General features: G+C 57.7%; 95 protein-coding genes and 3 tRNA genes (2 of these 98 only partly in view). 31 read left to right on the forward strand and 67 right to left on the reverse strand.

Annotated features, from left to right (window positions below; genetic code table 11):
* A protein-coding gene (locus GQF00_RS04995) for a CmpA/NrtA family ABC transporter substrate-binding protein (protein ID WP_161318067.1) crosses the window boundary here: on the reverse strand, positions 1-590 show its 5' portion. 772 nt of this gene lie to the left of the window's left edge; only the first 590 of its 1,362 coding nucleotides appear in the window; the start codon lies at positions 588-590; its stop codon lies off the left edge, out of view.
* A 515-nt stretch (positions 591-1,105) separates the two neighbouring features.
* On the opposite strand from GQF00_RS04995, the gene GQF00_RS05000 reads away from it, so the two are divergent.
* Together GQF00_RS05000 and GQF00_RS05005 are read left to right on the forward strand one after the other, a co-directional pair.
* Positions 1,106-2,260: a YbfB/YjiJ family MFS transporter gene (locus GQF00_RS05000; protein ID WP_161318068.1), complete on the forward strand. Its 1,155-nt coding sequence runs from the start codon at positions 1,106-1,108 to the stop codon at positions 2,258-2,260.
* Positions 2,261-2,379: 119 nt separating this feature from the next.
* Entirely contained in the window at positions 2,380-4,014 is a 1,635-nt protein-coding gene (locus tag GQF00_RS05005; RefSeq protein ID WP_161318069.1) for a hypothetical protein, read from the forward strand.
* Between the two features lie 19 nt (positions 4,015-4,033).
* Here GQF00_RS05005 and GQF00_RS05010 read toward each other — a convergent pair whose 3' ends face one another.
* The 5 genes from GQF00_RS05010 to GQF00_RS05030 form a co-directional block, all read right to left on the reverse strand.
* Positions 4,034-4,438 (reverse strand): hypothetical protein, encoded by a 405-nt coding sequence (locus GQF00_RS05010; protein ID WP_161318070.1) that lies wholly within the window; start codon positions 4,436-4,438, stop codon positions 4,034-4,036.
* A gap of 114 nt (positions 4,439-4,552) precedes the next feature.
* A complete protein-coding gene (locus GQF00_RS05015; protein WP_161318071.1) occupies positions 4,553-5,146 on the reverse strand; it encodes a glutathione S-transferase family protein in 594 nt (197 codons plus the stop codon).
* A 26-nt stretch (positions 5,147-5,172) separates the two neighbouring features.
* On the reverse strand, positions 5,173-5,481 hold the full coding sequence (locus GQF00_RS05020) for a putative quinol monooxygenase (protein ID WP_161318072.1): 309 nt from the start codon (positions 5,479-5,481) through the stop codon (positions 5,173-5,175).
* A 73-nt stretch (positions 5,482-5,554) separates the two neighbouring features.
* A complete protein-coding gene (locus GQF00_RS05025; RefSeq protein ID WP_161318073.1) occupies positions 5,555-5,920 on the reverse strand; it encodes a DUF2007 domain-containing protein in 366 nt (121 codons plus the stop codon).
* A gap of 48 nt (positions 5,921-5,968) precedes the next feature.
* A complete protein-coding gene (locus GQF00_RS05030) occupies positions 5,969-7,039 on the reverse strand; it encodes a hypothetical protein (RefSeq protein ID WP_161318074.1) in 1,071 nt (356 codons plus the stop codon).
* Between the two features lie 721 nt (positions 7,040-7,760).
* On the opposite strand from GQF00_RS05030, the gene GQF00_RS05035 reads away from it, so the two are divergent.
* A complete protein-coding gene (locus GQF00_RS05035; protein WP_161318075.1) occupies positions 7,761-8,648 on the forward strand; it encodes an oxygenase MpaB family protein in 888 nt (295 codons plus the stop codon).
* A gap of 79 nt (positions 8,649-8,727) precedes the next feature.
* Here GQF00_RS05035 and GQF00_RS05040 read toward each other — a convergent pair whose 3' ends face one another.
* The 13 genes from GQF00_RS05040 to GQF00_RS05100 form a co-directional block, all read right to left on the reverse strand.
* Positions 8,728-9,732, reverse strand: coding sequence for a DUF5924 family protein (locus GQF00_RS05040; RefSeq protein WP_161318076.1), 1,005 nt, complete (start codon positions 9,730-9,732; stop codon positions 8,728-8,730).
* 353 nt (positions 9,733-10,085) lie between these two features.
* Positions 10,086-10,175 (reverse strand) — tRNA-Ser (locus GQF00_RS05045).
* A gap of 106 nt (positions 10,176-10,281) precedes the next feature.
* Entirely contained in the window at positions 10,282-10,470 is a 189-nt protein-coding gene (gene csrA, locus GQF00_RS05050) for a carbon storage regulator CsrA (protein ID WP_161318077.1), read from the reverse strand.
* 275 nt (positions 10,471-10,745) lie between these two features.
* Entirely contained in the window at positions 10,746-11,972 is a 1,227-nt protein-coding gene (locus tag GQF00_RS05055) for an aspartate kinase (RefSeq protein ID WP_161318078.1), read from the reverse strand.
* 160 nt (positions 11,973-12,132) lie between these two features.
* On the reverse strand, positions 12,133-14,727 hold the full coding sequence (gene alaS / locus GQF00_RS05060; protein ID WP_161318079.1) for an alanine--tRNA ligase: 2,595 nt from the start codon (positions 14,725-14,727) through the stop codon (positions 12,133-12,135).
* A 233-nt stretch (positions 14,728-14,960) separates the two neighbouring features.
* Complete coding sequence (locus GQF00_RS05065) at positions 14,961-15,728, reverse strand: sulfite exporter TauE/SafE family protein (RefSeq protein WP_161318080.1); 768 nt, start codon at positions 15,726-15,728, stop codon at positions 14,961-14,963.
* Positions 15,729-15,976: 248 nt separating this feature from the next.
* Entirely contained in the window at positions 15,977-17,026 is a 1,050-nt protein-coding gene (gene nadA / locus GQF00_RS05070) for a quinolinate synthase NadA (RefSeq protein ID WP_161318081.1), read from the reverse strand.
* Between the two features lie 238 nt (positions 17,027-17,264).
* Positions 17,265-18,521 carry a cyclopropane-fatty-acyl-phospholipid synthase family protein gene (locus GQF00_RS05075; RefSeq protein ID WP_161318082.1) on the reverse strand — a complete coding sequence of 419 codons (1,257 nt, stop codon included), beginning with the start codon at positions 18,519-18,521 and terminating at the stop codon, positions 17,265-17,267.
* Positions 18,521-19,300 carry a DUF1365 domain-containing protein gene (locus GQF00_RS05080; RefSeq protein ID WP_161318083.1) on the reverse strand — a complete coding sequence of 260 codons (780 nt, stop codon included), beginning with the start codon at positions 19,298-19,300 and terminating at the stop codon, positions 18,521-18,523. Before GQF00_RS05080 ends, GQF00_RS05075 begins: the two co-directional genes overlap by 1 nt.
* Complete coding sequence (locus GQF00_RS05085; RefSeq protein WP_237440403.1) at positions 19,297-20,565, reverse strand: NAD(P)/FAD-dependent oxidoreductase; 1,269 nt, start codon at positions 20,563-20,565, stop codon at positions 19,297-19,299. Before GQF00_RS05085 ends, GQF00_RS05080 begins: the two co-directional genes overlap by 4 nt.
* Before the next feature lie 2 nt (positions 20,566-20,567).
* Positions 20,568-22,013 (reverse strand): deoxyribodipyrimidine photo-lyase, encoded by a 1,446-nt coding sequence (locus GQF00_RS05090; RefSeq protein WP_161318084.1) that lies wholly within the window; start codon positions 22,011-22,013, stop codon positions 20,568-20,570.
* Entirely contained in the window at positions 22,010-22,894 is an 885-nt protein-coding gene (locus GQF00_RS05095) for a MerR family transcriptional regulator (protein WP_161318085.1), read from the reverse strand. The genes GQF00_RS05090 and GQF00_RS05095 overlap by 4 nt, the downstream gene beginning before the upstream one ends.
* Positions 22,891-23,844, reverse strand: a complete 954-nt coding sequence (locus tag GQF00_RS05100) for a DUF523 and DUF1722 domain-containing protein (protein WP_161318086.1) — start codon at positions 23,842-23,844, stop codon at positions 22,891-22,893. The genes GQF00_RS05095 and GQF00_RS05100 overlap by 4 nt, the downstream gene beginning before the upstream one ends.
* A 175-nt stretch (positions 23,845-24,019) precedes the next feature.
* On the opposite strand from GQF00_RS05100, the gene GQF00_RS05105 reads away from it, so the two are divergent.
* A complete protein-coding gene (locus GQF00_RS05105) occupies positions 24,020-24,412 on the forward strand; it encodes a DUF2493 domain-containing protein (RefSeq protein WP_161318087.1) in 393 nt (130 codons plus the stop codon).
* Positions 24,413-24,539: 127 nt separating this feature from the next.
* On the forward strand, positions 24,540-24,839 hold the full coding sequence (locus tag GQF00_RS05110) for a hypothetical protein (RefSeq protein WP_161318088.1): 300 nt from the start codon (positions 24,540-24,542) through the stop codon (positions 24,837-24,839).
* Between the two features lie 370 nt (positions 24,840-25,209).
* Here the strand turns inward: GQF00_RS05110 and GQF00_RS05115 are convergent.
* The 17 genes from GQF00_RS05115 to GQF00_RS05195 form a co-directional block, all read right to left on the reverse strand.
* Positions 25,210-25,285 (reverse strand) — tRNA-Lys (locus tag GQF00_RS05115).
* Between the two features lie 172 nt (positions 25,286-25,457).
* Positions 25,458-25,533: transfer RNA gene (locus tag GQF00_RS05120), tRNA-Lys, on the reverse strand.
* A 73-nt stretch (positions 25,534-25,606) separates the two neighbouring features.
* Positions 25,607-26,275, reverse strand: coding sequence for a 7-cyano-7-deazaguanine synthase QueC (gene queC / locus GQF00_RS05125; RefSeq protein WP_161318089.1), 669 nt, complete (start codon positions 26,273-26,275; stop codon positions 25,607-25,609).
* 15 nt (positions 26,276-26,290) lie between these two features.
* Positions 26,291-26,932: a 7-carboxy-7-deazaguanine synthase QueE gene (gene queE / locus GQF00_RS05130; protein WP_161318090.1), complete on the reverse strand. Its 642-nt coding sequence runs from the start codon at positions 26,930-26,932 to the stop codon at positions 26,291-26,293.
* 105 nt (positions 26,933-27,037) lie between these two features.
* Positions 27,038-27,799: a tol-pal system protein YbgF gene (gene ybgF / locus GQF00_RS05135; RefSeq protein ID WP_237440404.1), complete on the reverse strand. Its 762-nt coding sequence runs from the start codon at positions 27,797-27,799 to the stop codon at positions 27,038-27,040.
* A gap of 15 nt (positions 27,800-27,814) precedes the next feature.
* Positions 27,815-28,384: a peptidoglycan-associated lipoprotein Pal gene (gene pal / locus GQF00_RS05140; protein ID WP_161318092.1), complete on the reverse strand. Its 570-nt coding sequence runs from the start codon at positions 28,382-28,384 to the stop codon at positions 27,815-27,817.
* A gap of 81 nt (positions 28,385-28,465) precedes the next feature.
* Positions 28,466-29,743, reverse strand: coding sequence for a Tol-Pal system beta propeller repeat protein TolB (tolB, locus tag GQF00_RS05145; RefSeq protein WP_161318093.1), 1,278 nt, complete (start codon positions 29,741-29,743; stop codon positions 28,466-28,468).
* Entirely contained in the window at positions 29,740-30,384 is a 645-nt protein-coding gene (gene tolA / locus GQF00_RS05150; RefSeq protein ID WP_237440405.1) for a cell envelope integrity protein TolA, read from the reverse strand. The genes tolB and tolA overlap by 4 nt, the downstream gene beginning before the upstream one ends.
* Before the next feature lie 127 nt (positions 30,385-30,511).
* Positions 30,512-30,949, reverse strand: coding sequence for a protein TolR (tolR, locus tag GQF00_RS05155; RefSeq protein ID WP_161318095.1), 438 nt, complete (start codon positions 30,947-30,949; stop codon positions 30,512-30,514).
* A gap of 3 nt (positions 30,950-30,952) precedes the next feature.
* Positions 30,953-31,639 (reverse strand): protein TolQ, encoded by a 687-nt coding sequence (gene tolQ / locus GQF00_RS05160; protein ID WP_161318096.1) that lies wholly within the window; start codon positions 31,637-31,639, stop codon positions 30,953-30,955.
* Entirely contained in the window at positions 31,632-32,075 is a 444-nt protein-coding gene (gene ybgC / locus GQF00_RS05165) for a tol-pal system-associated acyl-CoA thioesterase (RefSeq protein WP_161318097.1), read from the reverse strand. Before ybgC ends, tolQ begins: the two co-directional genes overlap by 8 nt.
* The gene (gene ruvB, locus GQF00_RS05170; RefSeq protein ID WP_161318098.1) at positions 32,068-33,096 is read right to left on the reverse strand and encodes a Holliday junction branch migration DNA helicase RuvB; all 1,029 of its coding nucleotides are present in this window, start codon (positions 33,094-33,096) and stop codon (positions 32,068-32,070) included. The genes ybgC and ruvB overlap by 8 nt, the downstream gene beginning before the upstream one ends.
* Before the next feature lie 121 nt (positions 33,097-33,217).
* Positions 33,218-33,817, reverse strand: a complete 600-nt coding sequence (gene ruvA / locus GQF00_RS05175) for a Holliday junction branch migration protein RuvA (RefSeq protein WP_161318099.1) — start codon at positions 33,815-33,817, stop codon at positions 33,218-33,220.
* 25 nt (positions 33,818-33,842) lie between these two features.
* The gene (gene ruvC / locus GQF00_RS05180; protein ID WP_161318100.1) at positions 33,843-34,361 is read right to left on the reverse strand and encodes a crossover junction endodeoxyribonuclease RuvC; all 519 of its coding nucleotides are present in this window, start codon (positions 34,359-34,361) and stop codon (positions 33,843-33,845) included.
* 432 nt (positions 34,362-34,793) lie between these two features.
* Positions 34,794-35,531 (reverse strand): YebC/PmpR family DNA-binding transcriptional regulator, encoded by a 738-nt coding sequence (locus tag GQF00_RS05185; protein ID WP_161318101.1) that lies wholly within the window; start codon positions 35,529-35,531, stop codon positions 34,794-34,796.
* Positions 35,532-35,603: 72 nt separating this feature from the next.
* On the reverse strand, positions 35,604-37,367 hold the full coding sequence (gene aspS / locus GQF00_RS05190) for an aspartate--tRNA ligase (RefSeq protein ID WP_161318102.1): 1,764 nt from the start codon (positions 37,365-37,367) through the stop codon (positions 35,604-35,606).
* A gap of 1 nt (position 37,368) precedes the next feature.
* Positions 37,369-37,611 carry a hypothetical protein gene (locus GQF00_RS05195; RefSeq protein ID WP_161318103.1) on the reverse strand — a complete coding sequence of 81 codons (243 nt, stop codon included), beginning with the start codon at positions 37,609-37,611 and terminating at the stop codon, positions 37,369-37,371.
* A gap of 120 nt (positions 37,612-37,731) precedes the next feature.
* Between GQF00_RS05195 and GQF00_RS05200 the strand changes: the two genes are divergently transcribed.
* The 8 genes from GQF00_RS05200 to GQF00_RS05235 all read left to right on the forward strand — a co-directional run bounded on the left by GQF00_RS05200 (position 37,732) and on the right by GQF00_RS05235 (position 47,901).
* A complete protein-coding gene (locus GQF00_RS05200) occupies positions 37,732-38,106 on the forward strand; it encodes an HU family DNA-binding protein (protein ID WP_161318104.1) in 375 nt (124 codons plus the stop codon).
* 175 nt (positions 38,107-38,281) lie between these two features.
* Positions 38,282-38,581: a PA4642 family protein gene (locus GQF00_RS05205; protein WP_161318105.1), complete on the forward strand. Its 300-nt coding sequence runs from the start codon at positions 38,282-38,284 to the stop codon at positions 38,579-38,581.
* Positions 38,582-38,858: 277 nt separating this feature from the next.
* Positions 38,859-40,079 (forward strand): hypothetical protein, encoded by a 1,221-nt coding sequence (locus GQF00_RS05210; RefSeq protein ID WP_237440406.1) that lies wholly within the window; start codon positions 38,859-38,861, stop codon positions 40,077-40,079.
* A gap of 2 nt (positions 40,080-40,081) precedes the next feature.
* Positions 40,082-40,699 (forward strand): class I SAM-dependent methyltransferase, encoded by a 618-nt coding sequence (locus GQF00_RS05215; protein WP_161318106.1) that lies wholly within the window; start codon positions 40,082-40,084, stop codon positions 40,697-40,699.
* Positions 40,700-40,862: 163 nt separating this feature from the next.
* Entirely contained in the window at positions 40,863-42,074 is a 1,212-nt protein-coding gene (locus GQF00_RS05220; RefSeq protein ID WP_161318107.1) for a HAMP domain-containing sensor histidine kinase, read from the forward strand.
* Positions 42,067-42,639 carry a response regulator transcription factor gene (locus GQF00_RS05225; RefSeq protein WP_161318108.1) on the forward strand — a complete coding sequence of 191 codons (573 nt, stop codon included), beginning with the start codon at positions 42,067-42,069 and terminating at the stop codon, positions 42,637-42,639. The genes GQF00_RS05220 and GQF00_RS05225 overlap by 8 nt, the downstream gene beginning before the upstream one ends.
* 58 nt (positions 42,640-42,697) lie before the next feature.
* Positions 42,698-44,434: an autotransporter assembly complex family protein gene (locus GQF00_RS05230; protein WP_237440407.1), complete on the forward strand. Its 1,737-nt coding sequence runs from the start codon at positions 42,698-42,700 to the stop codon at positions 44,432-44,434.
* Positions 44,431-47,901, forward strand: coding sequence for a translocation/assembly module TamB domain-containing protein (locus tag GQF00_RS05235; protein WP_370519463.1), 3,471 nt, complete (start codon positions 44,431-44,433; stop codon positions 47,899-47,901). Before GQF00_RS05230 ends, GQF00_RS05235 begins: the two co-directional genes overlap by 4 nt.
* A gap of 512 nt (positions 47,902-48,413) precedes the next feature.
* On the opposite strand, the gene GQF00_RS05240 is transcribed toward GQF00_RS05235, so the two are convergent.
* Together GQF00_RS05240 and GQF00_RS05245 are read right to left on the reverse strand one after the other, a co-directional pair.
* A complete protein-coding gene (locus tag GQF00_RS05240; protein WP_161318110.1) occupies positions 48,414-48,824 on the reverse strand; it encodes a PaaI family thioesterase in 411 nt (136 codons plus the stop codon).
* A 47-nt stretch (positions 48,825-48,871) separates the two neighbouring features.
* A complete protein-coding gene (locus GQF00_RS05245; RefSeq protein WP_161318111.1) occupies positions 48,872-51,223 on the reverse strand; it encodes a hypothetical protein in 2,352 nt (783 codons plus the stop codon).
* A 155-nt stretch (positions 51,224-51,378) separates the two neighbouring features.
* Here GQF00_RS05245 and GQF00_RS05250 point away from each other — a divergent pair, with 155 nt between their 5' ends.
* Positions 51,379-53,097 carry a proline--tRNA ligase gene (locus tag GQF00_RS05250; protein ID WP_161318112.1) on the forward strand — a complete coding sequence of 573 codons (1,719 nt, stop codon included), beginning with the start codon at positions 51,379-51,381 and terminating at the stop codon, positions 53,095-53,097.
* A gap of 155 nt (positions 53,098-53,252) precedes the next feature.
* Here the strand turns inward: GQF00_RS05250 and GQF00_RS05255 are convergent, their stop codons facing one another.
* Positions 53,253-54,284, reverse strand: a complete 1,032-nt coding sequence (locus GQF00_RS05255; RefSeq protein ID WP_370519464.1) for a DUF4062 domain-containing protein — start codon at positions 54,282-54,284, stop codon at positions 53,253-53,255.
* Between the two features lie 268 nt (positions 54,285-54,552).
* Here GQF00_RS05255 and GQF00_RS05260 point away from each other — a divergent pair, with 268 nt between their 5' ends.
* Positions 54,553-55,299 carry a ParA family protein gene (locus tag GQF00_RS05260; RefSeq protein ID WP_161318113.1) on the forward strand — a complete coding sequence of 249 codons (747 nt, stop codon included), beginning with the start codon at positions 54,553-54,555 and terminating at the stop codon, positions 55,297-55,299.
* A 153-nt stretch (positions 55,300-55,452) separates the two neighbouring features.
* Here GQF00_RS05260 and GQF00_RS05265 read toward each other — a convergent pair whose 3' ends face one another.
* The 3 genes from GQF00_RS05265 to chrA all read right to left on the reverse strand — a co-directional run bounded on the left by GQF00_RS05265 (position 55,453) and on the right by chrA (position 59,606).
* A complete protein-coding gene (locus GQF00_RS05265) occupies positions 55,453-57,147 on the reverse strand; it encodes an acyl-CoA dehydrogenase family protein (RefSeq protein ID WP_161318114.1) in 1,695 nt (564 codons plus the stop codon).
* Positions 57,148-57,168: 21 nt separating this feature from the next.
* A complete protein-coding gene (locus tag GQF00_RS05270; protein WP_161318115.1) occupies positions 57,169-57,813 on the reverse strand; it encodes a TetR/AcrR family transcriptional regulator in 645 nt (214 codons plus the stop codon).
* A 656-nt stretch (positions 57,814-58,469) separates the two neighbouring features.
* Positions 58,470-59,606, reverse strand: coding sequence for a chromate efflux transporter (gene chrA, locus GQF00_RS05275; RefSeq protein ID WP_161318116.1), 1,137 nt, complete (start codon positions 59,604-59,606; stop codon positions 58,470-58,472).
* A 95-nt stretch (positions 59,607-59,701) separates the two neighbouring features.
* Here chrA and recQ point away from each other — a divergent pair, with 95 nt between their 5' ends.
* From recQ to GQF00_RS05285, 3 genes are all read left to right on the forward strand, one after another.
* Positions 59,702-61,837 (forward strand): DNA helicase RecQ, encoded by a 2,136-nt coding sequence (gene recQ, locus GQF00_RS05280; RefSeq protein ID WP_161318117.1) that lies wholly within the window; start codon positions 59,702-59,704, stop codon positions 61,835-61,837.
* 425 nt (positions 61,838-62,262) lie between these two features.
* Positions 62,263-62,397: a hypothetical protein gene (locus GQF00_RS16730; RefSeq protein ID WP_255461741.1), complete on the forward strand. Its 135-nt coding sequence runs from the start codon at positions 62,263-62,265 to the stop codon at positions 62,395-62,397.
* Between the two features lie 90 nt (positions 62,398-62,487).
* Positions 62,488-63,858: a DEAD/DEAH box helicase gene (locus GQF00_RS05285; protein ID WP_161318118.1), complete on the forward strand. Its 1,371-nt coding sequence runs from the start codon at positions 62,488-62,490 to the stop codon at positions 63,856-63,858.
* A 129-nt stretch (positions 63,859-63,987) separates the two neighbouring features.
* Here GQF00_RS05285 and GQF00_RS05290 read toward each other — a convergent pair whose 3' ends face one another.
* The 3 genes from GQF00_RS05290 to GQF00_RS05300 all read right to left on the reverse strand — a co-directional run bounded on the left by GQF00_RS05290 (position 63,988) and on the right by GQF00_RS05300 (position 66,377).
* Positions 63,988-64,662: a hypothetical protein gene (locus GQF00_RS05290; protein WP_161318119.1), complete on the reverse strand. Its 675-nt coding sequence runs from the start codon at positions 64,660-64,662 to the stop codon at positions 63,988-63,990.
* 153 nt (positions 64,663-64,815) lie between these two features.
* Positions 64,816-65,187: an activator protein gene (locus GQF00_RS05295; protein ID WP_237440408.1), complete on the reverse strand. Its 372-nt coding sequence runs from the start codon at positions 65,185-65,187 to the stop codon at positions 64,816-64,818.
* A gap of 284 nt (positions 65,188-65,471) precedes the next feature.
* Positions 65,472-66,377, reverse strand: coding sequence for an aspartyl/asparaginyl beta-hydroxylase domain-containing protein (locus GQF00_RS05300; RefSeq protein WP_161318121.1), 906 nt, complete (start codon positions 66,375-66,377; stop codon positions 65,472-65,474).
* A 245-nt stretch (positions 66,378-66,622) separates the two neighbouring features.
* Between GQF00_RS05300 and yecR the strand changes: the two genes are divergently transcribed.
* The 5 genes from yecR (at position 66,623) to GQF00_RS05325 (ending at position 75,045) form a co-directional block, all read left to right on the forward strand.
* Positions 66,623-66,940, forward strand: a complete 318-nt coding sequence (yecR, locus tag GQF00_RS05305) for a YecR family lipoprotein (RefSeq protein ID WP_161318122.1) — start codon at positions 66,623-66,625, stop codon at positions 66,938-66,940.
* A 290-nt stretch (positions 66,941-67,230) separates the two neighbouring features.
* Positions 67,231-71,253, forward strand: a complete 4,023-nt coding sequence (locus GQF00_RS05310) for a hypothetical protein (protein WP_161318123.1) — start codon at positions 67,231-67,233, stop codon at positions 71,251-71,253.
* Between the two features lie 184 nt (positions 71,254-71,437).
* The gene (locus tag GQF00_RS05315) at positions 71,438-73,159 is read left to right on the forward strand and encodes a mechanosensitive ion channel family protein (RefSeq protein ID WP_161318124.1); all 1,722 of its coding nucleotides are present in this window, start codon (positions 71,438-71,440) and stop codon (positions 73,157-73,159) included.
* Positions 73,160-73,286: 127 nt separating this feature from the next.
* Complete coding sequence (locus tag GQF00_RS05320) at positions 73,287-73,466, forward strand: hypothetical protein (protein WP_161318125.1); 180 nt, start codon at positions 73,287-73,289, stop codon at positions 73,464-73,466.
* A 295-nt stretch (positions 73,467-73,761) separates the two neighbouring features.
* Positions 73,762-75,045 carry an LssY C-terminal domain-containing protein gene (locus GQF00_RS05325; protein ID WP_161318126.1) on the forward strand — a complete coding sequence of 428 codons (1,284 nt, stop codon included), beginning with the start codon at positions 73,762-73,764 and terminating at the stop codon, positions 75,043-75,045.
* A gap of 258 nt (positions 75,046-75,303) precedes the next feature.
* On the opposite strand, the gene sat is transcribed toward GQF00_RS05325, so the two are convergent.
* The 10 genes from sat to GQF00_RS05375 all read right to left on the reverse strand — a co-directional run bounded on the left by sat (position 75,304) and on the right by GQF00_RS05375 (position 90,545).
* Positions 75,304-76,509 (reverse strand): sulfate adenylyltransferase, encoded by a 1,206-nt coding sequence (sat, locus tag GQF00_RS05330; RefSeq protein ID WP_161318127.1) that lies wholly within the window; start codon positions 76,507-76,509, stop codon positions 75,304-75,306.
* 230 nt (positions 76,510-76,739) lie between these two features.
* Positions 76,740-78,488 carry a phosphoethanolamine transferase CptA gene (gene cptA, locus GQF00_RS05335; protein ID WP_202560392.1) on the reverse strand — a complete coding sequence of 583 codons (1,749 nt, stop codon included), beginning with the start codon at positions 78,486-78,488 and terminating at the stop codon, positions 76,740-76,742.
* Between the two features lie 360 nt (positions 78,489-78,848).
* Entirely contained in the window at positions 78,849-79,829 is a 981-nt protein-coding gene (locus GQF00_RS05340; protein ID WP_161318129.1) for a transposase, read from the reverse strand.
* A 183-nt stretch (positions 79,830-80,012) separates the two neighbouring features.
* Positions 80,013-83,870 carry a hypothetical protein gene (locus GQF00_RS05345; protein ID WP_161318130.1) on the reverse strand — a complete coding sequence of 1,286 codons (3,858 nt, stop codon included), beginning with the start codon at positions 83,868-83,870 and terminating at the stop codon, positions 80,013-80,015.
* Positions 83,871-84,205: 335 nt separating this feature from the next.
* Entirely contained in the window at positions 84,206-85,264 is a 1,059-nt protein-coding gene (locus tag GQF00_RS05350; RefSeq protein ID WP_161318131.1) for a succinylglutamate desuccinylase/aspartoacylase family protein, read from the reverse strand.
* A 155-nt stretch (positions 85,265-85,419) separates the two neighbouring features.
* Complete coding sequence (rimK, locus tag GQF00_RS05355; protein WP_161318132.1) at positions 85,420-86,328, reverse strand: 30S ribosomal protein S6--L-glutamate ligase; 909 nt, start codon at positions 86,326-86,328, stop codon at positions 85,420-85,422.
* Positions 86,329-86,376: 48 nt separating this feature from the next.
* A complete protein-coding gene (locus tag GQF00_RS05360; protein WP_202560393.1) occupies positions 86,377-86,811 on the reverse strand; it encodes an ATP-dependent zinc protease in 435 nt (144 codons plus the stop codon).
* Positions 86,811-87,194 (reverse strand): lactoylglutathione lyase, encoded by a 384-nt coding sequence (gene gloA, locus GQF00_RS05365; RefSeq protein ID WP_161318134.1) that lies wholly within the window; start codon positions 87,192-87,194, stop codon positions 86,811-86,813. Before gloA ends, GQF00_RS05360 begins: the two co-directional genes overlap by 1 nt.
* Before the next feature lie 326 nt (positions 87,195-87,520).
* Positions 87,521-88,918: a YncE family protein gene (locus GQF00_RS05370; protein WP_161318135.1), complete on the reverse strand. Its 1,398-nt coding sequence runs from the start codon at positions 88,916-88,918 to the stop codon at positions 87,521-87,523.
* A gap of 403 nt (positions 88,919-89,321) precedes the next feature.
* A complete protein-coding gene (locus GQF00_RS05375; RefSeq protein WP_161318136.1) occupies positions 89,322-90,545 on the reverse strand; it encodes an argininosuccinate synthase in 1,224 nt (407 codons plus the stop codon).
* A gap of 185 nt (positions 90,546-90,730) precedes the next feature.
* Between GQF00_RS05375 and rnt the strand changes: the two genes are divergently transcribed.
* Positions 90,731-91,399 carry a ribonuclease T gene (gene rnt, locus GQF00_RS05380; RefSeq protein ID WP_161318137.1) on the forward strand — a complete coding sequence of 223 codons (669 nt, stop codon included), beginning with the start codon at positions 90,731-90,733 and terminating at the stop codon, positions 91,397-91,399.
* Between the two features lie 113 nt (positions 91,400-91,512).
* On the opposite strand, the gene GQF00_RS05385 is transcribed toward rnt, so the two are convergent.
* From GQF00_RS05385 to GQF00_RS05410, 6 genes are all read right to left on the reverse strand, one after another.
* The gene (locus tag GQF00_RS05385) at positions 91,513-92,115 is read right to left on the reverse strand and encodes a peroxiredoxin (RefSeq protein ID WP_161318138.1); all 603 of its coding nucleotides are present in this window, start codon (positions 92,113-92,115) and stop codon (positions 91,513-91,515) included.
* 136 nt (positions 92,116-92,251) lie between these two features.
* Positions 92,252-92,977: a PepSY-associated TM helix domain-containing protein gene (locus GQF00_RS05390; RefSeq protein WP_161318139.1), complete on the reverse strand. Its 726-nt coding sequence runs from the start codon at positions 92,975-92,977 to the stop codon at positions 92,252-92,254.
* A gap of 24 nt (positions 92,978-93,001) precedes the next feature.
* Positions 93,002-93,526, reverse strand: a complete 525-nt coding sequence (locus GQF00_RS05395) for an FMN-binding protein (RefSeq protein WP_161318140.1) — start codon at positions 93,524-93,526, stop codon at positions 93,002-93,004.
* A gap of 3 nt (positions 93,527-93,529) precedes the next feature.
* Entirely contained in the window at positions 93,530-94,675 is a 1,146-nt protein-coding gene (locus GQF00_RS05400) for a porin (RefSeq protein ID WP_161318141.1), read from the reverse strand.
* A gap of 205 nt (positions 94,676-94,880) precedes the next feature.
* Positions 94,881-95,204, reverse strand: coding sequence for a Grx4 family monothiol glutaredoxin (gene grxD / locus GQF00_RS05405; protein WP_161318142.1), 324 nt, complete (start codon positions 95,202-95,204; stop codon positions 94,881-94,883).
* 68 nt (positions 95,205-95,272) lie between these two features.
* Complete coding sequence (locus tag GQF00_RS05410) at positions 95,273-96,826, reverse strand: hydantoinase B/oxoprolinase family protein (protein WP_161318143.1); 1,554 nt, start codon at positions 96,824-96,826, stop codon at positions 95,273-95,275.
* A gap of 205 nt (positions 96,827-97,031) precedes the next feature.
* On the opposite strand from GQF00_RS05410, the gene GQF00_RS05415 reads away from it, so the two are divergent.
* From GQF00_RS05415 to GQF00_RS05425, 3 genes are all read left to right on the forward strand, one after another.
* On the forward strand, positions 97,032-98,216 hold the full coding sequence (locus GQF00_RS05415; RefSeq protein ID WP_161318144.1) for an aspartate aminotransferase family protein: 1,185 nt from the start codon (positions 97,032-97,034) through the stop codon (positions 98,214-98,216).
* Entirely contained in the window at positions 98,213-99,121 is a 909-nt protein-coding gene (gene argF, locus GQF00_RS05420; RefSeq protein WP_161318145.1) for an ornithine carbamoyltransferase, read from the forward strand. The genes GQF00_RS05415 and argF overlap by 4 nt, the downstream gene beginning before the upstream one ends.
* 85 nt (positions 99,122-99,206) lie before the next feature.
* Positions 99,207-100,262: an ABC transporter ATP-binding protein gene (locus tag GQF00_RS05425; protein ID WP_161318146.1), complete on the forward strand. Its 1,056-nt coding sequence runs from the start codon at positions 99,207-99,209 to the stop codon at positions 100,260-100,262.
* 148 nt (positions 100,263-100,410) lie between these two features.
* Here the strand turns inward: GQF00_RS05425 and GQF00_RS05430 are convergent, their stop codons facing one another.
* The 5 genes from GQF00_RS05430 to GQF00_RS05450 form a co-directional block, all read right to left on the reverse strand.
* Positions 100,411-101,514 carry a GGDEF domain-containing protein gene (locus GQF00_RS05430; protein ID WP_161318147.1) on the reverse strand — a complete coding sequence of 368 codons (1,104 nt, stop codon included), beginning with the start codon at positions 101,512-101,514 and terminating at the stop codon, positions 100,411-100,413.
* Positions 101,511-102,614: a diguanylate cyclase gene (locus tag GQF00_RS05435; protein ID WP_161318148.1), complete on the reverse strand. Its 1,104-nt coding sequence runs from the start codon at positions 102,612-102,614 to the stop codon at positions 101,511-101,513. Before GQF00_RS05435 ends, GQF00_RS05430 begins: the two co-directional genes overlap by 4 nt.
* Before the next feature lie 205 nt (positions 102,615-102,819).
* Positions 102,820-104,298 carry a glycerol kinase GlpK gene (glpK, locus tag GQF00_RS05440; protein WP_202560394.1) on the reverse strand — a complete coding sequence of 493 codons (1,479 nt, stop codon included), beginning with the start codon at positions 104,296-104,298 and terminating at the stop codon, positions 102,820-102,822.
* 316 nt (positions 104,299-104,614) lie between these two features.
* Positions 104,615-106,231: an ATP-binding protein gene (locus GQF00_RS05445; protein WP_161318149.1), complete on the reverse strand. Its 1,617-nt coding sequence runs from the start codon at positions 106,229-106,231 to the stop codon at positions 104,615-104,617.
* A gap of 31 nt (positions 106,232-106,262) precedes the next feature.
* The gene (locus GQF00_RS05450; protein ID WP_161318150.1) at positions 106,263-106,985 is read right to left on the reverse strand and encodes a response regulator; all 723 of its coding nucleotides are present in this window, start codon (positions 106,983-106,985) and stop codon (positions 106,263-106,265) included.
* 621 nt (positions 106,986-107,606) lie between these two features.
* Here GQF00_RS05450 and GQF00_RS05455 point away from each other — a divergent pair.
* From GQF00_RS05455 to GQF00_RS05465, 3 genes are all read left to right on the forward strand, one after another.
* The gene (locus GQF00_RS05455; protein ID WP_161318151.1) at positions 107,607-110,492 is read left to right on the forward strand and encodes a ribonucleoside-diphosphate reductase subunit alpha; all 2,886 of its coding nucleotides are present in this window, start codon (positions 107,607-107,609) and stop codon (positions 110,490-110,492) included.
* Positions 110,493-110,684: 192 nt separating this feature from the next.
* Positions 110,685-111,977 carry a ribonucleotide-diphosphate reductase subunit beta gene (locus GQF00_RS05460; protein WP_161318152.1) on the forward strand — a complete coding sequence of 431 codons (1,293 nt, stop codon included), beginning with the start codon at positions 110,685-110,687 and terminating at the stop codon, positions 111,975-111,977.
* A 510-nt stretch (positions 111,978-112,487) separates the two neighbouring features.
* Entirely contained in the window at positions 112,488-112,712 is a 225-nt protein-coding gene (locus GQF00_RS05465) for a hypothetical protein (RefSeq protein ID WP_161318153.1), read from the forward strand.
* Positions 112,713-112,781: 69 nt separating this feature from the next.
* Here GQF00_RS05465 and GQF00_RS05470 read toward each other — a convergent pair whose 3' ends face one another.
* Positions 112,782-114,488 carry an amidohydrolase gene (locus GQF00_RS05470; RefSeq protein WP_202560395.1) on the reverse strand — a complete coding sequence of 569 codons (1,707 nt, stop codon included), beginning with the start codon at positions 114,486-114,488 and terminating at the stop codon, positions 112,782-112,784.
* A 293-nt stretch (positions 114,489-114,781) separates the two neighbouring features.
* Here GQF00_RS05470 and GQF00_RS05475 point away from each other — a divergent pair, with 293 nt between their 5' ends.
* Positions 114,782-115,343, forward strand: partial view of an acetolactate synthase large subunit gene (locus GQF00_RS05475; RefSeq protein ID WP_161318154.1) — the beginning only. The gene runs 1,079 nt beyond the window's last position; only the first 562 of its 1,641 coding nucleotides appear in the window; it begins with the start codon at positions 114,782-114,784; the stop codon falls past the right edge of the window.

A 115,343-nucleotide genomic window follows, 5' to 3' on the forward strand; every position in this document is an offset into this window, starting at 1 on the left:
CCCTTGTGCGGCGCGTAGTAACCGGGATTCAGGCCACCGGCAGCCAGCCAGTAACGCAGCTCGTAGTTATGGGTGGATACCGGGAATACCATGCCCATGTTGAAGGGCTTGCCTTCGGCCCTGTATTTCTCGACGACTGGCTTCAGGGCGTCGGCCTTGATCGGGTGCACCGGCTTGCCGTCTTTCTCCGGAATGTTCTTCTTCATTTCTTCCCACACCGCATTGGAAACGGTAATGCCGTTACCGTTCAGATCCATGCTGAATGCGGTAATGATGTGGGCTTCGGTGCCGTAGCCGATGGTGGCACCCAATGGCTGGCCAGCGAGCATGTGCGCGCCATCCAGCTGACCGTCAATGACCCGGTCCAACAGCACTTTCCAGTTGGCCTGGGCTTCCAGGGTCACGAACAACCCTTCTTCTTCAAAGAAACCTTTCTCATAGGCCACAGCGAGCGGTGCCATATCTGTCAGCTTGATGAAGCCGAACTTCAAGTCAGCCTTTTCCGGCCAGCCCACAGAGTCGTTCGCCATGGCGTTGGCCGAGAGCCCCAGCGTCAGTGCAGTCATTGCTGTGCGAATAAACTTTTTCATCTGTCTTCCCTCTTTTGCCAGCTATCGCGCAGGCATAAAAAAAGCGCTCAGGGAATCCCGTCATCGTTGACCGGATGCCTTGAGCGCCTTTGCTCGAATCTGCTCGTGATCGCCATTGATCACGAAGATGTATTGGGATCACAGCGCTGTTGCTGTGATGTCCTGACTAAGGCAATTGCTGTGCCAACTTTGAAAACCTCCTGTTTTCATAGGGTTAACGATTCACCCTGCCTGCACTCACGATGACCACGCCCATAAATTGCACAAGCGGCACTGTTGTGAATCATTTCTCGGTCACCAAAATGCGTCACTGCCATGCAGCAAAGCCGAACACACCCCGCAGAGCCTCTTTTTGCGCCAGCATGGTGAAAAAATGACGCACCGGTTGCGACCAAAGGCCAATTATCACTGAGGGAAATAATGAACATCATTCGAAAGGTGCAGAGCAACACCCTGCGACCTGCTAGGCTGCACCTCACATGACAACAGCCCCGATGATTGACCGAGAGCCCAACATGGCCCAACACGACAAAGACGCCCTTCGCATTGCCCTGGCCGGCGCCTTCAGTCTGGTCATTGCCCTCGGTATTGGTCGCTTTCTCTTTACCCCCGCCCTGCCCGACATGATTGCCGATACCGCACTGACGGCGGTGAGTGGCGGCTATCTGGCGGCGGTGAACTATGGCGGTTATCTACTGGGTGCCATGCTTGCCATGCTGGTACCAGCCCATCGTGCGCGCACTGCTTTTTGGGCTGCTCTGTGGGTCAGTGTTATCTCCAGTGTGCTAATGGGGCTCAGCGATACCTTTATGCCCTGGGCCATCAACCGTTTTCTGGCCGGGGTGGCCAGCGCCATTATCATGGTCAACGGCTCCGCCCTGGTGCTCGGCGCCCTGCCCAACCATCTGCGCGCCCGGCTGGGCAACATTCATTACGCCGGCATTGGCCTGGGTATCAGCATCGCCGCCCTCACCGTGGCGCTGGTGGAATCCCTGCAAGGGAGCTATCCCTTCATGTGGTTTGCCTGCGGCGCGCTGGCGCTTGGCTTCATGGCGTTTCTGCGCGTGATTCCCGCCCTGCCCCACGCCAGTGAACATGCCCATACCCGCGTACCGGTGAACCGCAAGGCGCTGGGTTTCCTCATTGCCAGTTATTCTCTTGCCGGGTTCGGCTACATCACCAGCACCACTTACCTGCCGGTGATCGCCAAACAACAACTGCCCGGACTGGACAGCGCCGCCTTCTATACCTGGCTTGCCGTGGGTCTGGCGGCCATCCCCGCCAACCTGCTGTGGGGCAAACTGGCCAGCCGTGCCGGCGAACGCAATGCGTTAATGATGGCGTTAATCGTCCAGGCCATTGGCGTCAGCGCCCCCGCCTGGCTCCCGGGTCTTGCTGGGCTGGTCACCAGCGGTCTGCTGGTAGGCGCCACCTTTACCGCCGTTGTGGCCCTCAGCATGTACTGCGGTCGTCAACTTGCCCCCCACGCCGCCAGCATGGCACTGGGCGCGCTGACGGCCTGTTATGGCATCGGGCAGATACTGGGGCCGGTGGTCACAGCAAGGATGCTGGAAAGCAGTGGCAGTTTTGCACCGGGATTGCTGGGAGCGGCGGTCGCGCTGATTGGGGCTGCGGTGCTGTTACTCCCCCTGAGTCAGGAGCGGTTCTAGGGAGCGCTGCAGCTCTTCATACCGTGCGCCCCATGCATGTTGACGGCGATTCCTGAATAATAGAACGCAAGTGCAGAATCATGGTGCAGGCAGACACCAACCATCATCAGGGGGAATCCGTGAAAAAAATAGCTGGCTGGTTGCTTGGCATTGCCATTGTTTATATCGGTTTTACTTATGTTCAGGCCCGAGATCCGCAATATTTCGCTGAGGGCTATCAGGATTGCTCAGGGCCAGCCTGTGTTGGCATCCTGCTTCGCTCCATGCAGGCCGATGAGAGCTATACCACCGTCATTTCCGATAACGACAAGGTCAACAGCAAGGGCAAACCGCTGGGCAGTCTAACCGGCTATCTGATTCAGGACAGAGCGAATTACCATCGCTTTGGCAAAGCCGACAGCGAAGACAACGGCGACACCCTATTCACTACCACCGCAGCACGGTCAGGAATGGCATCCATGATCGATGCCGGTTACTTCGACCCGCACCTTGAAGACAAGGCCAGACAAGGCACCGTTGGCGTGACGGTTTTTGTGTTCGGTGACACCCTGGTAGCCACTGAGAACAGCAGCTATGAAGCTAGCAAGAAAGAAAAAATGATTCAGGAAGCCGTTATCGCTTCCATAAAAGAAGGCCCAGAACAGCAACCCTCACAAGCCTCACCTGAACAAGAGGCAAAACCGACAGCCCCCGGACATGGCCTCACGCTGATCGCCACCCCATCAAGAGACTTCCTGTTCCGGCACAGCTATGCCGGGGAAATTATTGGCGTCTCCCGTGACCACCGAAAAGTCATCAAGGTCTTCCCCGGTAAAGGACACGCTGTTCTCTACGAGGAAAAGCGCGAGCACTACAACATCAACCAGGTTGTACTCCTTGCTGATGGAAGCGCTCTGGCTTCCATAGAAATCGCGGGGTGCAGCACCTGCCACAGCCTGCTCAAACTCGATGGCACTGAACAAACCTGGATTTACGAAGGCCCCAGCCCCAACCAGCAGGGGGTATTTGCAAGAAACCGTGCACAAAACCAGTCCATACAACGACTATCCCCTTCCGGTGATGGCTCAGCACTGATTAAGTATGTGCGACATGCCTCACCTAACAGCCATCAAAGCAAGCCCTCCCACCATATCGACTTGATTCATCACAGCGGGGAAATCATCAAGCTATTTGAAAACAGAAGCCTGGACCTTGGCCTGAACGGCGACATTCTGGTTTCAATCAATGGCAGAAGACCTCACTCTCACTGGGTCATTCAGGGCAAAAAAGCCGTACGCTTTTATGATGATCGCATGGGCACCCAGCTATACCGGGCAGAGTTCAAGGCAGGCTCTGTTCTGTACACCGACAACGACGGAGACCTGGTCTACTTCGATGGCAGCCGCAATCACAATCTGGGCTCCGCCAAGGGCTTTCGGGAAGCGGCCCTCGATCCCACAGGCAAGACCGTCGCCCTTGCCCGCACGATCACCAGCGACACCCCAGGCAGAGACTGTTACCGGTACTGCTATCTGATTGAGCGTTTCAGTAATGGTCAGAGCCAGGTGCTGGCTCAGGAAGACGACAGCATGGTTGGCTTCGTAATCGCCAATGGCAATATCTACTATTCAATGAACCGGGGAATTACCGGCTACAAGGGCAGCCAAAAGGAATACTTCAAGGGCTACCCGGCAACTCCGGCAATCCCGTTAAAAAATGGGCAGGTTATCCTGGAAAGAAATCGGGGCATTTACCCAAAAATTGTCGGCTTCTGATTCAGTAACTCTCCGGCCATCAGGATTCAAGCGTCCTGGTGGCCGCGCTCCGAACCCACACCGGCATGGCTGCAAACAGCAACAAGGCAATCAGGTAGGCAACTCCGGACACCGGGTCACGCCCCAGAATGTATTCGCGGATGCTTTGTCCCAAGGCCACAGTCAAGCCCAGTTCGCCCCCCACCATCAACAGCAACGCCATACTCCCCATCCCTAATCTCTGAGATAAAGACAACGGAGAAAAGTAGCCCACCAGCCAACGCGCCGCCCAGAAACTCGCCAGCACCATGAACGGCAACTCCACGAGCTCGGCCCAGCGTTCGCCCAGCCGGGGCACCAGCAAGGGGATGCGGATCATGGCCAGGCTGAAGCCAATGGCGAAGATCAAGGCAAAATAAACAATAGCGGCTTTGAGCGTTTGCATGGCATAGGCCTGAGGATTGATCGGCACACCTGTCGTTAATTGAACTCCATATATTTAAGACAGGGAATATTCAATGTCATAGCCGGAAAAGGGGAACGACACAGCACACAACGGTTAGCCCATGGCCACAAATCCATCCGCAGCAGACACATCGCCCAACCATCTTTTGACCGCGGGATAGTCCGCAAGGTCAAAGCCACCTTCGTGGGCAACATGGGTATAGGCAAACAGTGAAATATCCGCCGTGCTGATATCCTCACCCACCAGGAATGGCGATTCACGTAACTGAAGCTCCATCACCTTGAGAGCTTTGTGCCCGCCTTCCTGCTTGGCCGCATACTCCTCCACCCTTTCCTCGGGCAAGCCAAGATACTTATTGATGAAACGGGCAACGGCAATGTAAGGCTCGTGGCTGTACTGCTCGAAAAACTGCCACTGCTGTATACGGGCCTGAACGAGGGGATCGTCAGGATAAAGCTCCGAACCTGCCGCCAGATAATTGATGATAGCGTTGGACTCAGACAGAAACCCGTCATCAAGCTCCAGCAAGGGGATCTTTCCGTTTGGATTACGTGCAAGAAACTCAGCTGAGCGAGTCTCTCCGGCAAGAATATCCACTTCGACCCAATCGTATTCCAAACCCAGCAGATGACAGACCAGCTTCACCTTGTAGCAGTTTCCAGACTGACTATCTCCATAGATTTTCATGCTATCTCCTTTGCGTGATCAATATCCTAAACCGTACGCGCACCGCTGACGTCATAGGCGATGAAATGCCGCTCCAGCAAACCATGCTCTCTGGCGGCCTCCCGCCAGGGCGTGATATGCGGAGCAGAAAGGTGGGCATCCAGCGACCGGCGATCCGGCCACAGCTCGGAAAAGCGAAGCAGCCCAGGTTCATTCAGGTCTTCCGCAACATCGTAAGCAATACAACCATCGTGGATTTTGGTGGCTCTGACAAACTCGTCCAGAAAGGGACGAATCGCAGGGATTGAGCCAGGAGGAAAGCGCAGGAAGCCGAAGACGGCCACATTTACATCCATGTTTGAACATCTCACTAATGAGGAAGTTTGGTTATCTTTGAATATGCGCCGAAGGCAGGCTTTCAGGCACGGGTTATGCTGCCAGGACTCTACTCACAATCCATGCAATAAAGCCAAAAGCAGCAACGGCCATTAGAGGCAGCATTATCAAATCCGAGATCCATGGCCACTTCTCTTTCCGAGCTTCTTCAGCAGCCACATTGAACTCATCCATACTGACAGGGCAGGATATTTCATGGGAATCATCCTGCATGAATCGGCAAGCATCCACGAACTGGTGATCCAGACATACCCAAACAGTATAAACATCCGCAAGCAGGAATCCTGGAGCTGGCCCGGAGTGCTCCCCACCGATATAGACAGGGACACCGTTTGACTCCAAAGCAAACTTTGCGTTTAAAGCCTCTGTTCTATCAATGGTACTGAACAGTTTTCGCATCGTCCCTTCCTAACGCCGCATTCAGCGGCTTTCGCTATACAATTTTTGTTATGAATTTTTTATGCTCTTAATTAAATTTCCTATCTGCTCCACACCATCAAAAGTGCTCGGCAATTTTTCTGGGTCAGAAAGGACTCCGCTAAAAATAAGACTTTCGAACTTGTCTAAGGCGCTTGAATCCTGCTTCTTCATCTCAGAAGAATATCCAGTGTAACTTTGAATAAATTGGCAGAGCGTTTGCCTCAGCTCAATTTGCATTATCTGCGCCTTAACTGATCTATGATTTAGAAGTATGACCCTAAAGAAATAGATAAGAATGATTTCTATGGAAATTACAGGAATAAGAACAAGCAAGTGCTCCATTCCTAAAGTATTTCCCTTATAAATACCTGTTACAGCCAAAACTATCTCAGTGACCAATGGAGCCAAGATAAGCAACCCCATCCCAATTAGTGACAAGAATAACCAAAAAGCTTCTTTAGCCTTTTTTTCTGCCAATTGAGAAAATCCTTGGTACAGACCTACGAAATTAAATCCGATTTTATACTCTTCTAGCTTGTCTTTTAGTGTCTGGGCAGCCTCCTCTTTGGATATGATTTCACCATCCCATTGCTCTTTTAGCTTTTCAGCTTCAAACTTCTTTTGTTCGAATTCTTTGAAGACACCTATATTTGCGTCATTAATAAAATCTTTTGCAATATTTGCCGGCATGACATAAGAGGCATATATTATCTGCGACCTCACATCGCCATCCATTTCTCCAACATCATTCTCTATTTTACTTTTGAGTGACCTTAGCTCCATGCCTAGTTCTTTACCCGGCCCCACAAGAAAATCGAATTCACATAGAAATCGATAGGCTATGCAGTAGATATGATCAATATGTGTTGGTTTTGACTGATCAAATTCCCTTAGCCAATGAAGAAACTGGTCACCGACATGCCTAATATTGAAAGTGCACCTTTCGTCCCAGTCTTCTGGCGACTTATAAATGTATCCAATTATTTCTCTTGAGATCGACAAGCGCGTTGCTCTTGTTTCATCTTCTATATGTGCAGCTTCAGCTTTACTTAGAAATCTTGCTAGAACTTTCGCATTGTCTTCATTCTTAAAGAACATCAATACTCCATTTATCCACGATCAACTCATAACAGTTTATTCAATTGCAGATGCGATATAACACTTTGCTGTATATCTCCACCCACAATCTTCCCTGGCCCCACACCAAAACAAAGCCAGATCAGTGGGTTATCAGACACACAAGAATCACTCTCACCCGACTTTTCTTGCATCCGCTTTTCTGAAAAACCAACTTATCTCAATCACTTACAAATTTATGTAAGCCATATCCTACAAATTCAACTTGCGCGCGGGTGAAAAGCGGTCGCCATGGATCGCTTGCAGGCTAGTTCCCACAGCAAGCTTGAGCGTTTGCGCGAAAAAGAACGCCAATGCCATCCGCACGGCACCTTCCCCGTTAGAGTGAGTCGAGGAACGGAGCCCGGTGACGGCGTAGAGCAAAAAACCTGTCTGAGCGGAGCGAGTCTTTTTTGCGTCCGTCACAGGGCGAGTACCGGAGTGTGCCTGCGGAGCAGGCCGAACGAAGTCGGGGCGCGGGGGAGTCCAGAGGGGTGTCGCGTAGCCCCCCCTTTGGGCCCGTCCGGCGAGGACACCCACATATCATGGTGCGATGACATATCAGCAGATGCCGTGAGGCGGGCGGCGGTTGAGTGAACAACTATCAATTTTCTGTCACTTGCTGGAACGGTTGTGCAAAGACCAAAATGAGACACCTTCTTTAATTAGTCTCACTGCGTTTTTCGCAGAAGGAGCGCACGACATGGCTACCCCTTCCAATAACAAAGCCAGCCCCATAGCCCTTGGCCCTGATTCCCTGGCCTGGAAACATGCCGGTGACAACCTTCAACTGCTGATGGCGGGTACCACCTTGCTGCTGCAGGTTTCACACCCGGTAGTAGGTACCGGCGTGGGTGACCACTCCGTGTTCAAGGAAGACCCCTGGGGCCGTTTGCAACGTACTACCGAATGGGGCCTGCGCCTTCTTTATGGCGGTCAGGATGGCTCCCCGCAAGCGGGCCAGGATCTGCGCGAGATGCACCGCAATATCAAGGGTGCCGATGAGAAGGGGCGTAAGTATTTTGCGCTGGACCCGGAGGCCTATGCCTGGGTGCACATGACCACTTACTACACCATGGTCACCAGCCAGCGATTGTTTGGCGAAAAGCCCTTCACCGCCGGCGAAGAGGCGCAGCTGTTGCAGGAATGGGTGCAGCAGGGGCGCGTGCTGGGTATTCGTGATCAGGACATGCCGCAGACCGTTACGGCTTTCTGGGATTACTTCAACAACATGGTGGAGACCCGTCTGGAGAACTCCGATACCGCACGCTACCTGCTGGATGTGAGCCTCAAGAAAGTGAAGAAAACACCGCAGCTGGCGATGATGCCGGACTGGATGTGGCAGCGGATTTACAGTGTGCTGGGCAAGAACGCCACCTTGGCCACCTACGCCACCCTACCCCCGGCGCTGCGCAAGGTGCTACACGTGCACTGGACCGGCCGACTGGCACGGCGCTTCGAACGCCGCCGCCGCGTAATTCAGAAACTGGCGAAACTGGTGCCCGCCAAGTACCGCTATCTGCCACCGGCTTACCTGGCTGTGACCGGTCAGCTAGATCGCTTCCGTCCGGTGGTGAAGAAAGCGGCTTAAGTCAGGTTAAGAGGTTTACCACAGAGATCGCGCCGCCACCGAGCGCAGCGAAGGAACACCCGCAGCGCTGTGACAGGTTTCAAGCGTCCGGTGTAATGTAAAACCGCATCACGCCAATTATCTGATTGTCTTCCGTGCGCACTTCCACTCGCCAACTGCCTGCCGACGGCACCGGAATGTGACGTTTGTGAGACCAGGTGCGGAAACCGGATTCTCGTCCCCCGTAAACCTTGAGCGGGATACGATCCACCTGTTCGCCATTGTGAAACCAGTAGTGATAAACCTGCTGGCCCAGCCCCAACGGCGCCTTGATGGCCGTATAGGCATACAGGCCCTCTTCCACTTCCTTGCTGCTGAACACTTCTCCGCTGACCAAGGGTTGTCGTTCTGCGCGATTGAACGACAGCGCCATGGCCCGCTCCTCCAGTGACAGGGTAAGAGGCGGCACCAGGGGCGCCAGCCAACGGGGCGATAACGCAATCATTAGCGAAACGGCCACCAGGCCGGCCCAGCGAAACCATTTACGCGGCCCACCGACACGCCAGAAACTGGGCAACGCGAACAGGGCGGTCAGCCAGCCTGCCCAGGTCAGGGCAGTATCGGTTTGCCAATGAAAGATCAGCGGCAGCAACACCAGCAGGGCCACGAACAGGGCCCAGGCGTGGAAGCCAAAATACAGGGCGCGGTGACGGGCCAGCCAGAAGTAGATCGGATCAATGATGCTCATCAGCGCTGCGCTGATCACCAGGGTGGTAAAGCCGATATATTCCGCCCCGCCGGACCACTGCAGTAACACAAACGGCAGACTGAAAAAGAAGGCTTCCTGGTGGACAGCCTGCAAAATGAGCTTGAGCAGCCCCTGGGAGACATTTTCCATGGCTGTGCCGGCAAAACGTTGCTGCCACAGCCCCTCTGTCAGCAACAGTAGCCAGCTGAGCACCAGAAAACCGGTAAGCACTGCTGCCAGCCAGGGCTGGCGCTCCACCAGAAAGTAACTGCCCAGGCCAAGCGCAAAGCTGACCACCGCCCACAGGTGGCGAATGCGGTAAAGGGAATCTGACAGGGACTGCAGGGCCAGAGGCAAGGGGGTTCTCCGTTTATGAGTGCCAATTGGATGCTACTTTGCAGGCGGGGTTCCTGCGATGACGGACATTTTAGGAGAATTAACAACCTCGTTCAGGGCGCAGTTCCGTTCGCAGGGGCGCACATCTCTCCTTTACCCCGTGGCCCAGCCTGTCAGGGTGAACAGCTGAGTAACGAGTGACGAGAAGCGAGTTTCGAAAGGCAAAACCAGCACCTCATTGAGCGGTTTTCGAATCTCGTTGCTCGTTGGCGCTCGCTTGGCCCAGGCAAGCCTGACTCTTGCAAAATGCGGAGAGAAATTTATCGCGGCTCCAGAAACAAAAACGCCCCGCAGTGCGGGGCGTTTTCATAATATGGCGGAGAGGGCGGGATTCGAACCCGCGATACAGTTTCCCGTATGGCTCCTTAGCAGGGAGCTGGTTTCAGCCACTCACCCACCTCTCCGGAATGCGGTACTGCTCGAGTCAGGAAAATTTGCACTCTTGATTGGTGCTGTTTCCAAACTCGCCGCGCATCATAACGATTTTACGGAGAAAATACAGCCCAAAAATCAGACAGACTCGCTGTCTGATGACTTTTCGTGCTGAATCCGCTGATAAATTTCTTCCCGGTGTACCGCAACCTCTTTCGGTGCGTTCACACCGATACGTACCTGGTTACCTTTTACACCAAGAACGGTGACGGTGACTTCGTCACCCACCATCAGGGTCTCTCCAACTCGACGCGTAAGAATAAGCATGATGATCCCTCCTGGGGTCCTTGTTGTCCGTGAGCGCAGTCCGTATCGGGGCTAGCGGGCTCCGTCAAAGACGGTTCCTTGGTTCAGGGACCATTTAACCCACCCCACATACGGGGGCGGCATTATGACTGAATCTGATTCTCAAGTCTTGCCAGTAGCAGGAGAAAAACCTACCGGTCGTCGCCCCGTACCTACCGTGGGAGCCCTTCCAACACCCTTGTCAGACAGCATCAATGCCGCCAGACAGGGAGCGGGAAGAGCCCGCCAGACAAGGATCAACCCTCAGGCTGGTCCAGTTCGAAGGCGGAGTGCAAGGCACGAACTGCCAGCTCCAGGTACTTCTCGGCGATGACCACAGACACCTTGATTTCAGAGGTGGAGATCATCTCGATGTTGACGCCTTCGTTGGCCAGGGTCTCGAACATCTTGGCAGCTACACCCGCATGAGAGCGCATGCCTACGCCGACCAGGGAGACCTTGGCAATCTTGTCATCACCGATGATTTCCGGCTTGCCCAGCTCTTCGGAAGCGTTGCGCAGGGCGTCCTGGGCACGGACGAAATCGTTGCGGTGCACAGTGAAGGTGAAGTCGGCAGCGCCGTCCTTGCCCACGTTCTGTACGATCATGTCGACTTCGATGTTTTCTGCACTGACCGGTCCGAGGATCTTGTAGGCAATGCCCGGGGTATCCGGGGCGCCACGCACGATGATCTTGGCTTCATCACGGGTAAAGGCAATTCCGGAGATTACCGGCTTTTCCATATCAACCTCGTCGTCGACGGTAATAAGGGTTCCAGGGCCATCCTGGAAACTGGAAAGGACTCGCAGCGGCACATTGTATTTGCCGGCGAATTCCACGGAGCGGATCTGCAGGACCTTGGAGCCCTGGCTGGCCATCTCCAGCATTTCTTCAAAGGTAATGGTGCTCAGGCGGCGAGCGGTATCCACCACACGGGGATCGGTGGTGTAGACCCCGTCCACATCGGTGTAGATCTGACACTCGTCTGCTTTCAGGGCAGCGGCCAGCGCGACGGCGGTGGTATCGGAACCGCCACGACCAAGCGTGGTGATGTTGCCGTTGGCATCCACACCCTGGAAACCAGCCACGACCACGATGCTGCCGCCATCCAGATCGGCACGCATTTTCTTGTCGTCGATTTCCTCGATGCGCGCCTTGGAGTGGGCACTGTCGGTGCGCAGTGGAATCTGGCTACCGGTATAGGAGCGGGCATTCAGGCCCAACTTCTGCAGTGCCATGGACAACAGGGCAATGGTGACCTGCTCGCCAGTGGAAACCAGCACATCCATTTCGCGCGGAGAGGGAGCATCGCTGACACCTTTGGCCAGCTCGATCAGTCGGTTGGTTTCACCGCTCATGGCGGAAACCACCACAACCACCTGATCACCCCGTTTATGGAAACCCGCTACCTTCTCGGCAACGGCTTGAATGCGTTCGACTGTACCCACTGAGGTACCGCCGTATTTCTGCACGATAAGAGCCATAAAGTCGCTTTGTCTGCAAAAAAGAGCGCGAAACTATAGCAGAAACGCGCCGGGATTTCATGTTGGGGTGGTTTGGCGGCACCGGGCAGTCGCCCGTGCCGCGCAGCAAACCTGCAGGCCAAATGGCGGAGATGCCCGGCATATCCGCCCTTCAGCGCAGCTACTTGCCCGCCACCCAGTCCTTCACACTCGCCAGTGCTGCGGGCAAAGCCGCCGGGTTATTACCACCACCCTGTGCCATGTCCGGGCGACCGCCGCCACGACCATCCACCTGCTCCGCCACATGCTTGAGCAGATCACCGGCCTTGAAGCGATCAGTCAGATCCTTGGTGACACCGGCCACCAGGGCCACCTTGTCACCTTCCACCGCTGCCAGCAGGATGATGGCCGAACCCAGCTTGTCTTTCAGCTTGTCCATGGTCACCCGCAGGGTCTTGCCGTCGGCACCGTCCACCGCCGTGGCCAGCACCTTCACGCCATTGATATCCTCAACACTGTCGGTGAGGTCGCTGCCGGCACCGCTGGCCAGCTTCTGCTTCAGGCGTTCGATCTCCTTTTCCAGCTCACGCACTTTCTGTGCCTGGCTGCGCACCCGCTCGGCGGCATTGTCGGGAGTGCTCTTCACCGTAGCCGCGATATCGCTGAGCGCACGCTCCTGACTGCGCATGGCGTTCAGGGCATTCTCCCCGGTGACCGCTTCGATACGACGCACACCGGCGGCGGCAGAGGCTTCCAGGGTAATCCGGAACAGGCCGATGTCGCCGGTGCGGCTCACGTGGGTACCGCCACACAGTTCCTTGGAGAAGCCGTCGCTGCCCATGCTCAGCACACGAACCTGATCATCATACTTTTCACCAAACAGGGCCATGGCACCGGCTTCACGGGCGGCATCGATATCCATCAATTCGGTAGATACGGCGGTGTTGGCAAGAATCTGGCGATTAACAAGGGTTTCGATCTGCTCGCGCTGGGCTTCCGTCACGGCTTCGCCGTGGGAGAAGTCAAAGCGCAGGTAATCGGCAGCCACCAGCGAGCCCTTCTGCTGAACGTGCTCGCCCAGGACGTCACGCAGAGCGGCGTGCATCAGGTGGGTGGCAGAGTGGTTACGCATGATAGCCTTGCGGCGCTCCACATCCACGTAGGCGGCAATCTTGTCACCGACCTTGATGCTGCCACTTTCCACCTTGCCCATATGAATATGAGCGGCCTGGCGCTTGCGGGTGTCGGCCACGGCAAAACGGTTATCTCCCTTCACCAGGTACCCGGTATCGCCTACCTGGCCACCGGATTCTGCGTAGAACGGAGTGCTGGCCAGCACCACCATGCCTTCTTCGCCGGCATTGAGGCTATCCACGGCGTCACCGTCGCGGTACAGACCCACGACTTCATCTTCGTCTGCCAGCTTTTCGTAGCCGGAGAAGTCGGTAACGGCCTCGATATTGAGGCGATCACTGTAGTCGTTGGCAAAACTGCCGGCGCCGCGGGCGCGTTCGCGCTGGGCTTCCATGGCTTTTTCGAAGCCATCCATGTCCACCTCAAGATCACGCTCACGGGCCACGTCGGCAGTGAGGTCCGGCGGGAAGCCGTGGGTATCGTAGAGGGTGAACAGCACATCGCCGGACAGCATCTTGCCGTCCATGTCGTCGATGGCGCTTTCCAGCACTTTCATGCCGGCGGCCAGGGTGCGACCAAACTGCTCTTCTTCCGCCAGCAGGGCTTTCTCGATACGGGCCTGTTCACGGGCCAGTTCCGGATAGGCTTCGCCCATCTGTTCTACCAGCGCCGCCACCAGGGTAGAGAAGAACGGCTTGTCCTGGCCCAGCTTGTGGCCGTGGCGCAGGGCACGACGGATGATGCGGCGCAGCACATAACCGCGACCTTCATTGGACGGGATCACACCGTCACAGATCAGGAAGCTGGAGGAGCGGATGTGGTCCGCGATCACGCGCAGGGACTTCTCTTCCAGATCGTTGCAGCCGGTGGCGTTGGCCGCCGCCTTGAGCAAGGCCTGGAACAGATCGATTTCGTAATTGGAGTGCACGCCCTGCAGCACCGCCGCAATACGCTCCAGGCCCATGCCGGTATCCACGCTGGGCTTGGGCAGCGGCTTGAGCTCGCCGTCTTCCTGACGGTCGTACTGCATGAACACCAAGTTCCAGATCTCGATATAACGATCCAGATCGTCGTTCTCGGAACCCGGCGGGCCACCGGGCACATCGGCGCCGTGGTCGTAGAAGATTTCGGAACAGGGGCCACAGGGGCCGGTGTCACCCATCTGCCAGAAGTTGTCTTCATCGAGACGGGAGAAGCGCTCGGCGCTGACGCCCATTTCCTTCAGCCAGATATCTGCCGCTTCGTCATCGGACACATGCACGGTGACCCACAGGCGGTCTTCCGGCAGCCCCAGGGTGCCGGTGAGGAACTCCCAGGCAAACTTGATGGCTTCGCGCTTAAAGTAGTCGCCAAAGCTGAAGTTGCCCAGCATTTCGAAGAAGGTGTGGTGGCGCGCGGTGTAACCCACGTTTTCCAGATCGTTGTGCTTGCCGCCCGCACGCACACAGCGCTGGGAGCTGGTGGCACGGGTGTAATCCCGGGATTCACGGCCCAGGAACACGTCCTTGAACTGGTTCATCCCTGCATTGGTAAACAACAGGGTGGGATCGTCATGGGGCACCAGTGAGGAGGACGGCACCTTGGTGTGTCCCTGACTGGCGAAGTAGTCCAGAAAGGCCTGGCGTAGTTCAGCACTGTTCATAGGAAAAACGGTTTCTTGGCTGGCTATCGGAAAGCGCCGAGTATAGCGCCCATGGGGCCGGGTTGCGATGGGAAGAAGCTAGCTACAAGCTTCAAGCTGCAAGCTACAACACGGAATAGTCACTCGGCACGCTTAAAGTCCTTCCCCGCGCACAAATCCCGGTGCCGGAAACGCGGCATTTAAGACCAGAAACATGCACTTTCCTGGCCCGCGTTGCAGCTTGTAGCTTGAAGCTAACCTTTTATCGCCGCCGCCAGGCACACCGCCAGCACCATCGCCAGCAAAATGCGCTTGAGCACGATCGGGGAGACCCGGTGGGCGAAGCCAACGCCCAGGCGCACCCCCACCAGGGTGCCAGCGGCGACGAGCAGGCCGGGGAGCCAGGCCACCTGATCGCGCCACATGAAGATGCCCAGCGCCAGCACGGTAAAGCTGCCGGTGATGGCCAGTTTCAGGGCATTACCGCGCAGCAGATCGTAACGCATTTGCCCCACCAGGACGGCAATCAGCACAAAGCCTACCCCCGCCTGAACAAAGCCACCGTAGATACCGGCAAAGAACAGCCCCAGCCAGGCCGGGAGAGAATCATTAGGCACCAGCGGCGTTTCATCCGGGGCGGGCGTCATTTGATTGGGCTTGAACACCATGATCAGGGCGACCGCCACCAGGGTGGTGAGCAGCACCGGCTTGATGATGGCCTCGGGCAGATACGCCGCCGCCAGTGCGCCCACCAGCGTGCCCAGCAGACAGGGCACCAGAATCGCCGGCAACGGTTGGAACGGCATGGTGCCGCGCTTGTTGAACTGGCGCACCGCCTCAACGCTCTGGATCAGTACCCCCACCCGCATGGTGCCATTGGCCAGCGCAGCGCTCATGCCGGTGAGCATCAGCAACGGCAGTATCAGCAGCCCCCCGCCGCCGGCGAGGGTATTGATAAAGCCAGCAAGAACGCCTGCGCCCAGCAAGGCAGCAGCAAGCCAGGGGTCGGAGAGATATTCCATGGGAAAGCTCTGTCGGGAGTCAACGGGAAGCATGGAGGAGCAAGCTACAAGCTTCAAGCTGCAACGCGGGCCGGTAAAATGCCTGCTTTTGACCTTTGAAGCCGCGTTTCCGGCACCGGGATCTGTGCGCGGGTAGAGACTGTGAGTATGTGGCGAGGCTTATCCGCGTTGCAGCTTGAGGCTTGTCGCTCCCCCCGGCGGAGAGGGCATGGCCCTTTCCGCCCTACGAAGATGATAGGGAAATTCGTCTAGGCCTTCAGGGACTTGCCAAAATCCAGCATGCGGTTGAGCGGCACCATGGCTTTTTCGGCCAGGGTAGGATCAACGAAGATTTCCTGCCCCATGCCATTCTCACTTTCCAGCACATCCAGCATGTTCTGCAGGCCATTCATGGCCATCCACGGGCAGTGGGCGCAGCTGCGGCAAGTGGCGCCAGAACCGGCGGTGGGGGCTTCCAGGAAGGTCTTTTGCGGAGCCAGTTGCTGCATCTTGTAGAAGATGCCCTTGTCAGTGGCAACGATAAAGGTGTCGTTGTCCATGTCGCAGGCGGCCTTGATCAGCTGCGAGGTGGAGCCTACCACATCGGCAATTTCCACCACGGAGGCCGGGGATTCCGGATGCACCAGCACGGCCGCTTCCGGGTAGGCCTTTTTCAGATCAAGCAGGCCCTGGGCCTTGAATTCTTCATGAACGATACAGGCACCGTCCCAGCACAACACATCCGCTCCGGCTTTATCGCGCACGTAGCTACCAAGATGCTTGTCCGGGGCCCACAGGATTTTCTCGCCGTTACGATCCAGATGCTCAATCAATTCCACCGCAATAGAGGAAGTCACCACCCAGTCGGCGCGAGCCTTCACGGCAGCAGAGGTATTGGCATACACCACCACGGTGCGGTCCGGGTGCTGGTCACAGAAGTCGGAGAACTCCTGTTCCGGGCAGCCAATATCCAGTGAACAGGTGGCTTCCAGCGTGGGCATGAAGACGCGCTTTTCCGGGCTCAGGATCTTGGCAGTTTCGCCCATGAACTTCACACCGGCCACGATCAGGGTGGAGGCCGGGTGCTCCTTGCCGAAGCGGGCCATTTCCAGGGAATCGGACACGCAACCACCGGTCTCTTCTGCCAGGGACTGGATTTCCGGATCCGTGTAGTAGTGGGCCACGAGCACGGCGTCACGTTCGCGTAACAATGTCTTGATACGTTCACGATAGGCCAGTCGCTGCTCGTCACTCAGCGAATCATCCTGCACCACCTTTGCCAGGTGGGCCTGTACCAGCGCTTGTGCCTCTGCCGTCATCGCTCTCACCGCCCGGAAATAGACCAGATTTCAATCACTTGGAGCCGCCACCTGACAGTGGCGAAAAAACAAGGCGCGAATAATACCACAACGTCGCCGGATGGGTTGTGACAAGAAGATGCCGGAACCATTGGCGACCCTTCTTAACCCGAAAATGCGCCCGGGAGGCGCATTTTTCAAGGGGAAAGGGACAGGCAGGAGATACCTTCCCCATCGGTAACTCGCAACAGATGTGGGATCAGGATGCGCCGGGGCGCCAGCGTGGGCCGTTGGCCACGATGTGCACCGTGCTGATAGCTCTTTCCAGAAACGCTCCTTCGCAGTAGCACAGGTAGTAATCCCACATGCGCAAAAAGCGCTCATCAAAGCCCAGATCGCGGATTTGGGAGAGCTTGGCCAGGAAACGCTCACGCCAGTGATGCAGGGTACGCGCATAGTCATGACCAATGTCATACAGCTCGGTGGCCACCAGATCGGTGTGGCGGGTGAAATGATCGGTCATCACCGACACGCTGGGCAGGAAGCCACCGGGGAAGATATAGCGCTTGATGAAATCCACCTGCTTGCGGGCGTAGTCGTAGCGCTGGTCAGGCACAGTGATGGCCTGCAGCAACAACTTGCCTTCCGGCTTGAGACGCTCCCCGAGTACTGTGAAGTAGCTGGGCAGGAACTCCGCGCCCACCGCTTCAATCATCTCGATGGACACCACCCGATCGTACTGACCTTCCAGTTCCCGGTAATCCTTTTCCAGAATGGTAATGCGTTCTTCCAGACCGGCTGCTTTGACCGCCTCGCGGGCATAGCGGGCCTGTTCGCGGGAAATGGTCGTGGTGGTCACGTTGACGCCATAATGTTTGGCCGCATGGATCGCCAACCCGCCCCAGCCGGTCCCGATTTCCAGAACGTCCATGCCGGGCTGCAATTCCAGCCGCTGACAAACCAGATCCAGTTTGTGTTCCGCCGCTTCTTCCAGACCAGCATCCGGACGTGGGTAGACCGCGCTGGAGTACATCATGGAGCGATCCAGAAACAGCGCGAAGAAATCGTTGCCCAGATCGTAGTGAGCCGCGATGTTACGGCGGGAACCTTGCAATGAATTGCGGTTGTGACGATGCAGTAATTTGAGAGCGGGTTTGGACAACTTGGCGAGGCCGCCTTCCAAAGCGCGCATGGCCTGGATGTTGGCAGCAAAGTAACGAATGACTTCAACCAGATCCGGACTGTCCCATCCCCCTTCCATGTAAGCCTCTGCAGCGCCCAGTGCGCCGCCGCTCATCATCATGGAATACGTGCGCCAGTCACGGAGTTGAATGACTCCGCCCTCCGGCTCACTGCCAAGATTGATCACGGAACCGTCCGGCTCCTCAATACGCAGTGCGCCATGAGGCAAGGCTTCAAGCTGTTTGAGCACCAGTCGGCGCGCTACGCCAGCCAGGCCAGTGGCCTGATCACTGACGGCAACCGTATTGTTCGACGCGCTTTCACCAGACTGCATTACCCTCTCCTCTCACTCTTGTTCTGCTCGCTGTGCTGGCGTTGCGGGTGCCGATAAAACCTGGCGCCCTTTCGCCAAAGTTTGAATGCCTGCCAGTAAATACCTTTGAGCGTGACAAAACCTCTGGCACCCATTCTTACAATGACATTACGCATGACAGCCCTTTCCGGATGCAACAATGTCAAATTCAAACCGGCGGCAAACACCACCTCATTATCACTTTTATCTTCCAACACTAGCCGCAAATCAGGAAAGGCGACGTGAAGACGCCAGTGATAACGCAGCGCCATGGGCAGGAAAGGGGAAACGTGGAAGCTTTTGTCGTGATCGACTTCCAGCGTCCCCGCTTCGTTGGCTGCCAGGGGCAGCGCATAAAAATGCTTCTCCTTCCAGGGTGTATTCTGCACTTCCGCCAGCATGCTGTCGGGCTGATCCGAACCCTCGGGAAAATGCAGGTACAGCACCAGGGGGTTGAACAAGGTGCCAAAGGTTCGCCACTGCCCCAACATGCACACCCTGCCTTGCTGCCAATCCAGCCCTGAATCAGATGCTCGCCCGCGGACCTTGTCGGACAGAGCGGTATCAGTACTGTCCACAAAATCCCGAGCGCGGAATACCACCGGCCGCCAGGCCCGCCCCCACCAGGGAGAGCGGTCAAGCAGCGCAGGTATCTCATCCAGATCACACCACACCAGCCACAGGGGATACGCAAAACGGTGAGTGAAAGGCACGTTGCGCTGGTGCCACACCCTGCCGCTGGCGATCGCCTGCCCTATCATGCGGCCAGCCTCTGCTTGCCCAACGCGGTGACCACATTGAGGGCGGACACCACACCGTCTTCATGGAAGCCATTGCGACACCAGGCGCCGGCATACCAGGTGCGATTGATCCCATTACCGGCAAGCAGGGCTTCCCGCGCCGCTTCGGTTTGCGGTGTAAACATGGGATGGGAAAAATGACGCCGCTCCAGCACTGTGGCCGGGTCAATGCGGTCGGTGGCATTAAGTGTCACGCAGAAGGTTTCCGGCGCGTCGATGCCCTGCAGAATATTCATGTTGTAGGTAACCTGGATACGGTCTGATTGCTCTTTCATCAACATGGCATTCCAGCTGGACCAGACCCGCTTTCGCTTGGGCAAGAGACTGATGTCCGTATGCAGTACCACTTCGTTATCCTGGTAGCCAAGCTGCGACAGACAGTTGTTCTCACGGGCGTCCGCATCGGTCAGGATGGGCAGCACCTGGTCACTGTGGCAGGCGAAGATGACCTGATCGAAATCCCGAGACTCATCATTGGCGACCACGGTGACATGATCGGGGTGACGTGTCACCGATTGCACCGGGGTAGACACATGGAAGGTGGCCGGGCATCGCGCCACCAGCCGGGTTACGTAATGGTTGGAGCCGCCAGGCACCACAAACCACTGCGGTCGGTTGGTCAGCGACAACAGTCCGTGATGATCGAAGAAACGAATAAAGAAACGGGCCGGAAAGGCTTCCATCTGCGCCAGCGAACAGGACCAGATGGCGCCACCCATGGCCAGCACATAATCGCGGCGGAAACGCTCACTGTAACCGTGGCGGCTCAGGTACTCGCCCAGCGGCATATCGCCCTGCGGATCATCCAGCAGCGCCGTGGCTTCCTTGTTGAAGCGCAGAATCTCACGGACAAACCGCCAGTGTGCCGGGCTCACCCAGTTACGCTTGCGGGCAAAGACACCGCCCAGGCCGTCACCGCAATACTCCAACCCATTGAGCTGGTCGCTCACCGCAAAGCCCATTGAGGTAGGCTGACCTGCCAGCCCCAGATCCGCCAGCAATGCCTGGTAGTGAGGATAGGTTCTGTCGTTAAAGACAATAAAACCCATGTCGATATCGTAGTGGCCATGATCGCGCTCCACCGGCACAGTACAGGTATGGCCGCCCAGGTAGTCACCCGCTTCGAACACTTCCACGTCATGGTGTTCTGCCAGATACCAGGCAGCGGTCAGGCCACTGATGCCCGCACCCACAATGGCAATCTTCTGCTTCTCACTGTTCATCATGTTCAATTCCCGCCCTGTCCCTGCGTAGTGTCATAAAGTTGTTTAACCGCCTTGAAAGACTCGGTGACCCGCTCTCTTACCCCGGCATGGGGCACAATGGGCGCCGGGTAGTCCGGTACCAGTAACGGCTGCTTCCAGGGTTCATGAATGGTCTTGTTATCCAGCGCTTTCAGTTCCGGCACCCAGTGGGCAATGAAGTGCCCTTCTGCATCAAAGCGCTGGCTTTGCCGAACCGGGTTAAAGACCCGGAAATACGGCACCGCATCGGTGCCCGTGGAGGCGCTCCACTGCCAACCGCCGTTGTTGGCGGCAAAATCCCCATCTATCAGGTGCTGCATGAAAAAATCTTCCCCTTTGCGCCAGTCCAGCCACAGGTGCTTGCTGAGAAACATGGCCGTAACCATGCGCAGGCGATTGTGCATCCAGCCCGTTGCCACCAGCTGGCGCATGGCGGCATCCACCAGCGGATAGCCAGTACGACCTTCACACCAAGCCTGAAACAGGACCTCATCGTCATTCCACTGCAGCAAATCGGTTTCGGCACGAAACGCCCTGCCCCAGCTCAAACGCGGATACTGGGCCATGATCTGGCGGTAAAAATCCCGCCAGGCCAGCTCACCGATCCAGCAGGCGGCACCATCCCGGGCGCCGGCATCGGCCATGGCCTGGCGGGCCGCATGAAAACAACTGGCCGGCGACAGGGTGCCTGCCGACAGGGCCGCAGACAGGCTGCTGGTGGCGGTGAGCGACGGAAAGTCGCGATTTTTTCGATAGTTGGCCAGATGCCGGGTGATGAAATCATCAAGCTGTCGACCAGCCGCCTGTTCTCCGGGCTCCCAGCGCGCCGTCAATGACGCCGGCACCGCGAGCCTGGCCAGGGCATCATCAATGGTTTTTTTATCCGCAAAAACAACGGGCTTTGCCGCTGGCTTTGCCGGCGGGTCTGGCATGGCAAAATGATCATCCAGCCATACATCCCAGCGTTTTTTGTAGGCACTGAACACCGTGTAGGGGGTGCCCTTGCCGGTGCGGAGCGTGGTGGGCGGCACCAACACGCTGTCATCAAAGCCGCGAATAGTCACACCCAGTTGCGCCATTTCGCGAGCCACACCCTCATCCCGGCGGCGTTCATTCAAAGGGTATTCGCGGGTGCAGAACACCCGCTCAACGCCCTGTTCGCGAACGAAAGCCGCCAGACGCTGAGGCACCTGACTGAAATCGCCCGTGTCCAGCACCTGCAAGCCAATGCCTCGTGCCGCCAGTTGTTCACCCAGCTCGCACAAGCTTTGCAATACATACCAACGACGCAGAGGAGCCACACCATGGTCATCCCATTGCCCCTCACAGAGACAGTACACAGCGGTTACTGGTCCGCCCGCCTGAAGGGCTTCCTGCAAGGGACGGTGTGAATGGACGCGCAAGTCATTGCGATACCAGACCAGATTCATGCCTGTTCCTCCCGACTCGCCAGACTGAATGCCTGCAAGGCATCGGCCACCTCGCCACGGCTGCCGGTGAGCACAGAAACACCGGGCACTTCAGTTGCCAACTGTTGCGCCAGCGGCCCCCAGATACAGGCAGGAACCCCCGGCGCCTGTTGAGGAAGCCAGCGGGCGCGCTGGGCAGCACTGGGCAACGCATCCGCCAGCCAGATAATGCCAAAGTGTGGGTGGGCGGCATGACGCTGCAGCAGGGCCTCGTAATCGGCGGGTTGATCCAGGCACCACAGGGGCGAATTCATCACCATGGCCAGCTCCAGCGCCGCCAGAGGATCACCCAGAGGCACCAGTATCCAGCCACTACGGGTACGCCCGGGCGCCAGCGACAAAGCCCTGCCAGACCACTTCTGGGTCAGCAGGCTGTGGAACAGGGCCGCTTGCAGGGAAAGGGATGACGAAATCGCCAGTTGTTCGCGCAACGGATCAGAAAATTCTGCTATTACCCGGCCATGGCCGTAGTCGGCAATCAACCCATTGAGCTGCTGCTCCAGCCGTCTCAGGTTGAGGGCCTCCAGCGAAGCCAGAGCGTCCTCTCTGGCTTCTTGCCAGACAGGTTCCGCAGTGACATCGGCACTGGAAGAAGAGTCCAGCAAGGCCTGTACCTGGCGGATCGGCACACCCTTTTCCAGCCACTGCACCACCGCCTGCACCCTTGCCAACTGCTGTTCGGAATAGCGGCGGTGCCCCTTGGCGGTTCTCGAGGGCTTGAGCAGGCCATACCGCCGCTCCCAGGCCCGTAGCGTCACCGGGTTAACCCCACAACGCTCACTGACTGCCTGAATGCTGTAACCGCTGTCATCCGCATTCATGGTAACTGCCAACTTGCTCAAACCCGGTTCCTCAGCCCCAATGAATCGGGATATGGGCTCAGATAACGCTGCGCCTGCAAGTAAGGTTGATCGACCTTGCGCAATGCACCGCGGAGCAACGTCATGGGCACCACCAGCGGCACATCCTCACGCAGGTAAGCATCAATCTGTTCGCTAATCAGTGACCGATCCTCCTGGCTGAGTCCATCGCGCAGGAACCCGGCCAGGTGCTGCAGAGTATTCACATGTGCGCCGCGGGAAACCTGCTTCTTCATGGCCTCCATAACGGCATGAATATAATCATCGGCAATGTCTTGCAGCGGACGCGCCTTGAGGTTGCCCAGCATGGGCCCAAGCTCGCGGTAGGTGCGCTGGCAATGCGCCAGCAACTGAAACTTGTGACGACTGTGGAAGTCGATAAGACGCTGCGGGGTCAGACCGTTGGCAACCATCTGGCACCAGTCATCGTAGAGGAATACCCGTTCGATAAAGTTTTCCCGCAGCCCGTCGTCATTGAGCCGCCCCGCTTCTTCCAGCGGCATCAACGGATAGCGCTTTTTCAGCCCCGCAGCAAACAGCCCTGACGCATCACGGTTGAGCAATTCACCATCCTCGCGGTACAGCTTTACCCGCTCCATGCCACAACTGGGTGATTTGGCCATCAGGATAAAACCACGCAACCCGGCCAGTTCCGGCAGGGTACGCTCAACAAAATCGGCCATCAGGTCGGTGTGATCACGCTGCCCGTCACTGGTCACCATGCGGACCTGATCACCTTGCTCGATGAGACGCAGCGAAGGGCGAGGCGTGCTTAATCCCGATCCCATCTCAGGACACAGCGACCGAAAAGAGAAATGATTGGCCAGAACCCCGGTGCAATACCGCGAATGCTTGTGGCCACCATCATGGCGTACTTCCATGCCCAACAGGCAGGCACTGATACCAACGGGGATCTTTTCTGCTGTATCCATGACGCGTCGCACCTGTACAGAAAAATTGAGTTGTACAAGTTTAGTCTGCCTGCCTGTCAACGGGCCGTGAAGCTAACTCAACCCCTGTTATCTCTCCGCCATGGTTCCATCACAGGGATGCAACACCCTGCGCATAATCTTATACTTCACCATGACTGATCATATGGGCAGTATTATGCGAATTCTGGTGTGTGGTGGCAGGGATTACAGGGATATTGATTGTGTAACCGATAGCCTGGAAAGGCTGCGCCGGGCGGGCCTGATCAGCCTGCTGATTCACGGCGATGCCAGCGGCGCAGACCGGCTTGCCAGCCAATGGGCAAGGGACGCCGGGCTGGATCAGGTGAGCTACCCGGCCAACTGGAAGGCCCATGGCCGTGCCGCCGGCCCCATGCGCAACCGGCGAATGCTGCATCACGGTCGCCCCCAGGCGCTGGTGGCCTTTCCCGGTGGGCGCGGCACAGCGGACATGGTCGCGCTGGTCGAGCAGGCCGGTTTACCCGTATGGAAACCGGCACAAGGCCAGGGTTTCCCGGATTTTGAACAGGGGGAAATCAGCACCCGCTAGAGGGGCTTACTGTTCATCCTGCCAGTCAACTTTTAGGTAATTGCCACCCGGCCATTACAGTGTGAACATGGTTCGGCACATTATTGATACCAACCGGTATCAGGCAAGATTTGCCAGGGAGCACTTCATGGAAAACGGCCAACTGTTACGTAGCCTGGTTCCCATCTACCCTACCAAGGGGCGCCATGAGGCCAGCAGCCAGTTTCTCGGATACTTGCTTTACAGTCAGCAAAAGCAGGCCTATCTGGCAGCCAGCAAGAAACTGGATCCGTGCCGAAAAAACAACTGGGTGACCTATGCCGGTGCCGCCCATCGCTTTGACAGCAAAGTGATGGCACAAACCGCGCAAAACCTGGTGAAGAAGGCATCCGAGATTCAGGAGCTGTATGAGAAGAATGGGAAGTTGATGATCCGCAAAGTCGTGTAGGCATTCACTTCAGGAACATGGCCTGCGGGAGAGGCAAAGCGCTTGCAGGCGAGTTCCCCCACCCCAAATCTGAGTGGCTCAAAGCATGCGCCTGCTCCCTCCCTCGCAATTAGCACCATGCTTCTGGGGCCCCGACGCTCCTTTAAAGGATTTGTCCCGCATTTGAGGGAACACCGCTCCCACATGATTAGCGTCTGTATGGCGCTTCCGGCGAGGTAGCCGGCCACCACCCCATAGAGGACAGGGCGGATATTGCAAAGCCTGCAGAGTTTCCGTAGGCGGCGGGCCAAACCCAGGCTCTATACCGCTTTCCCTCTAATCGGCAACAAACCAAAAAAAAGGCTGCCTTGAAGGCAGCCTTTTTTGAAAATGGTGGGTCGTGCTGGATTCGAACCAGCGACCAATTGGTTAAAAGCCAACTGCTCTACCAACTGAGCTAACGACCCNTGAGCCCGGCATATCTTACTGATTTTCAGGTAAAACACAATTGAAGTTGGCTATGCGCGTCTTTGAAAAACGCTGCAGCCCAAAGCTATCGGCCCTGACTCCGGGGCAATGGCAGCCATTACTTGCCGAGGACATAAAAAAAGGCTGCCTTGAGGGCAGCCTTTTTGAAGATGGTGGGTCGTGCTGGATTCGAACCAGCGACCAATTGGTTAAAAGCCAACTGCTCTACCAACTGAGCTAACGACCCGCTCCCGAAGGAGGNCGCAAATAATACGGATTTATTTCCGCCTGACAAGGGGGAGAAAGGATTTTTTTCCCCTTTACTGATAGTTTGTTGGATCTTTGACCAACGCTTCTTCAAAACCCAGCTTGCGCAACCGACAGCTGTCGCATTTACCACAGGCATTGCCGCTTTCATCGGCCTGGTAGCAGGACACCGTCAAGCCATAATCCAGCCCGAGATTCACGCCCTGACGAATGATGTCTGCCTTGCTGAGGTGCATCAGGGGCGTTTCAACACTGATGGGCCGGCCTTCAACACCAGCCTTGGTGGCCAGGCTTGCCATGTTCTGGAAGGCTTCAATGAACTCAGGCCGGCAATCCGGGTAACCGGAGTAGTCCACGGCATTCACACCGATAAAGATTGCCTCGGCGTCCAACACTTCAGCCAGCCCCAGTGCCAGTGACAGGAAGACGGTATTGCGTGCGGGTACATAGGTAACCGGAATCCCGTCGCCGCCATCCTCGGGCACATCAATGCTGTGATCAGTCAGGGCAGAGCCACCAATGCTGCCCATTCCCAAGGCCACCACGCGGTGACTGAGCGCACCCAGTGCCGCAGACACCCGTACGGCAGCGTCCAGCTCCGCACGGGTGCGCTGGCCGTAATCGAACGCAATGGTGTGGCACTGGTAGCCCTGATCCCGGGCAATCGCCAGGCAGGTGGCAGAATCCAGTCCACCGGACAGCAGCACGACAGCGTGTTTCATTCGGTAATGGCTCCTCTAACGGCCCCGGGCATCATTCCAGAGCAATTTGTGCAGTTGTAACTGAAAGCGCACCGGCAGGCGGTCAGCCACAATCCAGTCCGCCAGATCTCCCGGTGCCAGCTGCCCCTGCACCGGGGAGAACAGCACATCCTCTACCCGCTCATGCAGTTGATGCTGATCCAGCATGAAACGTGCCCAGTCATAGTCCTTGCGGTCTGCCAGCACGAACTTGACCTGATGGTGCCGGCGCAAATGGGGGATATTCTCCAGCCGGTTATTATGCTGCTCCGCTGATCCCGGGGCTTTCAGGTCCATGACCACGGATACCCGCTCGTCTACCTGACTGATATCCATGGCGCCGCCGGTTTCCAGGCTGACCTCATAGCCCAGATCACAGAGAGCCACCAGTAAAGGCAGGCAATTTGGCTGGGCCAACGGTTCACCGCCGGTGACAGTGACGTAATTCGCCCCGTGGCTGGCCACTTCCTCGAGAATGGCATCCAGGGTCCACTTGTCCCCGCCCGAAAACGCATACTCGGTATCACACCAGACACAACGCTGGGGACAGCCGGTCAGGCGCACGAAAACCGTCGGGCGACCCACGGTTCTGGCTTCGCCCTGCAGGGAATGAAAGATTTCGGTAAGACGGAGTTCCACAGCCTCTCCTGAAAGCCGGGCCATGGCGAAACCATGACCGGGGCGGAAATGCGGCGGATTCTATCACCTTTGCCGGCGTCTGTGCCGCCGGCATTGGCATGACAATCAGCCGTTCAGCTGATCAAGAAGGGATTTCGCCTGGCTGACCTTGGTGGAATCGGGGTATTGCTTGATCAACTTGTGCAGATTGATCTTCGCTTCGGGCACCTTGCCGCTGCGAGCCTGCATCACCGCCAGGGTATAGAGGCTGGAGGGTGCCTTGCTATGATCCGGGTAGTTATCGACAACAGCCTGGAACTGCTCCATGGCCTTGTCGTTCTGGGGTGTCTTCTGGTTGCTGTAGACCTGCCCAAGCCAGAAATGGGCATGGCCCCGATACTGGCCATTGGGGAAATCCTTGAGATAGGCCTCAAAGGCTTCAGCCGCCGCGTCGAAATCACGACCTACCAGATGATCCTTGGCCGCATTATAGGCCTGTTTGTCTGCTTCCGGGTCAACCGGACCCGCAGCATCACCACTCTCTGACTGCTCGGCAACGCCCTGTTCAGCCAGAGTATTAATTCGTGTATCCAGATCCAGGTAACGCTCGCGCTCGGCATCTTTCATTACCTGAAGTTCATGGCGCAGTTCTTCGATCTGCCCCTGGAGCATCTGGACCTGCTCCTCAAACTGTTGTTGCTGCTGCATCAACATGATCAACGCATCTTCACTGGCGGCCGGTGCGGGAGTTGCCCCCTTGTCGGCTGCGGCAGAGGCCATGCTGCGAGCAGTACTGCGATCTTCAATGGCCAGCGGCCCAGTACCCTGCGCATGTGCGCAGAGTACCAGGGAGCTGAGCAAGACGCCTGCGAACAGGCGTTTTGTCATCACTACTGTCATCGCTTACGGACGGCCAGCAGTGTAGTTCAGTTCAACGCGACGGTTCTTGGCCCAATCCATTTCAGAATGGCCGAAAGCCGCAGGCTTCTCTTCACCGTAGGACACGACTTCGATCTGGGAAGCAGATACGCCCTGAACACGCAGGAACTTCTCTACCGCCTTGGAACGACGCTCGGACAGAGCCACGTTGTACTCACGGGTACCGCGCTCGTCAGCGTGACCTTCCAGACGCACTTTGGCGTTGGCGTTGTTCTTCAGGTGAGTCGCGTGAGCACGCAGAGTCTCGAAAGCAGCAGCCGGAACGGTGTTGCTGTCGAATGCGAAGTAGATCACCTTGCTGTTGGTGGTACCGTCATAGTTGGACGGATGGTTGTAGAAGTTGTCAGCAGTCATCGGGATGCTGCTGGTGTCCGGCTTGGCCGGAGCAGTGGGTTCTACCGGGGTTACCGGAGCAACTTCAGTCTGCTCAGCGGTATCGGTAGCGGATGTGTCTTCTTCAGTCGGCGTGCTGGAACAAGCGGCCAGCGCGGCAGCCAACATCAGGGCGAACAGCGGGTTGAGAAATGAACGCATGAAAAGCTCCTATTATTTCCTAAGTTTGGACTCCGAGAACCTGGCGAATTCCGAGTGACTCCTTGCACACTCAAAATTCTGTCAGAGGAACGGCGACCATGCCGGTTCTCTGACTTCCCCTTCCTTCGACGGCAGCTCAACTTTCACTCTGCCATCGATGGATACGGCTTCCAGAACCCCCGTTCCCCGGTCTTGCGTCCCGTAAATTACCATACTTCCATTGGGTGCAACACTGGGAGACTCATCCATATCAGTACGGGTCACAATATTGAATGTGCCCCGCTGGAGGTCCTGGACACCGACATTGAAACTTCCATTTCGTCGGTGCACATAAACTAGATAGCGCCCGTCAGGCGTCACATCCGGGCGCGCATTATAAGCACCCTGGAAGGAAACGCGTCTGACGGACTTATCATTTATGTTCAGTTTATAGATCTGCGGCCCGCCTGAACGACTGGATGTGAACACCAGGTTCTCGCCATCCGGCAACCAGCGTGGCTCGGTATCGATACCATAATGATTGGTCAACCGGGTCAGCGCCTTGGTAGTGATATCCAGCACGTAGATTTCCGGATTGCCGTCACGGGACAGGGTCAATGCCAGTTTCTGCCCATCCGGCGACCAGTCCGGTGCACCATTAATGCCCTTGAAACTGGACACCTTTTCTCGCTGGGTGGTCGCCAGTTCATGGACATAAATGGCCGGCAGGCCGCGATCTTCAAAAGACACGTAAGTAACCTTGCGGCCGTCCGGCGACCAGGCCGGACTCATGATCGGTTCCTTGCTGCGCAGAATCGTGGTCACACGGTGTCCGTCCGCATCAGCATACTGCAACTGGTACGGGTTGGCGGCTCCGCGGTTATGGGTCACATACAGAATCTTGGTAGAAAAGGCGCCGGGAATACCGGTTAGCTGTTCATAGATACGGTCGCTAATGGCATGAGCCACATCGCGCAGCTGAGAAACCGGCGGGCGGTAGGTTTCCTCCAGCAGTTTCACTTCGCTGCTGACATCGTACAGCGCGTAGCTGATCTCATAACCTCCGCTTTCCAGAGCCTTCATGGTGCCAGCCACAATGTATTCCATGCCAAGCACACGAAAATCCCGGTAAATCACTTCGCTCTGTTTTGACGGGCGACTGAGCATGTCTTCTGCCGGCAGCGGCTTGAACTGGCCACTGCGATGCAGATCCGCCGCCACAATGGCAGATACATCTTCCGGCGCTCCCTGCGAACCGGCAAAGGGCACCACCGCAATCGGCACGGCATCTACCCGCCCTTCAGTAACCTTGATGAGAAGCTCAGCTCTGGCGACCGTACTGGACAGCAATATCACCAATAACAACGCGATACGACTCACTGCGACACTCCTGTTGGCTCAAATATCATTAAAAATGAGCGAAATTCTTTATCAAACAAGGCCCCTGAGGGCACCGGCAATGGTGCCGCCAACTGCACAGCCTTGATCACCGATTCATCAAATTGTGGGTAGCCACTTGACTTGACCACTGATACATCCAGCACATCACCGCCCGGAATAGTCCGAATTCGCACGGTTGTCTGCAGATCATTGCGTCCTCGGTAAGTGCCGGGAATCCGCCAGCGCTGTTTTACCGCGGCCCGAATCGCATCACTGTGGCTTGCCACCTCCACGTCGGACTGATCTGCATTGCTCGCCGCATCTTCCGCTTCATCCGCGGCAGGCTCCGGCTTGCTGTCCATCTCAATTTCTTCGTCTGCCAGCATCTCTTCCAGGCTGGGCTCCTCGATCTCCGGAATGTCAGGTTTGGGATCGGGCTTCGGCGCCGGTTTTGGTTTCGGTTCCGGTTTTGCCGCCGGTTTGGGCTTCTCTGCCGGTTTCGGCTTGGGCTTTTCCACCGGCTTTGGTTTTTCCTTCGGCTTTGGCTTCGGCTTTTCAACCGGTTTCGGTTTTGGGGCCGGCTTCTTCTCAGGCGTCGGTTTTGCCACAGGCGCCTTCTTCTGCTTGGACGTTTCCACCATGGTGGCTTTCACATGAGGCGGGATTACCGGCGCCTTGTGCAGTACCGGATCCGTGCTCCAGCTGAACACCAGAAGTCCAAACACCAACAGGTGAATGAAAAGGGTGAACGCAATCGCAACCTGACGATCACTCATTGCTGCCTGCAGGCTCCGTCACCAGACCCAGCTGGGTAATGCCTGCTTCCTGAAGGGCCGCCATCAGCGAAATGACACTGGAGTAAGCCACCTTGCTGTCACCTTCCACCAGAAACAGGGTTTCGGGCTTGTGCTTGTGGATACGAAGCACATGCCCTTTTACCGTTTCCAGACTGGCGGATTTCTGGCTATCGCCACCCACGTCAATGTAGTAACTGCCATCCGCCTTCACGGAGACAATGACGGGTTCATTCTTGGTGGTATCAATCGGCGCACTGTTGCTGTCAGGCAAGTCCACATTAATGCCCTGGGTCATCATTGGTGCTGTCGCCATGAAGATAACCAGCAGCACCAGCATCACATCGATGTAGGGCACCACATTCATCTCGGCAACCAGCTTGCGCGGCACCCGTATCTTCACGCCATTCATGGATCAGGCTCCCCGCCCGTGTGCCTGACGGTGAAGCACAGAGGAAAATTCCTCCGCGAACATTTCATTTTCGGTCAGCAGGGAATCACTCTGTGCGGAGAATCGGTTGTAGGCCATGACAGCCGGGATGGCCGCAAACAAGCCGATAGCTGTGGCAATCAACGCTTCAGCAATACCCGGCGCAACCACACTAAGGGTCGCCTGCTTGACATTGGCCAGCGCCATAAAGGAATTCATGATCCCCCACACGGTACCGAACAGGCCCACATAGGGGCTGGTGGAACCCACCGTAGCAAGAAACGGAAGATGCTTGGTAAGACGGGTCTGTTCACGCTGCAGGGCCACGCGCATGGCACGCTGGCTGCCGTCCATTACCGCGTCGGCACTGCGGGAGCTTTTGGAAAGGCGCACAAATTCCTGGAAGCCAGCACGAAAAATGGATTCAGTGCCGGAATCCGGGTGCGGATTTTCCCGACTTTTCTTGTACAGGGAAGCCAGATCATCACTGGACCAGAACGTCTCTTCGAAGGCTCTGCCGGCTTTCTCCGCTCGGCTCAACACCCGGAAGCGGCCCACAATCATGTACCAGGACGTCAGTGACGCCAGAATCAATAGCGCCATCACCAGCTGCACCACAATGGTAGCGTTACTGATCAAACTGACAACCGACATGCTGGATGCCTCAACCATTGAGCCCTTCTCCTTCGCTGGCTGCGATAAATTCTTTGTATAAAGCCTCAGGAATGCCTGTCGGCTTGAGTGTGTCTGCCGCCACACAGGCCACCTTGATCTCGGCCTGACACAGCAATGTCTTTCCCCGACGCACCTGCTGATCAAACAGCAGCGTGGCCTTGCCCAGCTTTTTCAGTCTTGCACTCACCTGCAGGGCATCATCAATGCGCGCCGGCTGGCGATACTGCACGTTGGCCGAATGAACTACAAACTGAAAATTGTCATCGGCCAGGGCGTAGTGCTGGTAACCCAACGTTCGCAGGTATTCAGTGCGCGCCCGCTCCATGAATTTCAGGTAGTTCACGTAATACACGATGCCACCGGCGTCAGTGTCTTCGATGTAGACGCGCACCGGGAGGGTAAATTCCCCACTTTGCTGTTTTTTTTCAATCATTAAACAAATCGCCATCCCGACGGGGGGACTTCAGCCCAAAATGCCGCCAGGCATGGTTGGTAACGGTGCGTCCACGCGGGGTACGCTGAATGAAACCCTGCTGGATCAAATAGGGCTCCACCACTTCCTCCAGGGTCCCGGCGTCCTCATTCAGTGCCGCCGCCAGCGACTCCAGCCCCACGGGTCCGCCATCAAACTTGTGCATAATCATGTCCAGCAATCGCCGGTCGGTGCTATCAAGGCCGCAACTGTCCACCTCAAGCATGTCCAGCGCCCTCTGTGCCATCACCTCGGTGATGTTCCCATCCCCTTTCACCTGGGCATAATCGCGAACCCGGCGCAGCAGGCGATTGCCGATTCGCGGTGTGCCCCGTGAACGGCGCGCCACTTCCAGCGCCCCGGCATCATCAATGGGAATGGAGAGAATGTCACAGGCTCTTTGCACAATTCCTGCCAGATCCTCCACAGAATAGAACTCCAGGCGCTGCACAATGCCAAAACGGTCACGTAATGGCGCCGTCAGCAGGCCCGCGCGAGTGGTGGCACCCACCAGGGTAAAAGGCGGCAAATCCAGTTTGATGGAGCGGGCAGCAGGGCCTTCACCGATCATGATATCCAGCTGGTAGTCTTCCATGGCCGGATAGAGTATCTCTTCCACTACCGGGGAGAGCCGGTGGATTTCATCCACGAACAGCACATCCCCTTCTTCCAGATTGGTAAGGATGGCCGCCAGATCGCCGGCCTTTTCCAGCACAGGACCCGATGTGGACTTGAGTTCGCAGCCCATTTCACGGGCAATAATGTGCGCAAGGGTGGTCTTGCCCAGGCCGGGCGGACCAAAGATCAGGGTATGGTCAAGGGCTTCATGGCGACCACGGGCAGCATCGATGAAGATCTCCATGCGCTCGCGGACTTTAGGCTGGCCATGGTAATCGGCCAGACTGGAGGGGCGGATGGCCCGATCCTGTTGCTCTTCCTGACTGCCTTCGGCGGCCGCAGATATAAGTCGTTCGTTATCCATGGTTGCGGTAAAACCGCCTCTGCCCGGTGATTCGTTATCAATATACAAGGTGCGGCTAGCGTAACCCAGCCGACTACCCGGCGGCTATTGCTGTTATCACAGTTATAGCGAAGTTTATTGACTACCGCGCCAGGTTTTTCAGGGCCATACGGATGATTTGCTCGCTGGTGGCGCCCTCTTCCGCCACTTTGCTCACGGCAGCCACTGCGTCCTTGCTGCGGTAGCCCAGCGCCTCCAGCGCCGCAATGGCATCGCTGCGCGCATCATCGTCCGGCGTCAAAGACAGCCGCCCCGGCAGACTGGCTGGCCCACCATCGATCTTGTCCATGCGGTCGCTCATTTCAATGACCAGCCGCTCGGCGGTTTTCTTGCCGATGCCGGGCACTTTTACGAGAGTGCCGGAATCCTGATCCTGAATGCACTGTGCCAGACGGTCCGCCTCGATTCCGGAGAGAATCGCCAGCCCCATTTTCGGCCCCACCCCATTGACCTTGATCAGCGCCCGGAACAACTCGCGCTCGTAGCGGCTGGAGAACCCATAAAGAAGCTGAGCATCTTCACGAACCACAAAATGGGTATGCAGTGTGAGCGGCTGGCCCGTTTCCGGCAGTTCGTAGAACACCGTCATCGGCGCTTCCACTTCGTAACCCACGCCATTCACATCCAGCAGCAGCACCGGGGGACGCTTTTCCAGCAGGGTGCCACGCAGTTGTCCAATCATGCCGAATCCTTAAAGACTGCCTTGGTTATCGTATGCGGCGGTTTCTCACCGCCGTTGCGCCCGCCATACGGGCAAGAGAAACACGCATATGGGCATGGCAAAGTGCAATGGCCAGGGCATCGGCGGCATCTTCCTGGGGGCGCTTGTCCAGCCCCAGCAGATGTTTGACCATTTCCCCTACCTGGACCTTCTCAGCACTGCCCTTGCCCACCACTGCCTGTTTGACCTGACGGGCAGAGTATTCAAACACCGGCAACGATGCCTGCATGACCGCCGCAATAGCTGCCCCGCGGGCCTGACCCAGCTTGAGTGCAGAATCCGCATTGCGCGCCATGAAAACCTTCTCGATGCTCACTTCCGCCGGACCGTATTCCTTCACCACCTGATCGATGCCGACAAAGATTTCCCCCAGCCGTGGCGGAATTTCCTTGTGGGTGGTGGAAATGGTGCCAAAGGCCACCGCCCGGGACCGATTCCCCACGTGCTCAACCAGACCATAGCCGGTATGCCGCGAACCGGGATCGATGCCGAGAATCAATGCCATAACTGTTTGACCGAAAATGGAAAATCTGCGTCAGTTGTACCGAAAGACTGTCCAGATGTCCAGTTAGTTAAAATACGCTGCATGCAGCACGCGAAAGTGTTCGGTCTGGGCTGCCGGTAATGGTCAGGCCTGCGTTTCTGACAAGGTAAAAAGGGACGAAGAGTTTAGTGGCGAGTTTCGAGGAGCGCGTTTCGAAAGGCAAAACCGGCAATAAGAGGCAACACGCCAGATCACTTCGCGAGCAAGCAAGCTCCCGCAATAAAACAGGATGCCCGCCCCACTCTATTGTGTCCTGCGGGCTGCTGCGGGAGCGTGCCTGCACGCGAATTTGCCTTTCGCAACCCGAAACTCGTAACTCCACCCTGAAAAGCAAAAACCCCGGGAGATCCGGGGTTTTGCTTTTACTCGCAGCTTGTAGCTCGCAGCCTGCGGCTATTCTTCTTCCGCCGGCCAGCTGGCGTTGGTGTAGACGTTCTGCACATCGTCCAGATCTTCCAGCATGTCGATCATCTTCTGCACGGTTTCGGCTGTCTCCGCATCGATCTCGGCTTCCGTGGACGGATGCATGGTCACTTCGGCCTCGGCGAATTCCAGACCGGCGTCGCGCAGCCCATCCACCACTTCACCAAACTGGTTGTCCGGGGAGGTGATAACCAGATAACCACCGCCATCAATTTCTTCCACGTCTTCGGCACCGGCTTCCAGCGCCACTTCCATGAGCTTCTCTTCATCGACACCAGGCTCGAAGTAAATCTCGCCACGCTTGCTGAACAGAAAAGCCACTGAACCACTGGTGCCGAGATTACCGGCAAACTTGGTGAAGGCATGACGCACCTCGGCAACCGTCCGGTTCACGTTATCGGTCATGGTTTCCACCAACACCGCTACGCCACCCTTGCCGTAACCCTCATAGGTGATCTCGTCCATGTTGCCGCCGTCGTCACCACCGGCACCGCGCTTGATGGCCCGGTCAATGGTGTCACGGGTCATGTTCTGACCCAGCGCCTTGTCCATGGCCGCACGCAGACGCGGGTTATCGGCAGGCTCACCACCGCCCATCTTGGCGGCCACGGTGAGCTCACGAATCAGCTTGGTAAAGATCTTGCCGCGCTTGGCATCCTGGGCCGCCTTGCGATGCTTGATGTTGGCCCATTTACTATGTCCAGCCATGCTGTCTCCCGTAATTGCTACGAACAGACCGGCGCGACCGCAGCCGCGCCGTTGTACTGCCTGCTGTTACTGTTATTGCTCTTCCTTTCGAACCTGAATACCCACTTCGCGCAGTTGCTTGCTATCCACCGGGGAGGGTGCATTGGTCATCATGCAAGCCGCGGTCTGGGTTTTCGGGAACGCGATGACGTCACGGATGGAATCACAGCCGGTCATCAACATCACCATGCGATCGAGACCGAACGCCAGACCACCATGAGGTGGCGCGCCATACTTCAGTCCGTCCAGCAGGAAGCCAAACTTCTCGTCTGCTTCCTCGTCGGAGATGCCCAGCGCTTCAAACACGGTGCGCTGCATGGCCGGGTTGTGGATACGGATGGAACCGCCACCCAGCTCGGTGCCATTGAGTACCATGTCATAGGCACGGGACAGCGCGCTTTCCGGGTTGCTCTTCAGTTCTTCCGGGCTGCAGCTGGGCATGGTGAAGGGGTGATGCAGGGCATGGAACTGACCGTCATCCTCTTCGAACATGGGGAAGTCCACAACCCACAGCGGGGCCCAGTCGCCTTCGACCAGATTCAGATCGTGACCCACTTTCACGCGCAGGGCACCGAGGGCCTCGTTAACGATCTTCGCCTTGTCTGCGCCAAAGAAAATCAGGTCGCCTGTCTCGGCACCAGTGCGCTCCAGAATGCCCTGGATCGCGTCTTCGGTAAGGAACTTGAGGATCGGCGACTGCAGACCTTCTGCGCCTGCGGCCAGATCATTGACCTTGATGTAAGCCAGCCCCTTGGCACCGTAGATGCTGACGAACTTGGTGTAGCCATCAATGTCCTTGCGGGACAGACTGCAGCCACCCGGCACCTTCATGGCGGCCACGCGACCTTTCGGATCGTTGGCCGGGCCGGAGAAGACCTTGAAGTCAACGCCTGCCAGCAGGTCCGCGATATCGATCAGCTCCAGCGGGATGCGCAGGTCCGGCTTGTCGGAACCAAAACGGCGCATGGCTTCGGAGAACGGCATGCGGGGGAATTCCGGCAGCTCCACATCGAGCAGATCCTTGAACAACTTGCGCGCCATGCGCTCGGTGACACCCATGATGTCTTCTTCATTCACAAAAGACGCTTCGATATCGATCTGGGTGAATTCCGGCTGACGGTCAGCCCGCAGGTCTTCGTCGCGGAAACACTTGGCAATCTGGTAGTAACGGTCGAAGCCAGCCACCATCAGCAGCTGTTTAAACAACTGGGGGGACTGGGGCAGCGCGAAGAAGCTGCCAGGATGGGTACGGCTGGGCACCAGATAATCGCGGGCACCTTCAGGAGTAGCACGAGTCAGGATCGGGGTTTCCACATCCATGAACCCTTCGCCTTCCAGGAAAGCCCGGATGGAGTGGGTCAGGCGGGAACGGAACTGGAAGTTACGCAGCACCTCCGGCCGACGAAGATCCATGAAACGGTACTTCAGGCGCACTTCCTCGCCGGCACCGCCATGCTCATCCAGCTCAAAAGGCGGGGTGGCCGCTTCATTAAGGATGGTCAGCTCCTTGCCCAGCACTTCGATATCACCGGTGGGCATCTTGCTGTTGCGCACCGCTTCATCACGCATGCGCACACGGCCTTTGACCTGTACCACAAATTCACTGCGCACCTTGTCGGCCAGAGCGAAAGCTTGTTCGGTGTCCGGGTCAAACACCACCTGAACCAGGCCATTACGATCGCGCAGGTCGAGGAAGATTACCCCGCCGTGGTCACGGCGACGGTGTACCCAGCCGCACAGCTCAACTGTTTCTCCATCTTGGGAGGCTCGCAAATCACCGCAATAATGGCTTCGCATGCTAAATGTCCGTTCGTATTTCTGGTGGCACAGCCCCGTTACCAGAGTCATTTGCTCCGCCGGATAACCGGGCCGTTGAAAAAGGCGCCACAGTATAGCGATTCCACTGGCTGCGAGCCATGCCGGCCGGCAATCCGGTGGCAAACAGTGCCCTGACAGGCACATTTTTCTTAATAACCATGAAAAATAGTGGTTTGAGCGCTTGTGAACTGGATTTTCCTGCCTTATAAAAGATCCGAACCATGTCAGTGACCCTCTGAGTAATTGCAGTCCAGGGGCGAACCTGATCAGGGAAGCATCGCCGGCGTCCAACCAGAAGACGTCATCACAAATCAGGAAGACACCAAAAAGGGGTAAGCAATCCATGGCTGCAAAGAAGAAAACCGCTGCCAAAGCCGCCAGTGCACCAGCTGCGCGCAAGGTGAAAACCATCACCGAACCGATGAACAAGACCCAGATCGTTAACCAGATCAGTGACACCACCGGCCTGACCAAGAAAGACGTCAATGCCGTGTTCGACGAGCTGGCCGATATCATGGAAGGCCATCTCAAGAAGCGTGGTGCCGGTCAGTTCACCCTGCCCGGTCTGATGAAGATCGTGACCCAGAAGAAGCCTGCCACCAAGGCTCGCAAGGGCATCAACCCGTTCACTGGCGAAGAAACCACCTTCGCTGCCAAGCCGGCCCGCACCATGGTTAAAGTGCGTCCGCTGAAGAAACTCAAGGACATGGCCTCCTGATTCTGGCCCGGCCACCGGTACCGCCGGTGGCCAGTCTCCTCTCCTGAATCACACTCCCTCTGGCCTCTGGCCATCACAACCTTCTATAATGCGCGCCCTTGATTGAGGGCAGTGGTCATTTCGCTATCGCGACCGCCTCCAATGCCCGAAACCCGATTTGGAAGCAGGAGTCTCCATGGCTGAGCGCAAAGACAAGAAAAAGGTGATCGGCGAACCGATGACCGATGAGCAGATCAAGGTATTTCTGGACGTGCCCGCCGAAGAGGGTGTTTCCACCGATTTCCACATGCTGGAAAAGGCCTATCGCGCCCTGCGTGCAGAAGACTTCGAGCGTTTCATTGCCTTCTTCAAGGAACAGGGACGAGACCTGAATGCCCGGGACCCCGAAGGCCGCACGCTGCTCGCCCACATCGGTAGTCACCAGAAGTGCGAAGACTACGCCGAGGCACTCCGCGCCGCCGGCGCCAGCGCCTGACTCTCGCACAAATTGCGCCAGGTCCTCTCGGCCTGGCGCGGCCCTCCTTGCTGCCAAGCTTCGCATCCGTTTTCCCACGGCAACAGCCCTTCCCCCGGTCACGGCAGCCCGCCCCTTACAAAACCCCAGCGCAACACATACCATGCGGAACTTGTTCACAATCCCTGCCCATGGCATTGTTAGGTATTGGGGCTTGCACGCCTTTTGCCGAAGGGAGGTCTGACAGCAACTGCTCAGAGCCTACCCAGTCGAAACAACAACAACAAAGAGCCGTTCAATGATGGCATCAAATTCCAAATCGCTTTGGCGTAACCTGTTTGTGGTTGCGCTTTGTACCGTCAGCCTGCAAACCCTCGCCGCCCGCGAAGACGATGACGACGAGATGGATGAAGTCACCGCGGAAGAGCTGCAGATGCAGGAAATCCCGGTGGATGAACGCATTTTTGTGGAGAAATGGAACGAAGTTCCCTACAAGAAGAGCTACTTCACCTACAACGATCAGCAAATCCGCGACAAGTGGGATTACCTGATGCGGGGCCTGAAGGTACCCTATCCTTCTGCCGAGTACATGAAAGTTCAGTTCGAGAAGTACCCTTTCATGAAGGACGGCATCACCAACTGGGATGGCAACTACGACAAGCTCGAAGACCGTTACCTCTCAGTCTGGCGCCTGTTTTTTGCCGGTGATTTCCAGAAAGCCCGCGAAGAAGGCATCAAGCTGGGCCCCATGGGGGAAATCCCGGCCCTGTTCTCACAACTGATGTACGCCATCTACCTGACCGAGCGCCAAAGCATCAAGTACATGATGCTGCAGGACGTGGCAAACCGGGCCCAGGACTACTTCGATGTCATGAAGGAAGCAGAGGGTGATCCCGAAGTGGCGCCCATCGTGGCCAGCGTGAAATTAGGCTATGCCTATGCCATCGCCCGAATCGCCGAGGAATCACCGGTTCCGATCGTGGTCGCACGCCGCTACATCGGCAAGATCAAGAACAGCGCCGAAGAAGTGGTGGATATCATGCCGGAGCAGCCCCTCGCCCACGCCTTCCGGGCCGGGGTTGATGCCGGCATCATGCGTCGGGTCGGCAAGTTCACCGGTCGCATGACTTACGGTGCCCGCACCACCACGGTGGAAGAATCGTTTGCCGATGCCCTGACCCTGGCGCCTGACATCCCCATCGTGAACTACGAATATGCCAACGCGCTGATTTACATGAACCGCAAACGTGATCTTAACGAGGCCATCAGCTATCTGGTAAAGGCCATGAAGATCCGCCCCGAGTTCTCCATGGATGCGCTGGACGTGATGTATTCCTACAAGCGTCTGCAGGAAGTTCGCTTGTACGCGCTGAATTTCCGCAGCTTCCGCAAGTTTGAGAAACTGCGCCGCAAATTCAGCAAGAAAACCGACCGCAACCTGACCAGCGTACTTTCCGACCCATTGAGCATGGACATGCTCAACAACCCGGAAAACTACGTGCTTCCAGAGCGCAAGTAGGCATGTCACTGTACGAAGACCGTGTCTTCCCCAAACTGCTGGACTGGGCTACCCGCCCGGTCTGGCGGGACCGGGAAAAACTGCTAAGCCAAGCCCATGGCAAGGTTCTGGAACTGGGTGTCGGCACGGGCGCGAATTTCCCGCTCTACACCTCAAACGCCACGGAAATTCATGGCATCGAGCCCGGCGACGCCTTGCTGGATCTTGCGCGTGAATCCGCCAACCAGTGTGGCAATCCGCAACGCTTCCACCTCCAGACTGGCGACGCCCAGGCACTGCCCTATGCGGATGAAACCTTTGATACGGTTGTGGCTTGTCTGGTGTTTTGCACCATACCTGACCCCCAGGCCGCTGCCCGGGAAGCCTTTCGGGTACTGAAACCTGGCGGCACTTTGCTGGCGCTGGAACATGTGGCCAGCGAAAAACGTTGGGTAAGGCATGTCCAGACCGGCCTGAACCCGGCTTGGAAACACCTGGCCTGTGGCTGTCAGCTGACCCGCGACACCGCCACCACCTTCCGTGAAGCCGGCTTCAAGCTCAACAAGGCCACTCATCGAAAACACCCCAAGCTACCCGCCTTCGCCGCAGAGTTACTGGACGGGGCATTGCTGAAACCCTGAAGAGCAGCTGCAAGTCTCAAGCTACAAGCTGCAACGCGTAGAGATCATTGCGAGGCACGTAAAGCACAGAAAGGCCTTGCCTCGTGTTGAAGCTTGAAGCTTGTAGCCACCGAGGCAAATTGCCACACGCCACTCCCGCTATTCTCCTCTACAATATCAGGCCATGGACAACCGCCTCCCCCTGAGAAACTGGCGCCTGCGTCTGGTCTGGCTACGCAGTCTGCTGGTATTGCTGTTTACCCTGGCCTTGATGCTGCTGCAGAGTCTTGGCCATACCGGCTATCACCTTGCGCAACTGAGCTGGCTGGGTGCCTTGCTGTTGCCCAGCCTGATCACCCTGCTTAGCCATCGCTCCCGCAAGCACCAGAGCCAGCTACTTACACTTGAACTTGCGCTGGATACCCTCCTGTTCATTCTGCTGCTGCAGTCGTTTGGCGGGGCTGGCAATCCGTTGTCTTTTTACTTGCTGGTGCCAGCGCTACTGGCTTCACTGACATTGCCATTACTGAACGGCCTGCTGGTGACAGGCATGGCATTGAGCGGCTATCTGGTCACCTTCAACTGGTATCACCGCCCCGCCAGCGACACCCCTTTGCACGCCCTCAGTCATGAACTCAGTGGCCTGCACAGTATCGGCATGGCCGTCGTATTCGTGGCCTTGCTGTTGATGCTCACGCTGCTGGGCCAGGTGATCCAGCGACTCATGCGACAGCAACAACGCCAGCAAGAGCAGGCGCTGGACCTGGCGGGACGCCGGGAGCATATGTACCAGATTGCCGCCACCCTCGCCGATCAGGCCCATGAGCTGAATACCCCTCTCGGTACCCTGGTGATGCTTGCCGACAACCTGCAACATGCCCCTGAACTCCCTGAGAGTCTGCACGCGGAGGTCAACCAGATTGACCAACTGGCCCGCAGCGTTTCGCAGCGGCTGAAACAGAACTCTGCAGCACACCTCTCCGGCCCGCAGCCACTCAGCACACTGATTGAACAACTCAGGCAGCAGCTGCGGCATTTGTCTCCTACACTCCAGGTAGAAAGCGAACTCGACGTGGACCCAGTGCTAGCTGATGGCGAGAGCTGGTTTCGCATTCTCAGCAACCTGGGTTATAACGCCATGGATGCCGGCGCCAGCCGCTGGGTCATCGCCAGCCGTGCCGATGAGCAGGGCCATCTATTGCAGGCCAGCGACAACGGGCCGGCCCACCCTGATACAGAACGTCAGGGACTGGGCATGGGACTGATTCTGGTCAATGCCGCCCTGGAACAGATGGGGGCCAGTCTGGATATGGCGTTTGGCGCCCAATGGACCCAGGTGCGCATCCATTATCCTCACCATGCGCTGCACAACCCCAAGGTGCCCGACCATGACTGAACCGATGCGCCTGCTACTGGTGGAAGATGACGCCCTGCTGGCCGAGCAGACCGCCCGGGCTCTGGGCCGTCGGGTTGCCGAAGTGAACGTCGCCCATGATGCCAGTGGTGCCCTGTCGATACTTGACCGCCTGGCGCATCTGGATGCTGCCGTGCTGGACCAGAACCTCGGTCAGGATAACGGGCTCGACCTGATTACCCCGATTCGCGAGCGCTTCCCGCACTGCAAGGTGCTGCTGCTGACTGGCTACGGCAGCATTGCTGCCGCTGTGGCAGCAACGCATCGCGGCGCCCATAACTATCTGACCAAACCTGCCAGCGCCAGCGACATTCTCGACGCGCTCAATGCCGACCCTGCCAGCCTGGGCACTGCACTGCCTGCTACACCACCCTCTTTACAGCGGCTGGAGTGGGAGCATATCCAGCGCACGCTGGAGACTCACGATGGTAACATTTCCCGTGCCGCTGAAGCCCTTGGCATCCACCGCCGCACCCTGCAGCGACGCCTGAAGAAACGCCCCAGCGCCAGCGAATACCAACGAGAGAAAAGCCCATCGAAAGACTGATTTCTTGTCGCGGCCCGCTTGGCTTACACTGGCAGCAATGACTGACAAGGAACAGGGATTGAGCCCACAGCTGCCAACAGGATGGATCGCAGTACTGCTGTTACTGTTGCCTCTTTCGCTCCTTGCCCGGGAAGCACCCGAATTGATCATTTCCGGCGATGCCAACGAGGCGGTCACAGGCAATATCCACGCGCTGATCAATCTCGAAGGCTACCCCTGCCAGCCCCCCAAGGCCCAGTACGGTTTGATTCGCCGCCAGATTCTCAAGCACGGCAACGAAGCGCTGCAGGCCATGGGCTATTATGACGGGGAACTGTCCTTCAGCGCCGATACCACCGGCGACTGTGCCACTGTCACCCTCGATGTGCGTACCGGTCCTCCCGTCATACTGGTGAGCGCAGACATCCGTTTGCATGGCGAAGCGGCCGACGATCCTGCCTTTCAGAAACTGGCGAAAGATCACCAGCTGCATATCGGCCAGCGCCTGCAACATGACCGCTACAGCCGCCTCAAACGCAGTCTGCAGCAAAACCTGATCAATCGTGGCTACGTGGAAGGCAGTCTCAGTCGCCATGAACTCACGGTGGACACCGTAAGGCGAGAGGCCACGATAGTACTGGTGGTCGATAGCGGGCCGCGTTACCACTTTGGCAAAGTGGAAGTGAACGGCAGTGATCTGGCTCCTGGCCTGGTGAATGCCTATATCCAGTTTCAGGAAGGCCAGCCCTTTGACAGCAAGCGGGTGCTGGAAACCCAACAGGCTTACCTGGGCGCAGGCTACTTCAGTGCCGCCAGAATCCAGAAAGGTACCGCGGATCCGGCAACCCGGGAGATCCCTGTCAGCATCACCCTCAGCGACAACCATCGCTGGTCGCTGCTTACCGGCATCGGCTTCAGCACCGATACCGGACCTCGCATCCGGCTTGGGATCGAAAACCGCCGGGTGAATCGTCAGGGGCACCGCTTTCGCGCGGAAACCCAGTTATCCGAGGTGGAACAGGGTGCCGGGGCCAGCTACCAGATTCCCCTCTCCGACCCGTTGCGCGAGCGTCTGGATCTGCATACCAGTTACATCAACGAGGACACGGACAGCAACACCAATGAACGCTGGAGTACCGGCGCAGACTATATTGTAGAAATGGATAACAAGTGGGTGAGCACCCTGTCGCTGGAATACCTGCGGGAAACCTGGCAAATCGCCGATGAAGTGGATCAGGCGGAACTGGTCATCCCCGGTTATCAACTCAGTCGCATCAAGGCCAATGATCCCATCTACCCCACCTTTGGCTGGCGACTCAGCGGCAAGATCAAGGGCGCCCATCAAGGATTGTCTTCGACGGCGTCCTTTCTGCAGTTCACACCCAGCGCCAAGCTGGTCTTCCCCGTCGTTGGCGGCCGGGTACTGACCCGTGTTGACCTGGGCTATACCGAAATCAATGATGTCACCGAGCTGCCCGCCTCATTGCGCTTCTTTGCCGGTGGTGACTCCAGTATTCGCGGCTTCGGGTATGAATCCCTGGGCCCGGAAGACGCCAATGGTGAAGTGATCGGTGGCCGGCACATGGCTACCGGCTCGCTGGAGTACGATCACCCCATCACGGCAAAGTGGCACTTTGCCGTATTCACCGACGCCGGCAACGCCTTCAATGACATCGAAGATTACGAGTTACGTCACAGTGCCGGCGCAGGTATACGCTGGCGATCCCCGCTGGGTCCCATCCGCCTGGATCTGGCCCGCGCAGTGGATGAACACCGCGCCTGGCGCATCCACCTCAGTATGGGACCAGACCTGTGATCCGCCGCGCCGTCATCGGGCTGTTTGCCCTCGTTGTCCTGCTACTGGTGCTGGGCTCATTGCTCATCTACACCCTGGTCGGCACCGCCCCCGGGAACCGCTGGCTGCTCGCACAAGCCAGCACGGTGATTCCAGGCGAACTGACCGTGGAAAACTGGCAGGGCAACCTGCTTGGCAGCGTGGAATTGAGCGGCATACGCTATCACCAACCTTCCGTGACCGTGGAACTGGATCACCTCAGTGCCCGCCTGCAGCTCATGTCACTGTCACGGGGCTGGCTCACCTTCGAGCACCTGTCAGTGGGCCACCTGCTCATCCAGACGGCACCGGCAAAAACCGCCAGTGATGACAGCTCGCCCCTGCCAGACAGTCTGGCGCTGCCGCTGGGCATCCGCATCGAACACCTACAGGTCAGTGCAATCCAGCTCAACGACACACAGTTGGCCCACGGCATGGAAGGGGAAAGCCTGTCGGCATGGCGGCGTTTCCAGCTCGCCCGCCTTGAAGGCCAGGTACTCGAAGACCTGCTATTCAACGCCAGCGCCCATGGCGAACTTACCTCCCCCTACACGCTTGAAAGCCGCATCCGCTGGCAAAAGCCCCTGCCTGCCAGCGACCAGATCTCTGCCATACAGGCCAGCGGAGAACTACTCGCCAAGGGGCCGCTCACTGCCCTGCAGCTAAGCCATGATCTTCAAGCGCCGCTGATCATCCACTCACAGGGGCAATGGCTGCATCGCGACGACCAGTGGCTGATCGACCTGCAACATGCGTGGCAGGCTCAGCCCCTGCCGTTGACAGGGGATAACCGCCTGAAGCTGGCTTCCGGAAGCCTGACCACCCGTGGCCCCTTGACTGCCCTGCAACTTAAAGGCCACACCGCACTGCAACGCTCCCGCCCCGAACAACAGGATCTGAGACTGGACATCCTTCTGGACAGCAGCCTGACCGGAGAAAGCCTCAATATCAGTGAACTGACCCTGCGCCAGTCGGACCAGCGGCTCACCGGCAAGGGGAGCATCCAGCTACAACCGGTGAAGTGGGACCTGGCCCTGGATGGCGACATCGATACCGCTATCTTCTCTCCACAACTGCCCGGCCAACTCAGCCTGGACGGCCACAGCAAAGGGCAGCTTGATGGCTCACGCTGGCAGCTGGAACCTGGCACCCTCACCGTCACCGGCCACCTTCGCCAGCAACCACTGACACTGAGTGCCAGGACTCAAGGCAGTGCCGACAACCTGCAAATCGACAGCAATCTGCTATGGGGCAATAACCGGGTGCAGCTGACGGGCAAAGCCTGGCCGCAATGGCAGCTGACAGGCCAGCTATCCCTGGCCGATCTCTCCCAACTGGACGCCACGCTTCAGGGCAGCCTCACCGGCAACCTGCAAATCCTCGGCAAAACCAATGCACCTCGTCTCAGCGGCAAACTGGTGGGCAAACACCTGGGCCAGGGCCACCTGAAACTGCAAAACATGCAGGCCGAATTCCAGAATTTGGGGACCGGCGGACAAACCCAGCAGTTAACGCTTAGCGGCAGCACACTTCATCAGGACAGCCGGCTGCTCCTCGACACAATTCACCTTGCCGTCCAGGGCAAACTCAACCGTCACGAACTGACGCTCGGCTTGCGCAATGGGGATACCACGCTGGAAACACAGTTGGATGGGGCTCTTTCCCTCCCCGCCAATTCGCCCCTCAGCTGGACCGGCACACTTAGCCAGACCCGCTTGCAACAGCAACATCTCGGCCAATGGAAACAGGCCCAGCCCAGCGCTCTGGCCCTGTCACTGGCGCGGCAGCGCCTTGGCAATTTCTGCCTGCAACAGCAACAAAGCCGGTTATGCCTCGATGGAAGCCTGAGCAATGGCGATGCACTGACCCTGGAGGCCAGTGCCAACGCCCTCCCCCTTGCCCTGCTGTCTTCGCTGATCGGTCCTGATTACAGCCTGGAAGGCACCCTGAACGGCCAGGCCAGCCTGGCAGGCCGGCTCGCTGCCCCCAGCGGTAGCCTGAGCCTGAACACGGAAGGAGCCAGACTGACCTTCAATGTTGATGATGGCCCACCGCCCTGGGTCCTGGACACCCTCTCGCTTAACAGCGAACTGGACGGCCAGCAAGCCCACACCCGTTTTGTACTGGCCACCGCCCTCGGCCAGATCAATGCACAGGCCAGCCACGGATTCAGTCTTGAGGCCCCCATGGAGGGACAGGCATCGTTTCGCATCGAACGATTGTCCGCAGTGGAAATGCTGACTGCTGATCTGCGTGATGTGCGCGGCACACTTAACGGCGACATCCAGCTCGGCGGCACTCCCGGAGAACCGGTGATCGAAGGCGTTATCGCCCTGCAGGAAGGCCACGCACTGATCCCGGCCCTTGGCACCGCCATAAGTGATATTGATCTGTCACTGCAAGGCTCACCCAAAGGCCGCCTGGCTGTCAGTGGGCAGGCCCTGATGGGCACAGGCACACTCAAGGTTACGGGCTACCTGGACCCGGCCCGCTGGCCCATGGCCCTGAGCCTGAAATTCAGCGGCGAGCGTCTGCTGGTGGCAGACCGTCCAGATGCCAAGGTCTGGGTGTCACCGGATCTGTCTCTGGATGGCGATCTGCAGGGTCTGCAGCTCAGTGGAAAACTGCTGATTCCGGAAGCCGCGATCCATCCAGAACAGTTACCGGAAGGCGCCGTTACCGTCAGTGATGATCAAGTGCTGGTGCACCAGGAAGGGGATGCTGGCCAGCGTCTGCCACTGGGCATGGATGTCACTGTGACTCTGGGCGACAAGGTCAACTTCAACGGCTTTGGCCTGAATGCCAACCTGGGCGGCACGCTGCAAATTCTGCAGCAGCCCCAGCAGCCTCCACAACTCAACGGCCAGTTGGTGGTTGTCAAAGGGCGCTATCGGGCCTATGGCCAGAACCTGGCCATCAGCGATGGGCAGTTGATATTCCAGGGCCAACCGGACAATCCCGGCCTCGATATTCGTGCCTATCGCAAGATCCCCAGTGAGGCGATCACCGTAGGGGTCCAGCTCAGCGGTACCCTGCAAACCCCGGAAGCTGTTCTCTATTCCGACCCGGGCATGGAACCCAGCCAGATCATGTCTTACCTGCTCACCGGCCGCCCTCTGGAAGGAGGGACCCAGAGCGATGCCAACCGTATCGCCCAGGCACTGGCCGTGTACGGTCTGGAGAAAGGCAGTGGCGTCACGGACAAGATTGGTGAAAAGCTCGGCGTGGATGAAATTACCGTGGGCAGCGACTGGGAAACTGAAGACGCTGCCCTGATGCTCGGCAAACAGCTCTCTGACCGGCTCTACCTGACCTATGCCATCGGCCTGTTCGACGCCGTCTCCACCGTCATGTTGCGCTACACCCTCACCCGAAGCCTGCATCTGGAAGCCCGCTCCAGCTCGGAAGCCAATAGCCTGGATCTGATCTGGGAGAAGGAGTTGCGGTAGGGAAACAAGCTACAAGCTTCAAGCTGCAACACGTGGAGATGCCCTGTTAACCGGGTAGTTTTATGCTCCGCGCTGGCATGCTCTGAAAACAAAAAAACTACACCTGTCAGGGTGCGATTTTTTTGATTGCAGGCAGGCGACTTGCCCTAAACAAGACAAGTGCCAGAGGCACCTCAGTTCCTCGCTCAGGCTCGGATCGCTTGCAGGCAAGCTCCTACAGCCCCGCCTGCCAACAGCGTCAGATGCGTGCTGTAGGAGTTCCCTTCCAGGGGACGAACCTCGCGCAGCGAGGCGACCGTAGGGAGACCATTCTTTAGAGACCTATCGAGCCTGGAAATGCCTGATCGCACTTCGCTCGATTCCGTGCTGCGCACGGTGCCCACCTCAAGAGCCAGTCCTACAGCGGCTTCGTAGAAAAGCCAAAAAGATGGGAACCTTTCGGCCTTTCTTAATCCAATCCAGCGTAGCTTGTAGCTTGTAGCTTGTAGCTTGTAGCTTGTAGCTTGTAGCTGTCAGCCAACCGGCAAGGCATAGGTGCCGGTCACATGGGCCACCATGTCATGGCTGCCTTCGCTGAAAAGCTGCACTTCCAACACCGCTGAACGACGGCCCAGACGCAGGATCACCGCCTCTGCAATCAGATCCTTCTGCGCCGGACGGGACAGGAAGTTGATGTTCAGGTTCTGGGTCACCGCCATTTCCACCCTGCCCAGAGCCCCCAGCACCGCCGCGTACATGGCCGCATCCGCCAGGCCCATCATGGTAGGCCCAGAAATGGTGCCGCCAGGGCGCAAGGTCGAAGGGCGAAACGGACTACGCACCCGGGCACGGTGTTCACCAATGGACTCTACCAGCAGCCCCTCCTCTGATGCCGCCGGCAAGCCATCGTAGATCACCGCCTGAACCTGTTCCGCATTCAACATATCCATTCCTCACAAAAAAGGGCCCAACCGGGCCCTTTGATCAACACTTAGTGACACCGTTTTCGCAAGCGGAAATAGAGCACTCCGAGCAACCCGGTCAGCAGTCCAAGGCTACCGCCCCCACCGCCGCCGCCACCGGTACTGAATCCACTGCCAGAGACAGCACCAGTACCGCCGCCTCCGGTGTCGCCACCGGTAGAACCGTCACCACCGCTGTCACCGCCAGCATTATCGCCAGAGCCCTCGAAACTGGGCGCATCGGACAAATCGCTGCTAACCGCAGTGAATCGATACTGCCCCTGGTACAGGGTGGTGACCAGCAGATCATCGGTTGCAGGGTCGACGATATCCGTTCTCAGCGGCAAGCCCGCCAGGCTACCTTCGCCCGCCGGGGTAAACGTTGCATGACCATCCGCACCCAGCGTCAACAACCACCGCTGTAGGGCCGAGGCTTTAGTGCCCTGATTATCTCCACCACTGAGGTTATAGAGCGCGTAGTAGCCAGCCGAGCCCTGGGTCATTTCTGACCAGGTCGCCGCTTCCAGCATACCTGGCAGAAAATCCTGCGGCTTGCCCTCTGAGTAAGCCAGTCCATTCTTCTCGAACAGAACGGCGCTATCTTCCGGCAGGTTTAGTGCGAACAAGGTCTGATCTGCAGACGCAACCAACGGTGCCTCAATGGAATCCACGGTGTCATCAAGAACCGCATTGGCGTAGGCCACCTCAAAAGTAAACGTAGTTTCGTCTTCGGTGAACGTAAGCAGGCTGAGGTCGTCTTCAGCCTTGACCGCAAGCCCGGCCGTTTCACCCAGTTCTGCCCGGGAATCCCATCCATCTATGATACTGAGGCTGCCTGACTCACTACCCAGATGAACGTAGGTATCAAGGCCGCCACCCGGGCCGACGCCAGTAATGATGCTGAAATCAGGCTGGGACGCCACTTCCAGCTGAAACAGGACCGCATGGCGACTGGGTTGAACCGTACTCAAATCAAAGAAAGAAGAGCCGTATTCGGCAAAATCCAGGGCCGCATCTTCTTCCACTGTAGCGGCATTCAGATCGATGAATGAGACCAATGGATCACTGCGTCCGTATCTGTCATAGGCCACTTCATGCACCACCGCCAGCTGGTCGTCGCTAGTATCCGGATTTGCACCGCCAATCAGCGCCAGCGCATCCGCACGCCAGCGAAGCGGAATCGTGCCCTGCCAGGTATTTGTTACCAGGTTATAGATTCTGACCATGGACTGGCAGGTGGCATTGCCCTGATGCAACACATAAGCGAGTGTCTGATCGTCATTCAGTGCGACATGGCGACCCAAAACCCCTTGCTGCAATTGATATTCCGACAAGGTTGCATCTGCAGCCACAGAGAAGGGCACCTTGCCATCATCGAAGTCCAGACCATCAGCTCGCTGGGACACCCTTGCCTGCAAGGTTCCCGGCGCACTCTCCCTGAACAGGTGGGTACCCGGATTGGCGCCCGAACCCCAGACATGCACCACATCAAAAAGCACATCAGGGGTGCCGGCCTTCTCACGACTGTCAAACTGGAGAGAATAATCGTAATGAATCAGGTCAGAGCCCCAGTCACGCATTGCTTCGGGCTCACAGGCGATCACCTTGTCACGTACCACTGACCAGTTGTCATCTTCCGCCTGATCCAGGAAGTGAAACTCTCGACCGGCAATCCAGCCATCGTAAAGGCCATCCAGTGACCACTTGGAGCCATTGTCCATCAGGATCACGTCACCAGTAGTACCAGCACCCTCCAGAAAGAAAATATTTTCCGGTATTTCCAGTTGCTGGCCGGGTGGAATGTCGAAACGCTCCGACTGAGCAATATTTTCCGCATCAAAAACGATCGGGAAGCTCAATCGCGAGAGGTCACTCTGGTTGGGACTGTAAAGTGCCTGCAGGGGACCCGTACCGTTTGCAGGGTAGGCCACCAGTCGGTTCATTGGCTCCTGGAGAGTCAGGTACGCTTCACCACCCACAGCGGCAAGATCGCTGGTACTGAGCTGGTAGATAGAGTCACCACCATGAAAGGCGGCATAAAGTGTAGAGTCATGGACCAGAATATCGGTAGTCTCAACAAGGTTCCTCTGGATCAGGCCATTGGCGTCACTGAGAAGGCTTCCATCAAAACCACGTTTTTCCACCCTGGACGGATAGGCAACGAAAACACCATCCGACGCAGCATCCACGGCAACAGGAGCCATATCCAGGGCAAAGGAATCCACCGTTTCGGACACAGAGTCGTAAACGTAGAGGTGGGTCTCGGAAATGAGGTAGGCATTGTCACCGGCCCGGACAGAATCGATAAGCTCGGCTTGGGCTCCTGTGCACAACGCCATACCCAGGGCGCATCCTGACGCCCACTTGAATAGGTGGTCCATTACTTCCCCCGTTCCCCGGAATTGTTGTCATTAATACTGATACTTTATTCTGAAGCTGATTCTAGACAATAGAGACCGGGAAAGCCAAGACTGGAGTCACACCCCCTTTATCCCTAGAATCGTGCCTTCCCGAGAATCCTGGTTGTAGAACTCCTATGCGCACTTCCCAATACCTGCTCGCCACTGTCAAAGAAACCCCTGCAGACGCGGTTGTCATTAGCCACCAGCTCATGCTGCGCGCCGGTCTGGTGCGCAAGCTGGCCTCCGGCCTGTACACCTGGCTGCCCACCGGGCTGCGGGTACTGCGCAAGGTGGAGAATGTGATCCGCGAGGAGATGGACCGGGCCGGCGCCCAGGAAGTGCTGATGCCGGTGGTGCAACCCATGGAGCTGTGGGAAGAGTCCGGCCGCGCCCCGGCCTATGGCCCGGAGCTGCTGCGCATTACTGACCGTCACAACAATCCCTTCTGCCTGGGCCCCACCCATGAGGAAGTGATCACTGACATGGTCCGCAACGAAATCCACAGCTACAAGCAGTTGCCGGCCAACTTCTATCAGATCCAGACCAAGTTCCGTGACGAGATCCGTCCGCGCTTTGGCATCATGCGCTCGCGGGAATTCATCATGAAGGATGCCTACTCCTTCCACACGGACATGGATTCCCTGGCTGAGACTTATCAGGTCATGCACAACGCCTACTGCGCCATCTTCGATCGCCTGGGCCTGGACTACCGTCCGGTGGAAGCCGATACCGGTGCCATCGGTGGTGCTGCCAGCCATGAATTCCACGTGCTGGCCGATTCCGGCGAGGACGACATCGCCTTCTCCGACAGCTCCGACTTCGCCGCCAATGTGGAGTTGGCCGAAGCCCTGGCCCCGACCAGCGAGCGGGCGGCACCGGGTGCCGCCATGGAAAAGGTGGATACCCCCAACGCCAAAACCATCGAGGAGCTGGTGGAACAGTTCGATCTGGCCATCGAAAAGACCGTCAAGACCCTGGTGGTGAAAGGTGCTGAGGAAGGCACGCTGGTCGCCCTGCTGGTGCGTGGCGATCACGAACTCAATGATATCAAGGCAGAAAAGCTGGACGCAGTGGCCGCGCCCATGGAATTTGCCAGCGAAGACGAGATTCGCAAGGTTGTCGGTGCCGGCCCCGGCTCCCTGGGCCCCGTCAACCTGCCCATCAAGGTGATCGCTGATCGCAGCGTGGCAGTGATGAGCGACTTCGGCGCCGGCGCCAACGAAGACGGCAAGCATTTCTTCAACATCAACTGGGAGCGCGACGTGGCGCTGCCGGACGTGGCCGACCTGCGCAACGTGGTGGAAGGTGATCCGAGCCCGGACGGCAAGGGTACCCTGACCATCAAGCGCGGTATCGAGGTGGGACACATTTTCCAGCTGGGCACCAAGTACTCCGAAGCCCTGGGCGCCAAGGTGCTGGACGAGAACGGCAAGTCCGTCGTCATGCCCATGGGCTGTTACGGCATCGGCGTCACCCGCGTGGTGGCTGCCGCCATCGAACAGAACCACGACGACCGCGGCATCATGTGGCCGGAAGCCATCGCCCCCTTCCAGGTGGCCCTGGTGCCGGTGAACATCAAGAAGAGTCCCCGTGAACGTGAACTGGCAGAGACGCTCTATGCCGAACTCACTGCCGCTGGCATCGACGTTATTTTTGATGATCGCGAAAAAGAGCGCCTGGGCGTGAAACTGGCCGACAGTGAACTGATCGGCATCCCCCACCGCATCGTCATCGCTGAACGCGGCATGGACAATGGCGTGTTGGAGTACAAGGGACGTGGGGATGCTGAAAATACTGATGTGCCGGTGGACGAGGTGGTGGCGTTCATCAAGAAAAAGCTGGGCGTTAATTAATAGTTAATAATGAATAATTAATAACGTCGCGAACCCGGTTTTTAGGGTTCTCAAAACAAAGAGGCCGCGTCCAAAGCTTGGACGCGGCCTCTTGCGTTTAAGGCGCACAGGCGTTGACTCGCGCCAGCTATTAATTATTCATTATTAACTATTAATTAAAGTTTCACCGTCCTTTTCACCGCCATCACCTGGCTCATGGTGTTGTCGCCATGGGCGGTGAGCTGCCAGAGTGGCAGGCCGCGGCTATCCATTTCCTGGGACTTGGTGATCAGGCCAAGGGCACGCAGGTGGATCTTGAGCTGGTTGAAGGAATGGGCCGCCAGCACCACGTTGCGCACGGCGTGGGCGCGGGGGAAGTCTTTCTGCACATCGGCCAGGGCCTTGCGCACGATGAAATCTTCCAGAGCTTTTTGCATCACCGGCTCCGAAGCCGGATTGAGCATCAGCGGCGCCACACAGGAGAACGCCTGGTCCCAGCTAATCCGGGTGGTGACCATGGCCAACTTGCAGTCGCCGCCTTCATAGACATTGCAGGAATAATCCAGCGCCACCTGATCCGCCCCTCGTGACAGGGTCTTGAGGGGGGGGCGGGACTGGGCAAGAGCCTCTTCCCGTTCCTTCTCCAGCTCCTGGATGCGGGCCTTGAGCCCGGAGGTGTCGGCGCCACCACCGGTCGCGGTCTGATCAGCCCGAACCCAGCCCGCGGCCCGGTGTTCACGCATCAGGTTCGGCAGTACCTTGCGCGCCACTTCGGTGAGACCCGCTTCCGTGCTCCAGCGAAAACATGGCACTTTCTCTTCCAGCAAACGCACAAAGTCGTCTCGACGCACCTGGCCATCACGGGTGGCCTCCTGCTGATCGGCTTTCAGCAAGGTGGGGTTGTCATGAATAAACGCCACCACTGGTTTGCGCTTGGTGGCTGCAAAGATATATTCGCGATGAATCTCACTGAGCCCCATGGGCGAGAGATGACCGTAGCGCCCTCCCACGATCAGGATGAAATAATCACTGGTTTCGATCAGCTTCTGGATCACCGGCAACAGCGTGTTGCCGTCGGCAGCGGCACTGTCCAGACCGGTCGGAATCATGCCGTTCTCGATCATGGGCAACATCATTGCCTGACGCGCCCCCTGCATGTCGGGATACGTGGCGCTGATAAAGACCTGATAGCGTTTCGAAGCTGTCACCCTGATTACCTGTTCCTTTGGCTTTTTACCCTCTGAGGGCATTGGCTGGGTGGCTATTAAAACGCCTGACGGCCAGCATCACAAGAGAGCCCCCAACTGACGCTGCCGGACATGGCAGGCAAAATGGGACAATGGCTTGGATCATGCTAGCCTGAGATCAACAATAAAGGTAGCGGTGAACGGCATTCTTCACCGTATGAACCCTGCGTATTCGCGGCTATAGTAGTGCCCAAATCCGCTCTTGGACTTGCTCACAGGATAGAAAGCCATGAAGACCATTGCCTTTTATAACCTGAAAGGGGGTGTCGGCAAGACCGCTTCGGCAGTAAATATCGCCTGGCACGCAGCGCGCTGGAAGCACCGTACCTTGCTCTGGGATCTGGACCCCCAGGGCGCCGCCAGCTTCTACCTTGGCGTGGATGATGGTGATGGCTACAAGGCAGGCAATGTGCTCAAGGGCAAGCAGCCCATCGGCCGACTCAAGCGGGAGACCCGCTGGACCAATCTGGATGCCATCCCCGCCGACCTGTCCATGCGCAATGCGGATATCAAGCTGACTGAAGGTGGCAGCGCCAAGAACAAGCTGAAGCAACTGATCGCGCCACTGGGTGAAAGCTATGAACTGGTGATTCTCGACTGTCCACCGACCCTCAGCCCAGTGGCAGAAAGCATCTTCGCAGCAGTGGATTATCTGTTCGTGCCGGTGATTCCCACTCATCTTTCCGTGCGCGCCTTTCAGCAGGTGCTGGACTGGATCGAGAGCAAGAACTACAAGAATCTCACCGTGGTGCCGTTCTTCAACATGGTGGACCGCCACCGCGACCTGCACGTGGAAATGCTGGTAAAACGCCCCAAGGTCATGAAAGGCGGCTTGAAGACCTGGATCCCCTACTCCACCCATGTGGAACAGATGGGCGATCACAAGGCCCCGGTAGGCGAATTCGCCCCCTACACCCCCAGCGCCCAGGCGTTTCGGGCCATGTGGTTTGAGATTGCAGGAAAACTGAAGCTCTAATTAATAATGAATAGTTAATAATTAATAACGTCGCGAGACGGGTTTTCGTGTTTTGAAACGCATGAGGCCGCGCCCAATGTTTGGGCGCGGCCTCATTGCTTGGCATTAAGACAGTCGCTGCTCGCGCAGCTATTAATTATTCATTCTTAACTATTAATTGCTCTCCCACGGATCAGCCCGTCCCAAAATCTCCCCCAGGTCCAGCCCCCTCGGCAAGGTCCCATAATTACGGTCGCCGTGCTGACCGAGACGAGAAGCGATAAACGCTTCCGCCACTGCCTGATTCCCCGCCGCCACCAACTGGCTGGCCTGCATGGTCAGCGACAACCGATCGACGATGTCGCGGGCACGGTATTCCGCGTCTTCCATGTCTCTGAATTCCTGTTTGAGCGCGTCGACGGCCTTGTCCAGTCGCACATCGCTACCGCGGGTCTTGTCCAGTTCGGCAAACCAAGTCTCCAGCACCGTGGGTGTCTTGGCCAGTGCGCGCAGCATATCCAGCGCCTGCACATTGCCGGAACCTTCCCAGATCGCATTGATAGGCGCCTCGCGATAGAGCCGCGCCATAATGAAGTCTTCGGTGACACCGTTTCCGCCAAGACATTCCATGGCCTCATAGGCATGGAAGGGACTGCGCTTGCAGATCCAGTACTTGCCCGCCGGCAAGCCCAGCCGCAGCAACAGTTTTTCATGGTCGTTCTTGGGGTCCAGAGTGGACTGGTCCAGCGCCTCCCCCATACGCATGGCAATGGCCAGAGACCCTTCCACTTCCAGCTGCAGGTCCGCCAGCACATTACGCATCAGTGGCTGGTCCAGCAGGGTCTTGCCGAATGCCGCTCGGCCGGAGGCATGGTTTACCGCCTGGGCCACAGCCTGACGCTGGCCCGCCATGGAACCGATCATGCAATCGAACCGGGTCATGGCCACCATCTCGATGATGGCGGGTACCCCACGGCCTTCTTCACCGACCATCCAGCCCAGGGCACCGCGCAGTTCGATTTCGGAGGACGCATTGGACACATTGCCCATCTTGTTCTTGAGGCGCTGCACCTGGATCGGGTTCTTGCTGCCATCCGGACGCCAGCGCGGCACCAGGAAACAGCTCAGACCATTCTCGGTCTGGGCCAGCACCAGAAAGGCATCGCACATGGGCGCGGAGGTGAACCACTTGTGCCCCACCAGCTCGTAGGCCTCGCCGGTGCCTTCGGCGCCAATGGCCCAGGCACGGGTGGTATTGGCACGCACATCGGAGCCACCCTGCTTCTCGGTCATGCCCATGCCGATGGTCAGCGCCTCTTTTTCATAGTGAGGCACATTGCGCGGGTTATAGGCGTTATTGAGGATCTTTGGCAGCCACTCCTTGGCCAGCGACGGCGTGAGGCTGATGGACGGCACCGCCGCAAAAGTCATGGTCAGGGGGCAGCCATGGCCGGCTTCCACTTGGGCCTGCAGATAGCTTTGCGCGGCGCGGGCCACATGGGCTCCCGGCTTCGGGTCCGTCCATGGCGAGGAGTGCATGCCGGACTCCAGGCCCAGCGCCATCAGCCGGTGATAAGACTCGTGATACTTCACGTAATCCACCCGGTAGCCCTGCCGGTCATGGGAGAAGAACTGGGGCTTGTGTTCGTTGGCCAGAAAACCCCATTCAATCACCTCAGCCGTGCCGGTTCTGGCACCGTGCTCGAGCAGTTTAGGCTCTGCCCAACCGGCACCATGACGCTGCACCGCTTCTCGCAGAGCGGTGTCAGTTTCATAGGGGTTATAATTTTCCAGCACCCGGGCCTGGTTGAAGACCTCATGGGTCTGGGCCAACGGATCCGGCTTGAGGCTGTCGTGCTTGGCATTCATTGGTGCTCTCCCGATATCTGGTTACGCCGTCTGATGCAGCGATTGCGTGTTGTCGTATGAGGCGGCCTGCATGTCCACACCGGTGGCACGCAGGCAGAACTGGGTCAGGGATGACGCCAACCCGGTCTTGGGCAGCGGTTCGGACAATGGTCCTACCAGGGCTTCAGCAATGGCGCCTACCATGGCGGCGGCGGTGATGGCGGTATCCTGCGCGGGCAGCTCACCCAGCCGCACCCCTTCCGCCAGAAACTGTTGATATAACTCTGCATAGCGCTGGCGGTAGACCAGACGCTCCGCGTCCACGGCAGGATCCACCGGCTCGGCGATCAGCGACCAGGCCAGGGTCGGCGCCGCCTGGGCGCGGCGGACAAAGGTTTCCAGCACATGCGTCAGGCGCTGGGCAAAACTGCCATGCAGCGTCATCGCATCCGCCACCGCCGCCACTTCGCGCTCCGTGGCCACCCGGAACACCTCCGCCGCCAGCACCGCCTTGTTCTCAAAGTAGCGATACAGGGTCCCCACGCCGACCTGTGCCTCAGCGGCCAGGGTCTGCATGGTCAGGTTGGCAAAGCCACCCTCACGGACCAACTGCTCAGCACAGCGCAACAGATGCTGCCGCTGGGCCGCCTTGCGGGCGCGAACATTATCGGTTTCCCGGTAGGCCATGATCGGAATCCATATTCACCTCTTTAAAGAAGTGAACCATGGTTCCGATTTTCAGGCAAGACCGGTGGTCGGGGCGGAGATGAGTTGAAAGTTCAAAGTTGAAAAGCGCGATGGAGGTGATCGGGCTCTGGCAAGCTGTGCCCGCGCCATGATCAACGATCATCAGCACGGCGTTGGCGTACTTGTATCGCGCAAACGCTGAAGATCGCTTTAGGAACGCCACTTGAAGCAGGGATATGCATGCCTCAATTAGCCGTTAGCTACTGCATTTCAACGAAGCTGCTGTAGGAACGTAGCGTAGCGGAGTAACGCACGGAGTGCGGCCCCGAAGGGGTGAGCGGAGCGAATAACGAGCCTGCTCGCGATCCGAGCCCGAGCGAGGCAAGGATTCCAGAGAGAAGGGTTACGAGTTTTGTGTCTCGAAAATCTTTAACCTCAAAAATGAGCAAGGTGTACAGGCTTTTCAAACCTCGTCACTCAAAACTCGCTTATTTTACCTCGCCGTGGCTCGGATCGCTTGCAGGCAAGCTCCCACAGCAGAACAGGGAAATGGCAAATTGAGCACGCATATCCCCATGAAGCGCGCCCTCTGCATCTCTGGCCGAACACCCTCTCCCGCGCTTTTCAACTTTGCACTTTAAACTTTCAACTGCCCCTCACAGCACGACAGCTACCACCCCAAAACTCGCCATCCCCAACACCATCCCCCACAACGGCACCTTGCCACTGCGCAACAATGCGAAGCCGGCCGCAACCACCATCAGGTCCCAAAACCCGTTCACCGCGGACACAAACACCGGCTGGTACAACGCCGCCAGCAACAGCCCCACTACCGCCGCATTGATACCGGCAACGGCGCCGGCCAGCGCCGGTCGCGAAGAGAGCCATTGCCACCCTTCCAGCAGCCCCAGCACCAGCAGAAAACCGGGCAGGAAAATGCCCAGGGTGGCCATCAGCGCTCCCAGCCAGGGACTGGCCGGCAGCAACACGGCGCCCAGATAGGCGGCCAGGGAAAACATCGGGCCGGGCACCGCCTGAGCGGCGGCATAGCCGGTAAGGAACTTGTCCGGGTTCATTTGCGGTCCCACCAGCTCTTGCAACAATGGCAGCACCACATGGCCACCGCCGAACACCAGAGCACCGGCGGCAAAGAAGTCATTCCACAGCCCCAGCACACGGCCACCGGTAAACACGGCAATCAGTGACAGCAGTGCAAACAGGATCAGGGGCACACGACGTACCACCGGCGCACCGCCCTCTGCCGCTTCCCGATCAGGCCGCAACCGGTGCCAGCCCAGGGCAGCAGCTGCCATCAACGCCACGATCTGCCCATACAGGGACGGCCAGAAGATCAGCAGCATCGCCACCGCCACAGCCAGCCCCCGGGTCAGCGAGGTGGTGCAGAAACGCTTGCTCATGTTCCACACCGCATCGGCCACCACTACCACAGCCAACCATTTCAGCCCGGTAATCGCCCCGCCCTGCAGCCAGTCCGGCAGGCTGCTGGCATAGATACCCAGCAGGGCCATGATCAGGAACGACGGCAGGGTAAAAGCAACAAACGCAGTGAACGCGCCGGCCACCCCACCGCGCACCCGGCCGATAGCAAAGCCCAGCTGACTGGAGGCAGGCCCGGGCAGAAACTGGGTCAGCGCCATCAGCCGGGCAAACTCGGTCTCATCCAGCCATTTCAGTTCGTCCACAAAACGACGATGAAAATAGCCCACATGCGCTGCCGGTCCGCCAAAGCTGACAAGCCCGAGGACCAGAAACTGACGAAAGATATCCTTCATGACTGACTCATAAATCCGCTGCTTTTGACCCGGAACCTAGCACACTTCTCTTTCCGGCGGATGTCAGTGCCACAGGCGACAGGTATACTCGCGCCATGCAATCCGATCCCCACTCCGTCCTCCAGCACGTTTTCGGCTATCACCAGTTCCGTGGTGAGCAACAAGCCATTATCGACACCCTGGTACAAGGCGATGACGCCCTGGTGCTGATGCCCACCGGAGGCGGTAAATCCCTGTGTTACCAAATCCCGGCGCTGGTGCGCGACGGCGTGGGCGTGGTGATCAGTCCCTTGATTGCCCTGATGCAAGATCAGGTGGATGCACTCAAGGCGCTGGGAGTGCGTGCCGCCTTCCTCAATTCCACCCTGGATTTTGAGCAGGTTCGCCAGCTGGAAGATGCGCTACTCAATGGCGAGCTGGACATGCTCTACATTGCCCCGGAACGTTTGATCCAGCCGCGCACCCTCTCGTTGTTGCAGCAGACCACTATTTCCCTGTTTGCCATCGATGAAGCGCACTGTGTGTCTCAATGGGGTCATGATTTCCGCAACGATTACCTGCAGCTGTCATTGCTGCACCGGGAATTCCCCAAGGTGCCTCGCATTGCTCTCACGGCGACTGCGGATCAACGCACCCGTACTGAGATTGCCGAACGGCTGGACCTGACCCAGGCCCGCCATTTCGTCTCCAGCTTCGACCGGCCCAATATTCAGTACCGCATCGAACGCAAGGACGGCGCCCGAAATCAATTACTGCGTTTTATCCGCAGTGAACACGCCGGAGACGCCGGCATCGTTTATTGTCTGTCCCGTAACAAGGTGGAGACCACCGCTGAATGGCTTTGCCAGCAAGGCATCAACGCCCTGCCCTACCACGCCGGCCTGGCCGCCAATGTGCGCGAGAAACACCAGCAGCGCTTCCTGCGTGAAGACAGCATCGTCATGGTGGCCACCATCGCCTTCGGCATGGGCATCGATAAACCGGATGTGCGCTTCGTCGCCCATCTGGACCTACCCAAAAGCATTGAATCCTATTACCAGGAAACCGGTCGCGCCGGTCGTGACGGCGAGCCCGCCACCGCCTGGATGGCCTATGGCCTGGAAGACGCCATCAAGCTCAAGCAGATGCTGGCCCAGAGCAGTGGCAGCGAACAGCACAAGCGCAATGAAAACCAGCGCCTGGAAGCCATGCTGGGCCTGTGCGAAGTGACCCACTGCCGTCGTCAGGCCTTGCTGCACTATTTTGATGAAACCCTGGAAAATCCCTGTGGCAACTGTGATACCTGCCTGAATCCACCAGAAACCTTCGATGCCAGCGTGGCCGCCCAGAAAGCCCTGAGCTGCGTGTACCGCACCGGCCAACGCTATGGCGCAGGCCACCTCATCGATGTGCTGATCGGCAACCGCAGCGACAAGATTGCCAGTGCCGGCCACGATCACGTGTCTACCTGGAACATCGGCAGCGAGTTCAGTGCCACCCAATGGAAGAGCATCTACCGGCAACTGGTGGCCCGCGGCCTGCTCAGCGTGGACATGAACGGCTACGGCGCGCTCAAGCTGACGGAAACCTGCCGCCCCTACCTGCGGGGCGAGCAGCCCCTGCACCTGCGCAAGGAACTGGCCAAGGCAAAGAAAGCCACCACCCGCAAAAGCCAGGCCCACATTGCCGACGCAGACCGTACCCTGTGGGAATCCCTGCGCGCCTGCCGCAAGCGGCTGGCTGACGAAGAAGGCGTCCCGCCCTATGTGGTGTTCCATGATGCCACTCTGATGGACATGCTCGCCATCCGCCCGCGCAACCGTCGGGAAATGGCCGCCGTCAGCGGGGTGGGTGATCGCAAACTGGAACGTTATGGCGACGACTTCCTGGCCATTCTCAATGGTGCGGGTGACAGCGAGAACCTGGTCGAATCCCCCGGCCCGGACCGCAATGACATTCTCGCCCTGGCCCAGGCCAACATGGCCCCGGGCGATATTGCACGCCAACAGAACCTTAACGAGCAAACGGTCTATCGCGAACTGAGCCAGCTTATCGTCTCCGGCCAGCTGGGCCTGGAGCAGGCCCTGGGGCTCAGCGACGTGGAGATCGGCATCATCCAGGACGCCCTGCTCAGCCAGCCCAACCTGGCAGAGGATTCCTTCAGCTACCGCCAGATCCGGGAAGACCTGGCCGACGACTGGCCCACCGGCGTGCTGCACTGTGTCCGCCAGGCCATTCTCGCGCAGAGCTGAACTTCCCCGGAGCCATAGGAGCCTTCTCTGCCCTTCAGAGTAGGCTTGCAGGCGATCCAGGCCTTGGAGAGGGATGTGTCAGGAGATGCGAGTTTCGAAAGGCAAAACCTCAAACCCTGGACTGGGCATCGTCTTTTTGAGTTTCGAAACTCGTCACTCGTCACTGGAATCCATACCTCGCTCAGGCTCGGATCGCTTGCAGGCAAGTTATTCGCTGCGCTCACCCTGCGGGCCTGCCAGCGGCTGTTACCTCCGTTGCACTCCGGTTCCCACAGCCAGAAATGCAGTTACATGCACTGCACATCAGAAAGGCAACTCACACTCTGTAAGAAAAAGCTTACAACGCTGCAACAGTATCCTCACCTTTGCCTCTCTAGAGTGAGGATATGAGTTCAATGACCTAGCCATATTGATAGGGGGCAAACATGGAAAACCAAGAAGTGCTGGATCTGGAATGGATGCCGAACCACCTGGATTCCCTGTTCGAAGATGCCCACGCAGACACCGCCGGGCAGTGGGAATACGTCTCAAACCAGTTGCAGGACAGCAAAGCGGCCTGAACCGCCGGTCTAAACCCGCCAAATACCCCTCGTGCCTCAGGACCGAATCAGTTAGGCTTGCCGCCCATTTCGCACTGATTTAACCCCCTGATGCACTTTTCCGAACTCGGGCTTTGTGAAGCCCTGCAAAACGCCGTTGCCGACAAGGGCTACTCCACGCCGTCTCCGATTCAGGCCCAGGCGATTCCTGCCGTGCTGGATGGCAAGGATGTGATGGCCGCCGCCCAGACGGGCACCGGCAAGACCGCCGGTTTTACTCTTCCCCTGCTGGAGCGCCTGCGCACCGGCAAACCCGCAAGCAACAATCAGGTACGTGCCCTGGTGTTGGCCCCCACACGGGAGCTCGCGGCTCAGGTAGGCGAGAGCGTTGCCACCTACGGCAAGCATCTGCCCCTGAAATCCGCCGTGGTGTTCGGCGGGGTCAAGATCAATCCACAGATGCAGCGACTGCGTGGCGGTGTTGATATTCTGGTAGCCTGCCCCGGCCGCCTGCTGGACCTGTACCAGCAGAACGCGGTGAAGTTCGACAGGCTGGAAGTGCTCGTTCTGGATGAAGCCGACCGCATGCTGGACATGGGCTTTATCCACGATATCCGCAAGATCCTCAGCAAACTGCCACCCAAACGGCAGAACCTGATGTTCTCCGCCACCTTCTCTCCGGAAATCCGGGCCTTGGCCAAAGGCCTGGTAAATGACCCGGTGGAGATTGATGTGAGCCCGCGCAACACCACTACCGAGCTGGTTTCCCAGTGGTTGGCGCCGGTGGACAAGAAGCGCAAGCCAGCGCTGCTGACCCACCTGATCCATGACCACAACTGGCACCAGGTACTGGTGTTCAGCCGCACCAAGCACGGCGCCAACAAGCTGGCCAAACAGTTGGAAGGAAGCGGCATCGAGGCGGCTGCCATTCACGGCAACAAGAGCCAGAATGCCCGCACCAAGGCCCTGGCGGACTTCAAGAGTGGCAAGATCCGCGCCCTGGTGGCCACAGACATCGCCGCCCGCGGGCTCGATATCGAACAGCTGCCGCAGGTAGTGAACGTGGATCTGCCCAACGTACCGGAAGACTACGTACATCGTATCGGCCGCACCGGCCGTGCCGGCGCCACTGGCCAGGCCGTCTCTCTGGTCAGCGCGGATGAATTCCCCCAGCTCACCGATATTGAGCGGCTCACCCAGCAGCATCTGGAGCGCCGTATCGTAGCCGGCTTCGAACCGGGTGAACCGCTGCCCCAGGCTCGTCCGCTGCAAGCCCCAAAGAACAAGCGCCCCAAGAAGCCAAAGAAACCCGGCCAGAATCAGGGCCAGGCTCGCAGTCAGGCTGGCCAGAAAGACACCAGGCCTTCCGGTAATCGCCCTCCCCGTGCAGCCAGCGGCAACAAGCCCGCCGGTGGCAATGGCCAGCAGCGCCGCCGTCGTCGCCCCAGTGGTAATCGCCCCCAGGCGAAGACAGGGTCGTAACGACTGCCACCGGTCATCCGCCCGGCATATACCTGATCGCCTCCCACAGCAGGCAATCAGGCACAAAAAAGGCGCCTCACGGCGCCTTTTTTTCGCTTATTGTCTGCAGTCTGAAGCGTGCGGTGCATCCTATCGCTTCATCAACAACGTGGCGTAATGCCCCATGTAGCCTTTCAGCTCGTCGTTGTTCAGGTCTCTCAGCACCTTGTTGTTCACCGAGTGCACTGCCTTGCGGCTGCCATCCACCCCCACGTTCAGGGCTTTCTGGGTCACGAATCCGATCTTCACTTCCTTGGTATTCACCAGAAACACTTCATCAATGATCTTGTCTGCCATCTCACCCATGACGCGGGTGACCAGCGCCACATCCTCGGTGCCACGGCCTTCTTCACACAGAGAGCAGGCCTTGCTGAAATCCGCGGCAAAGCTGTCATCCACCGGGAAGGAAATATACGGATGATTGTTGTTATCCTCACCGGCCTGCCAGTACATCTGCTTCACATTCTCCACCACCGGCGCAAACTCAGCGTTGGAGACTTTCTTGAAGATCTGGCGAGTCAGCATGCTGGACGCCTTGCCCGCGGTGGACACGGCAAAATCGATCACCTTCTTCTGGCCACTGGACAGGTTGGCCATGTTGGCGGGCTCGACCAGGAACAGGCTGATTACCCGGTCGGTGAGATGATCAGCCATGTGTATGAACTTCTCGGCGCTATCCTTGCGGCCGTGCTCAACAGCGTGAAGAAAATCTTCGGTGCTGTTCACCAGCGCCGGGTTTGCGGGAATCGCCACCACGTTCTGCATGTATGTAATCCTTGCCTGTCGATATCTTTCCGGGATAACCCCGTTAAACCGTCAATATTACGGCTCAGTCAGGGACAGGGAAACCGCCGCAGGGCCCGAATTACAAAGCGCATACGTCAATACCGCAGAGAAAGTACAACACCGCCGCCAGACTCAAGGATTGACCCGCGGCTGAATATCCACCGGCGGCGTGGTCAACATGGTCCCATCCATGGCACAGTCTGGCCCCAACGCCACCGACGAGAAAGTGGCAGCAGCGTTGTGGTTGGTCCATTCCAGAGTGACTGGCCCCGGACCACATACGCCTCCCAGCAACGGAACCCGCACCTTCACCTGCATATCCTTCACGGTGAGCTGGCCAGGATGATCCACCTGCCCCTGCCAGGGCAGGCCCAGAGCCTTGATGCTTTTACAAAGCGGATTGAAACCACCGAAATAGACAGCGGTCACCGTGATCTCTCCATGGGTATCCACTTCTCCATCGAAGGTGGTCTTACAGCTGACCGGGATGCTCCCTTTTTTCATGGCGAGTTCGCCGCTGGCGGAAAAGCCGCCCGCAGGCCTCACACTTACTGGGGTTGAGGCAGTTCCCGCAGCGGCGTTCAGCAGCAGCGTGGCAGCAATGACAGTCCTTATCATTATTCTTGTCCATCCATAAATTGCACAGTGATGGTGGCATGGACAGGCCATCGTGCCAAGGTGGCAAGCCCGGAATCCCAAAAGAGGTCACAAGCGAGGGAGGTGGGAGGGAATAACAGACAAATCGCGCCGACCCGGCAGGCCGGCGCTGAAGCTAAAGCCGAACAGGGTCAGACCAGACGGGATCCGATGGCATAGAGGATACCGAGAATCACTGCCCACTTGGCCACCACGTAGAAGGTCTTGTTGCGGCGTTTCACAGACTTGAGAAAGTGTTTGTAGGCCAGCACGCCCTTGCCCAGCTTGTTCCCCACCCCGGTATGATCCGGGTTCAGGTTGTCGATGAAGAACAATCGGTTGAAGAACCAGCCAAAGGACCAGTAGATTTTCTCCACGAATTTCAGCTTCATGGGACGATCCACATCGGTCATCAGGATGATGCGCGGCGTGTCGGTGTTATTCCAGGCGGAATGGATGTAGGTCTCGTCGAACACCACGCTCTCACCATCACGCCAGATGTAGTCTTCCTCGTTGATGGTCAGCCCGCATTTCTCATCGTTGGGGGTGCTCAGGCCCAGGGAATAGCGCACGGTGTAGGCAAACGGATCATGGTGACGGTTGAGTTTCTTGCCCGGCATCAACACGGCAAACAGAGCGATATTCATGGTCGGCATCTGGTCCAGCAGCGCCATGGTCTTGGGCGCCAGCTCATAGGCGGACGGCAGTTTGTTGTCGTACACCTTCAGATAGAAGCTGGTCCATCTGCCGTCCTTGTAAAAACTGCTGGCAGGTAGATCATCCTTGGCGGTGATATTGCCCCCTTGATAAAGCGCCAGGGCCTCATCGCGGATAGTTTCCCAATTGTCTTCCAGCAGCTGCAGCTCCGGCAGGCAGGACTTGTCGATCTGCGGGGTGGTGGGAATCTTCGACAATAGATACGCCGGAATATTGAACGGCACCATAAAGGTGGAAAAATCCGTCAGTTGGCGCTTGAGCCCGAACGGCTTCGCATTGCGGATCCGGATAAAGACAATGCACCCCACGTAGATCAGCAAGGCACTGATAATCACAGCCATGGTTAACCTCTCGACATACTGCGGCACAGGGCCGCTCTGAATACTGGCGGGCATTCTAAAGCAAAATGAGGCCCGAATCCGGCACTATATCCACCAGGATAGGCCACTGAACGGCCAGATATGCCCATCCTGCACTGCTGTCAGGCAACGAACCGGGTTACAGTGATGCGACACAAACCGGCTTGAGCCAGACGCCGCCCCGGTTAGGCTTGTGCCCCTAATTAACCCGTTGAATGGAGTTGTTCATGCTCAAAGGCCTGCTCATCCTCGGCACCGCTGCCGCCCTCACCGCCTGCGTCACCCCCGCTGCTCCCATCAAGGTGGCCGGCGGCAACCAGTCGGAAGGTACCGTAGTCATGTCCGTGGACTACAACATCATGCAGAACCCGCAAACCAACTGGCAGGAAGGCCTGCAGAAAGCCAGCGCCCAGTGCATGCAATGGGGCTACACCGCTGCCATCCCCAGTGGCAAACCCAGTCAGACCTGTAGCACAAAAACCGAGAGCGGAGATTGCCTGGGCTGGACCGTCAGCAGCACCTTCCAGTGCACCGGTGGGGCTTAACAGCAGTAAGTCGGACGACAGACGACGATGATCGCCCCGTAGGGCGGAAATGCCGGCAAGGCATCTCCGCCTTTTTTACTCCCCACAAAAAACACGCCCCCAAACCATCACCGCTTCCTCCCTGCCAAAACACTTCCACACCCTGAAAACACGTTCATACCCAATTTGGGGGATGTGTGGCCCCTTGGCGTTCTCCTACCCTGTCATCACTGGGAAAACATCGTTACCGGGGCTCCGTTTGGGGAAGACCATGCCGGCGATGTTGTGAGCTGTAAACCGGGGAAACTGTCATGAACACATCCAAAACGGCTACGAGCCGCGTAATCCATCACCTACTCACCGGTCTGGTGAGTTTACCGTCCATCCATCGAAGTCCCATATTCGCAGCACTGCTGGGGATGGCAGGGCTCATTGGCAGCATGCCAGCCCTGGCGGCACCGGGGGATCTGGATACCAGCTTTGGGGAAGGCGGTATTTCGTTGAGTCAGGTTGGGCCCCAACTATTTGACGGCTCTGAGTTTTTTAACGCCATCATCCAGGACATTAATGGCAATATTGTTGCCGTCGGGCACAGCTCAAACGGCAACGCTGACGATTTCAGCATCGCCCGATATACCAGTGAGGGACAAGCGGACGTCACATTTGGCGATAACGGGATTGTCCTTACCGACCTTAGCGGCTCACTAGACCAAGCTTATTCCGTTATCGAAGACAGCAGTGGCAAGCTGGTAGTTGCTGGTGTTAGCCATAACGGAAGTGATACCGACTTCGCTCTCGCCCGGTATACCAGTGAAGGACAACTGGATACCTCTTTCGGCGACAACGGGATTGTCATTACCGACCTCAGCGGCTCATCAGACCAGGCCTACTCCGTTATCGAAGACGGGAATGGCAAGCTGGTGGTTGCTGGCCATAGCCATAACGGAAGCGATTATGATTTTTCTCTCGCCCGTTATACCAGTGATGGGCAACTGGATACCTCCTTCGGTAACAACGGCATCGTCATCACCGACCTCAATGCCGCCTCGAGAGATACCGCCCGATCGCTGATCAAAGATGATAGCGGCAACCTTATCGTCGCAGGATCAAGCCGAAGCGACACCAGCAGTGACTTTGACTTTGCCCTCGTACGCTATACCAATACGGGTCAACTGGACTCCTCCTTTGGTGACAACGGCATCGTCATCACCGACCTCAATGCCACCTCGAGCGATATCGCCCAATCACTGATCACAGACGATAGCGGCAAACTTATCGCCGCAGGATCTAGCCGTAGCGGCACCAACAGTGCCTTTGCCCTTGTACGCTATACCGCTACAGGTCAACTGGATACTGGTTTCGGCACCAACGGCAAGACACTTACAGATATTGGAGGTTCAGGAGGAGGGAGTTCCGTTATACAGAACGGCAATGGAGATCTTGTTGTTGCTGGTTCGAGCAATAATGACTTTGCTCTCGCCCGCTACACCAGTGAGGGGCAGCTGGATGCTTCTTTCGGCGACAATGGCATGGCTATCACAGACATCAGCACTCAGGACAGCGCCAGATCGGCAATGGAAGATGCCAACGGAAACCTGGTTCTGGCCGGATTTAGCCGAAACAGCAGCAACCTCGACTTTACCCTTGCCAGCTTTACCAGTGAAGGCCAACTGAATACCAGCTTTGGCGACAATGGCATTGTGATCACAAGCCAGAAGTTCAGTAAAGACCAGGCCCGATCGATCATCACCGACAGCAGCGGCAAATTGATTGTTGCAGGTCATAGCTACACTGTAACCGGTACTGACTTTGCGCTGGCTCGCTATCTCAGTAATGGCGAACCGGATACCAGCTTTGGCTCCGAAGGCGCAGTCATCACCGACATTAGTGCCAATAGCGATTATGCCAAATCGGTCATTGAAGACAGCAACGGCAATCTGGTGGTTGCTGGTTATAGCCATAACGGAAGCGCATATGACTTTGCTCTCGTCCGCTATACCAGCAATGGAGAACTGGATACCTCATTCGGTGATGGCGGCCTGGTGGTTACCGACATCGGCTCAAACAACGACTATGCCCACGAAGTGATTGAGGATAACAACGGCAACCTGGTCGTTGTGGGTTACACCAATAACAAGCGCTTTGACAGCAACAATTATGACTTTGTCATTGCGCGTTATACACCAGCCGGCGAATTGGACACTACATTTGGCGAAGCCGGCATCACCGTTATGGGGCTTACCGGCAATGATTATGCGCACTCTGTTATCGAAGACAGTAACGGCAACCTTGTTATCGGCGGAAGGTCCAGATCGACCTACGATAGTTATCTGTCACTGGCACGCTTTACCAGTAACGGGATTGCAGACACGTCATTTGGTGGCAGCGGTGCCGTCACCACCCGCGTTCAGTCAAACACTGCTCACGTCTACGCACTGATTGAAGATCACGAGGGCAACCTGGTTGTTACAGGTAAAATTGACGAAGACTTCCTGCTTGCCCGGTATACCGGCGCAGGGACACCAGACACCTCATTTGGAACCCAAGGAATTATCAGCATCGACGCTGGTTTGGGTGATACCGCGTGGTCTGTCATTGAGGATCTCAGAGGCAACCTTGTCGTGGCGGGGTATCGTGAAAGTGCCGCCCAGTACGAGCCCGTCCTCTTGAGATATACTCATGCTGGCGCACCGGACGGCGACTTCGGGGTTGATGGCATTGTCACGCTTGACGCCCCGAAGGATGCCATGGCTTACGATGTTGTGCAGAATGCCGAAGGGCACTATGTGATTGCCGGTCACAGTCGCACCCCATCCCATTTCATGCTCGCTCGTGTCTTTAGCGGCCAGGAAGACTCCGACGAGGACGGAATCAGGGACGATGAGGACAACTGCCCATTAATCATCAACCCGGACCAGCTGGACACCCCGGACGGCGATGGCATCGGCAACGCCTGTGACCCGGACAGGGATGATGACGGCATCGACAACGATACCGAGATCGCCAATGGCACCGCCCCCGACAACGCCGACTCCGATGGTGACGGCAGTGACGATAATCTGGATGCTTTCCCCAATGACCCCACGGAAACCACCGATAGCGATGGCGACAACGTGGGCGATAATACAGATGCCTTCGCGGACAATCCCAATGCCTCCGCGGACACCGACGGCGACGGTTTCCCGGAAGACTGCAGTAACGACTGTGGCGGCCTGACACCGGACCCGTCCCCCAATGATGCGGATAACGATGGTCTGGTCGATAGCGAAGACAAAGTGGACGGTGACAACAATCCACCGGAAGTCACCGCACCGGCAGATATCGAGCTTGTGGCCAGCGGTGATCTGACAACAGTGGATCTGGGGACAGCCTCAGCCTATGACTTTGTCGATGGCAATATAGCCACCGTGACGCCGGATACGGCAGACGAACAGACCAGCGTGGAACTGCCTCCCGGCCGCCACATCATCACCTGGAGCGCCTCGGACGAGGCCGGTAACACCGGCACCAACACCCAGGTCGTCGACATTTCCCCGCTGGCGCGCTTCAGCAGCACAGGCCAGACCGTGGGCGACGGCAGCCCGGTGATCCTGACCGTGGAACTGAATGGGGATGCCGTGAGTTATCCGGTGAGAATTCCGGTAGCGATCGACGTGACCTCCACTGCCACCGGCGATGACCACGATGCGGCCGAGGCTATCATCGAGATCCTGGAGGATGCCGACCCGGCCAACACTGGCACCTACGAGTTTGTAGCCACGGATGACGGCCTCACCGGTGAAGCGGACGAAACCGTGATCTTCAACCTGGTTGAGGAGAACAGCCTTGATGTGCTGGAAAATGCCGCTCTCGATGACAACGCCAAACAGCACACGGTCACCATCACCGAGCTGAACGTGGCGCCGCTGATCAGCACCGTGACGCTGAACTACGGTACCAGCGAGACCGTGCTCACCGGCAGCGAGCTCGAGGCACACACGGTGATCCGCAAGGATCAGGACATCACCCTGACCGCCGGCCTCACTGATGCGAACCCGGAAGACAGCCACACCTACAGCTGGATGATCAACGGCGAGCTGCAAGCTGCCACGGGGGGCACCCTGATGCTCAACCCCATGGATTACGAGCCCGGTGAGTACAGCCTCAGCGTACAGGCAGTGGATGATGCCAATCCGCCGGAGTACAGCAACACTCTGGAGGCCACGCTGACCCTGAAGAACCCGGCCCCGACACCCGCCCCTGTCAGCGGCAGTTCCGGCGGCGGTGGTGCACTGCACTGGCTGTGGCTGCTTGCCGGTTTCCTACTTGCGCCACGGTTGCGAAGCCAAGACTAAACCTCGTCATTCAGCCCCGCCCAGTGCGGGGCTTTTTTTTGAGCACACCCCCACGTCACGGACACAATCACCGTAGACCGCTATCGGCGCTGCGCCCACCTTTTCAACCACCGAATCCTGCAATTGGCCTCAACCGCCTGACAGGGTAAATTGCAGGTCTCTATCCTGTTAACGAGATGCCACTATGCGCAGGCCCTTCCCGATTCTTCTGGCCCTGGCGGGCCTGCTATTCACGGCCACGACCCTGGCCGAAGAACCGGCAATCACCGTAAAGGATGTGCTCGATACCGGAGAAAAAACCGAAGCCGTCAGAGAGCAGGTTCTCAATGATGAATCCTTGCAGCCTGGCGACACCCCGTTGAGCACCATGCTGGCCATTGTAGATGCCACTGAGCGGCAGGACTGGGTTGCAGCCGGGCAATACCTGGACATGCGTTACCTGCCCGCCGATATGGCCGATACCGACCCGGCCACCCTGATCAAGCAGCTCAGCATCGTCTGGGGCCAACAGCGCATTCTGGACCTTACCCGGCTCTCCAATCAGCCCGATGGCCACCAGGATGATGGCCTGCCCAGCTACCGTGACAAGGTGGGCACCCTGACCCTGCCTGAAGACAGGCTCACCCTCTACCTTCAGCGCATTCCCGAAGAAGGCCGCCGCGTATGGAAGATCTCCAACACCACGGTCAGAGAGATTCCCGAGCTCTGGAATATTTTTGGCTACAACCCGGCCATCACCCAACTGGCCAACTATCTGCCGGATTTTACCTTCCTGCACATGCAGAACTGGCAGGTGGCCGGCCTGATACTGATCCTGATCGGTGCCTGGGTCATTGCCGCCCTCGCCCGACGCCTGCTACTGGCATTGCTTGAACTCTCCGATCGTTACCGCGACACCCTGCACCGTTTCTTTGCCGTGCCGGTGCGCTGGTTCCTGTTCTTCAAGCTGCTGCAGACCGGTGTCGCCGAGCTGGGGCTATCTATCAAGGCACGGGTCTATTTGAATGAATCCGCACTGGGCTATCTGGCCACGGTGTTCCTGGCGCTGGGCATCATTGAGCTGCTCTCCGCACTATTCCTGAGCAATGCGGCCAATCAGAAATACTGGTCTGGCATCATTCGGCCGGTACGCACCATCCTAAAAATGATCGCCATCGTGGTGATCTTTTTACTCTGGCTGAGCGATTCCGGTTACGACATCACCACCGTGCTCACCGGGCTCGGTATCGGCTCCATTGCTGTGGCCCTGGCCGCGCAGAAGACCCTGGAAAATGTCATCGGCGCTTTCACTCTGTACATTGCCAAACCGATCCAGCCCGGTGACTTCTGCAAGGTCGGCACCACCGCCGGCGTCATTGAAGAAATCGGCCTGCGCTCCACCCGCATCCGGCGAACCGATCGCAGCGTGGTGTATGTGCCCAATTCGGTGCTTTCCAGCGCCAGCATTGAGAACATCAGCGAATCCGACCTGCGCCGTTACCAGCGTGACCTGCACATCCGCCTGGGCGCCTCCCCGGACCAGCTGCGTAATTTGCTGGCGGATCTCAGACGCCTGATCTACAGCCACCCCCGCCTCACCGCCAAGGCAGCCCGGGTACGCTTTGTAGAAATCCTTCGCGACAGCTATCGCCTGCAGATCAACTGCTATGTGGACAGCAGCGAGTTTGGTGAGTACCTGGCAGTCAGCGAAGACTTGAACCTGCGCATCCTGGCCTTGCTACAGCAGAACAACCTGCAACTGGCCGTGCCTGTACAACAATGGGTACGCGGGGATATTTCAGCGACAAATGAAGAAGGGGCACTCCCCGGAGAAACCCTGCAGGCCTTCCCGGATTTCGCCAGTGAAGAAAAAGACGGCATGCGCGGCAGTCTGGACTACCCGGAAAAGGGTCGTGAGTCTGATTAACCCGGAGCTGTCATAAAGACTTAATATGTATATACATTGACTATCTATTAGATAGCCAATAGTTTGGATTGCACGTCGCCGATAAACCCGCGACGATGCAGCCTGTTTTCCTGTGACGGTTTCTCAAATGTCCAAAGACAAGAGCAAGTCCAAAAAGAAGAACAGTCAGCTCATCGTTCGCATTAACGACGAAGAACGCCTGCGCTTTATCGCACTCTGCGAAGAGCTGGATACCAGCGCCGCGCGTGAAGTCCGCCGGTTTATCCGTGATTTCATCAAGGCCCAGGACTCGCAGTCCGGCGATTAGTCGAGGGATCCGGCCCACTCACTTGCGAAAATGGAGAGACACCATGTCCAAGAAGAAAAAGCTGAAAAAAGCCATCAAGCAGAGCAAGTCCAAGATCAGCAAGCATGAAAGCGTGGTCAAGAAACTGAAGAAGAAGCTCAAGAAGCTGTAATTCAGTTGCGCCACCAAACGGGCCATTCATGGCCCGTTCTTGATTCCCCCCAAGGCTCTTCCTGTTTCCAGACCCGCTACAGTCCTCCGCCTCAAGGTGCTAGCATCAGCGATCAACCTTCGCCAGCGGGACATCGCCGACATCATGATTCGTCATCTTCTGTGTGTTGTTATTCCACTTATCAGCGCTTGCAGCTTTCATCCCGGAACCGTGGACAACGACACCCTGCGCACCGGTGCCCGCCACCACCATGAAGACACTGTCACGGTTAGCGCCAACGTGATCAGCGACAGCGAAGCCCGTGACATCTTTGGCGTCTCGCTGGGCCACCACGGTATCCAGGCCGTATGGCTGGAAGTGGATAACCGTACCGACCACCCCCTCTACTATCTCCCCGTCACCACGGACCAGCAGTATTTCTCACCCCTGGAAGTGTCCTGGAAAGTGAAAGGCAAGTACGGCAAAGAGGATGGGAAGGCTGTGGACCGGATGTTCATTGCCCGGACCATGCCGGTGAACCTGCCTCCCGGCGAGCAAACCAGTGGTTTCGTCTTCACCAATCGGGACCTGGGTATCAAGGTCGTCAACGTGGACCTGCTGGGCGGCGGCAAGAGCTGGCAGACGTCATTCATGATTGACGTGCCCGGCATCAAACTGGACGTGGAGAAAGTGGACTTCACTACTCTCTACAGCGAACACGAATACCTCAACGTGGACAGGCCAGGGCTTCGCGAATGGCTGGAAGAGCAAACGTGCTGCACGGCCAACGCCGACAACGACGCCAGCGGCGACCCCCTCAATTTTGTTCTGGTGGGCGATAGCCAGCTGCTGCTCAGCGCTCTGGTACAGCGAGGCTGGGATGTCACCGAACGCATCCACGGCGGCTCCATCTGGAAAACCACCAAGTCCTTCCTGGTAGGATCCAGTTACCGCTACTCACCGGTGAGCTCCCTCTACGCCCTGGAGCGCCCTCAGGATCTGGCCCTGCAGAAAGCCCGTGGCAACATTCATCAGCGTAATCATCTGCGCCTGTGGCGTGCTCCGGTGCTGTGTGACGGCGAACCGGTATGGCTGGGCCAGATCAGCCGGGATATCGGCGTGCGCTTTACCTTCAAGTCCCCCACCCTGACCACCCACAAGATCGACCCGGACGTGGATGAAGCCCGGGACTATCTGCTGCAGGACATGATTTTCTCCCAACGGCTCTCCGAGTTCGGCTACGTGCATGCCCAGGCCCCCAAGACCATTGCCGAACCCGGCCACAACCTCACCGGTGATCCGTTCATCACCGACGGGCTAAGACTCGTCATGTTCTTCCATAGCCCCATGACCCCCATGCATAAAGTAAAGGATCTGGGTTGGGAGCAACCGAACCGGAATCGGCGGGCCTGGTTGGAACAGCAGGAAGCCGCCTCCTCTTCACCGTAGGCGCTAGCTCCCAAGCAACGGACAGGCAACGGGGATACGCACAAACGTCCCTCACCACACACCGCAAATCACACACATTCCGGACGAAAAAAGTCCATCACGGATTAGAGAGCGGGGACTGGTTTGTGGGAGCGCACTAGCATTTGATTCAGCCAACACTCTGGGGACTGTGGTTTGCCCTAATCCGCAATGAACAAAAAAAGCCTCTTTTCAGAGGCTTTTTCGATACCTGTTGAGTACAGAACCACTCAGGGCGGATTACTTGTCGGCATCCAGCGCCTGGTAGTAGTCCATCAGGATCTGTGCCACTTCCGGACGGGAGAATTCCGGCGGCGGAGCAATGCCTTGGCCCAGCATCTCACGGACCTTGGTACCGGACAGCAGTACAAAGTCGTCCTTGGTGTGATCCGGCACATCACGCATCATCACCACGCGATCGAGCTTCTTGGAGTAGGCAGTATGGTCGGCTTCGAAGATCTTGATCTCCAGTGCGCCGGCCGGCACCTGCTCCTGGAAGATGGTTTGCGCATCGAAGGCACCGTAGTAATCGCCCACACCGGCGTGGTCACGGCCCACAATCAGATGGCTGCAACCGCAGTTCTGCCGGAATACCGCGTGCAGTACCGCCTCTCGGGGACCGGCGTACAGCATGTCGAAACCGTAGCCTGTGATCATTACCGTGTTCGGCGGGAAGTACACTTCCACCATCTTGCGGATGGAAGCATCACGCACGTCGGCAGGAATATCGCCGGGTTTCAGCTTGCCCAGCAGCATGTGAATCAGGATACCGTCGGCGTTCAGCGCTTCCTGGGCCATGCGGCACAGTTCTTCGTGGGCGCGGTGCATCGGGTTACGGGTCTGGAAGGCAACCACATTGTTCCAGCCACGCTCCACGAACTCGTTACGGATGGACACTGCGGTTCGGAAGGTATCCGGGAAGTCGTCAGCAAAGTAGGAGTAGTTGAGTACCTGAATGTCGCCAGACACGATGAAGTTGCCGGCAGCCAGGAAGTTGGCCACACCAGGGTGCTGCTTGTCAGTGGTGGCAAAGACCTTCTCGGCAACAGCCTCCAGATCGGCATCAGAGATTTCTTCGATGGCCGCCACGTCCATGACCGCAATCACCGGCTGGCCGTCTACATTGGGGTCACGCAGCGCAATGCGCTTGGCGCCTTCGATGGCGCTAACATCCTTGAGCACATTGACGATCGGCACTGGCCAGAACAGGCCATTGGCAGTGGTCATATTGTCCGCCACGGACAGCATATCCGCCTTGTTCATGTAGCCAGTCAGCGGGGTGAAATAGCCAGCACCCATCATTACCGCATTGGCGGCAGCAGCAGAGCTGATCACCACTGAAGGCAGAGATTCTGCTTCTTTCTGCAAGGCAATGCGTGCAGCTTCATCCGCAACGTACAGGGGGGTTAATGCGTCCGCACCATGCGGCTTCACCAAAGCGACCATCTAATTACTCCAAATGCTCAATCAACGAGGGTTCCGTGAGCGGCGCAGTATATCAAAGGATAAGCGACAGGTCGGCCCGGGATTGAGACATAAGGAAAGCACGAAAAATTATAAGGGAAGCCTTCATGCCTTCCTTATACCGGGAGCGGAATCCGGATTGTGGACAGCGTGGCCGAAATACTCTGGCTGTCTTAGAAGGAGCGGATGTCGAGTAACAGTGCCTGTCCGCTTCAGCCACCCTTGCCGGGTTTCTCCCTGCCAGCGCCAACTGACTCCTGAGCCAGCTCGCTCCATACATCACCGCGGGGGAAGACCGCACTGTAATCACGCAGGGTTTGCGGGTTATCCGGATCACCGATCAGGCGCGGCATCGCCTTGAAACCATCGGAAATCAGACTCCGCTGCGGTTCGAAGCTGGCAAAATCCAGCTGTGCTGCATCCGCCCAGGTATAGATGAAATCCGCCGTGCTGTAGGGACGATGCCGGAACTTGTTCCAGCCCTGGAAGTCGTTGGCCTTGGCATAGTCACTGTTTGCCCAGGCAATGAACGGCACCGTGTACATGGCCGGCGACGGATCATACTCGTTGCGGCCGCAGAACGGCTCGGGGTAATCAAACACCTCTTCGCCATGATCAGAGAAGTACATCAACAAGGTTTGACCCGGAGTACCTTTCAGGGAATTGATCAGACTGCTCACCACAAAATCGTTGTAGCGCACCGCATCATCGTACTGGTTATATTCTTCCAGATTGCCGTCATCCACCCAGTTCGGCACACCCTCTCGGCCAGAAAAATGCCTGAAGCTGGCTGGATAGCGATAATCGTATTTGCGGTGGGTACCCAGTAGATGCACGATGATGACTTTCTTGCGTGCCTCGTCGCTGAGCGCCTGGCCGAATGGCGCCAGCACATCTTCATCATACTGGCTGGCATTCTGTGCGCGGTTGTTGTTCAGGTACACCTGATGATCCGCCATCTGCGACAGCGTGGTGAGCATGGTGTTGCGGCGGGTTTGGGTCTGCTGGTTAGTGATCCAGGTAACTTCATAGCCCGCCTGCTTCATCATATTGATCAACGTGGGTTTCTCGAAAAACGTCTGGGTATTGTTGCTATCGGCAAAGGACAAGGCCTGCTGCAGCGCCTCAATGGTATAAGGGCGCGCTGTCACCACATCATCAAACACCACAAGTTCATCCTGCATGGCATCCAGCAGCGGCGTGGTCTCGCGGTCATAGCCGTACAGGCTCATGCGCTGGCGGTTAGTGGATTCGCCCAGCACCAGCACCAGGGTTTTCTCGGCATCCGGCTGTTGCTCGGTGAGCTGCTCAAGCGGCGGCACCTGCCGGTTTTTGTCGAGAATGGACTCCATGGCCGCCAGCTGATCCTGGTACTTCATGTAGCCAAACACCAGATTCCACGGCGCCGCCGGCTCCATCCGAATCACCTGGTGATAGCGACTTTTATCCAGCCCTTCCTGCTTGACCAGCAAGGAGCCCCAGAACGGCCAACCCACCACCAGCACCAACGCTACTGCAAGACGTGAGCGATACCGCACCGTCAGCACCGGTACCGTAATCTGTCGCCACATCCACACCGGCACTGCCGAGAAACCCAGCACCGCCAGCACATGCCATGGCTTCAGGTAGGAAGACACGAATTCCAGGGATTCCGCCGCGTTGGACTCAAAAATGATGAAGATCACGCTCTGGGAAAAGTCCTGTCCGAACACCAGCCAGTAACTGAATCCAACCAGCGACGCAGCCCACAGCACCACCCCCAGCAACGCCGAATAAGCACGCACGGCACGGGGCCAGACCAGCACCGGCACCAGCCACAGCAGGCTCATGATAATGGCCTGCCGCAACCCCACCGTCCCGGACATACCGGAAATGTGGATCAGCAGCTGGGGTACTGCGGAAAAATACAGAAAAAACAGATAGACCCAGAACAAAGGGTATCGGCGGGCAAAATCTCGCATCAAATCGCTCGGCGCAGGGGGGGGTTAAACAGCATTATCTACGTCGAGTCTTAAACGAAGCTTAACGGCAACCAAATATGCGAATTCATACGATATTCAGAGCCATGAAGCGAATGCCGAAAGGTTAAGAATGAAAGCGCTGCGAACTCCGAGCATGCAATTGGTGCACGTCCTCAATAACTCTTGAGGTCGGCCTAGCATTGAGACATAAGGAAAGCACTAACAAAAGCAAAGAACCTTCGCCGAATAAATCAATTAAATCAAACAGTTAACGCCACTCTATTCTGATTGCGCTGTGTATATTCTGATAGACATGCGCCCCTACCTCCAACACGCCCAGAGAAAAGACAAAACAACAGGTTAGAGACCGGCCAAATGTTGCCCCGACACCCAGCACCGCCCCGTCACCGACGCAAAAGCTTTTATTTTCTCCACAGTTCCAACCGCAACAGGTCTCCGCGGTTTTCGTGTCCTCATGTGGGCAAGCCACGCCTTCTCGTCGATACCCAGACGGTCCAATACTCCCGCAGCCCGCACAGAGATTGCGCCGCGTTTATCATCCCGTACCGCCCTGCCCGTGCTGTCTACCAGTTCAAGATAGTCCATTAACCGGAAACGACAGAGGGTCTCATCCTCATCGCGCTCAATCGTCCCTGCCGTCACCATGGGGAGCAGTGTGGGCTGCGCCGGACTGGACTGCTGACGCCCAACCTCCTTACTGCGCTGCTGAATGGAGGTATAGTCGGAAGCCTCCGGGGTTGCCGCCATCCCTGCCCGCACCGGATTCAGGTCCACGTAAGCCATGCATTGCAGCAAGGCGGCCTCATCCAGTAACGCCTGGCACTTGTAGCGGCTCTCCCAGAATCGGCCCTTGCAACAATCTTCGGCGTTGGCCCGTCTGGCGAGGTGCTCGTTCAGGCACTTCATGAACCAGCCCAGGTCCATCAGCCGATCACGCCATTGAGCAACAATTTCCTGCGCCTTCAGGGATTCCGCCTCTCCCGTCTCCCCGTTTAGCCAACGCTTGACGATCAACGGACCACTGAACAGCTGCATCCACCGCTCAGCCACCTCCCGGTCCGACAAGGACTGTGCCGTCTTCTGATCAATACGAAGCACAAGGTGATAGTGATTGGACATCACCGCATACGCACACAGATCAATGGCAAACACCTCCACCAGCACCGCCAGGCGATCCACCACCCACTGACGGCGATGCTCATAGTCCTGACCGGAATAGTGATCCTTGCCACAAAGAAACGCCCGCCGCACACAACGGCAGATGCAGTGATAGTAAGGCGTGGAATCCAGAGAAACCTGGGTAGATCGAGCACGAGTCATGGGATGCCTCCTTACATAACCATGACCCAACACTACCGGCCCCAAAGACAGACCAACATCAGACAAAGACTAAAAATCGCGTAGGACATCAACCAATTGATGCGTGTCCTCGATTATTTGCCCATCCCTAGTGTAAGAGATTGCCCAATTGATGGGTGTCCTCGATTATTTCGATTATTGTGATTAGCGACTGAGGCGCCGCATTCCCCCCAGCATCGCCAGCAACAGCAACCCCCAGTGCAGAGAGCCTCCACCACTACTACCTCCACCACCTGTGGTACTGGGTGCCGGCGGATTACGCAGAGTCACTGTCGTCGACAGCGCATTGCTATATTCCATGGGCACGCCACTGTCCAGCGCCTGGACGGCTACGATGTATTCACCCACAGCATACTCCGACATCTCCAGCACCAGCTGCGGTCCATCTGACAGCTGGATCTCGCCGTTGATTTGCCATTGATAGTTATGTGTATCCAGCGGATTGGCGTCCTCCAGCAACGCCGTCAAGGTCACCGTCTGATCTCGACGGATGATGGTATGGCCATCGATCTCCTCCTCGCCGATAACAATGCCTTCGTTTTCTTCCGTCAGCTCACCTTCCTGGATGCGCACGCCACTGATGACGGGGGCAACATTCAGTTCTGTCAGAGTCACCGTATGACGTGACCGCGCCGCATCCACTGCGGCGTGACTCAGCACGGCTTCGCCACTGTCTTCCACCAGATCAAAGGACAGGGTGTCATCCGCTTCCCCGGTCAGACCGTCATCCACGGCCAGGAAAGCGAAGCTGGCCCGGTTGGCAGGCTCCGCATCCGACTCGATCACCAGTGACTGAGCCTGTGCGGTGTGATCATCTTCAGTGGCCGTGCCACCGGAGATGATGACAGGAAGGGTGACTGGATACGCCACAGCATCACCGTTCAGGCTGACCGTTACCGTCACCACACTGCCCTCACCCACAATCTGGGAAGACAAGTCAAAACGGGCCAGCGGCGTAATCTCGACGACCTGCTCCGCAGACCCCACATTGCCGTTTCCATCAGTGGCCGTCCAGGTCACCACGGTGCGGCCCGGGGGCAGCTTCACCCCCCCTTCGGTCAGCACCACATCATTTGCCGGTGTGGTAGCTGTGCCATTGATATCGCTGGCCCCTGCCATCCCCAAATTCACGTCCGTGAGATCACCGGTTGCCACCAGCTGAATGTCGGCGGGGGCAATAACGGTTGGCGGATTGTTATCGCCAGGCACATTATCTTCCCCATCGGGAATACCATCATTGTCGTTATCATCCAGCAACGGATCCAGCGTCAGACCGGAAGCAGACTGGCACGCTGCGTCACAATCCGGATTCCAGTCATCAGGGTAACCGTCTTCATCCGCATCAGTGGCGGCAGCGTTGTCATCGGGAAACGCATCGCTGTTGTCGCCGGCCCCATCGTTGTCGGAATCCTCGGTCTCGGCGGGATCATTCGGGAAGGCGTCAGTGTCATTTGCCGCGCCATCGTTATCGCTGTCTCCCGGATAGGCATCCAGAACCAGTCCAGACGCTGACTGACAGGCCGCATCGCAGGCCGGGTTCCAGGCATCAGGCAAGCCATCGAAATCATCATCCTGCTCGGCAGCATCGTTCGCCGGGAAGGCATCCAGTTCATCATGAACACCGTCAGCATCACTGTCCGCGATCACCTCCATACCTGCCAGGAAGAAATCCCCCGGTGTAACGGTATGGCCCGCAATAGTGGCGAAGCCACTACGATGCATCATGATATTGGTAACGGAATCGGTAAGCCCTACATTCAATGTCTGAATACCGCTGGCGCCGAATTGATCGTTCAGTACGCCATCCTTGATATCGATCAGAGCAACATCCGTAACGGCTGAACCGGTATTGGCTGCAACCAGCCAATGGCTCGCAGACACCTCTTGAATGGATTGCCCCTCGTCATTACCTGAAGACAGATTCACCAACATGACACCATCATCGGCAAATCCGCTTTCGAAACTTCCATTCGCCTGAAGCTGTGCGATCAACACATCATTGTCGCTGCCATTGTAGGCATAACCGGTTACCACGATGGAACCATCAGCAAGCTCAGCCAGCCCTGCAAGCACAGTATTCCTGCCATCTACCTGAAAAGTCAGGATGCCATTCATGCCAAACCCGCTTTCCAGATCTGCCTGACCGTCCAGTTTGGCCACCAGACCCACATTGCCTCCACGACGCCCGGCCAGCAGCAGACCGCCATCTTTGGCTGGCACAACATCCGACACATAGTCATAGGAAGAGCTCAGGTCGACAACCTTCTCACCAGTACCATTGAAACTGGTATCCAGGGAGCCATCGGCATTGAACCTTACCATCTGGATCTGCTGACCATTTTGCCAGTCTCCCAGGGCAAGCAGCTTGCCATCACCCAGTTCAATCAGCGCTTCAAGGTTGTCGTTGTATTGGGAAATGTCGAGCTGGAGATACCCGGATGTGCCAAACCCGGTATCGACTGAGCCATCGGGATTGAGCATCAGCAGTAAAGCGTCGCTGTAACCCGGCGCAACGGGCCGGATTTCACCAGCAATCAAGTAACGACCATCGGCAAGTTCTACCGCCGCATTGGCGTCGAGTTCCTGCCCGGACAACGAAAAGGTGGCAATGCCGTCATTACCAAAGGTTGTATCCGCTGTGCCGTCAGCAAGGAAACGGGCAAATGCCGCAGCGGTATCCACCCCATCCCGGGTTTGCCCCACTTGGAGAAATCCGCCACTAGCAAGCTCTATCGACTGGTTCGCAGTATCGATGCTGCCGCCACCCGATAGCGTGACCTTGCCATTGTTTCCAAAGCTGGCATCCACCGCGCCGGCGGCAGTAAATGCGACAATGGCCGCTTCATCATTGCTGCCGTTATAACTGTCGCCCACGGTAACAATGCGCCCACTATCGAGAACCGCAACGCCAAGTGCCACATCCCGGGATGCACCATAGGCATGGGACACCAGACCGTTACTTCCGAAGCTGGTATCCAGCGAACCGTTGGCGTTATAGCGCAACAGCGCCATATCTGAATTGCTGCCGTTATAGCGACGCCCAGCAGCAATAATTTTGCCGTCAGCCTGTATCGCTACGCTGCTCGAGTAGTTATAAGCCGAACTGACCGAGTGAAGCGCTTTCCCACCGCTTCCAAATCCGCTATCCAGACTGCCATCGGTATTCAGACGCACAGCCAGAAATGCGGATGCGCCATTGCTGGCAGTTTCGATCCGCCCGGACAGGAGCAATTTACCGTCGGCTTGCTGGGCCATGGCGTAAATCTGCTCACCGTAACTACTCATATTGATAAGTAGTTTGCCGCCGACAGCAAACCCCGAATCCAGCGAGCCATCGGCATTGAGCCGTACCACAGAAACAGCGGGATCGTAACTCCCGGTGACAGCATCCGAATACCCGGCCACGACTATCTTGCCATCACTCTGGATCAACGCAGAGGTGGCAGTGTTCCAGCTCGTGCTGGCCCCAACCGCCACCAGGCCATTATTACCAAAGGAGAGATCAGGGCTACCGTCAGCGTTGTATCTAGCAACCAATAGCTCAGTATTACCGTTAATCGAACCATGGCCGGCAACCAGCAGCTTGCCATCGCTCTGTATGGCTACCGATGCAGGAACCTCGCCAGTCGCCGCGCTGGGGAGCATGGCGAAACCCTGCTCGCCAAAGCTGGCATCAATACTCCCGTCAACAAGATAACGCACCAGCGTCATGCGGGTGTATTGCCCATCGAAGCCCTGGCCGAGTGCAACCACTTTGCCATCTGGCTGCTCCACCACACTCACGGCAGTATCATTGTGAATGTTAATGGCTGTCTGCACCGTTCCCCCGTTGCCAAAGCTGCTATCAAGGCTCCCATCAGCGTTCAGCCGGGTCACGCTGAGATCCCGGTTGACACCATTGCCCCCGTTGCCGGCAACGAGCAGCTTCCCGTTGGCCAGCTCGATCGTGGCCCTGGCAGCCCCATGGTTGGCCTGATACTGGGCAATATTGGTCCTTGCCACCCCCGCATCACCAAAATCAGCGGATAGGTCTCCCGGCGCAGCGTTCACCGCAGGGGAGCAACACACCCCCAACAGAGCCGCCCCCCGGCAGGCCCGTCCCAACATCGTTGTTGCGTTTAAAAACATGGAATGTCCCCCAACAGAAACCACATAACGGGTATCGGATTTTCCAATGCGCAGCCGACGGCCAGCACCGGAATTCAGTTAGTCACATGGTAGGAGGACGACAGAAAGGGCCGCATCACCCATATTGGGGATAGCGATTACTTTCTTTTCAGAAAAGCGTGCAGGAATGGCGATCCCATTTGTCACGACCCGAAGGCCGCGACCAGGAATCAAACGATGGGCGGCTCGCCCGAAAGGGTCGGCCCTTCTTCAATATCGTGGGTAAACTCTTCCAGCGACTGAGCCACTTCGCCAACTTCTTCGAAGCGGGCGATGTGGTAGAGGGCTTCGCCTTCATTGACCAGCGGCAGGTTGTTTCGGCCGACCAGAATGCCGGCGGCGGGGGCGTGGATGTTGATGTCATCGCCACCAAAGGGGCTGGAGATACGGCCGATGAGATCCCCTTTCTTGATCCAGGCACCAAGGGCGACGAGGGACAGGAATACGCCATCACGCTCGGCACGGACCCAGCTGGAAGAACGGGCGATATAGGGCTCAGCGGGGGCCTTGGTGCGGCGGGAACCGGTCATGCCGAGATGATGCATCACATTGAGCACACCTTTAACGCCAGCGCGGATGCAGGACTCGTCAAAGCGCAGAGCTTCGCCCGCTTCATAGGTGATGACAGGAATACCCTGGGCTTCGGCCACTTCACGCAGTGTGCCCTCACCCAGTACCGAGTTGATCACCACCGGCACGCCAAAGGCATTGGCCATGGCCCCGGTATCGTCGTTGGAGAGATCCGCACGAATCTGCGGCAAATTAGCGCGGTGGATCGCGCCAGTATGCAGATCCACCGCATGGGTGGCGCGATCCAGCACCTGGCTCTTGAATTGCCATGCCATGCGCGCCCCGAGACTGCCAGTCTCGGACCCCGGGAAGCAGCGGTTCAGATCACGACGGTCTGGCAAATAGCGGGATTTGTGGATGAAACCAAAGACGTTCACCACCGGAACCGCCAGCAGAGTACCGCTCAGACTTTTCAGGGCCGAGTGACGAAGCAGGCGGCGGATGATTTCCACGCCATTGAGTTCGTCACCATGGATCGCAGCACTGACCATCAATACCGGACCGGGTTTGCGTCCATGAATCACATGAATCGGCACGTTCAGGGGAGTCTGGGTATAAAGCTGCGCCAGCGGCAATTCCACCTTGGCGCGGGTGCCAGGCTGAACGGTAATGCCATCAATTTCAAAAGGCGCGTTTTTCGGTTCTTTCGTATTTTTCATTGTTGTTCTGACCACCTTGCTGGCCGCCAAGCCCGGTCACGGGTTTTGGGTACCGAGTACCGAAAACCCAAACCCTGTTTGCCGTTGGTAACGCGAAACGCGTGACTCACTTCTAGCCGTTCGCACCTCAAGAGGTGCTCCTGCAATAAACAGCCTTATCCCTTGGAACCCTTGGTTTGTGTCCGGTAGGGGCGTGCATCTTTCTCGATGAACTTGATGATCATGCCCGCCACATCCTTACCGGTGGCCTGCTCAATCCCCTCAAGGCCCGGAGAGGAGTTCACCTCCATGACCACAGGGCCATGGTTGGAGCGCAGGATATCCACACCCGCCACGTTAAGCCCCATGATCTGTGCCGCCCTGACGGCAGTGGCTCGTTCTTCCGGCGTGATGCGGATCAGGCTGGCGCTACCGCCACGGTGCAGATTGGAGCGGAACTCCCCGGGCGCCGCCTGGCGCTTCATGGCTGCAATGACCTTGCCACCCACCACAAAGCAGCGGATGTCGGCGCCGCCCGCTTCCTTGATGTATTCCTGCACCATCACGGACACGTTCAGGCCCATGAAGGCTTCGATTACAGATTCAGCCGCCTTGCGGGTTTCCGCCAGCACCACACCAATGCCCTGGGTGCCTTCCAGCATCTTGATCACCAGCGGTGCGCCACGGACCATGTTGATCAGATCGGGAATGTCATCCGGGGAGTGGGCAAAGCCGGTAATCGGCAGGCCAACGCCCTTGCGCGACAACAGCTGCAGGGAACGCAGTTTGTCCCGGGAGCGGGAGATAGCCACGGATTCGTTGACGGGAAACACCCCCATCATTTCGAACTGGCGCACGACTGCCGTGCCGTACTGGGTAATGGATGCGCCGATACGGGGAATCACCGCATCGAAACCTTCCAGCACCTCGCCTTTGTAGTGAATTTCCGGCTTGTGCGCCACCATGCTCATATAGCAGCGCAGGGTATCGATTACATGGACTTCATGACCTGCGGCCTCGCCGGCTTCCACCATGCGACGGGTGGAATAGAGTCGCTTGTTTCTCGAGAGAATCGCAATTTTCATGGCTGCACTATCTGGTAAAGGTTAAAAAGCGTTAAGGGGTTGCCTGCTTCACGGATTGTCCCGATCACCGCCAAGCAAGAACGATGCCGTTGGCTCCACCATGATTTCATTCATGGCGGTACGCCCAAGCAGCATACGGAATATCATGTTTTCACGGTCGGTCAGGGTGACTTCGATGGGCCACTGGCGGCCACCCAGGTCGATGGTAGTAACAATGACCGGGCGTTCTTCCTTGTGACCACCGGAATCGGTGACCACCCGGCGGTCAAGAACCGGTGCTTCGCAGACGGTGATTTGGGGGTGCTCCTGAATGGGATGCAGGGAAAAGCGTACCCATTCCTGGCCATCACGCATGAAGCTTTCCACTTCGAAGGCGTGTATGGCAGAGGTGCGAGCACCGGTATCCACCTTCATCTTGATCGCATCAATGCCCAATTCTGGCAGGCTGGCCCATTCGCGCCAGCCAACTGTCACCTTGCCCATCAATCGCGTCCCAGCAGTTCAATCTTGTAGCCATCCGGGTCTTCCACAAAGGCCAGCACCGTGGTGCCGTGTTTCATCGGCCCAGGTTCACGGGTAATCCTGCCGCCCCGTTCCCGAATGCGCTCACAAGCAGCGTACACGTCATCCACGGCCAGCGCGACATGACCATAGCCGGTGCCAAGATCGTAGGATGATTCATCCCAGTTATATGTCAGCTCCAGCACTGCGCCTTCGGCTTCCGGCTGATAGCCCACAAACACATTGGTAAAACGCCCTTCCGGGTATTCCTTGCGGCGGATTTCATGCATGCCGAGCACGTCGGTATAGAAGGCTACGGATTTTTCGAGATCGCCAACACGCAGCATGGTATGCAGGATTCGCATGGTCGGAGACTCCTGACAGCGAGGAAAATTCACAGGCACAGGTTGCGCCTGCCGTGTCAGGGCGAAGTGTGGTGGCAGTAAGGAGAATTGACAAGAAAAAACGCCGGATTCCGGCCATCAAGCCCGGGCTTTCTCTCCGGCAAGGGAAAACAAGTTCCAGGACACGGGTTTCGAGTAGCGAAATGCCCTGCCCGGTTCCCGTGACTTGTCACTCGAAACTCGTTATTCCCCCACTTATCGCTTGCTGGCAAGCGCCTGCAGCTGAGGCTCATCAATGACATTAAGCCTCAGCATTTAGCGTCAGTCATCCAGCATAGGGCGAATCATCATGGCAGAAACAGTGAACCCTGATCTTCTACCCAGGCTTCCGGCACGCGGCCTTCGCGAATACGTTGCGGGTGATCACCCACATCCACCCGCGCCACTTCCTGGCCACTATCATAATTGAACACGGACATCTGATCGGTACCGCTCCAGGATATATAGCAATGCTCGCCATCTTCACTGGTGGTCACCCAGTAAGGTTTCTCGCCAATGCCAGTCTTGATGGTGTAGTCAAAGGTTTCACGGTCAACCAGCGCCACGTAGTCACTCATGGTGCCGGCCACACACAGGGTCTGGTTATCAGCACTGAGAGCGATGCCGTGGTGGGCGGAGTCATTCACGTATAACTCGCGGGGCAGACCGTTGGTGAGATCGGGCAGCTCCGCCAGACGCAGTACCTTTTCCTCTTCAAGGTCGTACTCGATGAAACCGTGCAGGAAGGAGAGCTGAAAATAGAAGTAGCGCTCGTCACTGGTGTGGGCCATGGGCCGCACGGCTGTGCTCAGGTTGCCGTACCCGGCCTCTTCCAGATCCGCGGCGAGATCCAGCTGCTTGATGATTTCCATGCTGTTGGCGTCTACCACCTGAAAGATTCGCTCTCCCTTGGTGGCATCCAGAAGATTCTGGCCCAGCAAGGCATCGGTGAGATCGCCAATCAGTTTGCTGTCCAGCGGTGTGTAGACGGTGCCGATACTGGCATGGAAGATCCGCTCACCGTCTTCGGAATAGATATTTTCATGGGGAGAATCACCAGACGGGAAGCGGTTGAGTTCTTCCCCGGTTTCCACATCGAGAATGTGCACCACATTGCCGGTGGAGGCCGACACCGCCACCTGGGTGCCATCCGGGGAGACGGCCATGTGATCAGACCGGTAACCATCTACCTCAAAGCGCCACTCCACTTCGCCAGAAGCAATGTCGATCCCCACCACATCCGCGTAACTGGGCCGCGACACGATCAGCAGGCGACCATCGTTACTGCTGTACATATCGTCCACGTACTGGTGATGCCCTTCCCCAATCAGCAAGCGAATACCCTGGAAGAACAGCAGATCCTCAGGGTTGCTGGCAATGGCCGCCTCCCGTTCCGTCTGATCGGGAATTCCGTTAATACGGCCCAGACGCTGGTAGGTATCACGATCTACCACGTCCACCATGCCCTCCCAATTGTTGCCCACGAAGATCACCTCACGGGCCTGGGCAGCCGGTTCCGGCAGCACCGGGGTCTGGGCGTCTTCCGCCACATTGGCGACCGGCGCCTGCGACACACTCTCTGCGCCAGCCGCAGGTGCACTGGAGCTGCCACCCCCGCCACACGCGCTGAGAGAGACAGACAGCACGGCAGCCAGCAGGCAACGTCGATGCAGGGATGGGATTGAAGCAGTCAGCACAGGAACCATGGTCGATTTCCTCCCAACGGATATGGGTGTTGTTATTCTGGGAACCTCAGCTTAGTTGTGACCATGGTACAAATTAAATGAGACTTCGTTTGCGTTGTGTAACAGGTGTTCACAGCAGGAGCGCAGGATGCCTGATGCTCAACGAGTTGCCAGTGACGAGTTCCGAAAGGCAACGCCAGTAGCCGGTCTCGAAGTTGGGTTTTGATCTTCGCCACTCGCAGTTCCTTGCTCGCTAACGCCCCGCTCGCCCCTCACCGCGCGAAGCAAAGAAGCACCTTTCAAGGCGGCCCCGAAGGGGTGAGCGCAACGAATAACCGAAGAGCCTGCAACGAAGGCATAAAAAACCGCCGCGACCTTTCGGTGGCGGCGGTTTTTCGTGTTGCGTGCAACGTGATGCGTCGCTTTAACTCAACTTGCGACCATTCTTGGCGGCAATGCGCAGACGCAGGGCATTCAGCTTGATGAAGCCTTCCGCATCCTTCTGGTCGTAGGCGCCGGCATCGTCTTCGAAGGTCGCGATGGAAGCATCGAACAGGCTGTCTTTCTCGGAACGACGACCCACTACGCTGACGCTGCCTTTATAAAGCTTGAGGCGAACTTCACCGTTCACATGTTCCTGGGTCGCATCGATGAGCTTCTGCAGGGCCAGACGTTCCGGGCTCCACCAGTAGCCGTTGTAGACCAGCTCGGCATACTTGGGCATCACGGAATCCTTCAGGTGCGCGGATTCACGATCCAGGGTGAGGGACTCGATGGCACGGTGCGCCGGCAGCATGATGGTGCCACCCGGGGTTTCGTAGCAGCCACGGGACTTCATGCCCACGTAACGGTTTTCCACGATATCCAGACGGCCAATGCCGTTATCGCCACCCAGCTTGTTCAGTTTGGTCAGCACATCTGCCGGGCTCAGGCGCTCGCCGTCGATGGAGACGATGTCGCCCTTTTCAAAGCCCAGGGTAATGTAGGTGGCCTTGTCCGGCGCCGCTTCCGGGCTCACGCTCCAGCGCCACATGTCTTCTTCGGCTTCCCACCACGGATCTTCCAGATTGCCGCCTTCGTAGGAGATATGCAGCAGGTTGGCGTCCATGGAGTACGGGGATTTCTTCTTCTTGCTGGAGAAATCCACCGGGATATTGCGCTCTTCACAGTAGGCCATCAGCTTTTCGCGGGAGTTCAGGTCCCACTCGCGCCAGGGCGCAATCACCTGGATGCCCGGAGCCAGTGCGTAGGCGCCCAGCTCGAAACGCACCTGGTCGTTACCTTTACCGGTAGCACCGTGGGAAATGGCGTCAGCACCAGTCTCTTCGGCAATTTCCACCAGACGCTTGGCAATCAGCGGACGGGCAATGGAGGTGCCCAGCAGGTACTCGCCTTCGTAGATGGTGTTGGCGCGGAACATGGGGTACACGTAATCACGCACGAACTCTTCACGCAGGTCTTCAATGTAGATCTCTTTCACGCCCATGGCTTCTGCCTTGGCGCGGGCCGGCTCTACTTCTTCCCCCTGGCCGATATCTGCAGTGAAGGTCACCACTTCACAGTCATAGGTATCCTGCAGCCATTTGACGATAACCGAGGTATCCAGGCCGCCGGAATATGCCAGCACCACCTTGTTGATCTTGGACATTGAAAGACTCCGCAAATGGGCGGCCTGCAGCGCGTGTTCAGGCCTCCCGGTGAATCGAGGGGGCGTATTGTACCTGCACCCCCGTGGCGACGTCACCTGTCACCACCGTCTGTATTCCGGTAGCATAGCCACCTCCCGGCCAGCACGGAGGTTCTGGACCGGGCTTTTTGTCTGTTGGAGTCATCATGAGCGATCAGCACCCCAGCCTTGCGCTGCGGTTTCGGGGGTTTCTGCCGGTAGTTATCGATGTGGAAACCGGGGGATTCAATGCCAGTACCGATGCCTTGCTGGAAGTCGCCGCCGTCCTGATAGATATGGACGCCCAGGGCTACCTGCGCCCTTCCACCCGCATCCAGTTTCATGTGGACCCGTTCCCCGGGGCCAATCTGGAACAGGCCGCGCTGGATTTCACCGGCATCGACCCGGATAACCCCTTACGTGGCGCGGTCTCCGAAGACACCGCCCTGAAAGGCGTGTTCGAACCGGTCCGCAAGGCCATCAAGAAGCATGGCTGTAACCGTGCCGTGCTGGTCGGCCATAACAGCTTCTTCGATCTGGGTTTCATGAACGCTGCCGCTGAACGGGCGGATATCAAGCGCAATCCGTTCCACCCGTTCTCCAGCTTCGACACCGCGGCCCTCGCCGGTCTGGTCTACGGGCAGACCGTGTTGGCGAAAGCCTGTGAGGCCGCCGGCATCCGCTTCAGCCAGCGTGAGGCGCATTCCGCGCTTTACGATGCCACCCGCACCGCCGAACTGTTCTGCTCCATGGTCAACCGCTTCCGCGATCTGGGCGGCTGGCCGCCACCGCCCCCGGGCGAAATGCCGCCGACCCTGGCGAAGGCATTGGACTGATTAAACGCAACACGCGGCACGCAACAGGCCGAACCCGCCAGCGTATGGCATGTTGCTTGAAGCATAAAAAAAGGGGCGCCATTTCTGGCGCCCCTTTTTTGTGCTGTGGTTTATTACAGCTTGTCTGCGTTACCAGACAGGTACTCGGCAACACCTTCCGGGGAAGCGTTCATGCCTGAGTCGCCTTTCTGCCAGCCCGCCGGGCACACTTCACCGTGCTCTTCGTGGAACTGCAGGGCGTCAACCAGACGGATCAGCTCTTCCATGTTACGGCCCAGCGGCAGATCGTTAACGATCTGGCTGCGAACAACGCCGTTCTGGTCGATCAGGAACACACCACGGAACGCCATGCCGCCCTCAGACTCCACGTCGTAGGACTGGGCAATGGTGTGGTTCATGTCAGCGGCCAACGTATATTTGACCGGACCGATGCCACCCTCGTTGATGGGGGTGTTACGCCATGCGTTGTGAGTGAAGTGGCTGTCGATGGACACGCCGATGACTTCCACACCACGTTCCTTGAAGGCGTCCATGCGGTGATCCAGAGCGATCAGCTCGGACGGGCATACAAAGGTGAAGTCCAGCGGGTAGAAAAATACCAGGCCATACTTGCCTTTGATGGCTTCGGACAGGGTGAATTCGTCAACGATGCTGCCATCGCCCAGTACGGCAGGAACTGTGAAATCCGGTGCGGGCTTACCAACCAGAACGGCCATGTTTATCTCCTTGAGCATGAGTGAAAAGCGGGTGACATCAAGCCTCCCGCGGGACTGTGCTCTATCATGGGGATTCCAGCGCTTGTTGCAACCGGCTTTGTCCCGGATTGCCGCCGAGCGCTCAAGGAATAACCAGTTAGCGCCGGCTTCGGCTCCAGATCACCGTCCCACTCACCGCCAGAATGGTCAGAATCAGGGCGGCCAGGTCCATCACCAGCTGACCTGCCAGCCCGGCAATACGACCGGCGTGAAGATCCAGCAGGAACCGCTGCCAGTTCAGGGACGGCGGGACACTCTGGCTAATCAGTGTTTGCTCAAGCGCCACGGGCAACCGGCCCGGCTCGGCAGGCTGCCAGTCTCCCTGATAAGAAGTCGCGGTCAGCTGGTCCACATCAAAACGCAGCACCTGCTCACGGGTCTCCAGTATCAACCCCTGCCCATCGCTGCCCAGCCGTTCAAATGCCGGCAGACCGTAGGCCGTGCCAATGCGTTCCACCAGCTGGCCGTTGCTGTCCAGCAACATCAGTTCCTGATCGCAGCCGACCACCACCAGACCGTTATGGCGCACAACCCCCCGCAAGGGAGGCAGACAATGCAGGGTGTCCACTTCATTGATATACAGCCGTTCATTCAGCTCGGCATACCACTGCTCTTCAAGGGCGAAGCCGCTGACATTGGAAGGCACCGGCGCGCCATACCAACGCGCCAGCCAGGAAGGCATCGGCTGATTGGACCAACCCAGGGCATCGATATGATTGAGCATCACCCCGGTGATGGACAGCACCAATACCGGTATCGCCACCACCAGCCCAAGCCAGCGATGCCAGCGACGCCACTGACGGGTGGGTTTTCTTGCAGCCATCCAGCCCCCTGATAAGGCGAGTGTTTATTGCGGCAGCTGGCTGTCGAGCCACAGCGCGAGCTTCGCCGCACGCTGCAGGGCATTCACCGAAAGTGTGGCCCCGGTGATGTTGTCGATTCTCCGGTCCAGCTTGCCTTGTTCCAGTGCGGCCTGGTCAAACTGACGGGTAAAGAAGGGGTGGCGAACTTCCCAGCCCCGGGATTCCCGGTAGATCAGTACTCGCAGTGCGGCGATTTTACCGTCTTTGACGCTGATACCAAGGGTAATCGGATGATCCCGGCCAATCACATTGATCACCCAGGATGATTTATCGTCGGCCAGCCAGTAGCGCTGGCGAAAGCCGGGGTCTTCTCCGGACAGGGTCTCGGCCGTTTTTCGCTGGGCGTCATCGAGCCACAACATGGCCGGCGAAGGGACAGAAGGATACTGCTCTGCCAGATAGTCCGGAACAGAAAGATAGACATCTTCCGCCTGAACCCTTGCTGACAGACAGCACAGCAGGGTGAGCATTGCCCACCCTGCCGGCTTCACAAACATGCGTATCAACAAGACTTAAAAGCTCCAGCCAATACCCACGCTAACGTTATCGTCAGCGTCGTTGTCCTTGCCATCATTGTCATAATGAACGTCAGTGTAATCTGCTTTCAGCGCCACACGGGGCACGATCCAGTAGTTCACACCCGCAGTGCTGTCAGTGCGCTCGGTGTTTTCGGCATCGGCACCACCATCATTCCAATCCAGCTCGGTATGACGGGCGAAGACACCAAACTTCTCGGTCAGCTTGTAGGAAACTTCCGCCATCAGGCCGCTCTGCTCTTCCGCCGCTTCCACACCGATGGCATCGTCAAATTCCCACTCAGCGTGCTGCACGGTGAAAGTGGCACCGGCAATGGAATAGCGGGCATGCGCTTCAACCAGAACACCGGAAACGGTATCGAAACCCGGCTCGGCCTGGAATACATCCTGCTGATACTGAACGCTGGCAGCCACATCCAGACCCGGGATACCGGCATAACGAACACGGCCGGTCATGGCACCCTTGTTACCGTTGGCTTCCGCCACCTTCTGGCGACCGCTGCGGATCTTGTTGGGCGTACCACCGGCCTGGAACATGTTCAGGCCGGAGTGGCCGGCGATATCATAGGTCAGACCACCGCCCAGATCCTGACTGAACATGGCACCCGCTTCCCACCAGGTAGCAGGCACAATCTTGCTTTCCAGGTTATTACGCTCAACGCCGTAGAAAGTATCCGGCTCATGGGTTTCATTCAGGATGCCCACCGGCACCAGGAACTGACCCAGGGTCAGCTTGGTGTTGGCCGTGGTGTCGATCTGGATGTAAGCCTGTTCGAGTTCCACCTCGCCCGGCTTGCCGTCGCCAGCCAGGCTGTGCTCCAGCTCGAACTCGGAGAAGAAACGCACTTTTTCGTTGTAGTCATAGCCGAAATACAGCACGAAGCGGTGAGCATCGATCTGGTCGTTCTTGTCACGCTCAGTGTAGTTGTTGTAGTGAATCTCGCCGTAGCCACCGATGCTCAACTTGTCCAGCGGGCTCGTGGAGGAGCCTGTCTCTTTCAGGGATTCAATTTCCTGGGCCAGAATGTCGATTTGCTTCTGCAGATCTTCGGCAGATTGTGCTGCCTGAACAGCAAACGGTGCAGAGGAGATGGCCATGGCCAGTACAGTGCGCTTGAACATGTGTCTTCCTTCCCAAAGTTTGAAGATGAACAATTTCAATGGCGCAGAATCTACTGGAAAACTTAATGGGATTGAAACTAATTCTTAATACGATTTATTGGTTGAGACACTAAAAAACCCGGCATGTGCCGGGTTTTTTAGTGTGAACTCAATTCGATCGGAATCGTAAAAAAATTTAACGAATCCGGTTCACTTCTTATGAAGCTTATTCAGCCTCTGCAGCCGCCTCTTCCACCAGCGTCTTCAGCTGCCCGGCGCGGTACATGTCCATGATGATATCGCAGCCGCCTACCAGCTCGCCCTTCACCCACAGCTGCGGGTAAGTCGGCCAGTTGGCATATTCTTTCAGGGTCTGGCGGATTTCCGGGGCTTCCAGAATGTTCACGTAGGCAAACGGCTTGCCAACGGCAGTCATGGCTTCTACCACCTGGGCAGAAAAACCGCACTGCGGGAATTGCGGGGTCCCCTTCATGTAAAGAATCACCGCATTCTTGCCAATCTGGTCTTTGATGACCTCTAAAACATCCATTACTTCACCTGTATCTCGTTAAATGCCGTTGCGAGCAGCCAGTGCCGACGCGCGGTAGCGGCATTGTATCATTCATTACCCCCATAACCGCCACCTCCGGGTGAGGCAATGCGCAAGCGGTCTCCGGGCCGGGCCACGCCTTCATATTTGGGGGGCAAAGGCTGATTGTTCAAGTGGTTTTCTCCTGCGAGCCCCGCACCACCACCCTGCAATCCCCAGGGACGATGACGGCGGCGCTCGGTGAGCAGGGTAAAGCTGGCCCGCCCCAGAAACGCCAGCTCTCTCACGATGCCATCCCCACCCCGGTGCTTGCCCTCCCCACCGCTGCCACGGCGAATCCGGTATTGCAGTACCCGCAGCGGATAATGGGATTCCAGGCTTTCGATGGGAGTATTCAGGGTGTTGGTCATGTGGGTGTGCACGGCAGACAACCCCGCCCCACTGGCATGCGCACCAGCCCCACCGGCCATGGTTTCGTAGTAATCCCAGCCCTGATCCCCAGTGGCGCCCATGGCCACATTATTCATGGTGCCCTGACTGGCGGCCGGAATAGCCTGTGGGGCCGCCAAGGCCAAAGCACCAAGCACCACATCCACGACCCGGGAGCTGGTTTCCACATTCCCCGCTGCCACCGCGGCCGGACGGCAGGCATTGAGCAGACAGCCTTGCGGCGCAGTGAGACTGATGGGGCGGAACAGGCCATCGCAGGCGGGCACATCATCATCCATCAGGCAACGGAAACAGTAATAGGCAGCGGCGGCGGCCACGGACAACGGGCAATTGATGTTGCCTGTCACCTGAGCAGCCGTACCGGCAAAATCCAGCTGCGCACTATCCCCCCGGATACGTAACATCAGGGTGATGGTAATGTCCTGCTGCCCCTGGCCATCATCGTCCATCACGTCTTCAAAGGGGTAATCGCCATCTGGCAAGGCGGCAAGGCGCGCACGGGCACGCTTCTCCCCGTAGGCATTGAGCGCATCGAATGCCTGTTCAAGCGCTGGCTGGGCATCCGCCAGCTCTGCCAGACGGCGGGCCCCGGCCTCACAGGCACTGGCCTGGGCGGCAAAGTCGCCAAAACGGATATTTTCCACCGGCAAACGAAGGTCATCAGTGGCTTCATCCAGCCCCGCCAGCCTGCGACAAAGGGGAATTTGCCACTGCCCGGCCCTTTTAAGAAGCGTCGGGGCGATCACCAGCCCCTCCTGTTCCAGATGCGTAGAGACCGGCATGGAGCCCGGACTGTGGGCACCGATATTGGCATGATGAGCTCGAGTGACCGCAAACCCCACCAGCTGATCGCAGCGAAATACCGGCGCCACCACAGTCACATCCGGCAAATGGGTACCGCCCAGATAGGGATCGTTCACCACCAGCAAGTCCCCAGACGTCCAGTCACGATCACTGACCAGATCCGCCATGGCATAGGCCATGGAACCCAGATGCACGGGTATATGTGCTGCCTGGGCACAAAGACGACCACGGGCATCAAAGATAGCGCAGGAAAAATCCAGCCGGTCCTTGATGTTCGGCGACAAGGCGCTGAGCCGCAGTACCGCGCCCATTTCGTCACAGATACCGGAAAGGCGATTGGCGAAGATGCTGAGCTGGACAGGATTCATACAGGCAATTAATAGTTAACAGTGGATAGTTAATGGCTAAAAGCATCAACCGGTCGGGACAACAAGCCTAACGTCATTCAAGGCAGACTGTTAACTATTCACACAAATGTGCGCTATTATCGGGAGTTCCCGGCAGCCCCTCGGCTGCCGTTTTTTGTTTCAGTCGGTTCTGAAACAGGCTAATTCGCTTTAACGAGTCAGGGTAATGAGTCAGCAATTTTTGATTCCCACCTACGCACGTCAGCCAGTGGCGTTTGTGCGCGGTGAAGGGGTGTGGCTGTTCGATGAGAACGGCGACAAGTACATGGATGCCATTTCCGGCATCGGGGTCTGCAACCTGGGACACTGCCATCCGGCAGTGAGCCGCACCCTGGCCGAACAGGCCGGGCAGCTGATGCATACCTCCAACCTGTACCGCATTCCTGCCCAGGAAGCCCTGGCTCAGCGACTGTGCGAAATCAGCGGCATGCAACGCGCCTTCTTTTCCAATTCCGGCGCCGAAGCCAACGAAGCGGCGATCAAGATCGCCCGGCTTTACGGCAACCGCAAAAGCATCGCCAAACCCACTGTCATCGTCATGGAAGGCAGCTTCCATGGCCGTACCATGGCGACCCTGTCTGCCACCGGCAACAGCAAGGTGCAGGAAGGCTTTGCCCCGCTGCTGGAAGGCTTCGTCCGTGTCCCGTTCAATGACACCGACGCCATTGCCGCCCTGGCCGACAATCAGAATATCGTTGCCGTACTGGTGGAACCGGTGCAGGGCGAAGGCGGGATCAACATCCCCGATACCGGCTACCTTCAGGCCTTGCGCCAGCTATGCGATCAGCATGACTGGCTGCTGATGCTGGATGAAATCCAGTCCGGCAACGGCCGGACCGGCCATTATTTCGCCTACATGGGCGACAATGTGGTGCCAGATGTACTGACCACCGCCAAGGGACTGGGCAATGGTTTCCCCATTGGCGCCTGCCTGGTGGCCGGCAAGGCTGAAGACGTATTTGGCCCGGGCACCCATGGCAGCACCTACGGCGGCAACCCGCTGGGCTGCGCCACAGCGCTCACCGTGGTCAACACCCTCACTGATGATGTGGTCGACGGCGTGGCCGCGAAAGGCGAACAACTGAAAGCGGCTTTCCTGTCCGCCCTGGCAGATGTTCCCCTGGTCACCGAAATTCGTCAGAAAGGCCTGATGCTCGGCATCCAGCTTGATCGCCCCTGTGGCGAACTGGTCAACAGCGCCCGCGAAGCGGGCTTGCTGATCAATGTCACCGCCGGTTCAGTAGTGCGCCTGCTGCCTCCGCTGGTGATTTCCGAAGCAGAAATGCACACCCTGGTGGAATCGCTCTCTGCTGTCATTCGTACCTTTGCCAATGCACAGGAGGTCGCATGAGTCGGCATTTCCTGACCCTCAATGACCTGACACCGGACGAGCTGGGCTACCTGATTCAGCGCGCCATTGAACTGAAAACCATGCTCCGCAATGGCCAGAGCCATGAACCGCTCAAAGGCAAAACCCTGGGCATGATTTTCGAGAAGTCATCCACCCGCACCCGGGTGTCCTTTGAAGTGGCCATGACCCAGTTTGGCGGCGCCAGCATTTTTCTGTCGCCCCGCGATACCCAGCTGGGCCGCGGCGAACCCATTGAGGATTCCGCACGGGTTCTGTCCCGCATGGTCGATGCAGTGATGATCCGCACCTTCGATCACGCCACGGTAGAAACCTTCGCCGCACATTCTTCCGTACCGGTGATCAATGCCCTCACCGATGATTTCCACCCCTGCCAGCTGCTGGCCGACATGCAGACCTTCGTGGAGCATCGAGGCAGCATCCAGGGCAAGAAAGTGGTGTGGGTAGGCGACGGCAACAACATGTGTGCCAGCTACATGAATGCTGCCCGCCAGTTTGATTTCGATCTGGTAATCAGCTGCCCCAGCGGCTTCTCACCGGACGAAGACCTGCTCAGCCGCTGCACCGATCGCGTGACTCTGGAGCCCGACGTACGCACGGCCGTGAAGGGCGCCCATCTGGTGGTCACCGATGTGTGGGCTTCAATGGGCCAGGAAGAAGAACAGCAGGCCCGCATGAGTGCCTTCGAAGGTTTCCAGGTCACCCCGGAGCTGATGGACCTGGCCGACCCGGAAGCCCTGTTCATGCACTGCCTGCCCGCCCACCGCGGCGAGGAAGTCAGCCATGAAATGATGGAAGATCCCCGTGCCGTTGTCTGGGATGAAGCGGAAAATCGCCTGCACGCGCAAAAGGCCCTGCTGGAATTTCTGCTCACCGGGCAGCATTGATGCTAATGCTTCACGCACCATGCAATACGCATCACGGGGACATTTTCCCGTGTTGCATGCAGCGTGAAACCGGGAGCCCACAACCGTGAAAGACGCATTGCTCAGTATCGAAAATCTGGCCTGCGGCTACCATCAGCAGGCGGTGGTGAAAGACCTGGGTCTGTCGCTGGCTGCGGGGGAAATTGCCTGTCTGCTGGGCCCCAGCGGCTGCGGCAAGACCACCACCCTGCGTGCCATTGCCGGGCTGGAACCCGTCACCGCTGGCAGCATTCGCATCCAGAACAAACTGGTGTCCTCTGCCAGTGAGCAGCTGCCACCGGAACAGCGAGGCCTGGGCATGGTGTTTCAGGAACATGCCCTGTTCCCGCACCTGACCGTAGCCGACAACGTGGCCTTCGGTCTACGCAAGCTGGCTCCGGACGAACGCGCCCGCCGGGTCAGCGAATGCCTGGGGCGGGTTCGCCTGGAAGGCATGGAACAGCGGTACCCCCATGAATTGTCCGGCGGCCAGCAACAGCGTGTGGCCCTTGCCCGCGCCCTGGCCCCGCGCCCTGCCCTGCTGCTGCTGGATGAGCCCTTCGCCAGCCTGGACCTGGATCTGCGACGCCAGCTGGCTCGCGAGTTGGGCGACATCCTGCGCGAAGAAAATGTCACCACACTGATGGTTACCCACGATCAGGAAGAAGCCTTTGCCCTGGCGGACCGGGTGGGCGTGATGCGTGACGGCAAGCTGGAACAGTGGGATACGCCCTACAGCATCTACCATGCCCCGGCGAACCGTTTCGTGGCGGAATTTGCCGGCTACGGTGTCTTCCTGCGCGGTGAAGTCACCGACCGGCACAGCGTCACCACCAGCCTGGGGGAGCTCACCGGCCGCCATCAGGACAATCTGGTGCCCGGCAGTACCGTGGATGTGCTGCTACGCCCGGAAGACATCGTCGCCGATGAAACCGCGCCCCTGGCACTTCCCGTTACCCGCCGCCAGTTCACCGGCGCCAGCATCCTCTATCACCTGCGCATCAGCGCCTCGGAAACCCTGCTCTGCCAGACCGACAGCCACACCAACGTGCTGGAAGGCGACACCTTGCATGTGAGATTGGGGACCAAGCATCTGGTGTCCTTCGCAATTAATAATGAATAATTAATAGTTAATAATTCGCGATTAAAGACCTTCATTATCAAACGCAGAAGGCTGCGCCCAAAGTCTGGACGCAGCCTTCTGGATTTCATAACCCACGAGCACCCGCCCGCGAACTATTAATTATTCACTGTTAACTATTAATTGCTTTTCAAGCCACCTGACTCTGGTTACGGCCGGAACTTTTGGCCTTGTAGAGGCCCCGGTCTGCGCGGTTGAGAATATCATCGATGGATTCCTTGTCCCGGTAGGCGGCAACGCCTACGGACAGGCTCACCGAGACCGGGCCGCCTTCCTGAACAAATTGCTCCTCTCTCCAGCGCTTGCGCAGGCGTTCCGCCACCAGCAAAGCGCCCTCTTCGTCACTCTGCGGCAGGATCAGCAGAAACTCCTCACCACCAAGCCGGCCGAAATAGTCACCGTCGCGCATGTCTGCTAAGACCACCTGGGAAAAGCGCCGTAGCACCCTGTCACCCCATTCATGGCCGAAGCGATCATTGATTTGCTTGAAATGATCCAGGTCCACATAGCAGACGGAAAACGGCACCCGCTTGCGATCTGCCAGGGCTTTTTGCCGATCCAGAATTTCCAGTAGATGGCGGCGATTAAACAAGCCGGTAAGGTCATCGCGAATGGCCATTTCCCTTACCTGTTCAAGCCCCTTGGCCAGTTCACGGTTCTTGTCGGAAAGATCATTGCGCAGGCGATTGATGCTGCCACCGGTAATGGCGAAGCTGATGGAAATCATGGTGAAGACCAACCATTGCAGCGCTTCTACCGAAAAACTCAACTGTACCCAGCGATCATCCAGCGCCAACCACAGCATGATCGCGTAAGCCGCGCTGGAAAGCATCGCCACCCCGACCATCACCTTGCCACTGAGCTTGAAGGACACCAGCAGCAAGATAGCAAAGAACAGGGTAACCACACTGAGGCGGAATTCATCCACGTAATACCCGGAGACGGCAAACACCACAATGCAATAAATGATCAGCGGCAACGACAGTGATGGCTCACGAAAACGCAGGGTCAGGCCACTGCCCAACAGCAACAGGTAACCCGACATGGTGACCCAAACCCCAACCAGCAGGACAGTGCCCCATTCCGGCGAAATACGGAATTCACCCATGCGGTAGTAGACCATGCACAACAGGGTATGCATGGCCATGATCGCCACCGCGGAGCGGCCATGGCGCTTGAGCAAGCGGGTTTCGTTGAACGTCAGGTGTTCCGCCTGACGCAGCTCGCTATTCATGGCTGGGGCTCCACCACCAGTTTGTCTCGGCCACTATCCTTGGCGCGGTACAGGGCCTCATCCGCCCTGCGAATAATCTGTGCCGGCGTCTCCCCCGGAGCCAGCATGGCCAGCCCGGCAGACAGGGTGACATTCAAGTCCGGCGCTTCTGCAAAACGCTGGCTGCGCATACCCATCAAGATACCTTCCACCAGATGCATGGCCTCTTGTTGATCACTGACCGGCAACACCAGCATGAACTCTTCTCCGCCCAACCTTGCAGCAAAGTCCTGCCCACCAAGATGACGGGTCACCACTTCCGCAAAGCGTTGCAGCACCAGATCTCCCACACCATGGCCATACTGATCATTAATACGCTTGAAGAAATCAAGGTCGGCGTAAACGACCCCCAGGGTGAAGGCACCGCGGGAGGCCTGGCCACAGGCCTTGCCCAGCAATTCCATGGCATGGCGGCGACGATAGAAACCGGTCAGCTCATCCTTGACCGCCATATCATGAATACGCTCGACCACCTCAGCCAGCTGGCTGTTTCGTTTGCCCAACAAAGCACGGATGGTGGAGATCTCAGCGGCCAGCAATGCCACCGCCATGACCATGACCGCAAACAACCCCCATTGAATCCATTCGCCCTGCACATCCACCACTTCCGGCCAGTAAACCCAGACCACACCCAGCACTATGGCATAACCCAGCACACAATAAACGGCCAGGAAGATGAACTGGCGCAAGGACGCTTGCAGCACACCTAACTGAACGATGGCGAAAAAGATCAGCATGACGCACAGACGCACCTGGTCTACCACTGCCGCGGTGGCCAGCAACCCGGTGGTAGACCAGACCATCAGCGGCAGAATCATGGCGGGTTCCGCCAGACGACGGTTCAGCCCCAGCAACATGAACGCCACAAACACGGCATGCCCCGTCCAGATAATGGAAAACAGGGCAATGAAGAGGGAGTCGCCGCCACGGAAAAAATCCAGCTGCAAGGCAATCCAGCAGAGCAGGGTATGCGCACTCCCACCCATGACGATGGCAAACAGCACTCGGCGAACACGTTGTGACTGCAGGGTTGCCGCATGCAAGGACAAAGACTGATCCATTCGGGTACCTGGTTTTGCGCGGCACACTCACCCTCATAACCGCCGCACATGTTGACTATTTAGTATTATTGTTGAGTCAATTCTAATACTAAATGACTACTACGTCACAGTTTTACTGTCGACCCAAACACACCGCCCATCGCCAATACCCGCCTCTACGACCTGGCAAGCGTCTGATTTATTGATGAAAAAACGAACCGCCCGACTATTCCTTGCGCACCCGAGCGACCGCATCCCGCCAGCCGGCATAGCGCCGCTGACGCTCCTCTTCCTCAAGGGCCGGAGTAAATTCACGCTCGCAGCGCCACTGGCCCGCAATAGCATCCAGTGATGGATACAGACCACAGCCAAGCCCTGCCAAATAGGCCGCACCCAACGCCGTGGTTTCGGTGACCACCGGGCGGTCCACACACACACCCAGTACGTCGGAGAGGGTCTGGCTCAGCCAGTTATTGACCACCATTCCGCCATCCACTCGCAAGGTGGTCGGTCGGGTACCGCAATCTGCGGCCATGGCATCAAGCAGGTCACGGGACTGGTAACACACCGCTTCCAGCCCGGCGGTCACCACTTCGGCAATACCGGTATCCCGGGTCAGGCCCAGCAAGGCGCCGCGGGCATGGGGATCCCACCAGGGCGCGCCCAAACCGGTGAAGGCCGGCACCAGGTACACGCCACCAGCTGAACCTGCACGGCGAGCCAGCGCCTCGGTTTCGCTGGCATCGGAAATCAGTTTGAGGCCATCGCGCAACCACTGAATGGCCGCACCTGCCACAAAGATGGAGCCTTCCAGCGCATAGGTTGTCTTGCCATTGAGGCGATAGCCCACCGTAGTCAACAGACGATTCTCGGAAATCACCGCCTCGCCCGTGTTCATGACCATGAAGCAACCCGTACCGTAGGTGCTCTTCACCATGCCCGGCGAAAAACAGGCCTGCCCGACCAGCGCCGCCTGCTGATCGCCGGCAATACCACACACCGGTACCGCTGCACCCAGCAGCTCCGGGCAGGTCTTGCCGAAATCACCGGCGCTGTCACGTACCTCTGGCAGCACGCCAGCCGGCACATTGAACAAGGCCAACAGCTCTTCATCCCACTGCTGGGTATGGATGTTGAACAACAGGGTACGCGAAGCGTTGGTGGCATCGGTGGCATGCACCTTGCCGCGGGTCAGCTGCCACAACAGCCAACTGTCGATGGTGCCGAAGGCCAGCTCACCTGCCTCGGCACGCTGGCGAGCGCCAGGGGTGTTGTCGAGTAACCAGGCCAACTTGGTGGCAGAGAAATAGGGGTCCAGCAGCAAGCCCGTCTTTGCCTGCACGTTATCTTCGTGTCCAGCCTCGCGAAGTGTCTGGCAGGTGGCCGCCGTTCGGCGATCCTGCCAGACAATCGCCCGCGCCAGCGGATCACCGGTTTCCCGATCCCACAGCACGGTCGTTTCCCGCTGATTGGTAATGCCGATGGCCGCCAGTTGCTGCGCTTCAATATGCGCATTGCGCAGGGCTTCGCGGCACAGGGTCAGGGTATCGTTCCAGATTTCCTTGGCATCATGCTCTACCCAGCCATCCTGCGGAAAATGCTGACCGAATTCTTTCTGGGCCTGCCCCACCGCACGACCATCACCGTCAAACACAATGGCGCGTGAACTGGTGGTGCCCTGATCGATGGAAAGAATATATGACATGATTCGGCTCACCCTGTTATCAGTATTGACGGGGATCAGACAGACATCCCGATGCTATCGGGGGGCGCATTTTAACCGAAGGCCTTTCGGCAAATTACACCATAACGGACAATCTTATGGACAAAGCCGGACGCAGGGCGTCCCTGACGCAAGTTGAGTTGAAAGTTTAAAGTTCAAAATTGAAACGCGGATCAGGTCACTGTGTTCTGCCACCCACAGCCCGCAATTAACGCCAAGGGCGCGGGCTCCACTGTGCAAAACAGGCAGCATCGCCCGCGCTTTTCAACCTTCAACTTTCAACTCGTAGCTCGTAGCTTCAGTTTACCCGCCCCAGCACATGCTGCCCCTGCTGGGTTGCCGGCAGCGTCACGGTGAAACGTGCACCGCCTTCCGGGCTTTCAGCCACGAAGATATCACCACCATGCCAGTCCACAATTCGCTTGACGATGGACAGCCCAAGTCCGTAGCCGCCGCTGGCGCGATGGCGGCTCTTGTCCAGCCGGGCAAAGGGCTTGAATACCCGCTCACGCTCATGCTCGGGAATACCTGGGCCATCATCATCCACATTCACAGTGATACGATCTGCATCAGCATGAACACGCATGACTATCGAAGAGGACGCATAACGCAGTGCGTTGGTCACCAGATTTTGCAGCACCCGGTGCAGGTAACGCTCCTCGGCTTCCACTTCCAGCAGCGGAGACTCACTTTCCACCGAGATACGGGTCACACCGCGGATGGTTTCCATCTCATCACGGAGCTGATCGCACAGCTCGGTCACGTTCACTGGCTTGAATTCGATATTGGGAGTGCCCTGCTCAAGGCGGGCGTAGGTAAGAATTTCATCAATCAGTTGATCGAGCTGTTCGATATCATGATCAAGAGCATTGAGCTTTTCGCGGCGCAATTCCGCCGACTCGATATCCGCCAACATCTCCAGGCCAAAACGCAGACGCGCCACCGGCGTTCGCAGTTCATGGCTCACCGCCCGTGTCATTTCACGCTGCGACTCAATCAGACGGCGAATGTGCGCAGTCATGCCGTTAAACGTGGCTGCAACCTGGCCGATGGCGTCATTACCCTCGATATTGGCATACGCGCCCAAATCACCAGACCCCAGCTGACTGACCGCCCTGTCCAGCTGCTTGAGGCGCCGCTGCAACGGGCTCACCTGTAAATAGGTAGCCAGCGCCACCGCCAGCAGACTGAGCACCCCCGCCACCAGCAGTAGCTCAATGGGAAACTGATCAAACAGAGAGAGAGGGCCGATCACCAGCAGCTTGCCGGTCTGCGCCACAGGGGCATAGATACGGATGCTGGAAGCACTGCCGGAGCTGTCGTCCAGGGCAATCACCACCTCGCGGCGATTGAGACGTTGCTCCTGTTCCGCATCCAGCTCCAGCGCGTCCCGGTCTACCATAGAGAGATCGTAGCCAAAGTACTGCTTGAGACTGGCCAGCGCCCCCTCCCATTCTTCTTCCGGAAAATGGGACAGATGATTGAGGATCAGTACCGCCGTAGCCCGGGCCTGCTGCTCGGACACCTTGGTCATGCGGGTGACGATATAGGCATCTTCACCGGGGAGTTGAAACAGAATGTCGGCAAACCCTTCAGCATCGTTCAGCCGCATCACCACCAGGCCTTCGCTCAGGTGTAGCGCTTCCCGATAGCCCAGATTCAGTGTCTCCGCATCCTCAAGACCGATCGGCGCACCGAACAACTGGGTCAGCACCTTGCTCCAGCGGTCACGCTCTTCAGACTCATAACGCTGATATCCTTCTGCCATGAGGTAGAAGGTCCCCCGGGCCATTTCTTCCCGGTAGATATCAGAGCGATATTGGTTGACCAGCTGGACGGATGCATAAGTGATGGCGCCGATAAAACACAACGCCATCAACAGCCCGCCATAGAGCCGCAGAAAAATACTATTCAAAGGTCACCCAGCGTCACGACGCGGCGAAAACTCAGGCCGCGCCGATTTCCTTGACGAACAAATAGCCCTTGGAGCGCACCGTCTTGATACGCTTCGGGTTTTCCGGATCATCGCCCACCTTGGGACGGATGCGGGAAATCCTCACGTCGATGGAGCGATCCTGCCCATCGTACTGAATGCCTCGCAGCTTCTCGAAAATGGTTTCCCGCGACAGCACCGTGCCAGCGTTGGAGGCCAGCAGCCAGAGCAGATCGTATTCTGCGCTGGTCAGGTCCACTGACTCCCCTGCCAGGGTCACTTCGCGGGCCGAGTTGTCGATTACCAGTGCACCAAATTCCAGTCGCGCCGGCGAGTTGTCTCGCTCGTTATCGGTTTCCACCCGACGCAGCAAGGCACGAATTCGAGCCAGCAGCACCCGGGGCTTTACCGGTTTGGCCACATAATCATCTGCGCCCATTTCCAGACCGAGCACCTGATCCATGTCATCCGTTCGCGCGGTCAGCATCAGGATAGGATTCTTGTAGGCACTGCGTACTTCCCGGCATACCGTCAGGCCATCGGCACCCGGCAACATCAGATCCAGCACCACCAGGTCTGGCTGTTCAGCACGAATACGACGAATCGCTTCCTCACCATCGCTGACGACAGTGACATGAAGACCATTGGCTTGAAGATATTCACAGGTAAGATCGGCAAGACGTTCGTCATCTTCCACGATCATGATGGCTGGCGGGTTATCCTGCACCGTTGTCATCCCGTCCTTATCCTTATCGATTTGTATCGTTATTGTCGTTTCCTGTCAGGACCAACCCGGTCACTGTCAAAAACGTATCCCTATCGCACGTTTATACGCATACGCACCGCCCACGGCAACCTTGTAAACGTCGCACTTCTGTTCGAACAACGTTCACAGCGCAATTCCCCCGTTGACAAACACAAGATCTAGTAACGGCGCGCACCGCAGTGGGGCCGGCAAATTGCACCCACATTGCTCCACAAGTTATCCACAAAATTTCCCCAGGCGAAGTGCTTGCAAAACGGCGAGAGCAACTATAACTTGTACTCAATCCCAGCGGCGACCCCAATATGTTGGGTTTCTGTTAAACCGCCGCCCCCTAGTCGCCAGACTAACAACAATGGCAAAAAGTGCCCGCCGATCAGCAATTTAGCGGCACCAAGGCACTCAGGGAACGGTAGCGCGTCATGGATAAGACACAAGATATAGTGGTCCGCCTTCAGGGCCAGACAAAATACCCGATCAGGGACACAGTTTTCCACGCCATGGTTTCCAGCCATGGCGTTTTGCGTGGTTGATATCAGCCTCGCACCCTACAAAGACAAACAGACAGAACAGCACCACAACGGAGAGGGCACCATGCAAACGGATATGAGTCAGAACCCACAAAACCCCGCCGGGAAAGCAGGCGACGACGCTGGTGAAAACCAGAACATCGCCAACACGGCCCCCGGCCAACTGCGTGTGATCAAGCGCAACGGCAAGGTTGTAAGCTACGATGACGACAAGATCACCGTTGCCATCAGCAAGGCGTTTCTGGCGGTAGAGGGCGGCACTGCTGCAGCCTCTTCCCGTATCCATGAAACCGTGGCCCGTCTTACCGAACAGGTCAGCGCCACCTTCAAGCGCCGCATGCCCTCCGGCGGCACCATTCATATTGAAGAAATCCAGGATCAGGTCGAGCTCGCCCTGATGCGCAATGGCGAACACAAGGTAGCCCGTGACTACGTGCTGTACCGCGACCGCCAGGCCCAGAAGCGCGCCGAGCACGCCAGCCAGTTCCCGGAGCCCACCCACAAGGTGGAAATGTCCGTGACCATGGAAGACGGCAGCAAGGCACCGCTGGACATGGGGCGTCTGGAGCACCTGATCCGCACCGCCTGTGAAGGTCTGGACGACGTCCACGCCGACAAGATCATCACCGAAACCGTGAAGAACCTGTACGACGGCGTGTCCATCAACGACGTCAACACCTCCATGGTAATGACCGCGCGCACCCTCATCGAAGTGGAGCCTAACTACTCGCTGGTTACCGCTCGCCTGCTGATGGACAAAATCCGCGCCGAAGCCCTGCAGTACCTGGGCGTGGCCGAGCGTGCCAACCAGGAAGAAATGAGCGCCCTTTATGGCGATGCCCTGCGCGCCTACATTACCCAGGGCATTGAACTGGAACTGCTGAGCCCGAAACTGGGCGAATACGATCTGGAGAAACTGGGCGCTGCCATGAAAGGCGAGCGCGACCTGCAGTTCTCCTACCTGGGCCTGCAGACCCTGTACGACCGCTACTTCATTCACCACAACGACACCCGCATCGAGCTGCCGCAGTGCTTCTTCATGCGTGTGGCCATGGGGCTGGCCATCGAAGAGGAGAACAAGGAAGAGCGCGCCATCGAGTTCTACAACCTGCTCTCCAGCTTCGACTACATGAGCTCCACCCCGACCCTGTTCAACGCCGGCACCCTGCGTCCGCAGCTGTCCAGCTGCTACCTGACCACCGTGCCCGATGACCTGCACGGCATCTACGGTGCCATCCAGGACAACGCCATGCTGTCCAAGTTTGCCGGCGGCCTGGGCAACGACTGGACCCCGGTACGCGCACTGGGCGCCTACATCAAAGGCACCAATGGTCGCTCACAGGGTGTCGTTCCCTTCCTGAAAGTGGTCAACGATACCGCCGTGGCCGTAAACCAGGGCGGCAAGCGCAAGGGCGCGGTCTGCGCCTACCTGGAAACCTGGCACATGGACATCGAGGAATTCCTCGAGCTGCGCAAGAACACCGGTGATGACCGTCGTCGTACCCACGACATGAACAGCGCCAACTGGATTCCTGACCTGTTCATGAAGCGTGTACTGAATGAAGAGGACTGGACCCTGTTCAGCCCCAACGACACCCCGGATCTTCACGACCTGTACGGTGAAGCCTTCGAGAAAGCCTACCTGGCCTATGAAGAGCAGACCCGTTCCGGCGAACTGAAGCTGTTCAAGCGCATCCCCGCCATCAACCTGTGGCGCAAGATGCTCTCCATGCTGTTCGAAACAGGCCACCCATGGTTCACCTTCAAGGATCCGTGCAACCTGCGCAGCCCGCAGCAGCACGTGGGCGTGGTGCACTCCTCCAACCTGTGCACCGAGATCACCCTGAACACCAACAAGGATGAAATCGCGGTGTGCAACCTGGGCTCCGTGAACCTGGCCCAGCACGTTACCGAAAACGGTCTCGACACCGACAAGCTGCAGCGCACCATCAACACCGCCGTGCGCATGCTGGATAACGTGATCGACATCAACTACTACAGCGTGCCCCAGGCTGAAAACTCCAACATGAAGCACCGTCCGGTTGGGCTTGGCATCATGGGCTTCCAGGATGCGCTGTACCGCCAGGGCATCAGCTATGCCTCTTCCGATGCCGTCGCCTTTGCCGACACGTCCATGGAAGCAGTGAGCTACTACGCCATCCAGGCCTCGGCCAAGCTGGCGGAAGAGCGCGGAGCCTACCAGACCTTCGAAGGCTCCCTGTGGAGCCAGGGCATCCTGCCCATCGATTCCATCGACATTCTGGTCAAGCAGCGGGGCGAAGAATACTGCAAGGTCGACCGCAGCCAGACTCTGGATTGGGACAGCGTGCGTGAACTGGCGAAGAAAGGCATGCGTAACTCCAACGTGATGGCGATTGCGCCCACCGCCACCATCGCCAATATCACCGGGGTTTCACAGTCCATTGAGCCCACGTATCAGAACCTGTACGTGAAATCGAACCTGTCCGGCGAATTCACCGTGGTGAACCCGTATCTGGTACATGCGCTGAAAGAGCGCGGCCTGTGGGACAACGTCATGGTCAACGACCTGAAGTACTACGACGGTTCCGTACAGCCTATCGAGCGCATCCCGGCAGATCTCAAAGAGCAGTTCCGTACCGCCTTTGAAGTGGAGCCGCGCTGGATGGTGGAAGCCGCCAGCCGCCGCCAGAAATGGATCGATCAGGCCCAGTCCCTGAACCTGTACATCGCGGAAGCCAACGGCAAGAAGCTGGACGTGACCTACAAGATGGCCTGGCTGGTGGGTTTGAAGACCACTTATTACCTGCGCGCCATTGGCGCCACCCAGACAGAAAAATCCACCATCACCGATGGCAAACTGAACCGCGTTTCCTCCAAAGCGGAAGAACCGGCAGCGGAATTTTCCCAGGCCGCAGACGTGCCCCAGGCCTGCTCCATCGATGATCCGGATTGCGAAGCCTGCCAATAAGGGCTGCCTGCCAGGTCTTGGGGAACACCCAAGGCCTGTGCTACCGGAAAAGGGTCGGACGTCTGAGGTCGGACGTCTGACGACAGAAGAATAGAAGCGTCCGACGTCAGACCTCCGACGTCAGACCGGCCAAAGAATACGCAAACGGTGATCTACACCACTCACCTTGCAAGAATGGAATGGAGAGAACACATGCTGAGCTGGGACGAATTCAATGCGCAAGAGACGCCTGCCGCCAAGCCGCAACCCAAACCCGCAGCGCCGTCGCAATCTGAGACGGTTTCTGACCAAGCGGCATCTGCACCTCAAGCACCGGCACCGGGAAGTGCAGCGGATGCTGGAAATTCAGGAAGCGATGAGCTGCGAGGACGAACCGACAACGCAGTAAGCGACGCCGTTGAACGCGCCCAGGCCACCGTGGCCAAAATGGACGTGGCAGAAGGGGTTGCCGAACTGGAAGGCACCGCCGGCCGTGTAGAAGTTGACGACAAGCGCATGATCAACTGCCGCGCCGACCTCAACCAGCTGGTGCCGTTCAAGTACGACTGGGCCTGGCAGAAGTATCTGGATGGTTGTGCCAACCACTGGATGCCCCAGGAAGTAAACATGAACGCCGACCTGGCGCTGTGGAAAAAAGCTGACGGCCTCACCGAAGACGAGCGCCGTATCGTCAAGCGTAACCTGGGCTTCTTCTCCACCGCCGATTCACTGGTCGCCAACAACCTGGTGCTGGCCATCTACCGCCTGATCACCAACCCGGAATGCCGCCAGTACATCCTGCGTCAGTCCTTTGAAGAGGCGATCCACACCCACGCCTACCAGTACTGCATCGAATCGTTGGGCATGGATGAAGGCGAGATCTTCAACATGTACCGCGAGATTCCCGCCGTGGCCAAGAAGGCACAGTGGGGCATCCAGTACACCCGCGACCTGTCCGACCCGGAGTTCAAGACCGGCACCGTGGAAACCGACAAGGCGCTGCTGGAAAACCTGATCGCATTCTACTGCGTACTCGAAGGCATCTTCTTCTACTGTGGCTTCACCCAGATCCTGTCCATGGGTCGCCGCAACAAGATGACCGGCGTAGCCGAGCAGTTCCAGTACATCCTGCGTGACGAATCCATGCACGTGAACTTCGGCGTGGACGTGATCAACCAGATCAAACTGGAAAACCCGCACCTGTGGGATCAGGCCATGCGCGACAAGGCCACCCAGATGATCCTGGAAGGCACCGAACTGGAAATCCAGTACGCCCGCGACACCATGCCCCGCGGTGTACTCGGCATGAACGCCGCCATGATGGAAGAGTACCTGCAGTTCATCGCCAACCGCCGCCTCGCCCAGCTGGGCCTGCCGGAGCAGTTTAAAGGCGTGAACAACCCCTTCCCGTGGATGAGCGAAATCATGGACCTGCGCAAAGAGAAGAACTTCTTCGAAACCCGGGTCACCGAATACCAGGTCGGCGGTGCGCTGAGCTGGGATTAAGAAAAGACAGAGAAAACAAAGGGCGCTTCGGCGCCCTTTTATGTTTTACGCATCATGCTTCACGGAACACGCTAAAAACCCCCAAACCGTAAAGGCGTTTTTACCACAGAGGACACTGAGTTCACTGAGGAAAAACATGGGGAAAGTTATGCTCTCTTGAACCTCATCACCCCTTAGCAGGAGCACTACTTCAGGCGCGAAACTCGCCGTAAGAGCATCGCTGGCGGCACGATACCAGCCTTCGAAAACCCCACCACAGCAGAGGACGTAAAGCCCGAAGGGTGAGCCCTGTGGAAGCGTGCCTGCACGCGATAGGGCGAGTGCATCGCCCTGCTTCAGCCCGCTGGCCCGCGGTTTTGAACCGTTCGCGAAAAGCGCCCGACCATCCATCACAAGCGCTCAAACTTTAACCAAATATGGCGATTTCCCGTTTGTTTTACGCCGGTATCGTTGGCAACATGGAAGCGAGCCTGGAAGTTGCAGGTTCAATAACACATCAGGAGGCTTCGCATGAGCGACTACGAGAAAGACGAGTACCTGAGGGACGAGTACCTGCAAGAAGCCGAGGATCTGTTGGAAACCATCGAGCAGGTGGAAGAAACCCTGACCGTGATGTCCAAGGTGGTTGGACAGCTAAAAGAACAGGTGGCCTCTCACCTGGATCACGACACCATCGAAATGAGTGCCGAAGAGTTTCTGGAACAGTGCGAGAACCTGGAAGGCACCTGGCACTGATCCACAGCGGCGCCTGACCGGCGCCCCTGCCACAGGGGCCGCATCGTTGGCCCCCTCCCCCGCTCGTCGCTATTCTGTCATCCCGTCAGGAAAGCGACGAACACCATCGACCCAGACCCCCCGCACCTGGATAGCCTTCCAGTCGGCGATGGATTCACGGGGATCCCGGTCGAGCCAGACCAGATCAGCACGCAGTCCTGGTCGCAATTGCCCGACTTCCTCTTGAACCCCCAGCTGCCTTGCTGCATCCACCGTTACCGCCCGCAATGCCCGCTCTACCGACACCGCCTGCTCAGGGCCAAGCAGCTGGCCGCTGGCAGTTTGCCGGTACACCGCATTCCAGACCAGTTGCAGCGGATAGAAGGGCACCACCGGGGAATCCGCATGCAGGGTAAAAGGTAAACCCGCCTGCTCGGCTTCAGCCAGCGGAGAAATACGCTCGGCACGTTCAGGGCCGAGGAAAATATCCCTGTGGCGATCCCCCCAGTAATACACATGGGTATTGAAGAAGGAGGGAATCACCTGCAGCTCCGCCATGCGCTGCAATTGCTCGCGGGTAGCCATCTGCGCGTGGATCAGCACAGGTCGTTGCTGGATCGCCGGACATTGCGCACGAGCGGCGGCAATGGCATCCAGGCTCAACGTAATGGCCGCGTCCCCATTGGCATGGATAGCCACCTGAATATCCTGGCAATGAAACCGCACCACCTGTTCGTTCAATGCCTTGGCCGACAGGGTCGGAAAGCCCAGGTATTCCTCCGGGTAACTCTCCGGCAGGGAGTGATAAGGCTTACTGAGAAAACCGGTATAGCCTTGCAGGGAACCATCACTGACCAGTTTCACCGGCCCGGAGTAACTGCGCGGCCCGGGCGGCAGAGTCAAATCACCTGCCGTGAGCCGTTGCTGGGACTTGGCATCCGGCCAGACGCTGAGACGCAGCGGCAACAGCCCATAACGCAGCACCGGCCCCAGAGCGCGAATGGAACCTTCATCAGCCAAGCCGTTCTGTGCAAAGGTGATACCCCGGGAAAGATAAAGGTGGGACGCCCGGCGCATCACCCGCAAGCCATCCATCATCGGCAGATTCAAGACTCGGGAGCGAACCGCATTAAAGGCGGTCTCGGCCAGCAGGCCGTTGAGGCGCCCGTCTTCATCACGGCCATAATAGCCGCCCGCCGGATCTTCAATGCCTTCACGTATACCCATGGCCGACAGCCCGGCACTGTTGATTACCGCGAGATGACCGGAAATATGCATCACCAGAACCGGGCGGGTATCACTGACGGAATCCAGCTCCTCCCGGGTAGGAAACCGCTGCTCCCCCACGGTGGTGTCATCAAACCCATAGGCCAGCAAGGTGCCCTCAGGGCGGCGCTGGGCCAGCAATTTCAACCGCTCCAGCAAGGTATCAATGCTGTAAAGGTCACCAATGGGAGGGCTGTTGGCGTCCACGGCGATGGCCGACAGGCCCTCACCGGGGAAATGCCCGTGGGCCTCGATAAAGCCCGGCATCAGGGTGCCACCCTGCAGATCCACGGCAATCACATCACGGCTTACTTCGCCGCGAAGCGTATCCGCATCCCCCAGCGCGATGATCTCTCCGCGCTTGACCAGCATGGCAGAAGCCTGTGGCATCGCCTCGTTCATGGTCAGAATAGTGCCGTTGTAAAATAGCTGCGCGGCCGGAGAAGGAGGGTTGAACCAACGATGCAACCCCGCCAGGGCGGCCGTTACCACAAGAATCAACGCTGTCAGAATGCCAAGCCAGATTTTCATTATTTCTCTCCTCTGGCGCAGACTGTGCACCGACGATCTTTTTCCGGCAATGGGCCATGATCACATTTGTTAATAAAACAGATCACCATTCCCTACGCCCTCCTGCCCCTTTCTCGCGCTATAGTGAAGCCCGGAATGTATATAGGGCACTATATTGAGGCGCTTTTCCTGCACTAATACAGTGAAAAGCAGGCACAACCCTTGCATTAACCGCGTTGAATTTTGAATCCCACATCGTGTGGACGCCTGTTGCAGAGCGACATTCGACAGGTAACAACCGGAGACACAACCCCATGAAAGCATCAGATTTGTTCGTCCGAGCCCTGGAAGCCGAAGGCGTAGAGCACGTCTTCGCCATTCCCGGTGAAGAAAACCTGGACCTTCTGGAGTCCCTGCGCGGCTCCAAGATCAAACTGGTGATTACCCGTCACGAACAAGCCGCCGGCTTTATGGCTTCCACCTATGGTCGACTGACCGGCAAGGCCGGGGTTTGCATGTCCACACTGGGCCCCGGTGCCACCAACTTTGTGACCGCCGCCGCCTATGCCCAGCTAGGCGCCATGCCAATGGTGATGATCACCGGCCAGAAGCCCATCAAGAGCAGCAAGCAGGGCCAATTCCAGATCATCGACGTTGTCGACATGATGCGACCATTGACCAAGTTCACCAAGCAGGTGGTGAGTGGTGATTCCATCCCCACCCGTATTCGCGAAGCGTTCCGCCTGGCTCAGGAAGAGCGTCCCGGTGCCGCCCATCTGGAACTGCCGGAAGATATCGCTCGCGAGCATTCCACCATGCCGGTGACAGAGCCAAGCATGACCCGACGCCCAATTGCCGAAGACAAGGCCATCTGCA

The sequence above is a fragment of the Alcanivorax sp. DP30 genome (assembly GCF_009882945.1).
Classification (GTDB): domain Bacteria; phylum Pseudomonadota; class Gammaproteobacteria; order Pseudomonadales; family Alcanivoracaceae; genus Alcanivorax.

What these genes read in the sequence shown, in the direction of transcription:
- GQF00_RS05270 (WP_161318115.1), bottom strand. Translation starts at nt 57,813, where the DNA reads ATGGCCTACCGGGAAACCGATAATGTTCGCGCCCGCAAGGCGGCCCAG.
- GQF00_RS05090 (WP_161318084.1), bottom strand. Translation starts at nt 22,013, where the DNA reads ATGAATCTGGTCTGGTATCGCAATGACTTGCGCGTCCATTCACACCGT.
- csrA (WP_161318077.1), bottom strand. Translation starts at nt 10,470, where the DNA reads ATGCTTATTCTTACGCGTCGAGTTGGAGAGACCCTGATGGTGGGTGAC.
- GQF00_RS05290 (WP_161318119.1), bottom strand. Translation starts at nt 64,662, where the DNA reads ATGCAGAACGTGGTGGCGATTCCCGCAAACCCGGCGCTGGTGAACAGC.
- GQF00_RS05315 (WP_161318124.1), top strand. Translation starts at nt 71,438, where the DNA reads ATGCGCAGGCCCTTCCCGATTCTTCTGGCCCTGGCGGGCCTGCTATTC.
- GQF00_RS05185 (WP_161318101.1), bottom strand. Translation starts at nt 35,531, where the DNA reads ATGGCTGGACATAGTAAATGGGCCAACATCAAGCATCGCAAGGCGGCC.
- queC (WP_161318089.1), bottom strand. Translation starts at nt 26,275, where the DNA reads ATGAAACACGCTGTCGTGCTGCTGTCCGGTGGACTGGATTCTGCCACC.
- GQF00_RS05215 (WP_161318106.1), top strand. Translation starts at nt 40,082, where the DNA reads ATGTCACTGTACGAAGACCGTGTCTTCCCCAAACTGCTGGACTGGGCT.
- GQF00_RS05065 (WP_161318080.1), bottom strand. Translation starts at nt 15,728, where the DNA reads ATGGAATATCTCTCCGACCCCTGGCTTGCTGCTGCCTTGCTGGGCGCA.
- ybgF (WP_237440404.1), bottom strand. Translation starts at nt 27,799, where the DNA reads ATGACAAAACGCCTGTTCGCAGGCGTCTTGCTCAGCTCCCTGGTACTC.
- GQF00_RS05460 (WP_161318152.1), top strand. Translation starts at nt 110,685, where the DNA reads ATGCTGAGCTGGGACGAATTCAATGCGCAAGAGACGCCTGCCGCCAAG.
- GQF00_RS05470 (WP_202560395.1), bottom strand. Translation starts at nt 114,488, where the DNA reads ATGAAAATCTGGCTTGGCATTCTGACAGCGTTGATTCTTGTGGTAACG.
- GQF00_RS05410 (WP_161318143.1), bottom strand. Translation starts at nt 96,826, where the DNA reads ATGAATCCTGTCCAGCTCAGCATCTTCGCCAATCGCCTTTCCGGTATC.
- glpK (WP_202560394.1), bottom strand. Translation starts at nt 104,298, where the DNA reads ATGTCATATATTCTTTCCATCGATCAGGGCACCACCAGTTCACGCGCC.
- rimK (WP_161318132.1), bottom strand. Translation starts at nt 86,328, where the DNA reads ATGAAAATTGCGATTCTCTCGAGAAACAAGCGACTCTATTCCACCCGT.
- GQF00_RS05285 (WP_161318118.1), top strand. Translation starts at nt 62,488, where the DNA reads ATGCACTTTTCCGAACTCGGGCTTTGTGAAGCCCTGCAAAACGCCGTT.
- tolA (WP_237440405.1), bottom strand. Translation starts at nt 30,384, where the DNA reads ATGGTGGAAACGTCCAAGCAGAAGAAGGCGCCTGTGGCAAAACCGACG.
- GQF00_RS05435 (WP_161318148.1), bottom strand. Translation starts at nt 102,614, where the DNA reads ATGGATCAGTCTTTGTCCTTGCATGCGGCAACCCTGCAGTCACAACGT.
- GQF00_RS05025 (WP_161318073.1), bottom strand. Translation starts at nt 5,920, where the DNA reads ATGCGAAAACTGTTCAGTACCATTGATAGAACAGAGGCTTTAAACGCA.
- GQF00_RS05415 (WP_161318144.1), top strand. Translation starts at nt 97,032, where the DNA reads ATGAGTCAGCAATTTTTGATTCCCACCTACGCACGTCAGCCAGTGGCG.
- tolR (WP_161318095.1), bottom strand. Translation starts at nt 30,949, where the DNA reads ATGAATGGCGTGAAGATACGGGTGCCGCGCAAGCTGGTTGCCGAGATG.
- GQF00_RS05245 (WP_161318111.1), bottom strand. Translation starts at nt 51,223, where the DNA reads ATGGACCACCTATTCAAGTGGGCGTCAGGATGCGCCCTGGGTATGGCG.
- GQF00_RS05105 (WP_161318087.1), top strand. Translation starts at nt 24,020, where the DNA reads ATGCGAATTCTGGTGTGTGGTGGCAGGGATTACAGGGATATTGATTGT.
- aspS (WP_161318102.1), bottom strand. Translation starts at nt 37,367, where the DNA reads ATGCGAAGCCATTATTGCGGTGATTTGCGAGCCTCCCAAGATGGAGAA.
- GQF00_RS05085 (WP_237440403.1), bottom strand. Translation starts at nt 20,565, where the DNA reads ATGATGAACAGTGAGAAGCAGAAGATTGCCATTGTGGGTGCGGGCATC.
- ruvB (WP_161318098.1), bottom strand. Translation starts at nt 33,096, where the DNA reads ATGGATAACGAACGACTTATATCTGCGGCCGCCGAAGGCAGTCAGGAA.
- GQF00_RS05400 (WP_161318141.1), bottom strand. Translation starts at nt 94,675, where the DNA reads ATGTTCAAGCGCACTGTACTGGCCATGGCCATCTCCTCTGCACCGTTT.
- GQF00_RS05000 (WP_161318068.1), top strand. Translation starts at nt 1,106, where the DNA reads ATGGCCCAACACGACAAAGACGCCCTTCGCATTGCCCTGGCCGGCGCC.
- GQF00_RS05195 (WP_161318103.1), bottom strand. Translation starts at nt 37,611, where the DNA reads ATGGTTCGGATCTTTTATAAGGCAGGAAAATCCAGTTCACAAGCGCTC.
- GQF00_RS05385 (WP_161318138.1), bottom strand. Translation starts at nt 92,115, where the DNA reads ATGGCCGTTCTGGTTGGTAAGCCCGCACCGGATTTCACAGTTCCTGCC.
- GQF00_RS05465 (WP_161318153.1), top strand. Translation starts at nt 112,488, where the DNA reads ATGAGCGACTACGAGAAAGACGAGTACCTGAGGGACGAGTACCTGCAA.
- GQF00_RS05430 (WP_161318147.1), bottom strand. Translation starts at nt 101,514, where the DNA reads ATGAATAGCGAGCTGCGTCAGGCGGAACACCTGACGTTCAACGAAACC.
- GQF00_RS05200 (WP_161318104.1), top strand. Translation starts at nt 37,732, where the DNA reads ATGGCTGCAAAGAAGAAAACCGCTGCCAAAGCCGCCAGTGCACCAGCT.
- GQF00_RS05390 (WP_161318139.1), bottom strand. Translation starts at nt 92,977, where the DNA reads ATGGCTGCAAGAAAACCCACCCGTCAGTGGCGTCGCTGGCATCGCTGG.
- GQF00_RS05265 (WP_161318114.1), bottom strand. Translation starts at nt 57,147, where the DNA reads ATGAATGCCAAGCACGACAGCCTCAAGCCGGATCCGTTGGCCCAGACC.
- GQF00_RS05340 (WP_161318129.1), bottom strand. Translation starts at nt 79,829, where the DNA reads ATGACTCGTGCTCGATCTACCCAGGTTTCTCTGGATTCCACGCCTTAC.
- gloA (WP_161318134.1), bottom strand. Translation starts at nt 87,194, where the DNA reads ATGCGAATCCTGCATACCATGCTGCGTGTTGGCGATCTCGAAAAATCC.
- GQF00_RS05075 (WP_161318082.1), bottom strand. Translation starts at nt 18,521, where the DNA reads ATGCAGTCTGGTGAAAGCGCGTCGAACAATACGGTTGCCGTCAGTGAT.
- GQF00_RS05300 (WP_161318121.1), bottom strand. Translation starts at nt 66,377, where the DNA reads ATGGCTGTGATTATCAGTGCCTTGCTGATCTACGTGGGGTGCATTGTC.
- tolQ (WP_161318096.1), bottom strand. Translation starts at nt 31,639, where the DNA reads ATGGTTGAGGCATCCAGCATGTCGGTTGTCAGTTTGATCAGTAACGCT.
- GQF00_RS05350 (WP_161318131.1), bottom strand. Translation starts at nt 85,264, where the DNA reads ATGAAAAATACGAAAGAACCGAAAAACGCGCCTTTTGAAATTGATGGC.
- GQF00_RS05015 (WP_161318071.1), bottom strand. Translation starts at nt 5,146, where the DNA reads ATGAAAATCTATGGAGATAGTCAGTCTGGAAACTGCTACAAGGTGAAG.
- GQF00_RS05240 (WP_161318110.1), bottom strand. Translation starts at nt 48,824, where the DNA reads ATGTTGAATGCGGAACAGGTTCAGGCGGTGATCTACGATGGCTTGCCG.
- GQF00_RS05205 (WP_161318105.1), top strand. Translation starts at nt 38,282, where the DNA reads ATGGCTGAGCGCAAAGACAAGAAAAAGGTGATCGGCGAACCGATGACC.
- yecR (WP_161318122.1), top strand. Translation starts at nt 66,623, where the DNA reads ATGCTCAAAGGCCTGCTCATCCTCGGCACCGCTGCCGCCCTCACCGCC.
- rnt (WP_161318137.1), top strand. Translation starts at nt 90,731, where the DNA reads ATGAGCGATCAGCACCCCAGCCTTGCGCTGCGGTTTCGGGGGTTTCTG.
- GQF00_RS05225 (WP_161318108.1), top strand. Translation starts at nt 42,067, where the DNA reads ATGACTGAACCGATGCGCCTGCTACTGGTGGAAGATGACGCCCTGCTG.
- sat (WP_161318127.1), bottom strand. Translation starts at nt 76,509, where the DNA reads ATGGTCGCTTTGGTGAAGCCGCATGGTGCGGACGCATTAACCCCCCTG.
- GQF00_RS05100 (WP_161318086.1), bottom strand. Translation starts at nt 23,844, where the DNA reads ATGGATACAGCAGAAAAGATCCCCGTTGGTATCAGTGCCTGCCTGTTG.
- GQF00_RS05080 (WP_161318083.1), bottom strand. Translation starts at nt 19,300, where the DNA reads ATGATAGGGCAGGCGATCGCCAGCGGCAGGGTGTGGCACCAGCGCAAC.
- nadA (WP_161318081.1), bottom strand. Translation starts at nt 17,026, where the DNA reads ATGACGGCAGAGGCACAAGCGCTGGTACAGGCCCACCTGGCAAAGGTG.
- GQF00_RS05370 (WP_161318135.1), bottom strand. Translation starts at nt 88,918, where the DNA reads ATGGTTCCTGTGCTGACTGCTTCAATCCCATCCCTGCATCGACGTTGC.
- GQF00_RS05360 (WP_202560393.1), bottom strand. Translation starts at nt 86,811, where the DNA reads ATGGGCAAGGTGACAGTTGGCTGGCGCGAATGGGCCAGCCTGCCAGAA.
- GQF00_RS16730 (WP_255461741.1), top strand. Translation starts at nt 62,263, where the DNA reads ATGGAAAACCAAGAAGTGCTGGATCTGGAATGGATGCCGAACCACCTG.
- GQF00_RS05220 (WP_161318107.1), top strand. Translation starts at nt 40,863, where the DNA reads ATGGACAACCGCCTCCCCCTGAGAAACTGGCGCCTGCGTCTGGTCTGG.
- GQF00_RS05455 (WP_161318151.1), top strand. Translation starts at nt 107,607, where the DNA reads ATGCAAACGGATATGAGTCAGAACCCACAAAACCCCGCCGGGAAAGCA.
- alaS (WP_161318079.1), bottom strand. Translation starts at nt 14,727, where the DNA reads ATGAACAGTGCTGAACTACGCCAGGCCTTTCTGGACTACTTCGCCAGT.
- GQF00_RS05450 (WP_161318150.1), bottom strand. Translation starts at nt 106,985, where the DNA reads ATGACAACGGTGCAGGATAACCCGCCAGCCATCATGATCGTGGAAGAT.
- GQF00_RS05260 (WP_161318113.1), top strand. Translation starts at nt 54,553, where the DNA reads ATGAAGACCATTGCCTTTTATAACCTGAAAGGGGGTGTCGGCAAGACC.
- GQF00_RS05020 (WP_161318072.1), bottom strand. Translation starts at nt 5,481, where the DNA reads ATGGATGTAAATGTGGCCGTCTTCGGCTTCCTGCGCTTTCCTCCTGGC.
- GQF00_RS05320 (WP_161318125.1), top strand. Translation starts at nt 73,287, where the DNA reads ATGTCCAAAGACAAGAGCAAGTCCAAAAAGAAGAACAGTCAGCTCATC.
- GQF00_RS05250 (WP_161318112.1), top strand. Translation starts at nt 51,379, where the DNA reads ATGCGCACTTCCCAATACCTGCTCGCCACTGTCAAAGAAACCCCTGCA.
- GQF00_RS05325 (WP_161318126.1), top strand. Translation starts at nt 73,762, where the DNA reads ATGATTCGTCATCTTCTGTGTGTTGTTATTCCACTTATCAGCGCTTGC.
- grxD (WP_161318142.1), bottom strand. Translation starts at nt 95,204, where the DNA reads ATGGATGTTTTAGAGGTCATCAAAGACCAGATTGGCAAGAATGCGGTG.
- GQF00_RS05210 (WP_237440406.1), top strand. Translation starts at nt 38,859, where the DNA reads ATGATGGCATCAAATTCCAAATCGCTTTGGCGTAACCTGTTTGTGGTT.
- ruvC (WP_161318100.1), bottom strand. Translation starts at nt 34,361, where the DNA reads ATGGCATTGATTCTCGGCATCGATCCCGGTTCGCGGCATACCGGCTAT.
- GQF00_RS05375 (WP_161318136.1), bottom strand. Translation starts at nt 90,545, where the DNA reads ATGTCCAAGATCAACAAGGTGGTGCTGGCATATTCCGGCGGCCTGGAT.
- argF (WP_161318145.1), top strand. Translation starts at nt 98,213, where the DNA reads ATGAGTCGGCATTTCCTGACCCTCAATGACCTGACACCGGACGAGCTG.
- recQ (WP_161318117.1), top strand. Translation starts at nt 59,702, where the DNA reads ATGCAATCCGATCCCCACTCCGTCCTCCAGCACGTTTTCGGCTATCAC.
- GQF00_RS05310 (WP_161318123.1), top strand. Translation starts at nt 67,231, where the DNA reads ATGAACACATCCAAAACGGCTACGAGCCGCGTAATCCATCACCTACTC.
- GQF00_RS05110 (WP_161318088.1), top strand. Translation starts at nt 24,540, where the DNA reads ATGGAAAACGGCCAACTGTTACGTAGCCTGGTTCCCATCTACCCTACC.
- ruvA (WP_161318099.1), bottom strand. Translation starts at nt 33,817, where the DNA reads ATGATTGGACAACTGCGTGGCACCCTGCTGGAAAAGCGTCCCCCGGTG.
- GQF00_RS05035 (WP_161318075.1), top strand. Translation starts at nt 7,761, where the DNA reads ATGGCTACCCCTTCCAATAACAAAGCCAGCCCCATAGCCCTTGGCCCT.
- GQF00_RS05010 (WP_161318070.1), bottom strand. Translation starts at nt 4,438, where the DNA reads ATGCAAACGCTCAAAGCCGCTATTGTTTATTTTGCCTTGATCTTCGCC.
- cptA (WP_202560392.1), bottom strand. Translation starts at nt 78,488, where the DNA reads ATGCGAGATTTTGCCCGCCGATACCCTTTGTTCTGGGTCTATCTGTTT.
- chrA (WP_161318116.1), bottom strand. Translation starts at nt 59,606, where the DNA reads ATGAAGGATATCTTTCGTCAGTTTCTGGTCCTCGGGCTTGTCAGCTTT.
- GQF00_RS05295 (WP_237440408.1), bottom strand. Translation starts at nt 65,187, where the DNA reads ATGAAAAAAGGGAGCATCCCGGTCAGCTGTAAGACCACCTTCGATGGA.
- pal (WP_161318092.1), bottom strand. Translation starts at nt 28,384, where the DNA reads ATGCGTTCATTTCTCAACCCGCTGTTCGCCCTGATGTTGGCTGCCGCG.
- ybgC (WP_161318097.1), bottom strand. Translation starts at nt 32,075, where the DNA reads ATGATTGAAAAAAAACAGCAAAGTGGGGAATTTACCCTCCCGGTGCGC.
- GQF00_RS05055 (WP_161318078.1), bottom strand. Translation starts at nt 11,972, where the DNA reads ATGGCTCTTATCGTGCAGAAATACGGCGGTACCTCAGTGGGTACAGTC.
- GQF00_RS05030 (WP_161318074.1), bottom strand. Translation starts at nt 7,039, where the DNA reads ATGTTCTTTAAGAATGAAGACAATGCGAAAGTTCTAGCAAGATTTCTA.